Raw genomic sequence first — 115,343 nt, 5'->3', positions numbered from 1 at the left:
TTTTCCAGCACCGCCACCAGTTCCGGGGCTTCGTCGTGGAAGGTCTTGGACAGGCCGACCTTGATGCTTACGCTCTTATCCACGCCCGGTTTTTCTTCCAGTTTCACCAGGTCCACCTGGCCCATCAGCGGTGTTGGCGACCAGTAGTAGAACAGGATCGGTTCGCCACGCTTGTAGCTCGACAGCACCGCCGCATCCAAGGCCGGGCCGGTGCCTGGGCGGAAGTTGGTGTAGGTTTTTTCCAGGCCGTAGCTTTTCAGCATTTCGCTGTTGTCCAGCTCGCAGGTCCAGCCGGCCGGGCAGTTGTAGAAGCGGCCCTTAGACGGTTCTTCCGGGTCCTTGAACACGGCAGCGTATTGGCCCAGGTCGGCGATGTTCTTCAGGCCCGGGGCCTTGGCTTCGAGCTTGCGCTTGGCGTCGCCTTCAACCACGTAGCGTGGCACGTACCAGCCCTCGATGGCGCCCACGACCGGGGCACCGACGCCGACCACCTTGCCGGCTTTCTCGGCCTTGTTCCAGACTTCACTGCGGCCGACCCACTCTTCGGCGAACACCTGGATGTCGTTGCTGCTCAGGGCGTTTTCCATGGTGATGGAGTTGCCCGGCAGGCTGTCGGTCTTGCAGTCGTAGCCTTTTTCCAGCACCACTTGCAGGACGTCGGTCAGTAGCATGCCGCTTTCCCAGTTCAGGCCGGCGAACTTCACCGGTTTACCCGACTCGCACCAACCCGCCGCTTGCGTGGCGCCGGCGCTTGCCAGCAGGCCCATGGAAAGCAATGTGGTCAGCAGGGTCTTGTTCGACTTCATTATGTGACGCTCCTAATCAGTTGGATTGGCTTACGGCAGTCAAGAGGCATCCAGCCCTGTCAACGTCCCATCAGACCGCTTGGATGCGGCCCGCCCTGCTCGGTTGTGCGTCAACCGCGTCCTGCTCGAGCGGCAGGATCAATTGATCGGGTACTGCGCTGTGCCACTTCTTGGCGAGGACGAAATACAGCGCCGCCGGGACCACCAGGCCGATGATCCAGGAGATATCCACACCGCCCATGGCTCCCACCAGCGGACCGGTATAGAACTTGGTGGCGATGAACGGCAATTGCACCAGCACACCGAAGACATAAACGCTGATGCCGAGGGCATTCCAACGACCATAGCGACCGTTCGGGTCGGCCAGTGCCGGCACGTCATAGCGCTCGCGCGTGATGCAGTAGTAATCCACCAGGTTGATCGCGCTCCAAGGCGTAAAAAACGCCAGCAAGAACAAGATGAAGGACTTGAACGCCCCGAGGAACGAGTGCTGGCCGAGCAGCGCGATCAGGGTCGCAGCGCCGACGATGACCAGCACGAAGATCAGCCGCTGCAAACGCGTGACGTTCAGGTGCCCCCGGAAACCGCTGATGATGGTGGCAATGCACATGAAGCTGCCGTAGGAGTTCAGCGTGGAGATGGTGACCTTGCCAAACGCGATGCTGAAGTACAGCAGCGCAGCGGTGGCGCCGGTACCCCCCAGGCCCACGACGTAGGCCACTTCGTGACCGGCGAATTGCCCATTGGCCGAGGCGGCGGCAAACACGCCGAGGATCATCGCCACCTGTGCGCCGATGACTGAACCGGCGCCTGCGGCAAAAAAGGTTTTCACCGAGGACGTCTTGCTCGGCAGGTAACGCGAATAGTCAGCCACGTAGGGGCCGAAGGCGATCTGCCAGGAGGCCGCGAGCGACACCGCCAGCAGGAAACTGCTCCAGCTGAAATGGCGGATCTGCAGGAGTGCGCCAACGTCCGTCTGGCTGATCAGTCGAGCGAACAGGTAAACAAAGGCAATCACACCAATAACGCTGGCGACACGGCCAATGAAGTGAATCACCCGATAACCGAGCACCGTGACCAGCACGATGACACTGGCGAAAATGAGGATGCCGACACTGTCGCTGACGCCAAACAACTGGCCCAGCGCCTGGCCGGAAAGCACGGTTCCCGTCGCGGTGAAACCCAGGTACATCAGGCACACCAGCACGATCGGGATGGCCGCGCCATACACACCAAACTGCACCCGGCTGGAGATCATCTGCGGCAGGCCAAGCTTGGGCCCTTGGGCGGCATGCAACGCCATGACGCCACCGCCGAGCACTTGGCCGATCAGCAAACCGATCAACGACCAGAACACATCACCGCCCAGCACCACCGCCAATGCACCGGTGACAATGGCCGTGATTTGCAGATTGGCCCCCATCCAGAGAGTGAACTGGCTCAACAGCCGACCGTGTCGCTCCGCTTCCGGGATGTAGTCGATCGAACGTTTCTCGATCAACGGCTTGCTGCTTGCGCGTTCGCTGGTGACAGCCATGGTTCAACCTCTGGTGGATTGTTCTGGAATTCATTGGCTCTGCAATTTCCCTGTGGGAGCGAGCTTGCTCGCGATAGCGATGGGTCAGTACCCGCTCCATTGACTGACACACCCTCATCGCGAGCAAGCTCGCTCCCACATGGGCTTCAGGGGTTACTTGCCGGTGATCATCGGCAGGTTCAGCCCCTGCTCCTTGGCGCAATCAATGGCGATCTGGTAACCGGCATCGGCATGGCGCATCACCCCGGTGCCCGGGTCGTTGTGCAGTACGCGGGCAATCCGTTCAGCCGCTTCGTCGGTACCGTCGCAGACGATCACCATGCCCGAGTGCTGGGAGAAGCCCATGCCGACGCCGCCACCGTGGTGCAACGACACCCAGGTCGCGCCGCTGGCGGTGTTGAGCAAGGCGTTGAGCAGCGGCCAGTCGGAAACGGCGTCGGAGCCGTCCTGCATGGATTCGGTTTCACGGTTCGGGCTGGCGACGGAACCAGAGTCGAGGTGGTCGCGACCGATGACAATCGGCGCCGACAACTCGCCGCTGCGCACCATTTCGTTGAAGGCCAGACCCAACTTGGCGCGCTGGCCCAGGCCAACCCAGCAGATACGCGCCGGCAAGCCCTGGAAGCTGATGCGCTCGCGGGCCATGTCCAACCAGTTGTGCAGGTGGGCGTCGTCGGGGATCAGTTCCTTGACCTTGGCGTCGGTCTTGTAGATGTCCTGGGGGTCACCGGACAGCGCAGCCCAACGGAACGGGCCGATGCCACGGCAGAACAGCGGACGGATATAGGCCGGGACGAAACCGGGGAAGTCGAAGGCATTTTCGACGCCCTCTTCCTGGGCCATCTGGCGGATGTTGTTGCCGTAGTCGAAGGTCGGCACGCCCATTTTCTGGAAGGCCAGCATGGCTTTGACGTGGACGGCCATCGATTGCTTGGCGGCCTTCACCACGGCGGCGGGTTCGGTCTTGGCACGGGCACGGTATTCGTCCCAGGTCCAACCGGCCGGCAGGTAACCGTTGAGGGGATCGTGGGCGCTGGTCTGGTCGGTGACCATGTCCGGGCGCACACCACGACGGACCATTTCCGGCAGGATTTCGGCAGCATTCCCGCACAGCGCGATGGAAATGGCCTTGCCTTCGGCGGTGTATTTCTCGATACGCGCCAAGGCGTCGTCGAGGTCTTTGGCTTGCTCGTCGACGTAGCGGGTTTTCAGACGGAAATCGATGCTCACCTGCTGGCATTCGATGTTCAGCGAGCACGCACCCGCCAGTGTCGCGGCCAGGGGTTGTGCGCCGCCCATGCCACCCAAGCCGGCGGTCAGGACCCAACGGCCCTTGAGGTTGGAGTCGTAGTGCTGGCGACCGGCTTCGACGAAGGTTTCATAAGTGCCCTGCACGATGCCCTGGCTGCCGATGTAGATCCAGCTGCCAGCGGTCATCTGGCCGTACATGGCCAGGCCCTTGGCGTCGAGTTCGTTGAAGTGCTCCCAACTGGCCCAGTGCGGCACCAGGTTGGAGTTGGCGATCAGTACGCGAGGGGCATTGCTGTGGGTCTTGAATACGCCCACCGGCTTGCCGGATTGCACCAGCAGGGTTTCGTCGTCGTTCAGGTTGGTGAGGCTTTCGACGATCTTGTCGTAGCACTCCCAGTTACGCGCCGCGCGGCCGATGCCACCGTAGACCACCAGCTCCTTGGGGTTCTCGGCCACTTCCGGGTCGAGGTTGTTCATCAACATGCGCAGCGGCGCTTCAGTCAGCCAGCTTTTGGCGGTCAGCGTGTTACCGCGAGGGGCGCGAATTTCAACGTCACGGTATTTTTCGGGTTTACGGGTAGCGTCGGTCACAGCAAAAACTCCTCAGCGATCAATCCAGACCAGCCCGGGCAGTGGGCAGCGATTTTGCGAACGTTGCGTTGAATATCGGTGACTCATACGCATACGTCTTTACTTGTATGTACAAGCATATGCAATCAAGCGGCCAACTTGTTGGAGGTGATGCTTAGGAACGGCTGTGGAATTGGCTGAAAGCCCTGTAGTTGAAGGGTTAACGAGCCGTATGAAATTTTTTAAGAGGGCTTTTTAGGGGGAGATCAGAGGGACAAAAAAGCGTGGTATTGCGCCACGCTGGGGCATTCGGTAACAAGTTGGTGCGCAGAAGAAACAGTAGGCAGGCACCTTGTGGAGAGGGGATTTATCTGTGGGAGCAAAGCTTGCCCGCGACGCAGGCGACTCGATTTTCTGGCAGACCGCATCGCCTGCATCGCGGGCAAGCCTTGCTTCCACAGGGTACTCAAGAAGCTGAAATTAGTGGGCCGTCAGCTCGATCACGCAGCATTGACCGTGGGTGGAGACATCCACCAGCCCGGTGTTACCACTCAGTTGCAAGCAGTCGTAGAGTCCCAAATCCACGGCAGATTCAGCGATCTTGATGGCCAATCCCGGGGCGGCACTGAACACCAACACCGTCCCCGCCTCGCTGAAAAACCGCTGCTGGCCGCCCAACCACTGCAACCGCACGCGGTAACGTTGTGGCGTGTAGATCAGGTTGAAGTCGCGAATCGGCCCGCCCAGCAGCGTGCAATACACATGACTCTCGCCACTGAACGCAAAAGGGTCCAGCGGATGCAAAGCCCGCGTGGTCTGGCCATCAACGTTCAGCGTCATGCCGTCACCTTGCAGAACGCTGATAACCCGCTCGTAACCGGCGAATGTGGAAAAACCACCCGACTCACCGATATCGGCAATCGACAGGCGCCAACCGAAACCTTCCAGGCCGGCACCGGCATCGCGGGTGATTTCCTCGGTGCTGCCACCGCCGTTTTTCCACGGCATGCGGGGGTAATCTGCTGCGCGTAAAACCTTCAACTGGCTCATTTATGAAAGCGCCCTTCCAGGCTGTGGCGGGAGCCCGGATGGATCAGGCGTGCGGCGGTCACCGGTTGGCGTCCGGACCAGGTACGACGGCGGATCAACAGGCACGGCTCACCTCGCTCGATCTGCAGCAGCTTGCATTCGCTCGGCTCGGCCAGGATCGCTTCCACCACGTGCTCGCCTTCGGTCAGTGGCGCAACCTGGTTCAGGTAGGCGTAAGGGGTCTGCACGGTGAAATCCTGCTTGAGGTAGTCAGGCGCCACCAGTGCGTTGACAAAACGGTCCTCGATTTGCACGGGGATGTCATTCTCGAAATGCACGATCAGCGAATGGAACACCTTCTGGCCTTCACGCATGTCCAGGGCCAGGGCTCGCTCGGAACCGGCCGCCTCTTCTTCCAGGGTGATCACCTTGCAGGTGTGGCGATGACCACGGGAGGCGATTTCGTCGGCAATGTTGTGCACTTCGAACAACGCGGATTGGCTCTTGGGCTCGGCCACGAACGTGCCCACCCCCTGCATGCGCACCAACAGGCCGTCGGCGGTCATTTCCCGCAGGGCACGGTTGATGGTCATGCGACTGAAGCCCAACTGGCTGACCAGCTCGCTTTCCGACGGCACGCGGTAATGCGGCGGCCAGTTTCCACTGTCGATCTGCTGGGTGATCATCTGTTTGACGCGGGCGTACAAGGGCGCCGGACTGTCACCCATGTGTGCGGCCAGCGGCGGTTTGGCAGGCGGAGTCGGCACGGCGGTTCCCTGTTCTGCGGATAAGGTTGCTAGCTTGCCGGAGTTTACCGGCCAGGCAAACGTCTGTATATGTATATACAAATTACGCACGATGAGGTTGAACCATGTCCGCCTTCTTTGCCGAACGCGCGCTGCTGCCTAGTGGATGGGCCCACGATGTACGTCTTGAGGTCGATGCCGAGGGCGTCCTGACCCATATCCAGGCCGGTTCCCACGCAGACGGCGCCGAACGGCTGGACGGCCCGTTGTTGCCGGGCATGCCGAACCTGCACTCCCATGCTTTTCAACGGGCCATGGCCGGGCTGGCGGAAGTGGCGGGCAATCCCAACGACAGTTTCTGGACCTGGCGCGACTTGATGTATCGCCTCGTCGGAAAAATCAGCCCCGAGCAACTCGGCATCATCGCTCGCCAGCTGTACATCGAAATGCTCAAGACCGGCTACACCTCGGTCGCCGAATTCCATTACGTGCACCATGACACCGACGGCGCGCCCTACGCCGACCCGGCGGAGCTGGCCCTGCGCATCAGCCACGCCGCCAGCGCCGCCGGCATCGGCCTGACGCTGCTGCCGGTGCTCTACAGCCATTCCGGTTTTGGCGGCCAGGCGCCCAATGACGGGCAGCGTCGCTTCATCAACAGCACCGAAAACTACTTGAAGCTTCAATCACGCTTGCAGCCGATCCTGGCCGGGCAACCGTCCCAGGCCCTGGGCTTGTGTTTCCACTCGCTGCGCGCCGTGACGCCCGAACAGATCCAGGACGTGCTGGCCGCCAGCGACCGTGATTGCCCGGTGCACATTCACATCGCCGAGCAGCAAAAGGAAGTCGATGACTGCCTGAGCTGGAGCGGCGCCCGCCCGTTGCAATGGCTGTACGAAAACACCGAGGTCGACCAGCGCTGGTGCCTGGTCCATGCCACCCATGCCAACGCCCAGGAAGTCAGCCTCATTGCCAAGAGCCGGGCGATTGCCGGTCTGTGCCTGACCACCGAAGCCAACCTGGGGGACGGGATTTTCCCGGCCGTGGATTTCCTCGCCCAGGGCGGACGCCTGGGGATCGGCTCCGACAGTCATGTGTCGTTGAGCGTGGTCGAAGAATTGCGTTGGCTGGAATATGGCCAGCGCCTGCGTGATCAACGGCGCAACCGCTTATACCGGACGGATCAGCCGATGGTTGGCCGCACCTTGTTTGACGCGGCATTGGAAGGCGGCGCCCAGGCCCTGGGACAACCGGTCGGCGCCCTCGACATCGGCAAGCGCGCCGACTGGCTGGTGCTCGATGGCAACGACCCATACCTGGCCACCGCCCAGGGCGACGGGATCCTCAATCGCTGGTTGTTTGCCGGCGGCGATCGCCAGGTGCGCGATGTGATGGTCGGTGGACAGTGGGTTGTGCGCGATGGGCGTCATGCCGGCGAAGAGGAAAGCGCCCGGGCGTTTACCCAGGTATTGCGCGAACTCCTGGGCTGATCGCAAAAAATCAATGTGGGAATACCACTGTGGGAGCGAGCTTGCTCGCGATGAGGCCTTCACACTCAACGCAAATGTTGACTGGAAATCCGTCATCGCGAGCAAGCTCGCTCCCACACTGGTTTTCGGGTGACCGTCAGTCCGAGGTCTTGGCCATCTGCCGATCCGAGGCGCGCCAGATCAGTCGTGTCGTGTCATAACCCTGCTGGCGCGCCTTGCTCAGCAGTTCCTCGCGCACGACGCTATTGACGGTCGGTGTGCGGGACAGCAGCCACATGTAGCGGCGGCTCGGGTCGCCGACGATGGCGGTCTTGTAGTCATCGCTGACGTACAGCACCCAGTATTGCCCTTTCGCCACGCCCGGCACGATCCGTGAAAACCAGTTATCGAACTCGACCCAGAGCTTGTCGGTCTTGCCCGGCACCTGCGGCGTGGCGGTACCCTTGGCTTCTTCCCACTGCCAGTCCGAGGTCAGGCAGCGATTGAGCACACCCACATTGCCGTCTGGCTTGAGGGTGTAGTGAGCTTCCGATTGCGCGCAATTGCGCTGGAAATACATGGGCAGGCGGGCCAACTCATACCAGGTCCCTTGGTAACGCTTGAGGTTGACGCTGTTGACCGTCTTGGGTGCCAGCGGATCTTCGCCAGAAGTGGCACAGCCAGCCAAAACCAGGCCAGCCAAAAGCACAAAAACTAACCGCATCATTATTTTTCTCCCGCAGGCCTCTGGCCTCGGTTTACTTCAGGCCTTGGCCGGAAAACATCAACACTTTGTCACCGGCGTACTGCACGCTGATAAAGCTTTTCTGGTCGCCCCAGGTGCAGCTGGACATGCCGAGGGCGCCTGAGCAATCGGTCGGTTTCCCCAGCAACGTTTCGACTTCGGCCTTGGGCATACCCGCCGACAGTTTCGAATAGTTTTCCTGGTTGACCTTGCTGCATGCGGTCAACACGACGCACATAAACAGCAGAGCGATAGATCGCAGCGACATGGTGTAACTCCTGGAACGGAAGGGAGGTGGCAGGGTGCCAACCTGATCCTTAGAAGAGAAAACCCTTATCTGGTTCCCTGACGCCCCCAGTATTTATTGGCCGTGCAGAGGTGTTTCATCGGTGAATCAACCGGTTTGTGACGCCGTCGTACCTTTCGTCGGGATTGACGCCCTGACGCCTGATGGGCCGGGCTTCTGCGCCGATAAAAAGTAACAGCGCAAAACCCTGCGCTATGGCAAATTGACAGCCCTTCCTGACCCGTCCCTCCGCGGTAGTGTTATTAATGACCAGAAACATGAAATTCAGCCATAAAATCCTGCTGGCTGCCGCCCTCGTGGTGGCCGTTGCATTCGCCTGTTTCATCCTGTTCAACGACTATCGTCAACGCCAGAGCCTGCACGCCAGCACCGAGACCTCCATGCAGGAGCTCGGCAGCCTGACCAGCCGCAACATCCAGACGTGGGTCGACGGCCGTATCCAATTGCTGCAATCGCTGGCCCAGCAGATCGCCGTGGACGGCAGCAGTGCCGACAGCCTCAAGCGCGCCGTGGGCCTGCCGGCCTACACCGGCAACTTCCAGCTCAGCTATTTCGGCGGCACCGACGGCGTGATGTTCTCGGTACCGGCCGGCAATCGCGCCGCCGACTACGACCCGCGCGCCCGTGGCTGGTACAAGGCCGCCAACAGCGCACAGCAAACCATTGTCACCGAGCCCTACATCGCCGCCTCGTCGGGCAAGCTGGTGATCACCGTCGCCACACCGGTACAGCGCCAGAACCAGATGATCGGCGTGGCCGGTGCGGACATCGACCTGTCCAGCGTCAGCGCCATCATCAACTCGCTGAACTTCGGCGGCCACGGCCACGCGTTCATCGTCAGCGCCGACGGCAAGATCCTGATCCACCCCGACAGCAAGCGCGTGCTCAAGACCCTGGCCGAGGCCTACCCCAACGGCGCACCGCAAATCAGCCCGGGCGTGAAGGAAGTCGATCTCGACGGCAAGACCCAATTCATCTCCTTCACCCGCGTCAACGGCGTGCCGGGCGCCGATTGGTACGTGGCGCTGGTGCTCGACAAGGACACCGCGCTGGCGATGCTCAGTGAGTTCCGTACATCGGCACTGATCGCCATGGTCATCGCCGTGGTGTTCATCATCGCCCTGCTGGGCATGTTGATCCGCGTGCTGATGCAGCCGCTGCTGACCATGGGCCGTGCCATGCATGACATCGCCGAAGGCGAAGGCGACCTGACCCGCCGCCTGGTCATCCACGGCCAGGACGAATTCGGCGCACTGGGCACGTCGTTCAACCGTTTTGTCGAGCGCATTCACACCTCGATCCGCGAAGTGGCCTCAGCCACCGGACAGGTCAACGAAGTCGCCTTGCGCGTGGTCAGTGCGTCCAACTCGTCGATGTTCAACTCCGACCAGCAGGCATCGCGCACCAGCAGCGTGGCCGCGGCCATCAACCAGCTTGGCGCCGCCGCCCAGGAAATCGCCCAGAACGCCGCCCTCGCCTCGCAACATTCCAGCGATGCCCGCAGCCTGGCCGAAGACGGTCAGCAAGTGGTGGATAAAACCATCGCGGCCATGCAACAGTTGTCGGCCAAGATCAGCGATTCGTGTGGCAACATCGAAACCCTGAACAGCAACACGGTGAACATCGGCCAGATTCTTGAGGTGATCACCAGCATTTCCCAGCAGACCAACCTGCTCGCCCTCAACGCCGCCATCGAAGCAGCCCGGGCCGGTGAAGCCGGGCGCGGCTTCGCAGTGGTGGCCGATGAAGTGCGCAACCTGGCCCACCGCACCCAGGATTCGGCGCAGCAAGTGCAGAAGATGATTGAAGAACTGCAAGTCGGCGCACGGGAAGCGGTACTGACCATGACCGACAGCCAGCGCCAGAGCGAAAGCAGCGTCGGCATCGCCAACCAGGCCGGCGAACGACTGGGCAGCGTGACCCAGCGTATCGGTGAAATCGACGGCATGAACCAGTCCGTGGCGACCGCCACCGAAGAACAGACCGCCGTGGTGGAGTCGATCAACGTCGACATCACCGAGATCAATACCCTTAACCAGGAAGGCGTGGAAAACCTGCAAGCCACCTTGCGCGCCTGTGCCGACCTCGAGCAGCAGGCGGCGCGATTGAAGCAGTTGGTGGGCAGTTTCCGGATCTAGCGCCTGGAAGGGGCCCCATCGCGAGCAAGCTCGCTCCCACAGTTGATCAGATTTCCCTGACGGAACTCGGTCAACTGTGGGAGCGAGCTTGCTCGCGATAGCGGCATCAGACGCGCAGAAAACTCAGAACCTGGACCCAGGCCTGCTCAAAAACTCCAGCTCATCAGCCGTGGACTCGCGCCCCAACACCGCATTGCGATGGGGAAAGCGTCCAAACCGGGCAATGATCTTCTGATGCCGTTCGGCATAATCCAGGTTGTCTTCAAACACCGCCCGCTGCGCCTCAGGCTGCTCTCGGACCAGGTTGATAAACCGCGACACGGCTTCGTTCTGCACCGCGAGGTTTTCGCAGTGTTCGAGTACGAGGTAGATGAATACCCGCTGGATCGGTTTGAGTTGCCCGTCGAACCCCGCCGCCAGGCCCTGGGCTACCAGCGCTTGGGCACGCAGATCGCCGGAAAAGCTTTTAGGGGTGTTGCGAAAGATCATTCGCGGGAGTTGGTCGAGTAGCAGCACCAGGGCCAGCCAACCTTCCGGGCGTTGCGCCCACTCGGTCAATCCGCCGGCCAGTGCCTGCTCGACCTGATCGCCGAAGCGCTCTCGCGCCTGGCGATCATGGCCTTTGCCAAACCACAGCTTGCCCTTGTCAGCGGCTATTTCGTCCGGTGTTTCGGCTGAACCAAACCACCAATCGAGCAACGCCTGCCAGGGCTCGGCCATGATTACTCCTTGTGATAGGCCGTGGCGCGCGCCACTTCTTCTTTCGAACCGAGGAACACCGCCACGCGCTGGTGCAGGCCTTCAGGCTTGATATCGAGGATGCGCTGGTGACCGTCGGTGGAAGCGCCGCCTGCCTGCTCCACCAGGAACGACATCGGGTTGGCTTCGTACATCAGGCGCAGCTTGCCCGGCTTGGACGGCTCGCGGCTGTCGCGCGGGTACATGAACAGGCCGCCACGGGTCAGGATCCGGTGCACGTCGGCAACCATCGCAGCGACCCAGCGCATGTTGTAGTTCTTCTTCAGCGGGCCTTCTTCGCCCGCCAGCAATTCTTCGACGTAGCGTTTTACCGGGGCTTCCCAGTGACGCTGGTTGGACATGTTGATGGCGAATTCCTGGGTGGTTTCAGGAATGGTGATGTCTTCGTGGGTCAGGACGAAGCTGCCCATCTCGCGGTCCAGGGTGAAGCCTTTGACGCCGTCGCCCAGGGTCAGCACCAGCATGGTCTGAGGGCCGTAGATGGCATAACCGGCGGCGACCTGCTCGGTGCCTGGCTGCAAGAAGGCCTTTTCATTCAGGGCTTCGTTCTGGCTCAGGTACTCGTTCGGGCAGCGCAGTACCGAGAAGATGGTGCCGACCGGCGCGTTGATGTCGATGTTCGACGAACCGTCCAGTGGGTCGAACACCAGCAGGTAGGCACCCTTGGGGTATTTGCCCGGGATCTGGTAGGCATTGTCCATTTCCTCGGACGCCATGCCGGCCAAGTGACCGCCCCACTCGTTGGCTTCGAGCAGGATTTCGTTGGACAGCACGTCGAGCTTCTTCTGCACTTCGCCCTGCACGTTTTCGGTGCCCATGCTGCCCAGGACACCACCCAGCGCGCCTTTGGAGACGGCGTGGCTGATCTCCTTGCACGCACGCGCCACCACTTCGATCAAAAAGCGCAGATCGGCAGGGGTATTGTTGCTGCGGGTCTGCTCAATCAAATAGCGACTCAAGGTAACGCGGGACATGGACGGCTCCGAAGAATAGGGGGCGGAAAAACCAGCGCAGTTTAGCGCGAGTCGGGACTTAATTCCTCCTATGAGACGGGATATGGAGGATTGAGTTCACGGGGTGGGGGCTCGCTTGGGTATTTCTGTTGATTGGGAGGACGCCATCGCGAGCAAGCTCGCTCCCACAGTTGACCGAGTTGTTTCGACGAACGCGGTCTATTGTGGGAGCGAGCTTGCTCGCGATGAGCACACCTCAATTCTTGACCGGCGGCTTGCGCAACAGGCTGAACGCCATCGCCGCGAGGAACAGCACACTGAGCAACAACACCGCCCACAGGCCGATTTTCTTCCAGTTGGTATCGTCGGTCGCGGGGGTGGCGGCGCTAGCCGGTGTCGAGGTGGTTGCCAACCCGTTCACCGTCGCAGTGCCCAGCGTCGCCAGGCGTGACGGCTTGTAATCGGGCACCAGCGTGCTCAATGGCAAGTTCGCCGCTTTGACCGTCGCGCTGCCGAGCGCCAGACTGTAGGGCCCTTCGCCGCGCGCCAGGAACACCACCTGGGTCGGGCGCACGGCAAAGCGCAGGGCCGGGGCTTCGCTCCCCAGACCACCACCACGCTCATCCACCGTCAGTTTCAATTGCTGGACGGTCTGGCCGGACAGTTGCAATTGGTTTTGCAGCACATCCTGGCCGTTCTGGGTCAGGCGATAGAGCAAACCACTGCCCAACGGCTGCCACGGCTGGCTGCTTTCCCGGCGCCCGGCCAGCGTTACCGGTGCCAGGCTGTTGGCCTGGCTCAGTTCGACCTGCACTTGCTCGATGTTCAGCCCCATGGGCAACTGCCAGGTGTATTCACCGGCCTTCGTGGTGCTGCCAGCCAAAGGCTTGGACCAGGCCAGCGGCAACGGCAGGTTTTCGCGGCTGGCGCTTTGCAACTGGGCCGAGGTCAGCACCGGCGCGGAGGACGGCGAATCCCACAACAGCCGCAGGTAACGTGCCGGCTGCCCCGGCAGGCTCACTTCATGCTGCTCGACCCGCTCATCGGCAAAGGTCAGACGCGCCACCTGGCCTTCGCCCCATGACTGCCAGTGCTGCAAGTCGTCACTGGCCTCGATGGTGAACCGCTGGAAGCCATCGCGTTCGCCGGTCCAGTCGAGAATCAACTGCTGCAGCGGCGCCTTGATCGCGCTGGCATCCAGCAACCAGCCACGCAACTCCTCTTCCCCTGCTTCGAGCCGGCTGGAGGGTTGGACTTCCACCAGTGTGCCGTTGGCATTCGATTGCACTCGCACACTGGGCGCGCGCTCGTTGTCATCGGCGGCGTTGTACAGCGGGAACCACTTCACGTCGGTGAGGGTACGGTTTTCCCGGCTCTGGGCCGACTCGCGCACCAACGCATAAGCCTGGGCCTGCCCGGCCGCGTTGAAGACCCGCAGGTCGCTCAGGTCGGTCTGCCGCGCTTGCAGCTGAACGTCCAGTGGCAGCGCGAGGCGATACCACGGCCCTTCGCCGCTCAAAGCCAACGGCACCTGATGGGCGAAATCCGCCGGTTGTTCCTGGGCCGTAGCCGACAACGCCACCCACAATCCGACCACGCCCAGCCCGATCCGATTCAACTTGCGACTCAAGATGACACTCCCTCACTGACAGGCATAGGCGGCTCATCCTGGGCGACCGTCTCCGGGCGCTTGGGCGGCAGCGGCGCAAAATAGCCCACGACCAGCAGCAACACGCCTACGCCGATAAACGAAACAATCCGCGCCAGACCGCCACGGTTACTCAATTCGACAAAGAACAGCTTGGCCACGACCACGGCGATCAACGCCGCACCGATCAGCCACACTTCACGGCGATGGCGCAGATGCCCACCGATCATCAGGCCCAGGGCGATCAGGGTCCAGACAATGGACAAGCCGGCCTGCACGAACATGGATTCAAGCAGCGCATCCAGCTCGAACGGCACCCCCATCCACTGGTGGGCAGTGCGCATCACCAGCGCGGTGAAGAACGCGAACAGCGACACACCGGCGATCAATTGGGCGATGTGTCCAACGCGACTCCATCGGCTCGTCGATTGCGCCACGGCGTTGCGGGCCCACACATAGACACCGAACAAGGCGAACAGCAGGCCCAGCTCCAAGGGGTTGAGCAACGGCACGTAAGGCAGTGGCTCGGCGGTGCCATCGCTGAAGGTGTTGGTCAGCCAGAACCAACCGAGCATCAGCAGTGCCATGGGTGCCGCCGCATAGACACGGTATTCCCGGGGCTGTGCCGAAACCGGCCATGGCCAGGCACGCGGCGCTGCCATCAGCACCAGGTACAGGCTCGGCAGGATCGCCCAGGCCAACCAGCGCCAGGCGTTGTACTGCTCGGACAGCAACAGCAGGCCGTAACGCAATTCCAGCATCAACACCGCCATCAGCAACCAGCAACCGAGCACGTGGGCCGTACTGCGCGCCTGGGCCGGCAGCGTCGGCGCCAAGTGCTTGAGGGAGAGGAAATGCACGCCGAATACCGCCAGCCAGGCCAGCCAGCCGAAATTCGCGGCCGGGTGATAGTAGCTGTGCCCCGTTGCCACCAGCACAGAGCCCGCCGCCGGAATCAACAACGTGCACAGCAACCCCAGCGCCGGCCATTTCAACCGCAGCGCCAAGACCGTCCACACCGCCACACTGATCGCCGCGACCATCAGCAGCCAACTGCCTTGCAGGTTCGCCGGGGCAAAGCGCAGCACTTCGCTGACCCACGCCAACGCCCACCAACCCGCCCCCCAGACCAGCAACAGCTCGGACAGGCGCTGCAAGCTCAAGGCCTCCAGTTCCTGCGCCGCGTGCGCCCGTTGCAGGCGCCATGCGCCCACCAGCGCCGCCAACCCCAGCACCAGCGGCGTCCAGAAGCCGCTATGGGCCAGGGGCCGCAGATCTTCGGCATTGAGCGGCCCCAGCAGCGTCGGCCCCGCCGTCAGGAACGCCGCACCGCCCAGCAGTTGCAACAGCAGGCCGAAGACAAAGCTCACGCGTTGTTTCAGGTACAGGCTCAGCCAGATGATCAAGAGGCCGCTGGCCGCCCATACACCGCTCGCCGTTTGCCACGGCAGGACGAACAGCACCGCGAGGTTGATCAGCACCAGCCCCGCCAACAACACCACCGACAAGCCGCGCAGCAACCGGACATCGTTGCGCACCATGTCGTCGCGCGCCGCCAGCAACATGCCGCCGATCAACGCCAGGCCGATCAGCGAAGCACTGAGCAAACCGCTCCAGCCCGCGCTGAACACCGCCGCCGAATCGCCTTCGGCGCCTTGCAAGCGCAACAGGAATAGCGCACCGCCGAGCAATTGCACCGCGAACGCCGTGAACAGGAAGCTGCGCGATTGCAGGCGCAAGCCAACGAACAGCGTCGCCAAACCGGCCAGGGCCCAGGCGATGGCGGTGCCGTGGGTGAGGAAGAACAGCGGTGCCAGCAGATAGAGGAAACTCAACCCCAGCACAGCCAGCACCGGCTGGCCTTGGCGCTCCCAATGTGCGCAGTGCTCAGGCTCAGCCTTGTGCAGTTGGTAGAAGGTGAACAGCAAGGCGCCGCCGAGCATCAACGCTCCCAGCGGTGAACCATCGAGCAGGCTACCGTCGCCGCTGCGCAACTCGCTGATGAACGCCACCGCCGAGCCCAATTGCAGCAGCAAGGCAAAGGCCCGGGCGAATGGACGCTGCTGGCGCAGGCCCAGCCAGAAGATCCCCGCGCCCTCCACGGCCCAGGCCGCCGCGGTCCAACGGGCGTCGAGCCCCAAGGGGATCGCCAGGCTGGCAAAAATCACCCCCAGGGCCAGGCAGGTTTCCGCCAACAGCAGGGCGCGGCCGCCCATCAATAGCCGCGCCAGGCCCATGTAGATCATGCCCAGGGCCAGGGCTCTGAAGGCGGCGGCGAACTCCAGGTGCTGCACCAACGCGAACTGCAAGCCAAAGCCCACCAACGGCGGACCGAACAGCATGCTGCCGTCCACGTAATCGCCCTTGCGCGCCGACCAGCGCAGCAGCGCCTCGCGGCTGCCGTCCTCGGGAGCATCGCCCATTTCCAACAGCTTGCGGCGGGTGAACAGCAAGCCGATCGCCAGGTAAATGAGGAAGAACAGAATCAGGAACGGCTCGGTGCTCCAGAGCAGCTCCGGCGTATAGGAACGCAGGCCCCAGGCGAAACCGATGCCGAAGGTGCCGACAAAACCGATCAGGTTGAGCAGGCGCCAGGCCTTGAACCAGGCAATCGCGAGGATACCGGCATTGAGCAGGATGAAATAGCTGAACAGCGCGACGTGGTTGCCGCTGCCGGTGGAGGTCAGGATCGGTGCGGCGAACCCGCCCAGTGCCGCCGCAGCAGCCAGGCCGAGGGCATTCTGGGTCACCGCCAGGATCGCCGAGAACACCGTCACCGCTACCAGCAAGCCCAGGGCGGCCTTGGAATCGAGCAATGGATGCAGGCGCATGGCGGCGAACACGGTCAGGTACAACACGGCGATCCCGGTACCCTGGAGCATCAACGCATAATTACTGTTGCGGTTGCGCAGCCACCAACCCAGGCCCAGCAGGCCCAAGGCGCTGGCCGCGACGCCGGCGTAACGCAACTCGATCGGCACCCACCATGCCTTCGGTGGCATAGCGCAGCAGGAACGCCAGGCCGAGGAACAACAGCACCACGCCGACTCTCAGCACGGTGTTGCCGCCGAACAGCCAGTTGCGCGCACCGATAATGGCGCGGTCGAACAGATTCGGACCACGGGGGGCCGCCGGCTCCGCCACCATCGGCTCCAGGGGCAGAGGGGCAAAGTCGCGGTGGGCACGCTGACTGGACGTCTCTGGCGCGGGCTTCCAAATGTCATCGGGCAACGGCTGGCTGGCCTGGGGTGGCCATCGCGGGAGCGGGTTCGAGGTCTGGTGGCAATTCCCAGACGAGCTCCGGTTCGGTGCGCGTTGCGGGCTGCGCGGCCTGGGGCACGACAACCTCGGGCGCGGGTGCCGGATCACCTGGCTCGGCCACCTTGCCGCGTTCGAGCACCGCCAGACGGGCCTCCAACGTGAGCAAGCTCTGCTGGGCCTCTTGCAACAAGATCTGTTGCTTGGCCGCTTGGACACCCAGGCGCCCCAATCGAAACGCCTGGGCGATGCCAAGCCCCACCAGTGCGCCTATCAGCGCATCGGCGAACGACTCGTCCACCACCCAGCCGAGTGCCAGGCCCAACAACGTCAAGATCCATTGCATGGTCGATATCCCTAAGCGGCCCGTTGCGGGCGTAACCGGGGTGATGCGGTGCCTGGATCAGTCTAGTGGAACCCCCCAAACCCTGTGGGAGCGAGCTGTGTGGGAGCAAAGCTTGCTCGCGATCCAGGCGCTGCGGTCCTCAAGAGACCGCGGCGTTTTCATCGCGGGCAAGCCTTGCTCCCACACAGCTCGCTCCCACATTGGAATGTTGGCGCTGCCATTTACTGAGTCCGGCCACATAGCCCGGCGAAACTGGCGCCTAGTATATCGACGAAGCCCAACCGCCGTTGGGCTTCGCTCACATTTCTTACAGCAAATGCTACTCCAGGGCTTTCCAGATGTCGGTGGCGTATTCACGGATGGTCCGGTCCGAGGAGAACCAGCCCATGCGCGCGGTATTCAGTACCGCCGAACGCCACCACTGCTTGGAGTCGTGCCAACGCTCTTCGACCTTGGCCTGGGCGTTCCAGTACGAGTCGAAGTCGGCGCACACCAGGAAGCGGTCGTAGTCCACCAACGAATCCACAAGCCCGGCGTAGCGCATCGGATCATCCGGCGAGAACACCCCACCACGAATCGCCTGCAACACATCGTTGAGGCGATGGGACGCGGCGATGTCCGGCGCGGCGCTGAACTCTCCGTTTTGCTTGCGCGCCTCCACCTGCTCGGCGGTCAGGCCGAAGATGAACATGTGTTCGCCACCGATACGCTCATGCATCTCCACGTTGGCGCCGTCCATGGTGCCGATGGTCAGCGCGCCGTTGAGGCCGAACTTCATGTTGCTGGTGCCCGACGCTTCGAAACCGGCCGTGGAAATCTGCTCCGACAAGTCCGCCGCCGGGATGATGCTTTCGGCCAGGCTGACGTTGTAGTTGGGCAGGAACACCACTTTGAGCAAACCACGCACGGTCGGGTCGTTGTTCACCACCCGGGCGATGTCGTTGGTCAGCTTGATTATCAGCTTGGCCTGGTGATAACTGGCGGCGGCCTTGCCGGCGAAGATCTTCACCCGCGGCACCCAATCCACTTCCGGTTCGGCACGAATCGCCTGATACAGTGCCACGGTGTGCATCAGATTGAGCAACTGGCGCTTGTACTCGTGGATCCGCTTGACCTGCACGTCGAACATCGCCGCCGGATTGACGGCGATGCCCAGTCGCTCGTGGATCAGATAAGCCAGGGCTTTCTTGCTGTGCAGCCGCTGCTCGGCGAACGCCTTGCGAAACGCCGGTTTGTCGGCAAACGGTTCCAGTTCGATCAGGCGCTCCTCGGGGTTGTCGAGCACGCTCGGGCCGAGGGCGTCGACCATCATCGAGGTCAATTCGGCGTTGGCCTGGAACAACCAGCGGCGGAAGGTGATGCCATTGGTCTTGTTGTTGATCCGATCCGGATAGAGTTTGTGCAACTCGGAGAACACCGTGCTGCGCATCAGTTGGGTATGCAATCCGGACACACCGTTGACGCTGTGGGAACCGAGGAACGCCAGGTTACCCATGCGCACCCGGCGGCCGTTGTCCTCTTCGATCAGCGACACCGAGCGCAGCACGTCGAAATCGTGCACGCCCTTGGCCCGCAGCGAATCGATGTGCTGGGCGTTGATCAGGTAGATGATCTGCATGTGCCGGGGCAACATGCGCTCCATCAGCCCCACCGGCCAGGTTTCCAGGGCTTCGGGCAGCAGCGTGTGGTTGGTGTAGGACAGCGTGTCCTGGGTGATCTGCCAGGCCGCGTCCCAGGCCACGTCGTAGACGTCCACCAATTGGCGCATCAGCTCGGCCACGGCAATGGACGGGTGCGTGTCGTTGAGCTGGATCGCCGCGTGATCGCCCAGGGTCAGCACCGAGGTGTGCATGTTGCGATGGCGGCGCAGCAAGTCCTGCAACGAGGCGGCGACGAAGAAATATTCCTGGCGCAGGCGCAGTTCCTGGCCGGCCTCGGTGCTGTCGGCCGGGTACAGCACGCGGGAAATACTTTCAGCCCGGGCCACCTCCGCTACCGCGCCCAGGTGGTCGCCGGCATTGAAGCGCTCCAGGTGCAGGTCTTCCACGGCTCGGGCGCGCCATAGGCGCAGGGTATTGACGCTGGCACCGCGCCAGCCCACCACCGGGGTGTCATAGGCGATGGCTCGCACGGTTTCGCCCGGGGACCAGACTTGCCGGGTCTTGCCGGTGTCGTCGGTCACGGTTTCGACGCTGCCGCCAAAGCCGATCGGGTAGACCACTTCCGGGCGCTCGAACTCCCAAGGGTTGCCGAAGTCCAGCCAGTGCTCGGTCTGCTCCTGCTGCCAGCCATCGACAATCGCTTGGCGGAACAGGCCGTGCTCATAACGAATCCCGTAGCCATGACCGGCGATGCCCAGGGTCGACATGCTTTCCATGAAGCACGCCGCCAAGCGGCCAAGGCCACCGTTGCCCAACGCCGCATCCGGCTCGAGCAGGCGGATGCGCTCCAGGTCCACGCCCAGCTCGGTCAGGGCTTCACGGGCGGTGTCCAGCAGGCCGAGGTTGCTCAGGCTGTCGTAGAGCAAGCGACCGATGAGGAATTCCAGGGAGAGGTAATAGACGCGCTTCTGGCCCTTGCGGTAGATCTGCCGCGTGTGGTCCATCCAGTGTTCGACCATGTGGTCGCGGGCGGCCAGGGCAATAGCTTCGAACCAATCGTGATCAAACGCATGATCGGGGTCCTTGCCGACGGCATAAGTGAGTTTGGTCAACACAGCATCGCGAAAAGCAGCGACTTCGGCTTCGCGAACAAGTGGTTCTTGAGTCATTGATGAGACCTCGAACGAGCATGGAATTGTCTGAGCCTAGTCGGTCTGACAGGCGGTACAGGCGCAGGTTCGGTGGTTTTTCCACCGCGCCGGAGAATCGTCGCCAGGGAACTGCCATATGGACGAATGAATGCAGGGGGCGTGCCGGTCCTGGAGCGTTTTTGCAGGGATGAAAAAAAACCGGCAGATGGTCGTTCAAAATTTCACCAGTCCCGGTATGATCGCGCGCCCTGATGCATGCTGGTAAACCGTGATGATGAAGCCCAACCTGATCGCCGCCGCGGAGATCGACCGACTCGATACCTGGGCCAAGTACTCCGCCCCGATGTGCGGTTCCTGCGTGTCGAGCTGCTGCACGCTGCCGGTGGAGGTCAAGATCAAGGACCTGATCCGCATCGGTATCGTCGATGAGTTCGAACTGGGCGATCCGCCGAAGAACATCGCCAAGCGCCTGCAAAAGGAAGGGATCGTCGAGCGCTACAACCAGAAGTCGGAAATCTTCACGCTCCAGCGCATGAGCAACAACGATTGCCTTTATCTGGACCGCAAGAGCCGGTTGTGCACCATTTACGAGAAACGTCCGGACACCTGCCGCAACCATCCGCGGGTTGGACCGCGGCCGGGGTATTGCGCCTACAAGCCCAAGGAAGTGGAGCGCGAGCGCAATCCGCGGACGTTGGACAAATTCTGATCTACAGATGGTTCAGCGGTGCCTGAACCATCGCCATCGCGAGCAAGCTCGCTCCCACAGTAGATGTATGTCGGACACAAAATCTGTATCCGCTGAAAATCAACTGTGGGAGCGAGCTTGCTCGCGATAGGGCCCTGACAGACACCACATAACTTCCAAGCATAAAAAAACGCCCCTGATCTCACAATCAGGGGCGTTTTTTTCAGCCGCTAACTAAGTCGAAACTCAGTTGCCGCTTTTCTTGGCAGCGCGGGTACGCTCGCTTTCGCCAAGGATTTTCTTACGCAGGCGGATCGACTTAGGCGTCACTTCACACAGTTCGTCTTCCTGCACGAACTCCAGCGCTTGTTCCAGGGTGAACTTGACCGGCGGAACCAGGGCGATGGTTTCGTCCTTGCCCGAAGCACGCATGTTGTCGAGCTTCTTGCCTTTGGTCGGGTTCACGCCCAGGTCGTTGTCGCGGCTGTTCAGACCGACGATTTGACCTTCGTAGATATCCTGGCCGTGCTCGACGAACAGCTTGCCGCGCGCTTGCAGGGTTTCCAGCGAGTAGGTCAGGGCCTTGCCGGTGGCAACCGATACCAGGACGCCGTTCTGACGGCCAGACATGTCGCCGGACTTCATCACGTCGTAACGATCGAAGATCGAAGTCAGGATGCCGCCACCGGAGGTCAGGGTCAGGAACTCGTTACGGAAACCGATCAGGCCACGGGCCGGGATGTTGTACTCAAGGCGCACACGGCCCTTGCCATCCGGAACCATGTTGGTCAGGTCGCCTTTACGCAGGCCCATTTGCTCCATGATCGCGCCCTGGGATTCTTCCGGCAGGTCGATGGTCACGTTTTCGTACGGTTCGTGCTTGACGCCATCCACCATGCGGATGATCACTTCAGGACGACCTACGCCCATTTCGAAGCCTTCGCGACGCATGGTTTCGATCAGTACCGAGAGGTGCAGCTCACCACGGCCGGAAACCTTGAACTTGTCGGCCGAGTCGCCTTCTTCAACGCGCAGGGCAACGTTGTAGAGCAGCTCTTTGTCCAGGCGTTCCTTGATGTTACGGCTGGTCACGAACTTGCCTTCTTTACCGCAGAATGGCGAGTCGTTGACCTGGAAGGTCATGGAAACGGTTGGCTCGTCGACGGTCAACGGCTTCATCGCTTCGACGTTCAGTGGGTCGCACAGGGTGTCGGAGATGAACAGTTGCTCGAAGCCGCTGATGCAGACGATGTCGCCGGCCGCTGCTTCTTCAACGTCGATGCGGTGCAGGCCGTGGTGACCCATCAGCTTGAGGATACGACCGTTGCGCTTCTTGCCGTCGGCGTCGATGGCGACCACCGGGGTGTTCGGCTTGATGCGACCACGGGCGATACGACCAACGCCGATCACACCCAGGAAGCTGTTGTAGTCCAGTGCCGAGATCTGCATCTGGAACGGACCGTCACGGTCGACTTTCGGCGCCGGTACGTCGTCGACGATCGACTGGTACAGCGGGGTCATGTCTTCAGCCATGGCGGTGTGGTCCAGACCGGCAATACCGTTCAGGGCCGAGGCGTAGACGACTTTGAAGTCCAGCTGTTCTTCGGTGGCACCCAGGTTGTCGAACAGGTCGAAGATCTGGTCCAGAACCCAATCCGGACGCGCGCCTGGACGGTCAACCTTGTTGATGACCACGATCGGACGCAGGCCGGCTTCGAAAGCCTTCTTGGTCACGAAACGGGTTTGCGGCATAGGGCCGTCTTGAGCGTCAACCAGCAGCAGCACGGAGTCGACCATCGACATCACGCGCTCTACTTCACCACCGAAGTCGGCGTGGCCCGGGGTGTCCACGATGTTGATGTGGTAGCCGTTCCAGTTGATGGCGGTGTTTTTCGCCAGGATGGTAATACCGCGCTCTTTTTCCTGGTCGTTGGAGTCCATCACGCGCTCGTCGTTGAGCTCGTTGCGCTCCAGGGTGCCGGATTGACGCAAGAGTTTGTCTACCAGGGTGGTCTTACCATGGTCAACGTGAGCAATGATGGCGATGTTGCGTAGATTTTCGATCACTTGTGTATCTCGATCAGAGGATTCGGTGTGCTGACAGGTCGTGGCAGCGATTTACGTTGAGTCCGACAAAGCCGTTACAGCCTGTCGGCGGCGTCGGGGGGCCGGTGACGCAGGCCACAGGCAAACAGCCCCGGGCACTTAGCTCGGTCGATAAACGCGCACATTGGCATGCCCCTCACTGAGCAAATGGTGGGCATGCAGGCGACTCATCACGCCTTTGTCGCAATACAGCAGGTACTGGCGAGTAGGGTCCAGTTCCTTGAAACGCGCGTTCACTGCATAGAACGGCATCGTTTGTACCTCGATGCCGGCGATACTCAGCGGGTCGTCTTCAGCGTCGTCCGGGTGACGGATGTCGATGATGATCTGACCGGCCAGCGCTTCGCCGACTTCTTCAATTTGTATGTCCTGGCCCAATTCATCGATGACCCGATCGATTGGCACCAGCCTGGCGTTTTCGAGCGCTCGCTCGAGCACCGCCATGTCGAATTCTTTCTCTTCGTGCTCCACCCGCCCGCGCTTGGCCGCCGTCTTCGGATTGACCGAGATGACGCCGCAGTACTCCGGCATGTGCCGGGCAAACTCGGCGGTGCCGATTTCGTTGGCCTGGTCGATGATGTCCTGCTTGTGGCTGGCGATCAGTGGACGCAAGACCAGCTTCTCGGTCACGCAGTCGATCACCGACAGATTCGGCAACGTCTGGCTCGACACCTGGGAGATCGCCTCGCCGGTCACCAGCGCATCGATTTGCAGGCGGTCGGCAATTCGTGAAGCGGCGCGCAACATCATACGCTTCAAAATGACGCCCATATGACTGTTATCGACTTTGCCGAGAATCTCGCCCAGGACTTCCTCGAACGGCACACTCACAAATAACACGCGTTGGGAGCTGCCGTACTTCTTCCAGATGAAGTGCGCCACTTCCATCACGCCCAATTCATGGGCACGTCCGCCGAGGTTGAAGAAGCAGAAATGGCTCATCAACCCGCGACGCATGATCTGGTAGGCGGCCACCGTGGAGTCGAAGCCACCGGACATCAGCACCAGGGTCTGCTCCAGCGAACCCAGCGGATAACCGCCGATGCTGTTGTGCTGGCTGTGGATCACGAACAACCGCTGGTCGCGAATTTCGATGCGCACTTCGATTTCCGGGTCTTTCAACGAAATACCGGCCGCGCCGCATTGCCGACGCAACTGGCTGCCGACGTATTTCTCCACGTCCATCGAGCTGAACGGGTGTTTGCCGGCACGCTTGCAACGCACCGAAAAAATCTTGCCAGCCAGCGCGTCACCATAATGGAGCATGCACTTGGCCAGGATGTCGTCGAAATCCCCCAGCGGGTATTCATCGACTTGCAAAAAATGCGCGATGCCCGGCATGCAGCTCAGGCGCTCGGTCATTTCCTTGAGGAGCTTGGGTTCGCTGACACGGGTTTCCAGTTCGAGGTTGTCCCACACGCCATTCACCACCACGGCCGGGTCCAGGTCTCGGAGCACGGCACGGATGTTCTTGGCCAACTGGCGGATGAAACGCATCCGTACCGGGCGGCTCTTGATGGTGATCTCGGGGAAGACTTTTACGATTAGTTTCATGAAAACAGCGCGCGAACGGCCAGCCGAAAAAGGGGGGCGCGGATTATAGCGGAAATTGCTCAAGGTTTAACCAGTTTATGTGCAGATGGTTTTAGGTGCACCAAAACAGGTCATTATCGATTGGCGGCGCTACATTGCAGTGCGTTATTGTCTGACAATCTTTGATTTACGCCATTAAAAGCGTGGATTTGGTGCAAAAAACCCATGCTGGGGCACTGGCATGCAATTTGCTCCCTTGTGAGGCAGGTTGCCTTGGCAGAGTATTCGCGCCGGCATCACCCATATCTAAGGGCACTCCACTACCCGCCCGAAGCCACCCGGAGGACATATGTCGAAGTCGGTTCAACTCATCAAAGATCATGACGTCAAGTGGATTGATCTGCGCTTCACTGACACCAAAGGTACTCAACATCACGTGACCATGCCGGCCCGTGATGCGCTGGACGACGAATTCTTTGAAATCGGGAAAATGTTCGACGGCTCCTCCATCTCCGGCTGGAAAGGCATCGAAGCCTCCGACATGATCCTGATGCCGGACGACGAAACCGCCGTCCTGGACCCGTTCACCGAAGAGCCGACCCTGATCCTGGTCTGCGACATCATCGAACCTTCGACCATGCAAGGCTATGACCGCGACCCACGCGCCATCGCCCACCGCGCCGAGGAATACCTGAAGTCCACCGGCATCGGCGACACCGCTTTCTTCGGTCCTGAGCCTGAGTTCTTCATCTTCGACTCGGTCAAATTCAAGTCCGACATCTCCGGCTCCATGTTCAAGATCTTCTCCGAACAAGGTTCTTGGATGTCCGACCAGGACGTGGAAGGCGGCAACAAAGGCCACCGTCCAGGCATCAAAGGCGGTTACTTCCCGGTCCCACCGTTCGACTTCGACCACGAAATCCGTACCTCCATGTGCAACGCACTGGAAGAAATGGGCCAGACCGTCGAAGTTCACCACCACGAAGTGGCGACTGCCGGCCAGAACGAAATCGGCGTGAAATTCAACACGCTGGTCAAGAAGGCTGACGAAGTACAGACCCTCAAGTACTGCGTACACAACGTTGCCGACGCCTACGGCCGCACCGCGACCTTCATGCCGAAGCCTCTGTACGGCGACAACGGTTCGGGCATGCACGTTCACATGTCGATCTCCAAGGACGGCAAGAACACCTTCGCAGGCGAAGGCTATGCCGGTCTGTCGGACACCGCCCTGTACTTCATCGGCGGTATCATCAAGCACGGTAAGGCCCTGAACGGCTTCACCAACCCGTCGACCAACTCCTACAAGCGTCTGGTTCCAGGCTTCGAAGCTCCGGTCATGCTGGCCTACTCGGCTCGCAACCGTTCCGCCTCGATCCGTATTCCTTACGTGAACAGCCCTAAGGCTCGCCGTATCGAAGCACGCTTCCCGGATCCGGCTGCCAACCCGTACCTGGCCTTCGCTGCACTGATGATGGCCGGTCTGGACGGTATCCAGAACAAGATCCACCCTGGCGATGCCGCTGACAAAAACCTGTATGACCTGCCGCCTGAAGAGGCCAAGGAAATCCCACAGGTGTGTGGCAGCCTGAAAGAAGCCCTGGAAGAGCTGGACAAGGGCCGTGCGTTCCTGACCAAGGGCGGCGTATTCAGCGATGACTTCATCGACGCTTACATCGCACTGAAAAGCGAAGAAGAAATCAAGGTTCGCACCTTCGTACACCCACTGGAATACGAGCTGTACTACAGCTGCTAATCCAGTAAGCGCCGCCACGCACGGCGTGAAATAAAGAAAGGCCTCCTTCGGGAGGCCTTTTTCATGGGCGCCGGTTACGTGCATGATGCCCCGTCGCTCCCCCATAGAAGACGAGACTGCCCATGACTTTGCGCTTCAAGCTCTGCCTTGCCCTGTCTGCCGCACTGCTGGCTACCACCGCCGAAGCTGCCTCGACTCACGCTCCTGAGGCCCTGACCCCGCTGCTTAACGCCATTGGCGAACGCCTGGCCATCGCCGATCAAGTAGCGCTGAGCAAATGGGACAGTGGCAAACCCGTAGAGGACCGTCAGCGCGAGCGTGAAGTCATTGCCGCCGCCGTCGCCCAGGCACCGGTCTACAAGCTGAGTAGCGAAACCGTGGAAGCGTTTTTCGCCGCCCAGATAGAAGCCAACAAAATGGTGCAATACATCAACTTGTCCGACTGGGCCCTGGACGGCAAGGCCCCGGACCTTCCGCGCCCGGACCTGGTGGGGCAGATCCGCCCGCAGCTCGACCGCCTGCAAAAACGCCTGCTGCAACAACTGGCCGACTTCGCCCCCTACCGCACCGACCCGCAGTGCCCGCAATGGCTGGCCCGAGCCACCCACCACAACAAACAGCACCCGGTGCACCGGCTTGCCCTGATCCGGGCAACCGGAGAGCTGTGCATTTCAAAAAAAGCTTAAGACAGCCCCTTCCCCTGTGGGAGCGAGCTTGCTCGCGATGAGGCCAGCACATTCAGCACCTCAGTGACTGACACACTGCCATCGCGAGCAAGCTCGCTCCCACAGGGATCCAGCGTCGGCCATAAAGGCTATGAACACCACAGATCCAATGTGGGAGCGAGCTTGCTCGCGATGGGGCTAGCACATTCAGCACCTCAGTGACTGACACACCGCCATCGCGAGCAAGCTCGCTCCCACAGGGGATTGGGGGCGACAACTTGGGCCATCCGCGCCGCCTAGCCTATGCTGCACCCATCACTTTTCGCTTTCGGTCGATTTTCATGGATCGTGGTTTTTCAATCATCCTGTTGTTGCTACTGGCTCTGCCCGCCGCCGCGCAGATCTACAAGTACACCGACGCCGAGGGCAACACCGCCTACAGCAACCAACCGCCCCAAGGCGTCCCGGCCCAGACGGTAGAGTTGCCGCCGCTCAACAGCATCGAGCGCCAATCCCCGGCCAGCCCGAGCACACCTACGCCCTCCGCCAACAGCGAAGAACCGCGCGATGCCTACGAAATCCTGGAACTGACCGACATCCCCACCGACGAGGCCCTGCGCGCCAACAACGGCACCTTCACCGTTAGCGTGCACGCTCAACCGCGCCTGCGCAGTCCGCACCTGTTCCGGTTGCTGCTGGACGGGCAGCCCTACGGCCAGCCGAGCAACGTACCGCGCCTGCAATTGGTGAATATCGATCGGGGCGAGCACAGCCTGGCGGTTCAAGTTGTCGACGGCGACAAACTCGTGCAGCAAAGCGAAACCGTCACCTTCACCGTACAACGGGTGCACCAGCCATGATCCGTGGGTGGCTTGCGCTGGGCCTGGCGCTGACGGCGCTGCCTGGGGTGGCGCAGGTCTATACCTACATCGATGCCCAGGGCAATCGCGTGTTCACCGATCAGCCGCGCCCCGGCAACGCAAAGAAAGTCCAACTGCCACCCGGCAACCGGATGCCGGCGCCCACGGGTACAACCTCGGCACCCGCGGCCCAAGCCCAGCCCGAGCCGCTGTTTCATTACGAAATGCTCAGGCTGTTGATTCCCGAGCCGGACGCAACGATACGCAGCACCGCAGGCGAACTGATCGTCAGTGTCACCAGCGAACCCGGCCTGAAAAAAGGCCACCGCTACCGCCTGTTGCTCGACGGCAAGCCAACGGGCGCACCGGGGCCGAGCCCGGTGTTTGCCTTGAGCAACATTGATCGAGGCACCCATCATCTGGCGGTCGAAATCCTCGACGAGCAGGACCGTATCGTCGAACGCACCGCCAACCAGCCCTTCCACATGCAGCGCATGTCCCTGGCGCAGAAGCGCCGCGTCAAGCCCTGTGCCACGGCCGATTACGGTCAGCGCCCCGAGTGCCCCCTCGCCGAAAAGCCTGAAGAAGAAAAAAGCAGCATCTTGCCGTTCTTCTAACGCCGGCCAAGCTTGCGCACTATATTGGTGCAATAGCTTGCACGCTTCCCAGATCCAAAACCCATTTTGGTTCGAAAGTACCCGAAAAAGCTGGCAGAACGCCACGCAGCCGACCGAAAAACACCCTTTTGAGGCTCTAAACGCTTCTTTTCGGAGCCTTGGTTTGGTTTTTGCATTTTCCTGGCAACAGCGCATCAATCGCGCGCGCAATTTGGGACCGGTCCCGAATTGCTACGCTCCAAAAGAGGTCCTGATGACCATTAGCGACGCACTACACCGCTTGCTGCTCGACAACCTCACCACCGCGACCCTTCTGCTCGACGCCGAACTGCGCCTCGAATACATGAACCCAGCGGCGGAGATGCTCCTGGCTGTCAGCGGCCAACGCAGCCACGGGCAGTTCATCAGCGAGTTGTTCACCGAATCCGCCGAAGCGCTCAATTCCCTGCGCCAAGCGGTGGAGCAAGCCCACCCGTTCACCAAGCGCGAGGCGATGCTCACCGCCCTGACCGGCCAGACCCTGACCGTGGATTACGCGGTCACGCCGATCCTCAACAACGGCGCCACCTTGCTGCTGCTGGAAGTCCACCCGCGTGATCGCTTGCTGCGCATCACCAAGGAAGAGGCGCAATTGTCCAAACAGGAAACCAGCAAGATGCTGGTGCGCGGCCTCGCCCACGAGATCAAGAATCCCCTCGGCGGAATACGTGGCGCGGCGCAGTTGCTCGCCCGCGAACTGCCGGAAGAGAGCCTCAAGGACTACACCAACGTCATTATCGAGGAAGCCGATCGCCTGCGGAACCTGGTGGACCGCATGCTCGGCTCGAACAAGCTGCCGTCCCTGGCGATGTGCAACGTCCATGAAGTGCTGGAGCGCGTCAGCAGCCTGGTGGAAGCGGAAAGCCAGGGCTGCATCACCTTGGTGCGCGACTATGACCCGAGCATTCCCGATGTCTTGATCGACCGCGAGCAGATGATCCAGGCAGTCCTGAACATCGTGCGCAACGCGATGCAGGCCATCAGCAGCCAGAACGAACTGCGCCTGGGCCGCATCAGTTTGCGCACCCGCGCCATGCGCCAGTTCACCATTGGCCACGTGCGTCATCGCCTGGTGACCAAGATCGAAATCATCGACAACGGCCCGGGCATCCCTGCCGAGCTGCAGGAAACCATCTTTTTCCCCATGGTCAGCGGACGTCCGGACGGTACCGGGCTGGGCCTGGCCATTACCCAGAACATCATCAGTCAGCATCAGGGCTTGATCGAGTGTGAGAGCCACCCCGGCCACACCACCTTCTCGATCTTCCTGCCACTGGAACAAGGAGCCACATCGACATGAGCCGTAGTGAAACCGTGTGGATCGTCGATGACGACCGTTCTATCCGTTGGGTCCTGGAAAAAGCCTTGCAACAGGAAGGCATGACCACCCAGAGCTTCGACAGCGCGGATGGGGTGATGAGTCGCCTGGCGCGTCAGCAACCGGACGTCATCATCTCCGACATCCGCATGCCGGGCGCCAGCGGCCTGGACCTGTTGGCGCGGATTCGCGAACAGCATCCGCGGCTGCCGGTGATCATCATGACCGCCCATTCCGACCTGGACAGCGCCGTGGCGTCCTACCAGGGTGGGGCCTTTGAATACCTGCCCAAACCATTCGACGTCGACGAAGCCGTGTCGCTGGTCAAGCGCGCCAATCAACATGCCCAGGAACAACAGGGCATGGAAGAGGTGCCGGCCCTGGCCCGCACTCCGGAAATCATCGGCGAAGCGCCGGCGATGCAGGAAGTGTTTCGCGCCATCGGCCGCTTGAGCCACTCCAACATCACTGTGCTGATCAACGGCGAGTCGGGCACCGGTAAAGAACTGGTGGCCCATGCCCTGCACCGCCACAGTCCACGGGCGGCGTCGCCGTTCATCGCGCTGAACATGGCGGCGATTCCCAAGGACCTGATGGAGTCCGAACTGTTCGGCCACGAAAAAGGCGCGTTCACCGGCGCGGCCAACCTGCGGCGCGGGCGCTTCGAGCAAGCCGACGGCGGCACGTTGTTCCTCGATGAAATCGGCGACATGCCGGCCGACACCCAGACCCGCTTGCTGCGCGTGCTGGCCGATGGCGAGTTCTATCGGGTCGGCGGCCATACACCGGTCAAGGTGGACGTGCGCATCATTGCCGCGACCCACCAGAACCTGGAAACCCTGGTCCACGCCGGCAAATTCCGTGAAGACTTGTTCCACCGTCTGAACGTGATCCGCATTCATATCCCGCGCCTGGCGGATCGTCGCGAAGACATCCCGACCTTGGCCCGGCACTTCCTCAGCCGCGCGGCCCAGGAACTGGCGGTAGAGCCCAAGCTGCTCAAGAGCGAAACCGAGGAATACCTCAAGAACCTGCCGTGGCCGGGCAACGTGCGCCAGCTGGAGAACACCTGCCGCTGGATCACGGTGATGGCTTCGGGTCGCGAAGTGCACATCAGCGACCTGCCGCCGGAGTTGTTGAGCCTGCCGCAGGATTCGGCTCCCGTGACCAACTGGGAGCAAGCCCTGCGCCAGTGGGCTGACCAGGCCCTGGCCCGCGGTCAGTCGAGCCTGTTGGACAGCGCCGTGCCGGCGTTCGAGCGGATCATGATCGAAACCGCCCTCAAGCATACCGCCGGCCGCCGCCGCGACGCCGCCGTGCTGCTGGGCTGGGGCCGCAACACCTTGACCCGCAAGATCAAGGAGTTGGGGATGAAGGTCGATGGTGGGGACGATGATGACGGGGATGAGGGCTGATCAGCCTCTAGCCCTTCGCTGATCTTGAAGGCCAATCGCGAGCAAGCTCGCTCCCACAGGAGTTGCGTTTCCCTTGTGGGAGCGAGCTTGCTCGCGATGCTTTTGAAGGCTTCATGCACCGCATCAATGCACGGCGAACCGCAATTGCACATGCGCTACACGCCAAAACCCAATCGATCCAACCCGAAAAACCGCACAAACAAAGGCCAAAGCCCCGAAATACGGGGCTTTCAGCCTCACCAGCAGTTTTTTTGTGACAAGCCATTAAAAACTGGCACGTCCCCTGCAATAGCTAGATCACTACCCAGTTTCGGGGACCTTGGTACAGGCAGGCCGGGGATTCCCCATTTTATACGGGCTCAGCGAGCCCACTGTTTTGGGGGCCTTGATACAGGCAGGTCAAGGTTTCCCTTCTTTACACTCAGGGCCATGCGCTAAGCGCAGCCCTCCCGTTTTGGGGACCTTGGTACAGGCAGGCCGGGGATTCCCTCTTTTATTGCTCCTGGAGACGGACCTCCAGCCGCCAGCGATCATCCACTTCGCTGCCGGTCCACTCCCCTCGCAACGGACGCGCCGCTACCAGCGTCAGCAACAACCCCTTGTCACTCAAACGCACCCGCCAGTTCACATCCTTGCCGTTGAGCTTGAGTTGGCCCTTCTGCGGCCGGCCTTCTGCTTGAAACAGTAGCGCCACTGAGCCGTCGACAATTTCTCCATGGAGCTTGGGTTCATTGTTGAACCAGGCCACCAGCGTTCCGTCTGTCACCTCGACCTGTTGCAACGCGCTCGGGTCGGGCGTGGTCAGGCGCCCAATCATCAGCCCAACCATCATGCCGAAGATAGCCAAAGAGCCCATCACCCGAAGCATTAGCTTCGAACGTCGGTCGGTTTGCGGCGTAGAATGCCGCTCATCTTTATCTGCGGAGCCGTGCATGTTTCACGTCATCCTTTTTCAACCGGAAATTCCGCCAAATACCGGCAACGTCATCAGGCTGTGCGCCAACACCGGCTGCCACCTCCATTTGATCGAACCGCTGGGCTTTGACATGGACGACAAGCGCCTGCGCCGCGCCGGCCTCGACTACCACGAGTATGCCACCTTGCAGCGTCACGCCGACCTCGCCAATTGCCTGGAAAGCCTCGGGCATCCACGCCTGTTCGCGTTTACCACCAAGGGTTCGCGGCCGTTTCATGACGCCAGCTTCGTCGCCGGTGATGCGTTCCTGTTCGGCCCGGAAAGCCGTGGCCTGCCGGCCGACGTACTGGACGCCCTGCCCGCCGAGCAGCGCCTGCGCCTGCCGATGCGCGAAGGCTGCCGCAGCCTGAACCTGTCCAATACCGTGGCGGTGGCGGTTTATGAGGCGTGGCGGCAGAACGGTTTCGCCTGAGGCCGTCAGCCAGAAACACCTGTGGGAGCGAGCCTGTGGGAGCTGAGCTTGCTCGCGATGAGGTCGACACGGTTCAACTGCAAAACCGCGTCATCGTTCATCGCGAGCAAGCTCAGCTCCCACAGGGCTCGCTTCCACAGTTTTGTGCCGGGGCTGGCAGCGCCGCTTACTGAACGGTCGCGCCGCCTTCTTGTTGCATGCGCTGCAGTTCTTGCGCATACAGGGCATCGAAGTTCACCGGAGCCAGCATCAGGGCCGGGAATGAGCCGCGGGTCACCAGGCTGTCCAGGGTTTCACGGGCATAAGGGAACAGGATGTTCGGGCAGAAGGCACCCAGGGTGTGGCTCATCGAAGGAGCATCCAGGTTCTTGATCAGGAAGATCCCGGCCTGCTGCACTTCGGCGATGAACGCCACTTCATCACCGTTCTTCACGGTCACCGACAGGGTCAGCACCACTTCGTGGAAGTCATCTTCCAGGGCTTTCTGACGGGTGTTCAGGTCCAGGCCTACGCTCGGCTCCCACTGCTGGCGAAAGATCGCCGGGCTTTTCGGGGCTTCGAAGGACAGGTCGCGTACATAAATGCGCTGCAAGGAGAATTGCGGTGCGGTTTCTTCTTCGCTGGCAGCTGTGTTCTGTTGGTCAGTCATCGCAGATCCTTCTTACTTTCAGGTTCTTTAGTGGGAAATTCAGGCCTTGAGCAGCGCGTCGAGCTTGCCGGCGCGGTCCAGGGCGAACAGATCATCGCAACCGCCCACGTGGGTGCTGCCGATCCAGATCTGCGGCACGGACGTGCGTCCGGCCTTCTGGGTCATTTCGGCGCGCAGTTGCGGCTTGCCGTCGACCTTGATCTCTTCGAAGGCCACGCCTTTGTTCTGGAGCAGGAACTTCGCTCTGGAGCAATAGGGGCAGTAATCGCTGGAATAGACAACAACGTGGGGCATTTCACTTCACCAGGGGCAGATTGTCGGCTTTCCAGCTGGCAACGCCACCGGACAGCTTGGCAGCGGTGAAGCCGGATTTCATCAGCTCGCGGGCGTGGGTGCCGGCATGCTGGCCCTGGGCGTCCACCAGGATCAGCGTCTTGGCCTTGTGTTTTTCCAGTTCGCCGATGCGGGCGATCAATTTGTCCTGGGGAATGTTAACCGCCCCGACAATGTGACCAGCGGCGTAATCCTTGCTCGGGCGGATGTCCACCACCACGCCGGCGTCCTTGTTGACCAGCGCGGTCAGTTCGCCGGTGCTCAGGCTGCGGCCGCCGCCCTGCATCGTGTGGGCAACCAGCAACGCCAGCAGCACGACGAAGATACCGACGAGAATGTAGTGGTTAGTGGCAAATTGAATCAGGTGAGCAACCATCGAAGGAGGTTCCAGGGCGTTAAAATGTCGGCCAGTATACACAGCACGCAAGGCCGGCCAAACCCCGCCCGGCGGTGACGCCGCCGGAACTTACCTTTAAACTGCCCGTCCCTTTTCCATCGTCTTCTTTTAACCCGCCACGAGTGGATTCCATGACTACCACGCCTAAACCTTTGGTCCTGATGATTCTCGACGGCTTCGGTCACAGTGAAAGCCACGAATCCAACGCCGTGTATTCGGCCAACAAGCCTGTGCTGGACCGTTTGTGGGCCACCGTGCCCAACGGCCTGATCTCCGGCAGCGGCATGGACGTCGGCCTGCCGGACGGGCAGATGGGCAACTCCGAAGTCGGCCACATGAACCTCGGCGCAGGCCGCGTGGTGTACCAGGACTTCACCCGCGTGACCAAATCGATCCGCGATGGTGAGTTCTTCGAAAACCCCACTATCTGCGCCGCCGTGGATAAAGCCGTGGCCGCCGGCAAAGCCGTGCACTTCATGGGCCTGCTGTCCGACGGTGGCGTGCACAGCCACCAGGACCACCTGGTCGCCATGGCCGAACTGGCTGCCAAGCGCGGCGCCGAGAAGATCTACCTGCACGCGTTCCTCGATGGCCGCGACACCCCGCCGAAAAGCGCCACGTCGTCGATCGAGCTGTTGGACGCAACGTTCCAGGCCCTCGGCAAGGGGCACATCGCCAGCCTCATCGGCCGCTACTACGCCATGGACCGTGACAACCGTTGGGACCGCGTGTCCCAGGCCTATAACCTGATCGTCGACGGCAACGCCGAATTCAACGCCTCCACCGCCCAGGAAGGCCTGCAAGCCGCCTACGAGCGCGGCGAAAGCGACGAATTCGTCAAGGCCACCACCATCGGCGAGCCGGTGAAAGTCGAAGACGGCGACGCCGTGGTGTTCATGAACTTCCGCGCCGACCGCGCCCGCGAGCTGACCCGGGTGTTTGTCGAAGACGATTTCAAGGAATTCGAGCGCGCCCGACAGCCAAAACTGGCCGGCTTCGTGATGCTGACCCAATACGCCGCCAGCATTCCCGCGCCATCGGCCTTCGCCGCCGGCAGCCTGGAAAACGTGCTGGGCGACTACCTGGCGAAAAACGGCAAGACCCAACTGCGCATTGCCGAGACCGAAAAATACGCCCACGTGACGTTCTTTTTCTCCGGTGGCCGTGAAGAACCCTTCCCGGGCGAAGAACGCATCCTGATCCCTTCGCCGAAAGTCGCCACCTACGACCTGCAACCGGAGATGAGCGCGCCGGAAGTGACCGACCGCATCGTCGACGCCATCGAAAACCAGCGTTACGACGTGATCGTGGTCAACTACGCCAACGGCGACATGGTGGGCCACAGCGGTGTGTTCGACGCGGCGGTCAAGGCCGTGGAATGCCTGGATACCTGCGTTGGCCGCATCGTCGAGGCCCTGGAAAAGGTTGGCGGCGAAGCATTGATCACGGCTGACCACGGCAACGTCGAGCAGATGTCCGACGAATCCACCGGCCAGGCCCACACCGCCCACACCACCGAACCGGTGCCGTTCATCTATGTCGGCAAGCGCGGCTTCAAGGTTCGCGACGGTGGCGTGCTGGCCGATGTCGCACCGACGATGCTGATGTTGCTGGGCATGGAGAAGCCGGCAGAGATGACCGGGACTTCGATCCTGGTCTGATTGATCCATCAATCACCGCAAACCCTGTGGGAGCGAGCTTGCTCGCGATAGCGATCTTCCAATCAACATCTTTGTTGAATGTGCTGGCGCCATCGCGAGCAAGCTCGCTCCCACATTGGTTTCTGGTGTTTTTTGGGCCAGTTATCACACAGTCCCAAATGGGCGTTTTTTTTGCAGCCTGGGGCGGGCATACTAGGCCGTCCCTTTCCCTGGTGTCGCCCGCCTCTATGCTTCGCGTCCTGATAGCCCTCGCTCTGACCTGCCTGCTCCAACCGGCCTTTGCCGACGAGCGCGCGCAAACCCAACAGCAGTTGGAAGCCACGCGCCAGGACATTGCCGAGCTGAAAAAGCTGCTGGGCAAGTTGCAGGAAGAGAAATCCAGCGTGCAGAAAGACCTGCGCGGCACCGAAACCGAGATGGGCAAGCTGGAGAAGCAGGTCGACGCCCTGCAAAAAGAACTGAAGAAAAGCGAATCCGAGCTGCAGCGGCTCGATGGAGAGAAAAAAAAACTCCAGAGCGCGCGCACTGAACAGCAAAAGCTGATCGCCATCCAGGCCCGGGCCGCCTACCAGAACGGCCGCCAGGAATACCTCAAGCTGCTGCTCAACCAGCAGAACCCCGAGAAATTCGCCCGTACCCTCACCTATTACGACTACCTGAGCCAGGCCCGCCTGGAACAGCTCAAGAACTTCAACGAAACCTTGCGCCAGCTGGCCAATGTCGAAAAAGACATCGAGCTGCAGCAGGCCCAGTTGTTGGTGCAGAAAAGCAGCCTCGACACCCAGCGCGAAGAACTCGAGAAGGTTCGCAAGGAACGCCAAGTGGCCCTGGCCAAGCTCAACGACGACGTGAAGGCCCGCGACAGCAAGCTCAAGGCCCGCGAGCAGGACCAGGCCGAACTGGCCAATGTGTTGAAAACCATCGAAGAGACCCTGGCCCGCCAGGCCCGAGAGGCGGAAGAAGCGCGCCAGAAAGCGCTGATCGCCCAGCAGGAAGCCGAAAAAAAGCGTTTGCATGAAGCCCAGGCCGACGCGGACGCCGGCGACGCACCGCGCAAGCCGGCAAAGTCCAGCCCCGGCGCACTGGTTTCCAGTGACGGCGAAACCTTCGGCGGCGCTTTTGCTTCGGCACGAGGCAAACTTCCATGGCCGGTCAATGGTCGATTGCTTGCACGCTTCGGTGAAACCCGCGGCGACGACACCCGCACCAAGTGGGACGGGGTGATGATCAGCGCCTCCGCCGGCAGCCAGGTGCATGCCGTGCATGGCGGGCGCGTGGTATTCGCCGATTGGCTGCGCGGTGCCGGCCTGCTGGTGATTCTGGATCACGGCAACGGTTATTTGAGCCTGTACGGCCACAACCAGACGCTGCTCAAGGCCGCGGGCGATGTGGTCAAGGCCGGCGAGTCCATCTCCACGGTCGGTAACAGTGGCGGGCAGGATACGCCCGCACTGTATTTCGCTATTCGTCAGCAGGGTCGCCCCAGTGACCCGGCCCAATGGTGTCGTGCGCAAGGATAAGCGCGCCCATCCTATTAAGGAGTTCGTTCGACATGCTGCATTTGTCCCGCCTTACCTCGCTGGCCCTGACGATCGCCCTCGTGATCGGTGCGCCCCTGGCTTTCGCCGCCGAACCGGCCCCGTCGGCCCCCGCCGCCACGGCGGCGACCACCAAGGCCCCGCTACCGCTGGACGAACTGCGCACCTTTGCCGAGGTCATGGACCGGATCAAGGCCGCCTACGTGGAACCGGTGGATGACAAGGTGCTGCTGGAGAACGCCATCAAAGGCATGCTCAGCAACCTTGACCCGCACTCGGCCTACCTGGGGCCAGAAGACTTTGCCGAGCTGCAGGAAAGCACCAGCGGCGAGTTCGGTGGCCTGGGCATCGAGGTCGGCAGCGAAGACGGCTTCGTCAAGGTGGTCTCGCCAATCGACGACACCCCTGCATCCAAGGCCGGCATCCAGGCCGGTGACTTCATCGTCAAGATCAATGGCCAACCGACCCGCGGCCAGAGCATGACCGAAGCCGTGGACAAGATGCGCGGCAAGATCGGCCAGAAGATCACCCTGACCCTGGTCCGCGACGGCGGCACACCTTTCGACGTGACCCTCACGCGAGCGGTCATCCAGGTCAAGAGCGTGAAGAGCCAGTTGCTGGAGTCGGGCTACGGCTACATCCGCATCACCCAGTTCCAGGTCAAGACCGGCGAAGAAGTCGCCAAGGCCCTGGCCAAGATGCGCAAGGACAACGGCAAGAAACTCAACGGCCTGGTCCTGGACCTGCGTAACAACCCCGGCGGCGTGCTGCAGTCGGCGGTGGAAGTGGTGGATCACTTCATCACCAAGGGCCTGATCGTCTACACCAAGGGCCGCATCGCCAATTCCGAACTGCGCTTCTCGGCCACCGGCAACGATTTGAGCGAGGCTGTGCCATTGGTGGTGCTGATCAACGGCGGCAGCGCTTCGGCTTCGGAAATCGTTGCCGGTGCCCTGCAGGACCAGAAGCGTGGCGTGGTCATGGGCACCACCAGTTTCGGCAAGGGCTCGGTGCAGACCGTATTGCCACTGAACAACGACCGTGCCCTGAAGATCACCACCGCGCTGTACTTCACACCCAACGGCCGCTCCATCCAGGCCCAGGGCATTGTCCCGGACATCGAGGTGCGCAAGGCCAAGATCACCAACGAGCAGGACAGCGAATACTTCAAGGAAGCCGACCTGCAAGGTCACCTGGGCAATGGCAACGGCGGCGCCGACAAACCGACCGGTTCCGGCGCCAAGGCCAAGCCAATGCCGCAGGATGACGACTATCAGTTGGCCCAGGCCTTGAGCTTGCTCAAAGGGTTGAACATCACGTCCGGCCGCTGAGATGGGCCTGCGTTTCACCGTCGTCCTGCTGTGCCTGCTGGCAGGGGCCGTTAACGCGGCGCCCGCCACACCCTCTTCGCCACACAAGGCGTACCTGAGCCTGATCATCGACGACCTGGGGCAAAATCTGCCCCGGGATCGCCGGGTTCTAGCCCTCCCCGGTCCGGTCACCGCCGCGATCATGCCTGACACCCCTCACGCCGCCGAAGTCGCCCGCGAAGCCCATCGCGCCGGCAAGCTGGTCATGCTGCACATGCCCATGGACCCGGCCACCGGGCCATTCGCCTGGCATCCGGAACTGTCCATCGAAGAACTGGGCAAGCGCCTCGACGCCGCGTTCGCGGCCGTGCCCTACACCAGCGGGATCAACAACCACATGGGCAGCCGCATGACCGCCCAGCCCCAGGCCATGGCGTGGCTGATGGCGAACTTGCAGCAGCGCCATAAGTTTTTCGTCGACAGCCGCACCAGCGCCCAGACGGTCGCTGCCGCCGAGGCCCAGAAGATTGGCCTCGCCAGTGTGTCGCGGGATGTGTTCCTCGACGACGAGCGCACCGAAGCCGCCATCGCCCAGCAGCTGCAAACCGCCATCGACCTGGCCCACCGGCAAGGCTCGGCCGTGATGATCGGCCATCCCTACCCGCAGACCCTGGCGGTACTCGAACGCGAGCTGCCCAAGCTCAAGGCCCAGGGCATCGAATGGATCGACATCAAGTCGATGATCAGCCTGCGCAGCAATCGGGCGATGGTCGGGCATGGGAAGGATGGGGTTTATCGGTAGCGGCTGAGCGCTATCTCAAACCGCGCTGCCGCCATCGCGAGCAAGCTCGCTCCCACAGGGATACTGCACCGGGCACAAGAGTTGTGTTCACGGCAGATCCCCTGTGGGAGCGAGCTCGCTCGCGATGGCGGCGTTGCGATGGGTGAAATTCTTAGAGATACCGCGCCATGATCGCGTCCACCGCACCTTCCTTGCGCAATTCATCCAGGGCCTTTTGAAGCCGGGCGATCACCTCATCAGACACGTCTTTGTTCAACGCCAGGTACAACTCGGCACTGTTGAATCGCAACACGGTCTTGAGATCGTCCACCCCTTCCTGTCGCGCCAGGTAACGCCCGGCGGGATCCCCGGTGGCCCACAGGTCGATCTGGCCGTTGACCAGTTTCCGGGCGTTGTCCTGGTCGCGTAATACGACAATCGGCTTCAACCCCTGCTTGGCCAGCGTCTCGGCAATCGCGTCGCCCTTATACGCACCGATCTTGTATTGGCGCGCCTGCTCCAGCGAGTCGAGGGCGATCTTGCTGTCGGCCTTGGCGAGCATGATCCAGTCGTCCGGACCGATGGGGCCGACCCATTTGAACAGCTTCTCTCGCTCCGGCAACCGCGCCATGACAAACACACCGTAACCCGGATTTTCCAGGGCGAGTTTATAGATACGTTCCCAGGGGAAACGTAGCGTCAGGCTGTAGGAGATATCGGCGCGCTTGAATATTTCGCGGACGATGTCCACGGCAATGCCATGGATATTCTCGTCCTGGGCGAAGTTCTTGCCGTTCTTGGCCATGTTGTACGGCGGGAAGTTTTCCGTCAGCAACACCAGCGGAGCATCGGCGGCGCGGGTGGTGCCTGCGAGCAGCAACGTGGCGCCCGCAAAGGCAAGAACGAGACGTTTGAGCATGTCGGGCTACCGCAATCCATGGTGTGCCCAAGAGTGCCTTGGGCCCGCCATGGTGTCCAGCGATCAGCGAATGCAGATACCGCGATGCGCCATGTAGGCCTTGGCTTCCGGCACGGTGTATTCGCCGAAGTGGAAAATGCTCGCCGCCAGTACCGCGCTGGCGTGGCCTTCAAGAATGCCATCGGCCAGGTGCTGCAGGTTGCCGACGCCGCCAGAGGCGATGACCGGAATGCCCAGGGCATCGCTGATGGCGCGGGTGACGCCCAGGTCGAAACCGTTTTTCATGCCGTCCTGGTCCATGCTGGTCAGCAGGATTTCCCCGGCACCCAGGCCTTCCATCTTCTTCGCCCACTCGACGGCGTCCAGGCCCGTGGGTTTACGCCCACCGTGGGTGAAGATTTCCCAGCGCGGGGTCTCGCCCGGGCCAGAGACCTTCTTCGCATCGATGGCCACGACGATGCACTGCGAGCCGAAGTGCTGGGCCGCTTCACCGACGAATTCCGGGTTGAACACCGCCGCCGTGTTGATCGACACCTTGTCCGCCCCGGCATTGAGCAGGTTGCGGATGTCCTGCACGGTGCGCACGCCGCCGCCCACGGTCAGCGGGATGAACACCTGGCTGGCCATGCGCTCGACGGTATGCAGCGTGGTATCGCGGCCATCGACGCTGGCCGTGATATCGAGGAAGGTAATCTCGTCCGCACCCTGTTCGTCGTAGCGACGGGCGATTTCCACCGGGTCGCCGGCATCACGGATGTTCTCGAACTTGACGCCCTTGACCACCCGGCCGTTGTCCACGTCCAGGCAAGGGATGATGCGTTTGGCCAGCGCCATGGTCAGTCCTCAGCCTTTGTACGAATCGCAGAAAGCTTGCGCTTCAGCGACGTCGAGGGTGCCTTCGTAGATCGCGCGGCCGGTGATTGCACCGATGATGCCCGGCGCCTTGGCGTCGAGCAGCGACTTGATGTCACCCAGATTATGGATGCCACCGGAGGCGATCACCGGGATTTTGGTGGCAGCGGCCAGCGCAGCGGTGAACGGTACGTTGCAGCCCTGCATCATGCCGTCTTTGGCGATGTCGGTATAAACAATCGAGGATACGCCGTCGGCTTCGAACTGCTTGGCCAGATCAATGACCTGCACGGTGCTGATTTCAGCCCAGCCATCGGTGGCGACGAAACCGTCCTTGGCATCCAGACCGACGATGATCTTGCCCGGGAACGCGCGGCAGGCTTCGGCGACGAAAGCCGGGTCTTTCACGGCCTTGGTGCCGATGATCACGTAGCTCACGCCGGCCTTGACGTAGTGCTCGATGGTTTCCAGCGAGCGAATGCCACCGCCGATCTGAATCGGCAGGTTCGGGTAGCGCTTGGCAATGGCCGTGACCACTTCGCCATTGACCGGCTGCCCTTCGAAAGCGCCGTTCAGGTCGACCAGATGCAGGCGACGGCAGCCGCCCTCCACCCACTTGGCGGCCATGCTCACCGGGTCATCGGAAAACACCGTGGAGTCTTCCATGCGGCCCTGACGCAGACGTACGCAAGCGCCGTCCTTGAGATCGATAGCGGGGATAATCAGCATCTGGCAAACCTTCAAATACGAATATTCAGCTTGGCTCGAAAATCAGTTTTTCTCGAGCGCCCACAAGTCGCTTTCAATGCTTTCGAACCTTTCTTTAAGGTGCGTCTGCACATCGAAAATCGCCCTGTTGTAATAGTGCGGAGCAATTTCGCGGGTAAACAGGTCAAGAATTTCCGCCGCTTCGAACGAACCCAGCTCCAGTTCGAAACGCTCCTCCATGAACCGCTGGATCTTGCGGTTCGCTTCACTCTCCTGTTCGGGCGTGAGGGTGAGGATCGGCGGTTTCTTGCGGGCCATTACCAGCGCCCGTCCCACGCCGCGAAGTTCTGCAACAGTTGCAGGCCATGGGTATGGCTCTTCTCCGGGTGGAACTGCACGGCGAAGCGCGAACCATCGGCCAGGGCCGCGGCGAAATCGACGCCATAGTGACCGCTGCCCACCACCTGCCGCGCATTGCCGGCGGCGATGTAGTAGCTGTGCACGAAGTAGAAGCGCGCCAGGTCCGGAATGTTGTGCCACAGCGGGTGATCCACCGTCTGCTTCACTTCGTTCCAGCCCATGTGCGGGACCTTCAAGTGCTCGCCGTCTTCATGCAGGCCCTTGCCAAAGAACTTCACTTGGCCTGGGAACAGCGAAATGCAATCGACACCGTCGTTCTCTTCGCTGCGATCGAGCAAGGCCTGCATGCCCACGCAGATGCCAAGGAACGGACGGTCCTGGCTGACTTCGTGCACCAGCTTGTCGAAGCCCAGGCGACGAATCTCGGCCATGCAATCACGAATCGCACCAACGCCGGGGAACACCACCCGGTCGGCTTCGCGAATTACGTCGGCATCGCTGGTGATCAGCACTTTGCCGGCGCCCACGTGCTCGAGGGCCTTGGCCACCGAGTGCAGGTTGCCCATGCCGTAGTCGATAACCGCGACCGTCTGCATTACAGGACGCCCTTGGTGGAAGGCATCTGGCCGGCCATGCGGTCATCGAGCTCCACGGCCATGCGCAGCGCGCGGCCGAAAGCCTTGAACACGGTTTCGATCTGGTGGTGGGTGTTGTGCCCGCGCAGGTTGTCGATGTGCAGGGTCACGTTGGCGTGGTTGACGAAGCCCTGGAAGAATTCCTGGAACAGGTCAACGTCGAAGCCGCCGACAGTGGCACGGGTGTACGGCACATGCATCTGCAGGCCCGGGCGGCCAGAGAAGTCGATGACCACCCGCGACAGCGCTTCATCGAGCGGCACGTAGGCATGGCCGTAGCGACGGATGCCCTTCTTGTCGCCGATGGCTTTGGTAAAGGCTTGCCCCAAGGTGATACCGACGTCCTCCACCGTGTGGTGGTCGTCGATATGCAGGTCGCCCTTGCTGACGATGTCCAGGTCGATCAGCCCGTGGCGGGCGATCTGGTCCAGCATGTGCTCAAGAAAAGGTACACCGATATCAAACCGGGCCTTTCCGGTGCCATCCAGGTTGATCGAGGCTTTGATCTGGGTTTCCAGAGTATCGCGCTCGACAGACGCCTTACGTTCGGCCATCACCAGCTCCGCAAAATCATTGGGCGAAAAAGGCAGCCATTATAGGGGCGCGAGCGGCAAACAGAAACACAAGAGGTGACATCACTGACGGGCTGAACCCCGGGCTGTCGGTGATAGACATGTCCATACAAGTCTTTTTCATCACCTAAAACGACTGTGGGAGCGAGCTTGCTCGCGATGGCGGTGGGTCAGCAGACAATGATGTCGACTGACACGCCCCATCGCGAGCAAGCTCGCTCCCCACAAGGGTTGCCCTGACCTGATGGTCAGGGCAACAGTCTTAGCGGAACAACACCGCCGTTTTCTGCAGGGTCACCCACACACCCCACGCCAACGGAATGCCCACCACCAGCCAGGCGGCGATCGCCAGGGGCTTGGTGCCTGGTGCGGCTTTCCACTCCAGCGACGTGGTGCTGTCAGCACCCTTGTCATGACCCAGCGCCTGTTCGGCGGCCAGTTTCGGCGTCGGTCATGAAGTACTTGTCGGCGACCGGACGGACCATCAGGTTGCACAGGAAGCCCAGCACCAGCAGACCGGCGAGGATGTACAAGGTGATGTCATAGGCCGCGGCACGTTCAACGCCGATGCTCAATTGATATTCACGCAGGTAGTTCACCAGTACCGGACCCAGCACGCCTGCCGCAGCCCAGGCGGTCAACAAGCGACCGTGGATTGCGCCGACCATTTGCGTACCGAACAGGTCCGCCAGGTAGGCCGGCACGGTGGCGAAGCCGCCGCCGTACATCGACAGGATGATGCAGAACGCCGCCACGAACAGCGCGACGCTGCCCAGGTGACCCAGGTTCGGGATCAGCGCGTACAGGGCAAAGCCCAGGGCGAAGAACACGAAATAGGTGTTTTTACGACCCAGGTAATCCGAGAAGGAGGCCCAGAAGAACCGGCCGCCAATGTTGAACAGGCTCAACAGACCGGTGAAGCCGGCCGCGATGGCCGCGATCTGGCCCAGTTGCACGGCGTCCAGTTGACCGAACGGCAGGTCATTGCCCAGCAGCTTGCCACCAAACACTTCCTGCAACAGTGGCGAAGCCATGCCCAGGATGCCGATACCGGCGGAAACGTTCAGGCACAGCACCAGCCAGACCAGGCGGAACTGCGGGGTCTTCCAGGCTACGTTCACGTGAACGTGGCGATGGGTGATCATCGCGTTCGCGGCTTTCTTCGGTGCCGGGGTCCAGCCTTCAGGCTTCCAGCCGGTCGGCGGAACGCGATACGACAAGGCGCCACCGATCATGAACACGAAGTAGATCGCGGCCATGACCAGGAAGCTCTGCCAGACGCCCACGCCCGTCGGCGAAGCGAAATGGTTCATCAGCGCCGCGGCCAGTGGAGCACCGACCATCGCACCACCGCCGAAGCCCATGATCGCCATGCCAGTCGCCATGCCGCGCTTGTCCGGGAACCACTTGATCAGGGTCGACACCGGGGAGATGTAGCCCAGGCCCAGGCCAATACCACCGATCACCCCGGAACCGACCCACATCAGCCAGATCTGGTGGGTATAGATACCCAGCGCGGAAATCAGCAGGCCACCGCACCAGCACAAGGCCGATACAACGCCAGCCTTGCGTGGACCGGCGTGTTCCAGCCAGCCACCCCAGATGGCTGCCGAGCAACCCAGGAAGATGAAGAACAGGGTGTAGATCCAGCCGAGCATCGAGATCGGCCAGTCACATTGGGACGAAAAGACTTGCGAGATGAAGCTCATATCCGGTGCACAGGCCACAGGCTTGGTGACACCCAAGGCCTTGGACAGTGGCAACCAGAACACCGAGAAGCCATAGGCCATGCCGATGCACAGGTGAATGGCCAGTGCGGCCGGTGGAACCAACCACCGGTTGAAACCGGGCTTGGCGATGATGCGTTCCTTGGAGAGGAACGCTGGCTGGTCGGCGATGCCGCCCGCCGTGATGCTCGTGCTCATTGTGTATCCCCCAATTATTGGAATGGTCCGTCAGCCACGCGTCACCCTCAGCCTTCATTGCACGCAGGCATGGCTGTATTTTCTGGTGAAGCTCCATAGTGTGCGACATCAAGTCGCAGAAGGACGGACGAACGGGCAAAGGTTACCATTTGATCGTGGCAGAGAAACCAAAGTGATATCACCTTTTTCGTGCCATCTGTCTTATCGCACGCTTGCTGGCTTTCTGTAGGGGGCTAACGATTTATTTTTTCAGGAGCTTTCATGCCCATCGTTGTAGAACCACTGTGTGGGAGCGAGCTTGCTCGCGATGGCTGTCGCCCACTCAGCATTTTCATTGACGGTCACACCGCTATCGCGAGCAAGCTCGCTCCCACATTGATCTACGGACGGGACTTATAACGAGCACCCGACGCACCACCACCAATCCACAGCGTTATACTCCCGGCTAAATTTTGAACTCAACCTACAAGGATTCGCCCATGAAAGCGTTCGGCAAAATCCTGGGTCTGGTACTTCTCGGGCTGTTGCTGATCATTGTGGCCCTGGGCTTTGCCCTGACCCACCTGTTCGATCCCAACGACTACAAAGAAGAGATCCGCCAGATAGCCCGCGACAAGGCCCACATCGAGCTGACCCTCAATGGCGACATCGGCTGGAGCCTGTTCCCTTGGCTGGGCCTGGAGTTGCACGACGCCAGCGTCGCGACCCTGGCCAACCCGACCCAACCTTTCGCCGACCTGCAGATGCTTGGCCTCTCGGTCCGGGTGATACCGCTACTGCGCCGGGAAGTGCAGATGAGCGATGTGCGCGTCGAAGGCCTGAACCTGCGGCTCAACCGTGACAAGAACGGTCACGGCAACTGGGAGGACATCGGCAAGGCGCCAGCCTCCGCGACGACGGCGAACACCCCAGCGCCAACCGAACAACCGGCCCCGCCCGCCAGCACCCCGGCAGAAAAACCTGCCCAGCCGACCCGCCTGGACATCGACAGCCTGACCGTGAACAACGCCCGGGTCGAATACACCGACGAGCAGACCGGCAAGCTGTACACCGCCGAGAGCATCCAACTGAGCACCGGCCCGGTCCACGATTCCACCAACATTCCGGTGACCCTGACCGCCTTCCTGTCCAGCAACCAGCCGGCCGTGCGCGTACGCACCGAAGTGACCGGCGAACTGCGCTTCGAGCGGGCCCTGCAACGCTACAAGTTCGAAGACCTGAAACTGTCCGGCGAAGCCACTGGCGACCCCCTGCAGGGCAAGACCCTGAATTTCGCCGCCCAAGGCCAACTGTTCCTGGACAAGGCGGCCAACGTCGCCGAATGGACCGGCATCAAGCTGTCGCTCAACCAACTGCGCGCCCTGGGTGAACTGAAGGTCAACGACCTCGACAAGACCCCGCAATTGAATGGTGGAATATCGATCGCCCAGTTCGATCTGGCGAAGTTTGTCGACAGCGTCGGCCAGACACTCCCGGCCATGGCCGAAGGCAGCCTGAGCAAGGTCGAGCTGGCCAGCCGCATTGCCGGCACGCCGACCAGTGTCGAGTTCAACAACATCAACCTGAAGCTCGACGACAGCAACTTCAGCGGTCGTATCGCCGTGGAAGACTTTGCCAAACAGGCCCTGCGCGTGCAGCTCAAGGCCGACACGTTCAACGTCGACCGTTACCTGCCGCCAAAATCCGCCGAAGCCGACAGTTCCAAGGCGGCCCGTGAGGCCGAAGTCAGCAACACCGAAGCCAGCGCCCTGGCCGGCGCCGGCAGCACACCGTTGCCGAGCGCTCCAACCCAGGGTGCCTGGAGTAACGATCGGCTGTTTCCGGTGGAGCGCCTGAGCAAGCTGGACCTCGATGCCGACCTGACCTTCGGGCAACTGACCCTGGATAAACTGCCGATCCAGAACGCCGCGCTCAAGGCCACCGGCCTGGGTGGCCTGCTGACCCTGGAAAATCTGCGGGGCGATCTGTACAGCGGCAACTTCGAAACCAAGGGCACCCTGGATGTGCGCCAACCTACCCCACAGTTGAGCCTGCAAACCCGCATCAACCGGGTCCCTGCCGAGAAGATCATCGAAAGCCAGGGCAAGAATTCGCCGGTCAAAGGCCTGGTCACGCTCAACAGCGCGATCACCGCCACCGGCAATAGCCAGAAGGCTCTGATCGACAGCCTCAACGGCAACGCCGGGTTCGTCATCAACGATGGCGTGCTGCTCAATGCCAACCTCGAACAGCAACTGTGCAAAGGCATTGCCACCCTCAATCGCAAGTCCCTCAGCGGCGAACCCCGGGGCAAGGACACGCCGTTCCAGCAACTCAACGGCAATCTCACCTTCACCAATGGCGTCGCTCACAACCCCGACCTGAAAGTCCGCATCCCCGGCATGAGCGTCAACGGCAACGGCGATATCGATCTGCGGGTGCTGGGCATGGATTATCGCGTCGGCGTCATCGTCGAAGGTGACAAGAGCGACATGCCCGATCCGGCCTGCCAGGTCAACGAACGCTACGTCGACGTCGAATGGCCGTTGCGCTGCCGCGGCCCACTGGAGTTGGGGGCGAAGGCCTGCCGCCTGGACAACGACGGGCTGGGCAAGGTCGCGGCGAAACTGGCCGGCGACCGGCTCGGCGACAAGATCGATGAGAAACTCGGCGATAAGGTCAGCCCGGAGCTGAAAGACGCGCTCAAGGGGCTGTTCAAGCGATGAGAACCGAGCAATTTTCCACCGCCGTCCTGGACTGGTTCGATCGCCACGGGCGCCACGACTTGCCCTGGCAGCAGGACATCTCACCCTATCGGGTGTGGGTCTCGGAAATCATGTTGCAGCAGACCCAGGTCAGTACTGTGCTCAACTATTTCGACCGGTTCATGGCCTCACTGCCCACCGTCGAAGCGCTGGCCGCCGCGCCGGAGGACGAAGTGCTGCACCTGTGGACCGGGCTGGGCTATTACACCCGTGCGCGCAACTTGCAGAAAACCGCGAAAATCGTCGTCGAGCAGTACGATGGCGAATTTCCCCGGGACGTGGAAAAACTCACCGAGTTGCCGGGGATCGGCCTGTCCACCGCCGGTGCCATCGCCAGCATCAGCATGGGCCTGCGGGCGCCGATCCTCGATGGCAACGTCAAGCGGGTGCTAGCGCGCTTCACCGCCCAGGAAGGCTACCCGGGCGAACCCAAGGTGGCGAAACAGCTATGGGCCACCGCCGAGCGCTTCACGCCACAAGACCGGGTCAACGCCTATACCCAGGCGATGATGGACCTGGGCGCCACGCTCTGCACCCGCAGCAAGCCCAGTTGCCTGCTCTGCCCACTGAAGCAAGGCTGCGAGGCCCACATGCTGGGCCTGGAAACCCGCTACCCGATTCCCAAGCCTCGCAAGGAGGTGCCCAAAAAGCGCACCTTGATGCCGATGCTGGCCAACCACGAGGGCGCGATCCTGCTTTACCGACGCCCTTCCACCGGGCTATGGGGCGGGCTGTGGAGCCTGCCGGAACTCGACGACCTCGACGACCTGCAACACCTGGCCCTGCAGCACTCGCTGGAACTGGGCAGCCAACACGAAATGCCAGGCCTGGTGCACACCTTCAGCCACTTCCAGTTGGCGATCGAACCCTGGCTGGTCCGGGTCCGGGAAACCGGACATCACGTGGCCGAGGCCGACTGGCTCTGGTATAACCTCGCCACCCCGCCGCGCCTGGGCCTTGCCGCCCCGGTCAAAACCTTGCTCGAACGCGCGGCCGCCGTAATGAACGCAGGAGAGTTGCAATGACCCGCACCATCATGTGCCGCAAGTACAAAGAAGAACTCGAAGGTCTGGAACGTCCACCGTTCCCGGGCGCCAAGGGCGAAGATATCTTCGACCACGTCTCTGCCAAGGCCTGGGCCGACTGGCAGAAACACCAGACCCTGCTGATCAATGAAAAACGCCTGAACATGATGAACGCCGAAGATCGCAAATACCTTCAGGGCGAGATGGACAAGTACTTTTCCGGCGAAGATTACGCCAAGGCCGAAGGCTACGTACCGCCATCCGAATAAGCTGTTCAGTGCGGGGGCGAATCGTAAGCGACGGTAATAGTTAAATATTTTTTGAAAACTTGCTTGACGCCCCCCTGAAAAACCCGTTTAATGCGCCCCGTTGCCCAGATAGCTCAGTCGGTAGAGCAGGGGATTGAAAATCCCCGTGTCGGCGGTTCGATTCCGTCTCTGGGCACCAAATACCGAAAACCTCGATCAAGCAATTGATCGGGGTTTTTTATTGCCTGGGATTTTCTTCCTGTGCATTGTCGACTCAGCTACATTCGTCCGCTCCCCTCTGGCAAACGAGTCGACATGGACATCACCGGCATCCCCTTCGGCACTACCGATTGGTCAACCATCGAACCTACCGAGCACAAAGGCGTCACCGGAACCGCCTATTGGCGCACGCGGCAATTCGGGAACATTCGGGTACGGATGGTGGAATACACAGCCGGGTATCTGGCCGACCATTGGTGCACCAAGGGCCACATCCTGTTTTGCCTCAAGGGCGAGCTCAATACTGAACTCGAAGACGGTCGGCAATTTTTGCTCAAGCCCGGCATGAGCTATCAGGTCGCCGACCAGGCTGAGCCCCATCGATCCTCCACCTCATCGGGGGCTACGCTTTTCATAGTGGATTGAGATTCGAAGCGTGCGCGTTGAAGCTGTAGGATAGATGGCCTTATCCATCAGGAATCCGACCATGTCATCGGCGAACAAACAGCACAAGCGCAGCCAGCGCGCCAAGGCGAAAGCCAAGCAGAACCGTACTAAGCGTGCTGCTGCGCCGAACGATTTCCTGGACCCGAACGACGAGCGCATCGATCTGGAAACCGTGGACCTGACGGAGTTGTTCCAACTCATGAGTGCCGCTGAAAAGGTCAGCCAGAAGGCGATGTGCGAAGCGTTCCTGGCCCATCCCCTGCTGGCGCTGGTACTGGAGCAGGAAGGTGAGGAAGAAGCGACCGACTTCATCATTACCGCATTGATCGAATACCGCCGCCTCACCACCGGCGTGGATGAGCAGACCGCGCTGGATTGGGTGGAAAGCAAGCAGTTCCAGGCCGATTATGTGGCTGCATCCCAGGCACTGACACAAGGCCAGGACTGACTGTCTGGCCGGGACCGCGGTGGATGACGCCCTCCGGGGATAATTCCCACAATCCAAGGTTAACCAACATGGGGCGGCGTCATATCCGTCCTGCGTCAATCCGCTATTTTTCCTCCCAAGCAATCAGCCTCGTCCGGCATCATCGAAACGTCGCCCGGAGCATCCTTGCGGTCTGCCCCTCTCAATGGCTGGACACTGCGATGACGCCACTGCTGCCCCAAGATGACCCTCAGCTCGCCCCCTTGATCAACGAACTCGGCGAGCTGATTCGCCAGGCACGCCAGAAGGTTCTACGTGCCGTCGATACGCTCCAAGTGCAAATCTGCTGGCAGATCGGCCGGCATATCATCGAATTTGAACAAGGCGGCGCCGAACGGGCGGCCTATGGTGCAAGGTTGCTACCGTCGTTGGCGAAGGTGTTGACGGCGCGGTTTGGGAAAGGGTTTGATGCTTCAAATTTGCGCTACATGCGCCTCTTTTATCAGGCGTTTCCAATCTGTGACGCACTGCGTCACGAATTGAGCTGGACTCACTATCGAACGCTGCTACGCGTCGAAGTATCAGCTGGTGCTCCCCACCGAAGAAGAACTGCGCAACGAGCTGGACCGTGAACAGGCGCGCCTCGAGGAAGGGGCGATCGGGCGCAGCGACTTGAAGGAGTAAAAGCCAATGACCGCGCACTCAAAAAACCCATGTAATATTCATGCGCTTTTTTTCCAGCAATGCTTCAGTCAATGAGCTTCATCCTGCATGTCACCGGCCGCGCCTCACCCTTCCCTGATCCAGGCATTGCGGACCGAAACCGCTGAACTGCACGTAGCCCTGGAAAAACGCTTGCCGTTTTTCTCGCAACAGTTGGACCTGGATCTGTACCGGCGCCTGATGGCGGCCTACTACGGTTTTTATCAGCCGCTGGAGCAACGGCTTCATGTGCTGGCGTTGATTCCAACCGGGCTGGACCAATCCTTGCGCATCAAACTCCCGGTATTGCGGGCCGACCTCGCGGCACTGGGCCTGGATGAAGCGGCTATCGAGGCATTGCCCCTTTGCCAGGCACTGCCGCGAATCGACTCCCGAGCCGCCGCGCTCGGCGTTTCCTACGTACTGGAAGGCGCGACCCTCGGCGGGCAGATCCTGCGGCGCAGGGTGGCCGAGCAGCTCGGCCTTGATGCTTCCAGCGGCGCGGCCTTTCTCAATGTGTATGGCGAACTCACCGGCCGACGCTGGAGGGATTTCCTCCAATACCTGGACGACAGGAACCTTGGCGAGGCCCAGGTGTTCGAAGTCACACGCGCCGCCAAGGCGACGTTCTCTCATTTTGAACACTGGCTGGACAGCCAAAAGGTACTGTTATGACCCCGGAAAACCAGGAAGCCTTCGAAGAACTGCTGGCCAATTGTGCAGACGAACCGATTCGCTTTCCTGGGGCCATCCAACCTCACGGCGTGTTGTTGATGCTGTCCGAGCCCGATTTCGTGATCCGTCAGATCAGCGCCAACGTGCTGCAATTGATGGCGCAAGATCCCCACAGGTTGTTGGGCCAGACACTCGATGCACTGTTGGGGCTGGAACAGGCCGAGGCGATCCTCATCGCCTGCCGCGCCGCGCCGGAAAGCGACAACGCGCCCGTGGCCATTGTCGTGAATCAGCAGCGTTTTGATGCCCTGGTGCATCGCCACCAGGGCGCCCTGATCATCGAACTGGAACAGCATCTGAGCGACTATCGCCCCGAAGGCGTCAGCGGCGAGGCCAACATGGGCCGCATGCTGCAACGCCTGCAAAGTGCGAAAACCCTTCAGGCCCTGTACGAAATCAGCGTGCGGGAAATCCAGGCCATGACCGGTTACGACCGGGTGCTGATCTACCGCTTCGAGGAAGAAGGCCACGGCCAGGTGATTGCCGAGGCCAGCGCGCCGTCGATGGAGCTCTACAAAGGCCTGTTTTTCCCGGCATCGGATATTCCCGAACAGGCCCGCGAGCTGTATCGCACCAACTGGCTGCGGATCATCCCCAACGCCGACTACGCGCCGGTGCCGCTGGTCCCGGAACTGCGCCCCGACACCCAGGCACCCCTGGACCTGAGTTTTGCCACACTGCGCAGCGTCTCGCCGATCCACCGCCAGTACATGAAAAACATGGGCGTGCTGTCGTCCATGAGCATCTCGCTGATGGAAGGTGAACGCTTGTGGGGACTGATCAGTTGCGGCAATCGCCAGCCGCTGCTGGTTCCTCATGAAATGCGCATGGCCTGCCAGACCATCGGCCAGGTGCTGTCATTGCAGATCAGCGCTATGCAGGCCCTGGAACTGACCCGGCAACGGGACGCCAAGCTGGAAGACCTCAAGGTCCTCGCCGCGGTCATGGCCGAATCCAGCGATAACGTATTCGACGGCTTGTCCCACGAGCCGCAACGGCTCATGGACCTGACCGGCGCCAGCGGCGTGGCGATTTTCGAGAACAACAAACTGCATCGCCATGGCCAGTGCCCGGAACCGGAGCAGATCCGCGAGCTGCACAAATGGATCCTGGAAACCGGCAAGCCCGTGTTTTCCCACCACAACCTGAGCAGCGTCTTCGCACCTGCCCAGACTTATCAGGACGTGGCGAGCGGCGTGCTGGCGATCCACCTGCCCAAGCCTGTGGAAAACGGCGTGCTGTGGTTCCGCCCCGAGGTGAAGCAAACCCTCCAATGGAGCGGCGACCCGCAAAAACCCCTGGACCTGGAAAACAGCGAGACCGGCCTGCGCCTACGGCCCCGGACGTCTTTCGAGATCTGGAAAGTCGAAATGGCCGGCATCAGTGCCAAATGGACCCATGGCGATCTGTTTGCCGCCAACGACCTGCGCCGCTCGGCCTTGGAAAACGACCTGGCCCGCCAGGTGCACAAAGAGCGCCTGGCCGTACAAGCGCGCGATGAACTGGTGGCCGTGGTTTCCCATGACCTGCGCAGCCCGATGACGGTCATTTCCATGCTCTGCGGCATGATGCAGAAGGCCTTCAGTTCCGACGGATCCCACAGTTCCAAGCGAATTTCTTCCGCCATCGACACCATGCAACAGGCCACCAGCCGCATGAACACGCTGCTGGAAGACCTGCTAGACACTTCACGCATCGATGCCGGGCGCTACACCATCAATCCCCAGCCGATGGACGTCAGCCAGATCTTCGACGACGCCTGCTCGCTACTGACGCCGCTGGCCACTGCCAAGGCGATCGACATTTCCTTCCATACCGAACCCAACCTGAGGATCAACGCCGACCCCGAGCGGCTGTTCCAGGTGCTGTCCAACCTGATCGGCAATGCCATCAAGTTCACGCCGCAGCAGGGCTCGGTGGGCATCAGTGCGATGTCCGTCGGTAACGAGATCGTGTTCAGCGTCCGCGACACCGGTGAAGGGATTGCGCCAGAGCAATTGCCTCATGTTTTCGAGCGCTACTGGACGACCAAGGAAGGCAACCCGAACGGCACCGGGCTGGGGTTGTACATTTCCAAGGGGATTGTCCAGGCCCATGGCGGTAAACTGCACGCCGAAAGCCAGCCAGGCCAGGGCAGCGAATTCCGCTTTACCGTGCCGAAAATCGACTGAGCCGGGCACCGTCCCCTAACGAATTGGAAACCGAAGCCCAATGGCCTCACTGAACAAACAGCAAAAACGCGCCAAGCGCGCCAAAGACAAAGCCAAGCAGATCCGCATGACCGGGCGCAAATCCATCCCGATGTATGGTGACCCGGCCCACGCCACAGCTCAGCCACCGGTCTACGTGCTGGAACTGTTCGCCAAGCTGCGCGAAGCCGAGGCCGTCAGCCGCAGTGAAATGCTCGATACGCTGCTCACGTCCCTGAGCGTGATGATCATCGAACGCCCAGGCCTGCTCGACCTGAAAAACGCCGAAAACGAAAGCATGGCGGCGACCAACCTGGCCGCCGACATGCTGGTGGATTACCGCATGTGGGTCGATGACATGGACCGCGAGACCGCCCAACGCTGGCTCAGCACACCGGAGTTCATCAAGGACTTCAGCGAGGCGCTGGACCGCTATCGCCAGACCCTGGAAGAACCCGCCAGCGAATAAGCCGACCGGCTATTCGTCACTGTTCCAATGGAACACCAGGTTGCGTGCGGCCCCGCTGCCTACCTCAGCGGTGTCGCGCCGCGCCTCACCGTTGCGCGTCGCCACCACGTTGTACTTGCCCGGCGGCAGTTGCACATAAACCAGCGGCCCGGCATCGCTGAGGGTCAGCACTGTTTGTCCCGATGCGTTCTGCACGGTCACGTCCACATCCGGGACGTACTTATTTTCCGGGCCGATCGCAAAGGTCATGTGCACGTTGTAACCCTGGGCCTGCCCGATGGCCCGAGCTTCGTCCTCGCCGATACCGCCGGACAGATACGTGATGCCGTTCTGCTGCATGGGGTGGACCTGGACGCCTGTGTTGTCTACAGGGGCGAGGTTGGTGGCGTTGAGCATGACGGGAAAAAGCAGCGCGCCTAACACGATGAGGCAAAATAGCGACTTCATGACCACAACTCCTGATATTGGACGCCACCTCGTTTGATCGATTTATGAACATCGATGTTCAGACCGATTGGAAGTTGAGTCGAATGCCAATCGGAATAGTACGCTCATCCGGTTAACCCTTCCAACCCCCGCCCAAAGCTGGCACCATCGCGCCTTTTTTTACGCGACTCCCCGGGTTTTTCACCGGCAAACAGGGTTCAAACGGCCGTTCGGTTGTTGATGGCGCGACAGTCTGCTGTGCCGATGCGACAACCTGCCGCACATCACCGGTTTACCGCCCGTAGCGCTGTTGGCTGCCATTCGGACGCATGCTAGCTTGGCCGCCTCGCCAAGGAAGGCAGCCAACAGCAAGGGAGCACATACCATGAGGACCGCACATGGCCCAGGCCACGCCCGCGCTTGAAATCCGCAATTTGCACAAACGCTACGGACAGCTGGAGGTGCTCAAAGGCGTCTCGCTGACCGCCCGCGACGGCGATGTGATCTCGATCCTCGGATCCTCCGGGTCCGGCAAGTCCACGTTTCTGCGTTGCATCAACCTGCTGGAAAACCCCAACCAGGGCCAGATCCTGGTGGCCGGCGAAGAACTCAAGCTCAAGGCCGCCAAGAACGGTGAGCTGGTGGCCGCCGACGGCAAACAGATCAACCGCCTGCGCAGCGAGATCGGTTTTGTTTTCCAGAACTTCAACCTCTGGCCGCACATGAGCGTGCTCGATAACATCATCGAAGCCCCGCGCCGGGTGCTTGGCCAGAGCAAGGCTGAAGCCGTCGAAGTCGCCGAAGCACTGCTGGCCAAGGTCGGTATCGCCGACAAGCGCCACGCCTACCCGGCCGAACTGTCTGGCGGCCAGCAACAACGCGCGGCCATCGCCCGCACGCTGGCGATGCAGCCCAAGGTGATTCTGTTCGACGAACCCACCTCCGCCCTTGACCCGGAAATGGTCCAGGAAGTACTTAGTGTGATCCGCGCCCTGGCCGAAGAAGGACGCACCATGCTGCTGGTCACCCATGAAATGGGCTTCGCCCGTCAGGTTTCCAGCGAAGTCGTGTTCCTTCATCAAGGCCTGGTCGAGGAGCAAGGATCGCCACAGCAGGTCTTCGAGAACCCGCTTTCGGCGCGCTGCAAACAATTCATGTCCAGCAACCGCTAACGGAGCAGTACACATGCAGACCTACAAGAAATTCCTCGTGGCCGCAGCGGCCAGCCTGGTCTTCTCGGCCAGTGCCATGGCGGCCGAAAAGCTGAAGATGGGCATCGAAGCGGCCTATCCGCCGTTCAACAACAAGGACGCCAGCGGCCAGGTCGTGGGTTTCGATAAAGACATCGGCGACGCCCTGTGCGCCAAGATGGAAGTCGAGTGCGAAGTGGTCACCTCCGACTGGGACGGCATCATCCCGGCCCTGAACGCCAAGAAGTTCGACTTCCTGATTTCTTCGCTGTCGATCAACGAAGAACGCAAGCAGGCCGTGGACTTCACCGACCCGTACTACTCCAACAAACTGCAATTCATTGCACCGAAAGACGTCGATTTCAAAATCGATAAAGAATCTCTCCAGGGCAAAGTCATCGGGGCACAGCGCTCCACGCTCGCCGGCACCTGGATGGAAGACAACATGGAAGGCGTCGAACTGAAACTCTACGACACTCAGGAAAACGCCTACCTGGACCTGACCTCCGGCCGTCTCGACGGAATCCTGGCAGACAAATACGTGAACTACGACTGGCTGAAAACCGACGCTGGCCGTGCTTACGAATTCAAAGGTGACCCGGTGGTAGAGGGCGACAAGATCGGCATCGCCGTGCGCAAGGGTGACCCGCTGCGCGACAAGCTGAACGCTGCCTTGAAAGAAATTGTTGCCGACGGCACCTATAAAAAGATCAACGACAAGTACTTCCCGTTCAGCATCTATTGATGCTGGCGTGCCTGGCCGGCGCGGCTCCCAGCAGCGCCGGCCCTTAGCAAAGCCTGCCGCGATATGAACTCTTACCCATGATGATCGATCTCTACGGATTCGGCCCGGCGCTCGCCGCCGGCGCGCTGATGACCGTCAAGTTGGCGCTCACGGCCCTCTGCCTGGGGCTGGTGCTCGGCCTGCTCGGCGCCTTGGCCAAGACCTCGCCCTACAAGCCGCTGCAATGGCTGGGCGGCACCTATTCGACGCTGGTTCGCGGCATCCCGGAATTGCTCTGGGTGCTGCTGATCTATTTCGGCACCGTCAACCTGATGCGTGCCCTGGGTGAGTATTTCGGCAAACCCGACCTCGCCCTTGACGCCTTCGCCGCCGGGGTCATTGCCCTGGGCCTGTGCTTTGGCGCCTACGCCACCGAAGTGTTTCGCGGCGCGATCCTGGCGATCCCGAAGGGCCACCGTGAGGCCGGTGTTGCCCTGGGCCTGTCGAAGTGGCGGATCTTTACCCGGTTGATCATGCCGCAAATGTGGCGCATCGCCCTGCCTGGCTTGGGCAACCTGTTCATGATCCTGATGAAGGACACCGCGTTGGTCTCGGTGATCGGCCTGGAAGAAATCATGCGCCATGCGCAAATCGGCGTGACCGTGTCCAAACAACCGTTCACCTTCTATACGGTCGCAGCGTTCATGTACCTGGGCCTGACGGTGCTCGCCATGATCGGCATGCACCTGCTGGAACGACGCGCCGCCCGTGGATTTACCAGGAGCACCCAATGAACTGGGACGTCATCATCAAGTGGCTACCGAAGCTGGCCCAGGGCGCGACACTGACCCTGGAGCTGGTGGCCATCGCCGTGATCGCCGGGCTGCTGCTGGCGATCCCACTGGGCATCGCCCGCTCTTCGCGCCTGTGGCAGGTGCGGGCATTGCCCTACGCCTACATCTTCTTTTTCCGTGGCACGCCGCTGCTGGTCCAGCTGTTTTTGGTCTACTACGGCCTGGCGCAATTCGATGCCGTGCGCAGCAGCGCGCTGTGGCCGTACCTGCGAGACCCGTTCTGGTGCGCTACGGTCACCATGACCCTGCACACCGCTGCCTACATCGCCGAGATCCTGCGCGGCGCGATCCAGGCCATCCCAAAGGGCGAGATCGAAGCCGCACGGGCCCTGGGCATGTCGCGACCCAAGGCGCTTCTCTACATCATGCTGCCCCGCGCCGCGCGCATCGGCCTGCCGGCCTACAGTAACGAAGTGATCCTGATGCTCAAGGCCAGCGCCCTGGCGAGCACCGTGACCCTACTGGAACTCACCGGCATGGCCCGCACCATCATTGCCCGGACCTACCTGCCGGTGGAGATCTTCTTCGCGGCTGGCATGTTCTACCTGCTGATGTCCTTCGTGTTGGTGCAAGGCTTCAAGCAGCTGGAACGCTGGTTGCGCGTCGATGCCTGCCAAGGACGCTGACAGCGGCCTGCTGACGGGCGAGGCATTGCTCGCCCGCTTCACGGCACTGGACGTTTTTCTCACGGCGCACCAGGCACTGTGGAAACCGCGCCCGTTCACCCATCTGCAGTTGCCTTGGGAAACGTCTCACCCAGAATTGGCCCGATGGCTACGCCAGCGTTCGCTGGAAGCTGCGGAAAACGACCATCATCAGCCGTGGTTGATGGAAGACGCACCAGCGCCCTTCCCGGAATTGGCCACAATCTCCCGCGCATTGAGCGCTGTCGCAGAATTGCCTGCCAGTACGCTCGAAGCGCCAAGCCACCGCCTGAACGTCGACGTGCCCGGGCGCAAATGGCAGCAGATCGAAGCCTTCGCCAGTCGCCTGCGCTTCACCACCCGGCCAACCCACTGGCTGGATTGGTGCGCCGGCAAAGGCCATCTCGGTCGACGCCTGCTGCAGAACGAACAACAACTGACCTGCCTGGAGTACGACCCCGCACTGGTCGCCAGCGGCCAACAACTGAGCCTGCGCCATCGCCTGTCTGCCACGCACCTGCAACAAGACGTGCTAGCGGCAGACGCCACCCAGGCGCTCCACCCCGAACATACGCCCGTGGCTCTGCACGCCTGCGGTGACCTGCATGTGCGCTTGATACAGCTGGCCAGCGCCGCTGGTTGTGCACAACTGGCTATCGCGCCGTGCTGTTACAACCGCATCAACACCGAGCGCTATCAAGCGCTGTCCGACGCCGCCAAGGGCTCTACCCTACAGCTGTCGCTCGACGATCTCAGCCTGCCCCTGACCGAAACCGTCACCGCCGGCGCGCGCGTCAGAAGACAACGGGACCACTCCATGGCCTGGCGCCTGGGCTTCGATTTGCTGCAACGGCAAATCAGAGGGTGCGACGACTACCTGCCCACGCCGTCACTGCCCACCGTTTGGCTGGAAAAATCCTTCGCCCAGTACTGCACCGATCTGGCGGCCCTGAAAGACTTATCCACAGTCGGCACGCCTGATTGGCTCGCCTTGGAAGCAGCGGGCCACCAGCGCCTGGCCGAGGTGCGCAACCTGGAGTTGCTGCGAGGCCTTTTCCGACGGCCGTTGGAGCTTTGGCTGGTGCTGGACCGGGCGCTTTTCCTCACGCAAAAAGGCTACGACGTTCGCCTCGGCACCTTCTGCGAAACGCCGCTGACACCACGCAATCTGTTGTTGCTGGCAGAGCGTTACTGAGACGAAACAGCCTGTGGATAACTCTGTTGATGAAATAAACTCGGATCCCAGAAATCCGTGATTTCCTGACCGAATCAGCATTGGTCATTTTTTGTTCACATGGATAAAAAACCATGAAAACAGGCATTTGCGACTAAACGCGAAAGCGGTCACAAAATCGCAAGATGTACCGCGACTCATCCTGCCCGTTGTGCATAAGCGTCTAAGCAAAACGACATAACCGCCGAATTCAGTGCCCGCCCTTCGGTGGAAAACGGCTTTTACCTCGACGTCGGCGCCAACCATCCGACAGATGATTCGGGCACCCGAGCGTTTTAAGACCGCAGCTGGCGCGGCAAACATCGAGCCAGTGTCGGCCTACTACGACGCGCTCTGCCAACAACACCGCGACGCCGGCATGGACGTGCGCAACCAGACCGTCCAGTCCCGCACCCTGGCCGCCATCTGCGAGCAATACGCCCAGGACCGCCCTATCCACTTCCTGAAAATCGACGTCGAGAGCCACGAAGAAACCGTGCTGCGCGGCATGGACTTCAGCCGCTGGCGCCCCTGGATCATCCTCATCGAAACCCCATGGGCCCGCGACCAGGTCTGGGAAACCCTGGTGACCGACACCGGCTACCAGTCCATCCTGTTCGACGGCATCAACACCTACTACCTCGCCGAAGAACACCTGGCCCTCAAACCCGCCTTCGACATCCCCCCGTGCAACCTCGACGGCTTCCAACTCTGCAAAGGCCACAAATTCAGCCACCCCGTCGACGACACGAACCAACAACTCAGTGCCGCCCTGCAACGGGCTGAACAAGCCGAAGCCCAACTCCACGCCATGCAAAACAGCCGCACCTGGCGAGCCCTGAACAAACTGCGCAACCTGCTGCACCGCGCCTAAGCCGGACCTGCGCAAAAATAGTCAGAATTCAGGGGTTTACAGAACGCACCCAATCGCTATAATCGTCGCCCACACGCCGGTATAGCTCAGTTGGTAGAGCAACTGACTTGTAATCAGTAGGTCCCGGGTTCGACTCCTGGTGCCGGCACCATACAAGGTTCCATAGAAGGCTTTCAAAATCTCTGGAATCCCCGAAAAACCCGCCTTCTGGCGGGTTTTTTCGTTTTAGAGGCTCTTACGCCTCTCATATGGCGCTTGCGATTTCTTGAAACGATCCACGCTTCAGGCTGCCGCCCACCCCAATCCAGCTGCGGTATAGTCCGACCCCTCCTTGGCAACGATGCCAAAACCAGTTTTCGGGATTAAGGGAACGTTGGATGGGTGGCAAACCAAGACCTGATCCTTCTATTGTCAGCGGTTTCAGAGTCGCGTATGTAGAGGGTGGCCGTAAGTACTACTTTGATGCCGTAGAGCAACGATACTACTCATGGGATTCGCTTCATGGCGAGTTTGAAGTCTTCGACCGACGTGGCTTTCACCTGGGTTCGGTCTGCCCTGAAACCGGGCTTGCTTTGAAACCTGCCGTCCGTGGACGAAGGATCAAACCGAACTGAGAGGTTCATATGAATTTTGTAGAGCTTTGCCTTAAAGGCGATGTGTTGGAAGAAGAGATCGACCGATTCGTCGAGGACTGGCACGAAGGCCGTCAAGGTGCCGACATGCAGTTGCATGAGTACCTGGGCATGAAGTGGGAAGAGTACCAGCTGTGGTCAACAACCCCTTCTGTCTTACCTTTTGTATTGACTGCCCACAAATACGGCACCTCTCTTAAGGAGCAACTCGATCAAGATAAATTTGCGATTGCTGCGCGAGCACGATCGGTCGCTGAAGCGACCAAAGTCGAAGCGTGGCTACGCAGCGTGGGCAAGATCTAGTGACCCCAGAAGAAAAAATGGCCAGTCGCGTCCTGGCCATCCGCAAACTGACACCGCCTTACGATCTAGAACAGCTCGCCTCTGCCTATGGGGAGCTTGAATACCTTGAACTGCCGTTCGGCGTGGACGGAATCACAATTGGTATCGGCGCTACTACTAAGCCTCGTATCCTGATCAACTCAAGCGCTCCCGGTACCCGTCGAAAATTCACGTTAGCCCACGAGATTGGGCATGTTGTCATCCCATGGCATACCGGCACAATCGTATCCCACTTGGAAAACGGGGAAGTTGATGCCGCCTACAGCCAGATGGAAACCGAAGCCAATCGATTTGCCGCAGAGCTGTTGATGCCCTCCGATTGGTTGCGTGAAGCGTTCAAAGCCTCATCCTGTGTGGAGCAATATTTCCGCTCGGTCCTTACCTTGGCAGGGGCATCCAAAGAAGCAACATTCAATAAAATATTACGCCCGCTCCCTCAACCAGTGATTTGCGTACAGGTAGACGGCGCATCCAGAGTCCTTAGCAGACGAAAATCCCAAACCGCACCCTACCCACCAGAACGAAACACCTTAGTCAGCAGCGATACCTTCCAGACGGACAGTCGTTTTGAAAGCTTCGAAATAGACGGCCAGCTTTACATGAGCTGGACATTTGTCGGACGCGACATACAGGAAGTAGACAAAAGACCGTGGCGGGAAGTCTATGCCCAAATCCTGGGTGACACCGGCATGCAGGAATACTTGCAGAACATGAATGGCATCCTGGCTGCTGCTTACGGCAAAAATAAGGCGCTCGACGAAGCAGAAATATGCGGTGCCGTCATCCGTGCATTTACACGATATGAAATGTTCGATGTGGTGACCAAACATGAGCTATTTGAACAGTTTGTGATCAAGCGGGTGAGGGAATTGAAACGGCGGGGTTGAGTGATCAAACAAGCGTAGAGAAGATCGGGCAAAGCGCTGCCGCTGAAAGCAAACCCAGTAGCCAGATCCTTTGTGGTTCCGCCACACCGTGGTGGTTCACCCAAAGTGCGATTAGCGTCCGGCGGCTCGCACGGTCACAGCGATGTGATGGATGCCTACTTTTACCGGTGTGCCCATTGCGGCAACTCATCCCCTTTCATAGCTGCCCTGCAGCAACCTATCCGCTTGGCCATTTCCTTGCGCCAACCTGCGCCCGTCTCTTTCTTCCGGAAAGAGACGGGCGCTCCTACCCTTGCTGCAGCCCACCTCGTACAAGGCTTTGCGGCATTTCCCCTTGTGACAATCGGCGTGACAAACACCGAAGTCACCGGCAACAGCGATGTTGTTGCCGAAAATCATGGTCAGCTACTGATTAACTTGGAAGAAATAGATGTCAAGGAATTACTGGGGTTACCGCATCGACAAACGCAATATTGCGTTTTTCCGGCAAAAATTAGAAAAAGGACGGCTACACCAAGGCTGGGGGGAAACACCAGATCAGGAGCTGACTCACCCAGACCTCAGCGGTGGCGCTAAACGCAACCTGCCAATCTACAACAAGGTGAAAAAGGGCGACATCCTTCTGGTCCCAAGGCTGCCCAACCACCATGAGGTGGCCCTCGTGGAAGCAACGGAAGACTTCAACCTTGGCTATTCCTATGCGCCTGATCCGATGTTCAAGGACTATGGCCACAGCTTCCCGGTCAAACAACTCAAACAGTTCACCCGCAAGAATGCCAATGTGCCTGGCAAGATCCGTGCTGCACTGGGTTCTAGATCAAGGTTCTGGAGCCTAGACTCCTGCGCCAAAGAAATTGAAGTGCTAATTGCTTTAGATGACAACGCCATGCGCAGCAGCCAAAGCTTTACCGATCGCTTTGCCGATACGGTCCAAGATAGCTTTGCAGCCGCCTTTGATGAGCAAAAATTCACCACCTCGCTATACGAAAAGATAGCCAACGGCTTCTCCAACGCGGAATGGGAGTTTGCCTTGGTTGAAGGACTCAAGCGCCTGTACCCTACCCCTTGCAAAGTGACACGTCGCGGTGGCCCTGAAGAAGTGCATCACGGTACCGATATCTCCATCACGATCCCAGGACTGACCGATTACAGTTACCTCATCGCTATTCAAGTAAAGGACTACATCGGCAAAGTCTCAGAAGCACCGCTTAAACAACTAAACAAGCCCGATGCTTACTGGAGTGACGATCCGAAAGTTCGTTTAATCGACAAGATCCTGATCGTGACCAAAGCTCATGCGGAGCAGAACCGACACCTCGCCGAAAACCAAGACGGCATCACAGTTTTATTTGGTAACGATGTCCAAGCACTCCTGCTACGAATAGGAAAAGCTTATAAAGGTCTGCAACAATGAGATTGCTAATTTGCCGACCAAGAACGTGAAGCGAAACTGGATAGTTTGAGGGATCCCTTGGCTCTGCTTAACAAGCATGTGGACTTGCTGCCATCTCTGCCTGAATCGACCGCCGGGTTCCCTGACTCAGCCGGGGCAAAGTCGGTCGGTCACGTTACCCAACGGAACTGATGACACGGTTACCAGTTCTTTAGCTGCTGTTCAACTTGTACAATGAGACAGCCAAAGAAGAGTACCTAAACATCAGCTATTATCTGACACATCGGTACAACTGGATTCGACCCCATCAATTCAACGGTGTATTGGTGCCAGTTCAGGCCAGAAAAAACCTAACGTCGTGAACGGAATTAGTTGACCACTAACTGACCACTACATGGCCAGGCCTAATATCCTGGACATGGCATCAGGCTTTAGTCGGTTGTTCCACTGATGGGGTCTCAACAAAGGCATCGCTGTTATAAATGTATAGCTCCAGTACGGATAGGATGGCTTCAACTCTACGTTCTTTCGATTTAGGGAGGTAGTGCCGACCTTTGTCGACAAAGTCGTACCGTCCGTCGCGTTCGAAAAACTTAATGTCATAGCCTGCGAACTCACACAAAAGCCTCATGAATGACCGGCAATAGCGGTAAGCGCCTATCAACTCATCGCTATTATCACCCAACGGCGTAAATGCCCTACGTCCATCTTCGGATGTTTTTATACAGTCCGGATACTTTCGCTTTAAACTCTTCTCATATAGCTGCCCAAAAATAGGCTCAAGCACCAAAAGACTGCCTAATTGATAGACTTCATCGCAGGCAACTATGTAATTCTGAACGCGCTCGACATCATCCGCAGTGGTCAGCGTTACATATATGGCATGCCGAGCAGTCCTAAGAAAATTGATTGCCTCTTCAAAACACGCAGCATTGATATCCGGAATGCCTTCATTCGGAGGTGTATTTTTGAAGAACTTCAAATGTAGCCTAGGATGCAATGCAAACACCGCTTTAATGCCACCCTCATACGTACGCGCAGGAATCCCGCCGAAATGATCAATCAGCGCCTTCTTGTGCGCGTAGTAAGTATCAATATTGTTTTTATATGAGGCAAGCTCGATTTGTTCCGCCGTCTGTAAAGTTGCGTGGAACCGCCATATCAACAGGGAAAACGGTAGCGCCAGAGATAGTAGAAGCAATGGTAAGGTACTTATTCTTATAAAATTTTCAAAGCCCTTATCACTAAGATCCAAACTGGACTGCCCCCAAACGATAGCGCCAAAGGAAAAAAAATAGGTCAAGGGTAAGCAAAGACTAAACCAGAGCAGCGGCTGATGGGCAAGGCTCTTTTTCGAGTTCAATGTAACCATCGCTAGAAGCGATGGGGCTTTATCTGCCTTTATGACGATCGTCAGCATGATAATGGCGACAACAAATAGGGGCGGCACCAAAATAGCAGACCACAAAATTTCAGCTTGCATGTAGGAGGATTCCCTTCATCTTTTTAAAATCTGCCTGATCCAAATTAACGCTGAGCCCGACTGCTCAAGCGGGCGACCGCGAGTCTATGAGTCTTTGGTTTCCAATGCCAGTTTCACCACATATCCACTGCCTTCCATCGATGCATCATATCCCCGTCACACCACGCAATCTCCTCGGGCTGCGAGTTCAACCGCAGCCGAACCCTGCCAATTACCTAAGCCGGCACGTCGTCGGCAGCGTTCGAGCTCATGAGGTTTACCATGCGGAGCGCTGCTCTGGGGTGAACTACGTGCAGATCGACAACGCGCCGACACCTCGTAGATCCCGGATTCGACTCCACCGAACGCCATAAATAGCTGACTTATTTATAGTTACTAGTTGGGGTACGCCAAATTTTCCACCGAATTCCAGATCCGCAGAAAACCTAGCCTCGCTGCAATCTACCGTTCGTCTGGTGCCACCATACAAAACAAAGCCCTCGCAGAAATGCGGGGGCTTTGTTGTTTCTAGGGTGTTCAATTTTCGTCCGGAGAGAGTCCTTTCGTTATCAAAAAACGATCATGGTTTTCATGAGTTGAACTCCAGCCAGGAGGAATGGACCTCAGCCGAAAATGGCGAGGTTGTTCCTAACTAAGAGTATTTATAGGAGGGCGCAAAAAAATGGATTAATTTAGTCCCCTTTTTCGATGGTCGCACCGCCCGTCGAATTCAACCACCTAGTCGCTCAGCCGCTTTCCGATAAACCTGATCTCGTTCACGTTTGTCGACGGCCACGACAAACACCACGACCTCCTGATCAATCACCTGATAAACCAACCGATAACCGCTGCTGCGCAGCTTAATCTTGTAGCAATCAGGAAAGGCATGCAGTCGGTTTGCTTCGACGCGTGGATTGGCCAGGATCGTAGTGAGCTTCTTTTTGAGCTGCTCACGGACGGTATTCCCTAGCTTTTGCCATTCCTTTAGTGCCCGTGCATCGAATTCGAGGCTATAGGTCATCTAGCGAAACCTTAACCCGCTGCGGGGCTGCGAGTCGCTCGCGCACCGTTGCGATCAAGGCTTCATCGTCCTCGGTCATCAGGACGGGCTTGAACGGTAACTGGCCGCGCTCCGCTACGTACTGCAAGGCTTGGCGCATCAGCTCAGAAGGGGTAACGCCGAGCTTTTCCAGCTCGCGGTATGCACGCGCCTTGAGGTCGTCGTCGATACGGACGTTGATGGAAGCCATGAGATGGCCCTCACTGTAATGACATTAGTCTTTACATTGAAGGAAAAGCTTGAATCCGGCAAGCCCCAGACCTCCCCCACCTCCAATCCAGAGTTACAAATGCTTTCATCAGGACGTTGACGACCTTTTCCAGCAACCAAAAATGGCTGCCAAATACCCGCCAAGCCTAGGTTGACCCGGTCAGCATGCTCAAATCGTGCGGGTTTTTTATGCGCTAAAACTATGGGATGTTTTCGGCAGATCCACACATGCAAAACGAGGCCCTCCCCCGCCAGCATCGCGCCACGATTGCACCCTACCCAATCGCCCGCTACTCTCTGACCGTCGCTGCCAATTCAGCGACCGGGCGTAGGAAACCCGAAGTAAATCAAGGCGCATCTGCGCCTCGCTTACTATTGCAGGCGCTTTTTTTGTGTCTGCGATAGGCGTTATGGCGGCTGTGCGCGGGACACCTTCGGGTGTGCCGGGTGCCTTGATTCCCGGTTTTCCTACCCCGTGCATGGCCGCCACCCAATCCCGTAGGAAAGGACGGTTGCGGCTCTCACAGTCAAGGAGCCAGACAATGCCAAACCCGCAAGACCTCAAAACCCCAGGCCTAACCCCCTTCTGCTACCACTCCGACCGCCCGCTATTCCGTGTCAACAGCGGCATCCCCATCGGCGAAGCCCTGTCCCACGCCTCTGACCTGCTCCACGTTGCCAAGGTCCTGGCCGAGGACGCGGCGATGATCCGCAGTACGGACCGGTATGCCTGGGCGTCGTGTTATTTGCAGGATATGAGCAAGGCCGTCATCGATGACGTGGTGAAGGTGCTGGAGGCGCCAGGGAGCAATCCGGCTTAAGGGCCGCCGCTGCAATGCTGCTCCGAACGGGCAGCATTGAATTTTTTATTTACAGGAGCGGATTAAAGAAGGGCTGCTTCAGCCCAGCGGGAGCAAGTTCCCTCGCCACAGGAAGCAAATTCCTACGAGATTTTCAGAAGCAGAGTTTCAGGTAGTGTGATCAGTCCCTTTCCCACTCTGGGATGCCCGTAATAAGATGCTTGAAATGTCCGCCGTTAAGGACATACTTTGGGCTCACTCGAAAAAAGTCCGTTATGGTGGACATCGTGCTTATTCTCAATCCCTCAGCTCTCGGCGAAAGAATGCGTTCGCTACGCCGTGCAAAAGGCTACAGCCAACAGCGTCTCGCTGAAAAAGCCCACTGCAATCGCAAGACAATCATCGACCTTGAAGCCGGTGAAAACGTGGCCATATACACCCTGTTTCGGGTCGTGTCGGCATTGGGGATGGCACTGGAAGTCGTCGATAAACGCATCGATCTCAAATCCCTAGCGGATCTGGTGGAACATGATGAGTAGGGTCAAGCTGCTCAATGTCATGACACCACAAGGCTATAGCGGCGATTTGTCCAAAGGTTCGCAATTCTCGTTTGCTTACGCCAGTGCCGAGGCGCCTCGGGAGGTTTCGCTGGTCATGCCCTATGACCCTACGCCTTCAGTCAGCAATGTCCTTCATCCGATATTTGACATGAATGTGCCTGAGGGTTTTCTGGCGGACCAGATCAAGCGTCGGATGGCTAGGCATATGCAGGTCGACGATATGCGCCTGTTGTCGGTAATAGGCGGCAATCAAATCGGGCGACTCAGCTATATAAATCCTGTCGAGGCTTCGGTGCCTGTTCGTGCTCAGGTCGGACTGCAGGACATTCTGTCGGCGGACATTTCACAAAGCGTTTTTGATTTTCTGGTCGATACGTATTTCGAGTCAGGTATTTCGGGTGTGCAGCCCAAGGTACTCGTACCTGACTTGGACAAGCTGACGGGTGATCGAAAAACTATGCTCAGCTCCGATCTGATCGTTAAATCCGGTGCCGATGAGTATGCCCATTTGGCGCAAAACGAATTCCTTTGCCTGGAGGCGGCTCGCCTGGCAGGTCTTGAAACGCCGCCATTCTGGCTCTCGGAAAACGGCGAGTTGTTTGTTATGGAAAGGTTCGACCTGACCCCTTCCGGACGGCTGGGGTTCGAAGACATGGCGGCGTTGCTCGGCCTGCACAAAGACCCCCACGACAATTACAAATACTCCCAAAGCTACGAAATCCTTGCCGCAGTAGTGGAACAGGTATGCCGTCATGCTGAACCGGTTCGCGAGTTGGAGCGCTTTTTTTCCTCGGTGTGCCTCTCGGTCATGGTGCGCAACGGCGACGCCCATCTAAAAAACTTTGGTGTTATCTATACGCATCCGGACGCGCCGGAAAGCGTGCGGTTGGCGCCGGTTTTTGATGTCACCACCACCACGGTTTATGAACACTACAACCCCAAGTCTGGCCGCTCGCTGGTAGATCGCACATTGGCGATCAAGATGAACAAGGTAAAAAATTATCCTGATCGCAAGCAATTGATCGAGTTCGGTCGTAAGCATTGCAAAGTTGATAAACCCGCTTTGATCATCGAACGAATCGCCGATGCGATGAGCCAGGCGCTGGCGAGCAGCGGGTATCGAGTTGATGGAGGGTTGCTGGAGGGTATGCGAGGAGAGTGGGACGCGGGTCGGTTTGCCGCACTTTATGACTCGGCACCGTTGCGGTTCAGGGGGAATCCATTGGCGCAAAAATGAACTCGACTTATGTTCGCAAGGACCTTGAGCCTGCCGGCCCCCGTGGCGAGGGCGCCTGCTCCCGCTCGGAGGCGAAGCCGCCGTAAAACCGGTGCGTGCGGTAGAGCTGATAGAACGAACGAGCTACCTGTATCGCAGCCCAGCGGGAGCAAGCTCCCTCGCCACGGGTTTGCGGCGTATTCATCTAATCAATTCCCCCGCCGATAGCTTCGGATAAGAGCATCGCCTGCCCCAAGGCTCGGCCGGCACTCGACTACACTTTCCCAGAATTCCCCCGCTCCAGGAGCAGTAGGCAATGAAGATCCGCACCAAGGTCATAGGCTCGGGGTTGGTCAGTCTTTCTTTTGCGCTTTTGCTCGGCGGTATCGGGCTGTGGGGTTATCACTCCATGACCGAGGCCCTGGTGCAGAACGAGACCAGTATTTCGGCCATGCGCAAGCACATGGAGGCGGACATGATGCATGACGCCATTCGTGCCGATGTGCTGGCCGCGCTGCTGGTGAAGCCGGGGGATGCCCAGGGGCCCAAAGAGGTGCTGGAGGCGTTCGATGAGCATACGCAGCGGATGCGCAAGGTCATCGCCGAAAACGCCGAGGCGAAGTTGCCGGGGGATGTCGCCAAGGCGATTGGCGAGCTCAAGCCACAGGTCGAAACCTACATCGATAAAGCCAAGCAAGTGATCGGCAAGGCGCTGAATGGCGCCCAGGATGGCCAGGCGTTGCGGGCGGAGTTCGACGGGGCGTTTTCGGCGTTGGAGGAGCGCAACGAGGCGGTGAGCGAGCTGATCGAAAACCAGGCGCAGTCATCGCGCGAGCATCAGGACCACAGCATTCACACCTCGGAGCGCTGGCTGATCGCGACGTTGTTGGCCACCTGCGTGGCGCTGGCGCTGTTGTCGTGGAGCCTGCTCAAGGCGGTGCTGACGCCGCTGAACAAGATCATCCTCAATACCCAGGCGATTTCCCAAGGGGATTTGCAGCGCTCGATGGGGGCTCAGAGCAAGGATGAACTGGGTCAGTTGCAAGGCGTGATCGAGCAAATGCAGACCAATCTGCGGCAGATGATCGCCACCATCCGCAACCAGAGCGATGAATTACACGGCACGTCCCAGAATTTGGGCGATACGGCGCGGCAGATTGTGTCCAGCGCCGATCAGCAGGCCCAAAGCGCGACCAGCATGGCGGCGAGCATGGAGCAGATGATGGCGAACATCAGCCAGATCCATCAGCACGCCGACAGCGCCCGGACGATTTCGGCGCAGTCCGAACATTTGGCGAGCAGCGGCGGCCAAGTGATTCTCGGGGTGGTAGAAGGCATGAACCGGATCGCCGAGGTGGTCAACCAGTCGTCCAGCAAGATCACGGCGCTGGACGCCTCGTCTGAAGACATTCACTCCATCATCCAGGTGATCAAGAGCATCGCCGAACAGACCAACTTGCTGGCCCTCAACGCCGCCATCGAAGCGGCCCGCGCCGGTGAGGCGGGACGCGGTTTTGCGGTAGTGGCCGACGAAGTGCGCAACCTGGCGGCTCGCACGACGCAGTCCACCCAGGAAATCACCGCGATGATCGAGCGCATCCAGTCCAGCGCACGGGACGCGGTGGCGAACATGCAGGCGTGCGTCAGCCGCGTGGACGAAGGCGTCAACCTGGCCCAGCAGGCCGGGGTCTCCATCAGCGAAATCCGCACTGGTGCCCGGCATGCGGCCGAAGTGGTGGAGGAGATTTCCCAGACGATTGCCGAGCAATCCAAAGCCAGTGACGAGATGGCCCAGCGAGTGGAGTCGATTGCCGAGCAATCCCGTGAGAACACCCGCTCGATTCACAACCTGACGCAAACGGCGGATCAATTGAACGATGCGGCGGGATCGATGCAGGCTTCGGTGCAGCAGTTCAAGATTTGATCAGTCGACACTTTTGTGGCCAGGGAGCTGGCTCCCGCTGGGCTGCACAGCAGCCGCCAGTTTCAATAATCGTCAATTATTGAAAATTATGGCTGGGCAATAATTATTGCCCAGTCATAAAACGCGATAAAAAGCCCTGGCTCACACCTGACTCACCTCAAACACAAACGAAATCTCCCGCTTCTGGGCGCTCCAGACGTATCGAATATGCTTGCCCTGCACCGGAATCGACACCGCCGGGGGGCGAAACGCGGCCACGCATTCATGGCCGGGCAGGCGGACGCTGTTGTACAGCAGCCCCCAAGACAAGGTTTCCCGCAGCTGTCGGGCGAACACCTGGGATGGGCCGTAGGCCGTAGGGTCCGGATTGTGGAGGTGGGGGTAGTCGTGGCGGATGTCGTGCAGGGGTTTGACGACCTTGTTGACGTAGGTGCGCATGGTCAATTCCAGGTCTGGCTCGTTCGTCGCCCCGAGAAATCGTGCCTGGTGGTAGCAAGTTTCGGCAATGGCGGCTTCCTGGCTGCTGGCGGCGTAGTAGACGCCGAAGGTGCCGTCGCTGAAGCGGCTGCTTTTGCCGATGTGGGTAAACGCCGCCATCACCGGCGAGGAGCCGGGCCCGGAAACGCGGTCCTCGGGGCGGACCCGGGACAGCACGCCGGCTTGTTCCATCAGCCGGTCATTGGTCAGCGCCTCCAGGGCGTAAGCCGTGGGCAGGTCTTCAGGGTCGAGTACGTCTTCAAACAGCGAAATCGGGGGGAAGCTGCTGTTGACGATCCGATAGGCCCGTTTCCATTGCGGGTCCGTCAGTGGTGGCACCATCAGCCGCGCACTCCATCGAGGTATCGCCGCACATCGGCGATGTCCACTACCCGCCCGGTCAACATGTAGGACAGCGCCGACTGGCCGTTGAACGGTGCCGCAGTGTTCGGGCTGCTGACCCACTGATAGGCACGGTCACGGCTGTTGCTGAAGATGATGCTCAGGGCCTTGTGAATACCCATGAGGTATGAAATGCGCTCCAGCGTATCGCGAGGCAGCTTCACGTTTTCCGGCAATTGTTTGTATTTGTAGAAAGTCGTATTTCCCACCTTGCCCAGCAATGTGCGTTGCTGCTCGACGCTGCAGCCCCAGAGCGCCATGAGATTGAAGAAAAACTTCAACGCGACTCGACCCGCGTCCGGGGAGTCCAATTGTTGCTGTGCGTTGAGGGTGATGGAGGAAGTCGCCATGGGTTTGGGCTCCTTTTTAGCGGGGTGGTGCTTAGAGGATAGTACATATATGGATTATTTTTAATTTTTTATTCGTATACGAATAAAAAAGCCTGAGTAGATAATTTTCCACGCTTCCTCTTGTTACATTTCTGACTTGAAGAAGAACAGGGGGGCGGATTGACATAAACCTTAGCCATGTCAGAAAATCGGCCTCAAGAGCGCGAAACCGACTGCCTTCAGGTGGCGATAGTCGGCGTTAGGAACCCCGTTGATAACCTGAACATCAGCGCTCGGGTGAGACCTCTTCTCCCCTGCTTGAGGGAGCACAATATCAAGCGCCTCTTCAAAAAAAAGCAGCCCTTGGGCTGCTTTTTTCATTCTTGGGGGGCCAGGCATCGCTGATAAACCAAATGGCCATGTCTGTGCTTGTTGAGTGTTTTTTATCGCAATTCATGAAATTCCAGAGTACCTGTCCATGATCGACATTGATCACCACAAGCATCTGGTATTTCGCCGCGTAAGCGCCGATGAACGCGAGACGATACGACCCATCAGAATAAAGAACCCGCCAAATCTCCAAAGGGTTGCGCACCGTATCCACTGCAAATTCCGTGAAGCGCTCTCGAGCGTTGGGTCTTTTCTCAACGATATGTAAAAGGTAGCGCCGCCTGACAATCACCGGCACATACGGTGTGTCTACCCAGACGGTATCCATATCTTCCTGCAACCCAAAACCCAAGGCTACCTGTTTCAGGGCACTGTCGAAGTCAACTGCACCGGGTAACTCCCGCACTGGGGAGGCCGTTGGTGCGACCGAAATATCTCGAATATCGGGCAAGCCAAGATTTTTCCAGCTTGTTTGCCCAGACACCTCCTTCGTCCCAGGAAGATTCATGCATGTGACCTTCAGCAACCACTTGCATGTTTCGTAGACGCCGGTAATTACCTTTATCCAAACGATCCAGACGTGGCGATGCTTCTCTAATGTAAGCGCCACATTTCAACCGTTCGAACAACACGCGGGATATCAGCCAGAGCCTTTTCTTTCCTGGGAAGTTTCTGACAAGGTTGCAGGCAAAGCGTTAACCAGGCGAACGATACAAGCCAATTCACGCCAAACCGGCAAAATCCCCAAATCCCGCATAAGCTCCAACCATCGCCAGCCAGCGCTTTTCGGCACAAAATCGCGACAAGCGTGGCAAGGTGCATGATGATAGCCAGCATGACCACCTGGCCCGGCCCAGGTGCACAACAATAGCGAGCCCACTTAAGCAGAGGGCATTACCTCATGGATAGCAGAACCCTACGCAACCTTATGCGTATCGTGCAGACCGGCTCGTTGTCGGCAGCGGCCGAGCATTCGTGCCTCACGGTGCAGGCGTTGGCGGCGCAGTTGAACAAGGTCGAGGAGCAGTTCGGTTTCCGGTTGTTCCGGCGTTCGAACAAGGGCCTGACGTTGACGAGCCAGGGCACGGAACTGACCCCCTTCATGGATCAGGTGCTGGTTGCCACCCGGCAATTGGAAGAAAAAGTCGCGGCGCTCAAGACGCCGCGACAGCGCACGCTCAGAGTGGCGCTCAATACCACCCTGCCGGCGGAGTTCAACCGGCGGATGATTGATCGGTTGATCGCCGTGTTCCCCCAATATCAATTGGAATTCAGCTACGCCGAGTCGATGGAGAACCTGAGCAAGCTCAGGAACGAAGATTTTGACCTGGCGATCCTTATCGGGCAGCAACCGGGTGGCTTTACCAGCATCACTATGCCGGATGTGCAGGTGCAGGTGGTTGGCGCCCATTGTGGCGACGAAGACGATTCCCTTGGCCTGCTGGGTGGCAAGTTTCAGGTGCGTCCGGCAGAAGAATGTCCGTATTCCCACAGTTTCCTGCGCTTTCTCGACGCTGGCCTGGGCGAATACGGGTCGAGCCAGCGGATGGTGTATTCCTGCAGTGAAACGCTGACGTTGTCGCTGATCACCCAGCTCGATGGCTTGGGACTGGTGTCCCGGGAGGCAGCGTTGCGCAACGGCCTGGCGATTTTCCCGGACTTCGAGGATTTCCTTGAGGTCCGCCTGGCCGTGAATAATCCGGAGCTGTCTGGCCAGGCGCTGCATGATGTGGTGGACCTGACGCTACAGCAACGAACCGAGCGCGATGTACGCCGCCGTGCCCAGCGCCACACTGAGAAACAGGTTGCGGCTGAAATACGCACATAACAGCGTCGGAATCGCGGCATAAAACTCAGGGCGATCGAGCTGTATCTGCTGGTCCTTGATCAACAACGGGGTCAGGCTGATGGCAGCGACGATCGCCACTGGCAGGTATTCCAGGGCACGGGCGACGAAGGGCGGCCAGTGGTCGGTATTGATCTGCAGCGGCAGGGCCCGCGGCAGGAAGGTCACCGCCATCATCAGGACCACGACCAGAATCAGGAACGTTTGGTCAGGCATACGCCCACCCCGCAGCCAACGAACGTGGCAATGAAGACATTGAACGGCGAGCTGCCCAGCAGGCTCAGCCCGCCCATGCAGACGACAGCCGCCAGGGCTGCGATCAGTTTGTTACGGGTGTCGCACAACGAAACCAGCACATAGAGCATCATCGCCGTCAGCGCATAGTCGAGCTGGTATTTGATGAGGTGCGCCGCGTATTGCGCGCACACCGCGCCCAGCAAGCCACCAAGCACCCAGGACGTATGGCAGAACAGGTTGAAGCCGACCAGGTAGCGCACGCTCACCGGCGCCCCGCTGCCAAGCTTGACGCTGTGGAAAGCGAATGACTCGTCGGTCAGCCCTGCCGCGTAGCACCAGCGCTCGAAACGACTGAGCCCCAGCGCACGCAGGGCCTTGGCCATGTAGACCGACATCAGCATGTGCCGAGCATTGATCAGGAACGTAGTGAGTACGATGGTGGTCAGTGACGCACCGCTGGAAATCAACGCCAGCGCTGCGAATTGCGAAGCGCCCGCGTAGACGAACAGGCACATCGCCACTGGCAACCACAGGGGCAGCCCGGCGTTGACCGCCATCAGACCGAACACAAACGAAACCGTGAAATAACCCGCTACCACCGGACTGGCTTCAGCAAAGGTACGCGAGGCTTGTGGTTCGACCGCCAGCGGCTGGCTGGAAGTCTTGTTCATAAATCCCTCTCGAAGGTGATTTCACCCCGGGGCTCACAGAACCCCTGGGCGGCCCAGAAACGCTTGCCGGCCAGATTAGCATCGTCGACGAAAAGGAACATGCGCAGCACGCCGACCCGCTTCATGTCCGCCGATGCGGCCTCGACCAGGCGCTGGCCCAGGCCTCTGGTGCGATGCCGCGGGCTGACCGCCAAGTGATTGATCGTGCCACGGGTACCGAGCATGCCGCCGATCACCGCGCCCACTACTTCGCCGCTCGCATCGATGGCCAGGTAGGCGGTGGTGGTTTCCTGTAATAACACACCACGCAAGAATCGGGCGTCCTGCCACTCGCAGAAAGACACTTCGTCGAAACCGCGAAAGAACCGCTCCAGTCGCTCGGCGTCCCGGATCATCGCCCGGCGCAGCAGGACTTGCTGCGTCGGCTCGTCCATGGGTTCGAGCCGTTCAGCGAACAATGTCGAAAGCGGTCCCGGGCCGCGAGAAGGAAATGGCCAGGATCTGCCGGTACGCCATGTCATGGCTATGGGTGTTGCGTGCCGGGGTCACGTAATGACGCATGTCGCGATCCAGGAAAAACGTGGTGTCGAGGATGTCCTCGTAGGTCGTCGCCGCCAGCTGTTCTTCCTGGGCGGTGTACAAGCGGCTTTCCGCACCCGCCACATTCTGGCGGCCCCAGAAGTGCACGCCGCTGAACGGATAGCCGTCGCAGTGAATCCCTTCGGGGGTGATTTCCAGTTGTTTACCCGGCTTGATCTCGATGCGGATCTGATGGATCTGGCACTGCCAGATTTCATCGTGCAGCTCCTGCGGCAGAACGTTCTTGTACACCTCGAAGTCCGTGTCGATCAGGCTGCGCATCACCGGCGAATTGATCACTTCGTTGGAGAAATCCTGGAAGTGCCGCTCCAGTCCGCCGACATAGCTGTTGTTGGCCTTGGACTGAACGTAGGCCCGGTGTTCGAGCTGCTTGAGCTCACGGGTCGTAGGGTTGTATTCGAAGTCGCTGTAGCGGCGAAAACGCATGCCTGACTCGGCCTGGCCGTAGTAACTGTCGGGCTCCATGTTTTCCCAGCTTTTGGTCAGCCGGACAAAATCGCCGAAATGACCGTAGAGGTTGAAGTCCCCACCGCGAACGTTGACGAATTTGTCACGTCTCAGCGCTTCGCCCACTTCCCTGTTCAGAACGATCATTTTTCATAGGTCTCCACTGCATTGAGCGGCCTAATCTAGTAGGTGCAGGATTTACGTCCATGAGAAAGTATTTGAGGCATTTCAAGCGACGCTTGAAACGGTGGGCAGCGTTGCATTAGTACGACTTTTTCTCGGGAAAACAGGTGGTTTCAGTGGCTTTTCTGGCGCTAAAGGCCAAAAAAACCCGAGTTTGGCGACACAACCCTATTCACTTCAGGCAGGTATGAATCAATTGTGGCGAGGGAGCTTGCTCCCGCTTGAGTGCGCAGCGCTCACCCAAGAAGGGCTGCTGCGCAGCCCAGCGGGAGCAAGCTCCCTCGCCACGGTTTTATACGCTCGTAACCTGATCAGGCATCAGAAGACGCTGATCGGGTAATCCACGAACACCCGCAGCTCATTGCCGCTGACGTTGTACTCGCTGGACTTTTGCGACACCCGCAACACAGAGCTGCGCAACCTGACGCTCAAGTCCTTGGCCGGGCCGTTCTGGACCACGTACTTGAACTGGTTGAAGATCTCGCGCTCGGTACCGCCTTCGCTGGTGGAGGTGGTGATGTTATCGCCACGCACATAAGCGACGTTGTAGGTCAGGCCCGGTACGCCGAAGGTGGTGAAGTCCCAGACCGTAGCCCAACTGCCAGCTGCGCTCATCCTCAGCGTTGAAGTCGGACCAGTAGGAGTTGGCCAGGTAGATGGTGTTGCCGCCATCACCTACCCGATTCTGCCCGCGCTGATAGCCACCGTAGGCGTAGCCCAGGTTGCTGTCGCCGGTGCTGCGCTGGTGAGCAAGTGTGAAGCTGTGCGGGCCGGTGGCGAAGGTGGCGGCCAGGCTCCAGATCTTGTTGTCGTCGCCAGTGACGTTGTTTTCGCGAACGTAGCTGTTGTCCAGCTTGGTGCGATAACCGTTGAAGTCCAGGGTCAGGGATTGATCCTTGGCCAGCGGAAACACGTAGTTGGCGTTCACGTATTGCTTCTTCAGTACGTCCTCGACATCCGAGGCGTAGAGCGAAGCCTTGAACTGCTCGGTGAACTGATAGCTGCCGCCCAAGACGTTGATCGACTTCAGGCCACCGCTGTCACGGCCCTCGGCGCTCTTGCGCGATTCGGCGGTGAAACGGCCGGCATTCAGTTCCAGGCCCTTGATCTCCTTGGAGGTGATCAGCGTGCCGGTGTAGCTTTCCGGCAGCAAGCGCGAGTTGTCATAGCTCAGCACCGGCAGGGCCGGCATCTGGTCACCGTAGGCCAATACAGTATTGGAGACACGGAACTTGACCGCCGCACCGAACTTGGACAAGTCATCGGCCGCGTTGCCGCTGTCACCTTTCTTGAAGAAATCGATGCCTTGCGCACCGCTACGCCCCTTGCCGCCGTCCAGACGCAACGCGTACAGGCCGAAGGCATCGACACCCACGCCCACCGTGCCTTGGGTGAAACCGGACGAGAACGTACCGATGGCCGCCTGGCCCCATTCGGCCTTGTCCTTGTTGCCGTCTTTGTAGTCGCGGTTGATATAAGCGTTGCGCAGCAGCACTTTCAGGCTGCTGTCTTCAACGAACCCCTTTGATTCCGCCTGGTCGTTGGCCATGGCGTGTGTCGTGCTCAAGATCCCCCAGTGCGATCAAACTAATGCGCTTGTTCAACATGATTATTTTCCTTGTACGGGTTGATACGCACCGCGGCGAGCAGCCGAAATGGCGCTTTGCGCTCTTTTTCGGACTCTTGCTCCTGAAAATAATGAAAAGGCCCGCCCACGTCTGATCGTGTCGGGCCTTTTTATTATTTAAGAGTCATGGCTGTCAGCCACAGGCGTAGGGCGAATCCTAGTCGCGCCCTCAACGGTGTGTCAATTTCGTGAATTGTCTGTAATTAGGCGAAAAATGTCTAAGAACCGATCAAAACGAACAACCATCCAAACCGCAAGTCGCTGATGGCGCAGCGGCCTGCTCCGGCAGGGTTTGCTTCAGCCATTGGGCGACGGCCTCGGGCTTGCCCAGCCAGGGGCCGATGTCGATCAGCGTGAACCGGCCGTCCTGCTCCAGGGCCAGGGTTGGGAAGCCCTGGCCGCCGACCTGGGCCAGCAAGGTGCGGCTGGCCTTTGATGTGCCCTTGCACATCAGCCGCACGGAACGCCGCCAGGAATGCCTCGGCCGGCAGGCCGACGGAGTGAGCGAGTTCCAGCAGGACGGCGTCGTCCGAGATGCGCCGGCCTTCGACGTAGTGCGCGGTTTGCAAGCGCCCCAGCAGTTCCAGGCCGTGGCCGCCGAGCTGTTCGGCCGCCAGGACGGCGGCGGTCGGCGGCGTCGAATCGAACACCGCGCTGTGGTCTCGCAGCAAGCCTTCGAAATAGTCCTCGCCAAATGGCTGCCCGGAATATTCGGCGATGCGCCGGTCATGGGGCATCACATAATTGCGCAACTGCGGTGAGACCTGCTGGCGATTGGTGCCGGTCATCATGCCGCCGCCATGCAGGGTCACCGGCAATACGCTCCGGGCCGCCTGCACCAGCGGCTTGGCGCCATAGCACCAGCCGCACAGCGGGTCGTAGATGTAATGAAGAGTGGTCATGGAAACTCCGCTAGCCATGAGGGTTCGATGGCAGCAGGTTAGTCTCTGGAGTGCTTTGGAAAAACGCTGGAACGGTTTTCAGTGTGTTTCGTGGATCGGGCGAATGCCCACTTGAATTGAACACCCTCCCACAGGGATTTAAGTGAATTCGACATCCAGCGGGCACAAAAAAAGCGCTGCCATCCCGGCCAGCGCTTTTTATCAATCCGTCGAATTCTATCCTTGCATTACATCCCACAACGCTTCCAGCTCTGCCTCGCTAAACAGGCCAACGGGATAACGCTCAACGATCATCCGGCGCGGATCAGGTTCTCTGATCTGACGCGTTCCGTTGGACTTCAACCACTGCGCCAAGGCTTGAAGCGACTCACCATTAACGGCCAAGGGATGGCATGTGCGCTCGCTTGTCATATTCATTCCAGCGCCCTCTCCTGGTTGATGAGCGGCTAATTTATCCAAGGTTTATGACAAAACAACTCAGCTCCACTCCCCGGAACTGCCACTGATCCGATACAAGAGCTATGCCAATGTAACCGCGCCCCCCATTAACAGACACAAAAAAACCCACGGCCCAATCGGGCCGCGGGCTTGCCGGGATGGATCCAAAATCGCCGAGTTAGAGCCGGCGCAGGCGCTATCAGCAGGCTGTTACATCGCCACTCATTTTACGTATGGCGCGGGTTGCTGTTGGGTAAGGCAATGGATATTCCCGCCGCCCAGTAACAGTTCGCGCCCTGGCACCATGACCACTTCGTGCTCCGGGAACAGGCTCTGCAGAAGCGCCTGGGCCGGGCCGTCCAGCGGATCGTCAAAGCTGGGCGCAATGATGCCGCCGTTGACGATCAGGAAGTTCACATAGGAACCGGCCAGTCGCACGCTCGGGTTGCGTTCCTGGGATCCCTCCACCGCATCCACCCCCGCACATTCCTCTTCGGTGGCATACATCGGCCCCGGAATCGGCATTTTGTGCACTGTGAACGGGCGACCCTTGGCATCAGTGCTGTTTTCCAGCACGTCCATCGCCGCATGGCAGCGGGTGTAGTTCGGGTTTTGCGGGTCGTCGGTCCAGGCAAGCAGCACCTCGCCAGGACGCACGTAGCAGCAGAAGTTATCCACATGACCGTCGGTTTCGTCATTGAACAGACCGTCCGGCAGCCAGATGACCTTGTCCACGGCCAATTGTGCGCTGAGTACCGCCTCGATTTCTTCACGGCTCATGTGCGGGTTGCGATTGCGGTTGAGCAGGCATTCCTTGGTGGTGATCACGGTGCCTTCGCCGTCCACATGGATCGACCCGCCCTCGAGCACAAAACCTTCGGTGCGATAACGCGGGCTGCGCTCGATCTCGAGGATCTTGCTGGCCACTTGCGAATCGCGGTTCCACGGCGCATACAGGCCGCCGTCAAAACCGCCCCAGGCGTTGAAATCCCAGTCGACACCGCGCACTTCACCGCGGTCATTGATCACGAATGTAGGACCGGTATCGCGGACCCAGGCATCGTCGCTGGACATTTCCACCAGGCGGATATTAGGCACGTCGAGGCGCGCCCGGGCATTTTCGTATTGGGCCGCGGAGACCGCCACGGTCACCGGTTCAAAACGGGCGATGGCCTTGGCAACCGCGACATGGGCAGCCTGCGCGGGCTTGCCGCCCAGGCGCCAGTTATCCGGGCGCTCGGGCCAGATCATCCAGACCTGGGTCTGGGGCGCCCATTCGGCTGGCATGTGGAAACCATCCGCGCGCGGAGTGCTGTGCAATGTTGTCATGGGTCATCTCCTGGGGCGATGGGCAATGACACCTTTATAGACGATAAATATCGACTAATAAAGTCTAAAAACCTAACAACCACCAGAAGGAAGGTAAAAACATCGACAAAAATCGATTTAAACACGCTAAGCCCCTGTGGGAGCGAGCTTGCTCGCGATAGCGGTGGGTCAGCCATATTAATAGTGGCTTGGACACCGTCATCGCGAGCAAGCTCGCTCCCACAGGGGAAACAGCTTCACAGCTTGACGTTCCCGATCGGTTACAGCCCCTCGTCCAATACCTTCGCCAGCATATCGACAAAGAAATCCACACTCTGACGCGTGGTCACCATCGGTGGTTTGATCTTGAGGATGTTCAGATAATCGCCCGTCGGTTGCATGAAGATTCCCAATTCTCGCAGGCGATCGCACAGCGCCATGGTTTCTTCAGTGGCCGGCTCCAAGGTCTCGCGATCACGGATCAGCTCCACGCCCAGGTAGAACCCGGAGCCATGCACCGCACCGACCAATGGATACTGGTCGATCAAGGCCTCCAGTCGAGCCTTGAAATGCCCGCCAACCTCCCGGGCATTTTCCCAGAGGTTGTCTTCTTCCATGACATCCAGCACGGCCATGCCGATCTGGCAACTGACCGGGCTACCACCGGCCGACGAGAAGAAATACCCCTCGGCTTCCAGCGCTTCGGCGATTTCCCGGCGAGTGATGACGGCTCCCAGCGGCTGGCCGTTGCCCATGCCCTTGGCCATGGTGATGATGTCCGGCACCACGCCTTGCTCTTCGAAGCCCCAGAAAAACTCGCCCATGCGCCCGTAACCGACCTGCACCTCATCGGCGATGCAGACCCCACCGCGCTCGCGCACCATCGCGTAGACCTGCTTCAGGTAGCCAGGCGGCAGTGCGATCCCACCAGCATTGCCGTACACCGGTTCGCAGATGAAACCGGCGAGCTGGCGCTTGCTCTCGGCAATTTTCGCCAGATTGTGCTCGACGCTACGCACGTAGTCCGGCGCACTGTCGGGGCCACGGAACTCGCCGCGATAGGTGTTCGGGGCGGTCACAGGGTGCACCCACTCCGGGCGACTGCTCAGGGCCTGGGGGTTATCGGCAATGGACGTCGACACCGCATCGGCGGCCACCGACCAGCCGTGATATGCCTCCAGCACACTGAGCATGTCCCGTCCGCCGCTGTAGGCCCAGGCCAGGCGGATCGCCAAGTCGTTGGCCTCGGTGCCGCTGTTGACCAGGAATACCCGGTCCATGTTGGACGGCGACAGCGCCAGCAGGCGCTCGGAAAACTCGGCGATCGCCGCATAGTGGAAACGCGAGTTGGTATTGAGCAGCGACCATTGCCGGGCAGCCACCGCCGCCATGCGTGGATGGCCGTGGCCCAGCACGGCGACGTTGTTGAGCATGTCCAGGTACGAGCGGCCCTGCATGTCGATCAGGTGGTTGCGCCAGCCACGCTCGATGCGCGGCGGATCGACGTAGTAGTGTTTCTGCGAACGGGCGAAGCTCGCATCGCGGCGGGCCAGCAGTGCCTCGGGATCGACGTCTGGCTCGGCATCGCACGCCAGCCCCAGCAGCACCGCCGGCGAAGGGCAAAGCGCCTGCCAGGCCAGGGCCCTGGAGGGCGTGCAGAACAGCGGCGGATTCACCTGGGCGCCCCGGCACAACTGGACCTGCAACGGCCCCGTCACTTCACCCAGCACCTGCCCCTTGACCAGCGCCGCGCCGGAATGCAGCGGCGATGTCACGCCCCACAAGCGCACGCTCAGTTGCGCGCTGTCCAGTTGCAACATGCCGTCGGCGGTCTTGTGCACAACCCCGGCGAACGGTGATTCGAGCGGCGTGCCCTGGGGAACACTCAACGCCACGTGCAACGGATAAGTGTCGGGCTCGACGGCGCTGTCCGGACGGGTGCGAGACAAACGGTACTGCCCGTAGCGGCTGGCGGCCAGGCCGTGAAGCCCGGCGGCTTCATCCAGCAGGCGCTGGTCGATCCCCGGCTGCTCCCAATTGCCAGCCTCGAAATGCGGGCTCAGCACACCCAGGTCAATCAAGGCGAACTCACGCCCTACCAGGGTCGGCAAAAGCGGCGCAAAGCCCTCGCTGGCAATGGCCGGAAGGCTGTGGCCGACGGCGGTGAGAATCGCCGCTTCCATCAGTTCTAAGGGCACCGAGTGGGCGACGCGGAAAATTTCCCACTCATGGGCCAGGTTGTCGCGGCTGTATTGATTATCCGGGTCGATGGAAACCTGCTGTTCACCACTGAGCACCAGCACCGCGGCGCGCGCCACGATCAGCGGCCACAGGGCCAACAGCTCCTGGCGCTGCAAGGGGTTGACCGCGTGGTAGGCCTTGATCGCCGGCAAGATGAAGAACGGGTCGCCGTCGGCGTGATGCAGCAGGGCCGCGCACGTCACCGACAAGTCAGTGATGCGCCACGTACGGACCAGGTCGCCGAAATCGATGACGCCCTGCAAGTGCCACTGGCGCTGGGCATCGCGCTGCCAGACCACGTTGTCATCGGTGATGTCCATGTGGATCGCCTGCACCGGCAGGCTGGCCTTGAGCGGCTGCAAGCGCCGCTCGGCCTGTTGCGCGACCTCGGCAACCAGATGGCGCCGCTGTTCATCCTCGATGACAGGCAATAGGTACTCGACCAGGGCCGGGGCGTGGCGTGCGTCCCATTGCAAGGTGCGCTCCAGGCCCGGGTGATCGAATGTCGCCAGGGCCAGGTCCATTTCCGCGCACAGGCGGCCCAGGCCGGTCACCAGCTCGGGCGTCAGGTGCTTGAGCTGCGTGAGGGACTGGCCGTCGATGTACTCCAGCAGTCGCATGTGAACCGCTTGGCCGTCGACGTCCAATGTCAGCAGGTCCTGGCCGTTGGCGGCCGCAATGACCCGCGGCACTTTCACCGCGTCGTGTCCGGCCAACTGCTTGAGGGCGGCGTGTTGGGCCTCTATTTCCGGGACAGCGTAGTCACCGTGGCAAATTTTCAACACAAAGCGCCCGCGCTCGCTGTCGACGCGGTAGTTGAGGTCCTGGTTGCTGCCAAGGGGTCGCAGGTCACCGCTGAGTCCGTAATTCGAGCGCAGCAGCACCAGCGCTTGCTCGGCGCTGATCTGTGGGCTTGGCAAACTGGCACGGTGAACCAACGTAGCGAATGGCATACAAGGACCCCTGAGGTGGTTTTGTTCGGATGCCTATCTCGCCACTGAGTCGGAGGATAAGCAACCCCTCTGTTCAAAAATATGCACAGTCCCCTCGAGACGCTGTGTGGGGAGGGTGCATCCGTGGGATATTCGCTTGCACCGCTCCCGCCTTGCCGACAAGCTATGCGCCTATGCTTTGTGGTCCCACGGAAAAAGGCTTTAACCGGATGCGCATTCTCATCACTGGCGGTGCGGGCTTCATCGGCTCGGCGCTCATACGGCACTTGATTCTCGATACCGAGCACCAGGTCCTGAACCTCGACAAGTTGACCTACGCTGGCAATCTCGAATCGCTGAGCAGCATCGATCACGACAGCCGCTACGAATTCGTCCAGGCCGATATTGTCGATCAAGCGACCGTCAGTGCGGTGCTGGCGCGATTCCAGCCTGAGGCCATCATGCACCTGGCGGCCGAGTCCCATGTGGACCGCTCCATCGATGGCCCGGCGGACTTCATCCAGACCAACATTGTGGGCACCTACAGCCTCCTGGAAGCCACCCGCGCCTACTGGCAGGCCCTGGCCGAACCGCAGCAACGCGCGTTTCGCTTCCACCACATCTCCACCGACGAAGTGTATGGCGACTTGCACGGCGTGGATGATCTGTTCACCGAAACCACTGCCTATGCCCCAAGCTCACCGTATTCGGCGAGCAAGGCGGCGTCCGACCACTTGGTCCGCGCCTGGCAACGCACTTACGGCTTGCCCGTGCTGCTGACCAACTGCTCGAACAACTACGGGCCGTTTCATTTCCCCGAAAAATTGATTCCCCTGGTGATTCTCAACGCGCTGGCTGGTAAACCGCTGCCGGTCTACGGCAACGGCCAGCAAGTGCGCGACTGGCTGTTCGTCGAAGACCATGCCCGTGCGCTGCTCAAGGTCGTCACCCAGGGCGCGATCGGCGAGACGTACAACATTGGCGGGCACAACGAGCAGAAAAACATCGACGTGGTGCGCAGCATCTGCGCGCTGCTCGAAGAACTGGCGCCACGTAAACCCGAAGGGGTGGAGCACTATGCCGACCTGATCAGCTTCGTCCAGGATCGCCCCGGCCATGACCTGCGCTACGCCATCGACGCCAGCAAGATCGAACGGGAACTGGGCTGGACACCTCAGGAAACCTTCGAGACCGGGCTGCGCAAGACGGTGCAGTGGTACCTCGAAAACCTGCTGTGGTGCCAACGTGTCCAGGACGGCAGTTATCAGGGCGAGCGCCTGGGCTCGCTCGACAACAAGGATGCAATTGCATGATGAAGGGCATTGTCCTGGCCGGCGGTTCCGGCACCCGCCTGCACCCGATTACTCTCGGGGTTTCCAAGCAGCTACTGCCGATTTATGACAAGCCGATGATTTATTACCCGATCTCGGTGCTGATGCTCGCGGGCATCAAGGACATCCTGATCATTTCTACCCCTCAGGACCTGCCGCAATACCGCAACCTGTTGGGCGACGGCCAGCAGTTTGGCGTGCAGTTCAGCTACGCCGAGCAGCCATCACCCGATGGCTTGGCCCAGGCGTTCCTGATTGGCGAGCAGTTCATTGGCGGCGACTCGGTGTGCCTGATCCTGGGCGACAACATTTTCCACGGCCAGTATTTCGGCGAGCAACTGCAGACGGCCATCAACCGGACAAGTGGCGCGACAGTGTTCGGCTACTGGGTCAAGGACCCTGAGCGATTTGGCGTGATCGACTTCGACTCAGAAGGGCGGGCGATGTCAATCGAAGAAAAACCCACCGCGCCTAAATCCAGCTACGCGGTGACCGGCCTGTACTTCTACGACAACGACGTGATCGAGATCGCCAAGGCCATCAAGCCATCCAAACGTGGCGAACTGGAAATCACCGACGTCAACAATGTGTATCTGCAACGCGGCGACCTGCACGTCGAGCGCTTCGGCCGTGGGTTTGCCTGGCTGGACACCGGCACCCACGACAGCCTGCTGGAAGCCTCGCAGTACGTGCAGACCATCGAACATCGCCAAGGCCTGAAAGTGGCGTGCCTGGAAGAAATTGCCTACCAGCAAGGTTGGGTCAGCCGCGAACATATCCTTGAGCGCGCCCAGTATTTTGGCAAGACCGGCTACGGCCAGTACCTGTTCAAGATCGCCGGAGAAACACGTTGAACGTCATCGCCACCCGTTTGCCGGACGTCCTGATCATCGAACCGAAAGTCTTCGGTGACGATCGGGGGTTTTTCTACGAAAGCTTCAATGCCCGGGCGTTTGCCGAGGCAACCGGCTGCACCCTGCAGTTCGTCCAGGACAACCATTCACGCTCCACCCGGGGCGTGCTGCGGGGCCTGCACTACCAGATCGAACAGCCCCAGGGGAAACTCGTGCGCGTCACTGCCGGGGAGGTGCTCGATATCGCGGTGGACATTCGCCGCAGTTCGCCGACCTTTGGCCAATGGGCAGGCGTTCGCCTGTCGGCGCAGAACCATCGGCAGTTGTGGGTACCACCAGGATTTGCCCACGGCTTCGTCGTGCTGAGCGAATCGGCGGACTTCCTCTACAAGACCACCGATTACTACGCGCCCTCGGCCGAACGCTGCATTCGCTGGGACGACCCGCAACTGGCCATCGACTGGGAGCTGGAAGGCGCGCCGATCCTCTCGGCCAAGGACCAGAACGGCAAGGCCTTGCACGAGGCAGACCTGTTCCCATGAATACCCCCCTGCGCATCCTGATTATCGGCCAGAATGGCCAGGTTTCCCGGGCGCTTCAATCGCGCCTGAGCGGCATGGGCGAGTTGCTCGTACGCGGCAGCGACCAGCTCGACCTGGCGCAGGCGGATTCCCTGCGCGCGCCCATCGAGGCCCTGAGGCCCGGCCTGATCATCAATGCCGCCGCCCACACAGCCGTCGACCAGGCCGAGAGCGAGCCGGAACAAGCCTTTGCCATCAACGCCACGGCACCGGGCATCCTGGCCCAGGCCGCGGTCGAACTAGGCATACCGTTGATTCACTACTCCACCGACTACGTCTTCGATGGGCTCAAGCCCGCTCCCTACACCGAAGACGACACGCCCAACCCGCTGAGTGTCTACGGGCGCAGTAAACTGGCCGGCGAAAATGCCATCCGCCAGGCTGGCGGCCAGCACCTGATCCTGCGCACCAGTTGGGTCTACTCCACCGAGGGCCGCAACTTCCTGTTGACCATGCAGCGCCTGCTGCAGGAAAAACCGCAACTGCGGGTGGTGGCCGATCAGATTGGCGCACCAACCTGGGCCGGCACCATTGCCGACAGCACCGCCCAACTGATCGAGCGCTGGCAGGCCGGTCAACCCGGAGCCTGGGGCACCTATCACCTGACGGCCCGGGGCGAGACTTCCTGGTTCGGTTTCGCCCAGGCCATCGGCGAAAACCTGCTCGAACGACACAAGCCGTGTGCGCTGCTAGAGCCCATTGCATCCAGCGACTATCCGACGCCGGCCCCTCGGCCGTTGAACTCGCGCCTGGATTGCAGCCGCCTGCTCAAGGAATGGGCGGTGAGCCAACCCGACTGGCGAAACGCGCTGCAACAGTGCCTTGCCGGACAAGCCTGGTAAGGCCTTACAAATAGTATTTGCGAAGCAACTAGGCATAATACGCCTGTCACCACAGGCTCCCGATGCTCATGAATTCCACCCTTCCCCGCAGACCCCGTTGGCGCAGCCTGGCCTTGCTCGCGCTGTGCCTGGCGCCGTTGCTGTGGCCGTTGGAGCACCTGGCCGAGCGTTATTACCGCAGTGAACTGGCTGGGCAGAACCGCCAGACCCTGGACCTTTACGTCGCCAACCTGTTGGGCACGCTGCACCGCTATGAGGTGCTGCCACAGATTCTCGGCGAGCTGCCGGCCCTGCGCGCCGCCCTGTCGGCCCCGGACGACGGCGTGACCCAAGGCAACGCCAACCGGCTGCTGAAAAACATCAGCACCCAGACCGGCGCCGAAGTCATGTACCTGATGGACCCTTCCGGTAAGACCCTGGCCGCGTCGAACTGGGACAAACACGACAGTTTCGTCGGGCGTAATTTCGCCTTCCGACCGTACTTCATCGAAGCCATGGCCGGGCGCCTGGGTCGCTTCTTCGGCTTGGGCACCACGTCGGCCAAGCGCGGTTATTTCTTCGCCGCCGCCGTGCACGACCGCGAAAAAGTCATCGGCGTGCTGGTGGTCAAGGTCGACCTCGACCACACCGAAAGCCTGTGGGGCAAGACCCCGGAACAGTTGCTGGTGACTGACCATAATGGCGTGGTCATTCTCACATCACGCCAGGAATGGCGATTTCGTGCGACCCGGCCGTTGGGTGACGATGAGCGCAAGGCCATCAGCGCGGTACAACCTTATCCAACCCGCGATCCCAAGCCACTGAACCTGGATGCCAACGCCTGGCTGACCCAGACCCAATCCATCGAAGAAACCGGCTGGAGCGTGAGCATTCTCGCCCCGCGCACGCTGATCGACCGTCCGGTGCGCACCGTGGTCGCCATCGGTGGCGCGGCGTTGCTGGTCTTGATGCTGTTGCTCGGGTTGATGATGCAACGCAGGCGCCATTACCTGGACCGGATCGCCTTCGAAGCCAAGGCCCGTCAGGAACTGGAGGGCCGGGTGGCCGAACGGACCAGTGACCTGGAAGGATTGAACCGACGTTTGAAGCAGGAAGTGCTGGAGCGCGAGCAGGCCCAGCAGGAATTGGTCCGTGCCCAGGATGATCTGGTGCAGGCCGGCAAGCTGTCGGCTCTGGGCACCATGTCGGCGAGCATCAGCCACGAGCTCAACCAGCCGCTGGCGGCGATTCGCAGCTACGCGGAAAACGCCGAGATATTGCTCGATCACCAACGCACCGAGGATGCCCGCGGCAACCTCAAGCTGATCAGCGAACTGACCGGGCGCATGGCGTCGATCATCGCCCACCTGCGCGCCTTCGCCCGCCGCGACCGCCACGCCCCGGAAAGCGTCGCCCTGCAGCCGGCGCTGGACGATGCCCTGGCGCTGCTCGCCAAACGTCGGCGAAGCATGGAAGTGGAACTGATCCGCGACCTACCGGCCGCCACGCTGTGGGTCGAGGCCGGCGAAACCCGCCTGCGCCAAGTACTCGGCAACCTGCTGGCCAATGCTCTCGATGCGCTCACCGAAAAAGGCCCGCCGCGCAAGCTCTGGCTCAGTGCCCAGGCCACCGAAACCGGCGTCAACCTGTACATCCGCGATAACGGCCCAGGGTTTTGCATGGAAGCCCTGGGCCGCGCCGGCGAGCCCTTCTACACCACCAAGACGCGCACCCAGGGCCTTGGCCTGGGGCTGGCGATCTGCGACACCCTGATGCGCGCCTTCGGCGGCGAACTGTCGTTCGCCAACCACAAGGAAGGCGGCGCCCTGATCACCCTGAAGCTGCGCGCCGGCGCGCCCGGGGTGAGCCTGCAACCGTCCGAGGACCGAAGTGTATGACCATCGATAACCGGATTGAGGTGGTGCTGATCGATGACGATCCCCATCTACGTCAGGCCTTGAGCCAGACCCTCGACCTGGCCGGCCTGAAAATCCTGCCCCTGGCCGAAGCCAAGGGTGTGGCCGGGCAACTGCCCCGTGACTGGCCGGGTGTGGTGGTCAGTGATATTCGCATGCCGGGCATGGATGGCCTCGAACTGCTGGGCGAACTCCACGCCCAGGACCCGGAGCTACCGGTGCTGCTGATCACCGGCCACGGCGACGTGCCGCTGGCGGTACAGGCGATGCGCGCCGGGGCCTACGACTTCTTGGAAAAACCTTTCGCCAGCGACCATCTGCTCGACAGCGTACGCCGGGCCCTGGCCTTGCGCCGCCTGGTGCTGGACAACCGCAGCCTGCGCCTGGCCCTGAGCGATCGTCATGAACTCAGCGCCCGCCTGGTCGGCCAGTCGACCCCAATGCTGCGCTTGCGCGAGCAGATCGGCGCACTGGCCGCCACCCGCGCCGATGTGCTGATCCTCGGTGAAACCGGCGCCGGCAAGGAAGTGGTCGCCAGGGCCTTGCACGACCTCTCAAGCCGGCGCAACGGCCCCTTCGTGGCGATCAACGCCGGGGCCCTGGCCGAGTCGGTGGTGGAAAGCGAGCTGTTCGGCCACGAACCCGGTGCTTTTACCGGCGCGCAGAAACGCCGCATCGGCAAGTTCGAGTTCGCCAACGGCGGCACGCTGTTTCTGGATGAAATCGAAAGCATGAGCCTGGATGTCCAAGTCAAGCTGCTGCGTCTGCTGCAAGAACGCATGGTGGAACGGTTGGGGGGCAATCAACAGATCCCGCTGGATATCCGCGTCATCGCCGCGACCAAGGAAGACCTGCGCCAGGCCGCCGACCAGGGGCGTTTTCGCGCCGACCTCTATTACCGCCTGAACGTAGCGCCGCTGCGCATACCCCCGTTGCGCGAACGGGGCGAGGATGCGCTGATGCTGTTCCAGCACTTCGCCAACGAAGCCAGTGCTCGCCATGGCCTGCCGCCTCACGAATTGCAGCCGGCACAACGGGCGTTGCTGCTGCGTCACAGCTGGCCAGGCAACGTCCGGGAACTGCAGAACGCCGCCGAACGCTTTGCCCTGGGCCTGGAATTGGCCCTGGACAACAGCGCGACCGACGGCAGCCCGGGCGCGCCGGTGGAAGTGGTCAGCGGCGGCTTGAGCGAGCAGGTGGAAAACTTCGAGAAAACCCTCATCGCCGCCGAACTGGCCCGCCCCCACAGCTCGGTGCGCAGCCTGGCCGAAGCCCTGGGCATCCCCCGCAAGACCCTGCACGACAAGTTGCGCAAGCATGGCCTGACCTTCGGCGACAGCGGCCAGGGTTCGGCCGATGAGCCTGATTGAATTATCGTCATTTCCCGTCAAGCAAGAGGCCCCGCAATGAACCGCGACAGTCGTTACCTGGAATCGATCCTGCACCACGACATCCCCTTGACCCGGGACATGGGCCTCAAGGTGCTCGATTGGCAGGCCCGGCAACTGCGCCTGTCCTTGCCGCTGGCGGCTAACGTCAACCACAAGAGCACCATGTTCGGGGGCAGCCTGTACTGCGGCGCCGTACTCGGTGGCTGGGGCTGGCTGCACCTGGCCCTGCGCGAGGAAGGCATCGAAGACGGGCATATCGTGATTCAGGAAGGGCAGATCAGCTATCCGCTGCCAGTGACACGCGATGCGACTGTGGTTTGCCAAGCGCCCGAGGAAAAGCTCTGGAAGCGCTTCCTGGCCACCTACCGGCGTTATGGACGGGCGCGGCTGGCGTTGCAAACGCAGGTGTTGAATAGCGGGAGCGAGGACGTGGCGGTGCAGTTTGAGGGGCAGTACGTATTGCACCGCTGAAACAGCGCATGACCCCGTGGCGAAGTACTTCTGTGTGGGAGCAAGGCTTGCCCGCGATACAGGCGCCGCGGACTTTCAGGAACCGGGGCGCCTGTATCGCGAGCAAGCTTTACTCCCACAATCCTCTCTGCCACAAGGGATCGAGCCGGGCTCAGGAGCGAGCAAGCTCCAACAACTTCCCACGCCACGCCGCTTTCGCCGGCAACGCCAGGAACGACGCATTCAACAGCGACTCACGCGGTGGATAACAGAACGGCTCACCGCTCAAGTCCAACACCTCGCCACCCGCGCCTTCCAATACGCCCTGGGCAGCGGCCGTGTCCCACTGGGAGGTCGGCGCCAGCCGGGGATAACAATCCGCCGCGCCTTCGGCCAGCAGGCAAAACTTCAACGAACTGCCGATACTGGTCAGTTGCAGTTCGCCCAGACTCCCACTCAAGCCCTCCAGCAGGCGCTCCTGCTCAGGGCTGGTGTGCCGGCGACTGGCGACCACGGTGAACGCCTCGCCCGGCGCCAATACATCACGAACCGCGATCGGCAAAGGCACACCGCCCTTGTCACCACGCCAGGCACCCAGCCCTGCGCCGCCCACGTAAAAGCGACCATTGGTGGGCATCGACACCACGCCGAACACCACGCGCCCCTGTTCCACCAAGGCAATGTTGACAGTGAACTCTTCGCTGCCGGAAATGAATTCCTTGGTGCCATCCAATGGGTCCACCAACCACCAGCGTTGCCAGCCGGCGCGTACGCTTTGGGCAATATCGGCGTCTTCTTCGGAGAGGATGGGAATATCCGGGGCCAGCGCCGTCAGCCCGGCCACGATCACATCATGAGCCGCCATATCTGCGGCAGTCACCGGCGACTCGTCGGCCTTATGGTTGACCTGCACGTTGGCGCGCCAGAACGGCAGGATCGCCTCGCCGGCCTTGAGCGCCAGCTCGACCACCGGAGCCATCAGCGAATGAGGAAATGTCATGACAGGAACGCTCCACGCTGGATCAGCAGGTCACGGGCCAGGTACAGCGCCGCCAAGGCCCGGCCCTCGGTGAACTGCGGGTTCTGCGCCAAGGCCGAGAGCTCACGCAGGTTGACCTTGTCCACGCGCATCGGCTCGGGCTCGTCGCCCTCCAGCCGTTCTTCATACAGATCGGTGGCCAGCACCACCTGGATCTTCTGGCTCATGTAGCCAGGGGACAGCGACAACTCGGTCAGGTGTTCCAACTGTCGCGCACCGAAACCGGCCTCTTCCTTGAGCTCCCGCTCGGCCGCCGCCAGCACATCTTCCCCCGGCTCGATCAAGCCCTTGGGCAGGGACAATTCATAGGCATCGGTGCCGCCGCAATATTCTTCCACCAGCACTGCGTGATCGGCGTCGAGCATCGCCACGATCATCACCGCGCCGTAGCCTGCACCCTTGCTCGCCAGACGCTCATAAGTGCGCTCCACACCGTTGGAAAACCGCAATTTCAGTTCTTCCACGCAGAACAGGCGGCTGGTAGCGACGATCCGGCGATCGAGTATGGTGGGTTTCTGGCGCATAAACGGCTCCCTGGGCGATAGCGGGCTACTATACCCGGCCTATTCTGATTGTTTGTGTCGGATATCCGATTACCGCTGGAGAAGTTTTATGGCCTTGCTGCCCTGGCATGAGATCGATACGGTTCTGCTGGACATGGACGGCACCCTGCTGGACCTGCATTACGACAACCATTTCTGGCTCGAACACCTGCCCCAGCGCTACGCCGAACTGCATGGCGTGAGCCGGGCGATGGCCGAGATGGAGCTACAGCCGCTGTTCGAGCGCAACGCCGGCCAGTTGCAATGGTATTGCCTGGATTTCTGGAGCACTGAGCTGAAACTGCCGGTGCGCGAACTGAAGTTGGAAACCGCGCACCTGATCGCCTTGCGCCCGGACGCCGATACGTTCCTGGCGGCGATCAAACAGGCCGGCAAACGGGTGGTGATGATCACCAACGCCCACCGCGATTCGTTGTCCTTGAAGCTGGAACGCATCGAACTGGCCCCCTACTTCGAACGCTTGATCAGTTCCCACGACTACGGCTTCCCCAAGGAAAACCCGCAATTCTGGGACGCGCTGCAAGCCGACCTGAATTTCGACCCGGCCCGCAGCCTGTTCATCGACGATACGTTGCCGGTGTTGCGCAGCGCCAGGGACTTCGGCGTGGCGCACCTGCTGGCCGTGAGCGAGCCGGACAGTCGCAAGGGGCCGAAGGACACGGGGGAGTTCGAGGCGTTGGGGGATTATCGAGTCCTGATCGAAGGGCTTTGACAGGCTCTAATGTGGCGAGGGGATTTATCCCCGCTGGGCCGCGAAGCGGCCCCCAACCAGCCAACTCGGCATGCAAGGAAGATTGAGTTCACTGCTTTAGGGCTGCTGCGCAGCCCAGCGGGGATAAATCCCCTCGCCACAGGGGGCCGGTTACTCAGGGATACGCAACACCTGCCCCGGGTAGATCTTGTCCGGGTGCGACAGCATCGGTTTGTTGGCCTCGAAGATCTTGTTGTACTTGTTCGCGTCGCCGTACTCGGCCTTGGAGATGGCACTGAGTGTGTCGCCTTTCTTCACGGTCACGAAGCGCGCTGCTTTTGCTACTGGGCCGGTCACGGTGATCTGGTCGTCGACACTGCCGACACCGGCGACGTTGCCCACCGCCAACAGGATCTTTTCCTTCTCTTCCTGGCTCGCCACTTCACCCGTGACGATGACTTTGTCGCCTTCGACGGTCGCCTGGACATTCGGATTACCCAGGCCGACCTTTTCAATATGCTCTTTCAGTTGTTCGCTGGCATTGGCATTACCGGGGGTCAGCAGGTCGATCAGCTTTTCACCGGCTTCCTTCACAAAGCTAAAGATACTCATGGCACACGCTCCTTGATTAAGTGTCCAGACGCAAAGACTAGACCAGGCGAAACGAACCCGGTTCCCAGCCGACCAATGACCCCGCCACGCGCAAGCGCTAGAATCCGAACCTTCCCGCGCCCTGGAGCGAAGATGGACATCAAGCAGCTGAAATTTCTCATCGCGCTGGACGAAACCCGTCACTTCGGCCAGGCCGCCGCACGCTGCCATATCACCCAGCCGACCCTGTCGATGCGCCTGCGCAGTCTTGAAGAAGAACTCGACCTGCCGCTGGTCAACCGCGGCCAGCGCTTTGAAGGTTTCACCGCGCCGGGGGAACGGGTACTGGCCTGGGCGCGCACGGTGCTGGCGGCCTATGACGGGCTGCAGGCCGAAGCGGCAGCCTGTCGGGGCAACCTGGTGGGTACGCTGCGCCTGGGCGTGGTGCCGTTGTCGGACTTCGACCCGCTGGCGATGATGCAGCGCTTGCACGCCGAGCACCCCAGCCTGCGTTTCGAATTGTCGTCCCTGAGCTCCGAACGCATCCTCGAACAGTTGGCGAACAACCGCATCGACCTGGGGGTTTCCTACCTGGAACGCCTGGACAACGAACGCTTCGAGGCCCTGCCCTTCAGCCCCACCCGCATGGGCCTGCTTTACGACCAGCGGTTTTTCTTTTTCGGTGAACAACCGCTGAGCTGGGAAGCCCTGATCGAACTGCCTCTGGGCATGCTCACCAGCGGCATGCATTTTCGCCAATCCATCGACCACAACTTCCACAGCCGGGGTCTGACGCCCCAACCGCTGTTGCAAACCGACGCGGTGCATCAATTGTTACAAGCTGTGCACGGCGGGCTGTGTTGCGCGGTGATGCCCCTGGACAGCGGCCTGGACGTCTTGACCGAAGACTTGCGCATCCAGCCTATTGAAAGCGCCCAGACGCTTGTCCCGCTGGGCCTGATCATGCGCCGCGGCGCCCCCCGCTCGGCGTTGGCGGAGGCCTGTTTCGCCCTCTATCAGAAATCACCGACAGCTTCTTGATCGACGTCATCTATTGGAAGATCAGTAATAGCGATTAGACGTGGCAGATTGCCGCATTTAGTCTTAACACTATTCCTACTTTCAGTGATGCCTATGAACGACAAGCCTCCGGTCAGTCCAGCGCCCGCGATGGAAACATCCACGCCGGTCGCCAGCCAGAGCTATCGCTACTGCAATCTGGACCACTCTCAATCGGACAGCACCGCGCTGGCCGAGGAAGTGGCGCTGGCGATTGCCTATAACGGCATCAGCCAGGCGGTCATGCTGGTCACCCCCACCGACCTTGAAGACTTCATCGTCGGCTTCAGTCTTGGCAGTGGCATCATCGAAGATTCAGCGGATATCTATGACCTGCAACTGAGCGGCACGGGTGCCGCGCACTATGCCCAGGTGACCATCGCCAACCGCGCCTTCTGGAACCTCAAGCAGCAACGCCGACAGTTGGCGGGCACCAGTGGCTGCGGATTGTGCGGCGTGGAAGCGGTGGAACAGGCCTTGCCAAACCTCAAGGTGCTACCCGGCGCACCACTGCCTGCGGCGCAATGGCTCGATGGCCTGCGTGACCGTATCAGCCAGTTCCAGCCCCTGGGCCAACATTGCGGCGCAGTGCATGCGGCGCTGTTCATGAACGCCCAGGGTGAATTACTGCTGGGCCGCGAAGACATCGGCCGGCACAACGCTCTCGACAAGCTGATCGGCGCGTTGATCCGGCAACAGGTCCCGGTAGCCGGTGGCGTGGCGATCGTCACCAGCCGCTGCAGCCTCGAACTGATCCAGAAAGTACTGCGCGCCGGCATCCAGACCCTGGTCAGCCTGTCGTCGCCCACGGGCCTCGCCGTGCAGTGGGCCCGCCAACACAACCTCAACCTCATCCACCTGCCGCAAAAAAGTGCGCCGCGGGTCTACAGCCCTGCGATGGAGAAACAAGCGTGAGCAATCATCAACAAGCCGACCAGAAACCCGTACCACGCTACAAGCCCTACAAGGGCCCCGCTGGTGGTTGGGGTGCGCTGATCAGTGTCGCTCAGGCCTGGTTGACCAGTGACAATGCGCTGAAAAATATCCGCATGATGCTCAAGACCAACCAGAATGGCGGTTTTGACTGCCCCGGCTGCGCTTGGGGTGACTCTCCGGAAAGCGGCATGGTCAAGTTCTGCGAGAACGGCGCCAAGGCCGTGAACTGGGAAGCCACCAAACGCCGCGTCGATGGTGCATTTTTCGCCAAGCACAGCGTGACCTCGCTGCTGGAGCAGAGCGACTACTGGCTCGAGTACCAGGGTCGTCTCACCGAGCCAATGCGCTACGACGCCGAAACCGACCGCTACAAGCCCATCAGTTGGGAAGCGGCGTTCGCCCTGATCGGCAAGCACCTGCAAGGGCTGTCCAGCCCCAACCAGGCCGAGTTCTACACCTCGGGCCGGGCCAGCAACGAAGCGGCCTACCTGTATCAACTGTTCGTGCGCGCCTATGGCACCAACAACTTCCCCGACTGCTCGAACATGTGCCACGAAGCCAGCGGCGTAGCACTGGCCCAGAGCGTGGGCGTGGGCAAGGGCACGGTGACGTTCGACGACTTCGAACACGCCGACGCGATTTTCGTCTGGGGCCAGAACCCTGGCACCAACCATCCGCGGATGCTCGAACCACTGCGCGAGGCCGTGAAACGCGGCGCCCAGGTGGTGTGCATCAACCCGCTCAAGGAGCGTGGCCTGGAGCGTTTCCAGCATCCACAGCATCCGCTTGAAATGCTTACCAACGGTGATAAGCCGACCAACACCGCGTATTTCCGCCCCGCCCTGGGCGGTGACATGGCGATCTTGCGCGGCATGGCGAAGTTCCTGCTGCAATGGGAACGTGAGGCGCAGAACACTGGCGCTGCGGCGGTGTTCGACCACGCGTTCCTCAATGAGCACAGCACCAACGTGCTGGATTACCTGGCGGCGGTCGACGATACGCCGTGGGAACAGATCGTCGAGCAATCGGGCTTGACCCTGGTCGAAATCGAGCAGGCGGCGCGCATGTACGCCAAAAGCGAGAACGTGATCATGTGCTGGGCGATGGGCATCACCCAGCACCGTCATTCGGTGGCGACCATCCAGGAAATCGCCAACGTGATGATGCTGCGCGGCAACATTGGCCGGCCAGGCGCAGGCCTGTGCCCGGTTCGCGGCCACAGCAACGTGCAGGGCGACCGGACCATGGGCATCAACGAACGTCCACCAGCGGCATTCCTCGACGCGCTGGAGCGGCGCTTCCATTTCAAGGTACCGCGGGAAAACGGCCACAACGTGGTCGAGGCGATCCACGCCATGGCCGACGGCCAGGCGAAGGTGTTCATTGCCCTGGGCGGCAACTTCGCCCAAGCCACGCCGGACAGCCATCGGACGTTCCAGGCCTTGGCCAATTGCGACCTGACGGTGCAGATCAGCACCAAGCTCAATCGCAGCCACCTGGCTCACGGCAAGGACGCGCTGATCCTGCCGTGCCTGGGCCGCACCGACATCGACCTGCAAACCGAAGGTGCGCAAGCAGTGACCGTGGAGGACTCCTTCAGCATGGTGCATGCTTCCAACGGCCAGTTGCAGCCGCTGTCGAACCAGATGCGCTCCGAACCGTGGATCATCGCCGGCATCGCCGCCGCCACGCTGGGTAGCCGCCCGGTGGACTGGAACTGGCTGGTGGCCGACTACAGTCGCATCCGCGACCTGATCGCCGATACCATACCCGGCTTCAAGGACTTCAACGAAAAGCTGAAGAACCCCGGTGGATTCTATCTGGGCAACAGCGCCGGTTCGCGACGCTGGAACACCCCGTCAGGCCGCGCCAACTTCAAGCCCAACCTGCTGCCGACCGACCTCGTGCATGAACGCACCCGTGCCACCGGCCAGTTGCCCGATCTGATCATGCAATCCATGCGGTCCCACGATCAATACAACACCACCATCTATGGCCTTGATGACCGCTATCGCGGCGTCAAGGGCCAGCGTGACGTGTTGTTCGCCAACGAAGCGGACATCATTCGCCTGGGCTTCAAGCCGGGGCAGAAAGCCGACATCGTCTCGCTCTGGGATGACGGTCGCGAACGTCGGGTCAAGGGCTTTACCCTGCTGGCGTTTGACATTCCGGCCGGGCAGGCTGCGGCCTACTACCCTGAAGTGAACCCGTTGGTGCCACTGGAAAGCACGGGCGACGGCAGCCACACCCCGACCTCGAAATTCGTTGCGATCCGCCTGGAAGCGGCAAGCGAGAATGGACTGATCCTGGCCAAGTCGGCCTGACACACAGTTCCATGGCGAGGAGATTGGGTTGTGTGGGAGCAAGGCTTGCCCGCGATGAAAGCGATGCGGTCTTGCAGAAATAGAGTCGCCTGTGTCGCGAGCAAGCTTTGCTCCCACACAGTGTTGCTCCCATCATCGTACTTTTCGAACGCCCACAAAAAAGGCCGTTTTCCATAGAAAACGGCCCATCTGAAGTAACTAAAGACCGGCCGATTTGCCTTAAGTTCCCGCCGAAAAACAATAACTTAGAGAATTGTGCACAAGTCGTGTTACTCGTCGGATTTCGATTGTAACCAAGCGAAGCCAGCCTCAGGATCGCGCCGTCATCCCTTTGAGGCTCCTCTATGAAGTTCTCCTCCATTCTCTTGTTGTCCCTTAGCCTGGCCAGTGGCATCGCTTCTGCCGGTGGTACTGCCGAAGCAGGTGTAGGCGGCGCATTGGGCGGGGTTTTGGGTTCGGTCGTCGGCCAGTCCCTGGGCGGCAACACCGGGTCCACTATCGGCGCGGCGCTGGGCGGTGCGGGCGGTAGTGCAGTCGGTGCAGACAAACACAGCCGCGGCGAAGCGGCGATCGGCGGCGCACTGGGCGCAGCCGGCGGTAACGTGGTCGGCCGTAGCGTCGGCGGCAGCACCGGCAGCCTGATCGGTGCGGCAGCGGGCGGTGGTGCCGGTGGTGCCCTGGGTAACTACATGGGCAAGGACGATGACGACGATCGTTATGAAGGTCGTCGTGGCGATCGTCGCTACTATCGCGACGGCCATCCGGGTCGCGGCCATGCCTATGGGCATCGCAAGCACAAGCATAAGCATCGCTATCACGATGACTGACCGCTGGCTTTAACTACCCGCCGGTAAAAGATCGCAGCCTACGGCAGCTCTTCCCAGAGTCTGACCGAAGGCTGCGATTTTTCGTTTCAGACCACCAACTGCTCCAATGCCCCGCGCAGCCGATCCGGAATCGCCACCGGCCGATTCGTTGCCCGATCCACGAATACGTGAACAAAACGCCCCGCCGCGCAAGCCTCCTCCTCGCCCGCCTTGAACACCGCCAGCTCATACTGCACCGAACTGCTGCCCAGCTTGCCGACCCGCAGGCCGATTTCAATCCGGTCCGGAAAGGCGATCGAGGCGAAGTAGTCGCAGGCCGAACTCACCACGAACCCCACCACGTCTCCATCATGGATATCCAGGCCGCCGACTTCGATCAGGTAGGTATTCACAGCGGTATCGAAAAAGCTGTAGTAGGTGACGTTGTTGACGTGACCGTACACATCGTTGTCGTGCCAGCGCGTGGTGATGGGCTGCAGGTGTGGGTATTCGTTGCGTTGGGGCATCAGGTGTCCTTTACGGTTGTTCAATGATCTTAGCGTGGCCAGGCCTTAGGCCTGCGCGAATCCCTTGCCCCGCGCCGCCAGCTCGCCGATCAGCCGCGCGGGCTTCCACTGGTCGCCCTGCTTCGTTTCGAGCGCCAGCAGTCGTGCGTGGATGGCTTCCAACCCCTGCCCGTCAGCCCAGGCCATCGGCCCGCCCTTGTCCGCAGGGAAGCCGTAGCCGTTGAGGTAGACCAGGTCGATATCGTGGGCCGACTCGGCAATGCCTTCCTGCAGGATCTTCGCCCCCTCGTTGACCAACGCCAGCAAGCAGCGCTCAAGGATTTCCTCCGGGCCGATCTCGCGCCGCTGGAAACCCAGCGTTTCACTGACCCGCAGCACCAGCGCATCGACCTCGACATCATGCTCGGCCTGTCGACTACCCGGCTCGTAGTGATAATACCCATTGCCGCTTTTCTGGCCGAACCGTCCCAGCTCGCACAAACGATTGTCCACCTGCACCTCGGGCGCATCCTGGCCCTGGCCCGCCAACTCACGGGCGCGCCACTCCAGGTCGATGCCCACGACGTCGTACATGCGAAACGGCCCCATGGCGAAGCCGAAACCTTGCAACGCCGCATCCACCTGATGGGGGAACGCCCCCTCCAGCAGCATCTTGCGCGCTTCCAACACATAAGGATGAAGCATCCGGTTGCCGATGAAGCCATGGCAGTTGCCCGATATCACGCTGACCTTACCCATGCGCTTGCCCAGCACCAGGGCCGCATCCAGCACCGCTTTGGAGGTGTGTGCGCCGCGAACGATCTCCAGCAGCTTCATGATGTGCGCCGGGCTGAAGAAATGCAGGCCCAGAACCTGAGCTGGCCTGCGCGTGACGGCGGCGATGGCATCGATGTCCAGCGCCGACGTGTTGCTCGCCAGGATGGCCTCGGGCTTGAGCAGGCCGTCCAGCTCGCGAAAGATTTTCTGTTTGAGTTCCAGGTTTTCGTAGACCGCTTCGATCACCAGATCCACGTCACGGATCGCCGCATAATCATCCGCCCGTGTCACCCGGGCGATCCGCGCATCGGCCTCACCCTGGTCGATACGGCCCTGGCGTACGCCATGGGCATAGGTCTCGGCCACGGCGACCAGTGCCTGCTCGAGCATCTGCGGATTGTTGTCGACCCACTGCACCGCCACGCCGGCGTTGGCCAGGCACATCACGATGCCCCGCCCCATGGTGCCTGCACCGACCACCGCGGCGCGCTGAATATCGAAAGGTGTCTGGCTCATGTTGGCTCTCTTATTGGCGATCCGAAGACAGCCTTCACCTTAGTCAGCCGCCGAATGTTTTTGAAATTTATTCGTGTGATGAGGGGCATTCAGCGGATGGATGCAGCTCACAGGTGCGCTTGGGCCCATTGGCGAACCTCAGCGTATGGATACGCTTCCAGTGCGGCATACCCAGGGATCTTCCGCGCCTTCAATCGGGTAAACAGCGGCACGCTGATCCCGCACAGGAAGCGAGTCAGGCGCTCGGCAGACGGCACGTTGCCGCTGTGCTGCTCATGCTTGTGGATAAAGTCGCCACACAGCGCCTCGAAATTTTTATCCACAAGCGCCGGCAACGCAGGCGGCTCCGGCAGGCGAGCGACATGCCCATGGCACACCGAACAATGGCCACACGGGCGTGGCGCATTGTCGTCACCGAAATACTGCGCCAAGCGATGACCCAGGCAACGGTCGGTGGCGAACAATTCGAGCATGGCGTGGATCCGCGCGATTTCACCCTGTTCATGCCGAGAGAAATAAGCATGTAGCTCGGCGCTCAAGACCGGCACATCCAGGTCCGCTTCCAGCACGCTGTACACCTCGGTCATCTGCTTGCTTTCCAGCTCGATCCAGCCTTTTTCCTGGAAATAATCCAGCGCCTTGACCACGCGATTACGCTCAGCGTGATACTGCTGGTACATCCCATCGAAATCCACCGTGGCCCAGGCCCGGGCGCGACTGGAGGTCTGGATGATGGCCGCGACAAAGTCCCTTCGCTCACCTTCGAAGCGCTCCAGCAGCTCGTGCGGCTCGGTCAGGTACTTGAAGCGATACTCCGCGAAATAGGCATAGCGCGGCGCGATCAACCGGCGCAACTCCAACTGGACCAACAACGTCTTGAGCGGCAATTGCCGGACGTTGCTCTGATCCGCCAGCGGGCCCAGCAAGAACTCCCATTGCCCATCGGCGGCGGCAGCCTTCAGTTCATCGAGCACGCAACGAATACCTGCAAGCTCCGGCGTATCGCCATACACAAAATTTTCCAGCACATTGAGGCTGTCGCGGTTGGCCAGCACCAGGCAATCGGACGGCTGCCCATCCCGTCCGGCACGGCCGATCTCCTGGCTGTAGTTTTCGATGGACTTGGGCAGGTCGAAGTGCACGACGTTGCGAATGTCGCTCTTGTCGATGCCCATGCCGAAAGCGATGGTCGCGACGATGCAATTGGATTGCCCACCCATGAATCGCCGCTGGATGGCTTCACGTTGGTCATGGGGCAAACCGGCGTGATAGGCCTCGGCCTCGATACCGTGCCGGCCCAGGTGTTCGGCGATCTGCTCGGCGGTTCGCTGCAAGGTGACGTAGACGATGCTCGGCTGCCCGGTACGCTCGCCCAACCACTGCACCAGCCGTTCGCGCTTATCGGCACCCCGCACGGGCTCGACCAGCAGATTGAGGTTCGGTCGGTAGAAGCCGGTCGTCACCACATCGGCGGCGGCAATGGCGAATTTCGCCTGCATGTCAGCGATGACCTTGGGTGTCGCGGTAGCCGTCAGCAGCAATACCTGGGGAATGTTGAACTGGTGCTGGTAATCGGGGAGCTTGAGGTAGTCAGGTCGGAAGTTATGCCCCCATTCCGAAATACAGTGGGCCTCGTCCACCACCAACAACGAGATCGGCACCTGCTGCAGGAAATTGCGAAAACGCTCGTTCTTCAGGCGCTCCACGGAAATCATCAGGATTTTCAGCTCACCCGAACGGGCCCGCGCCATGGCGTCGTTGGTTTCGTCACGGCTCTGGGCCGAATCGATACTGGCCGCCGCGATGCCGTGGCGCTTGAGGAACGCCAACTGGTCCTGCATCAACGCCAGCAGTGGCGAAACCACCAGGGTCAGGTGCGGCAGGAGTAAGGCTGGCAATTGATAACACAGGGACTTGCCCGAGCCGGTGGGGAAGATGGCCGCCGCCGACCGACCGGCCAGTACAGCGCCAATGGCTGCCTCCTGACCGGGACGAAACTGTGGATAACCGAAAACCTGTTCCAGGGTGCTGTGCATGCGCGGTCGCTCCTTTGACTGCTGCGATGCCCAAAGCCTAGCGGGACAACGCAGCGAGTCGAGAAAAGGTCGGGGTCAAAAACGATACCGGATGATACAGCCTCGGCGTCCTTGCGCCCTGCCACGAAGTGATACAAACCCGGGCACTTTGATGCCTCGTTCCCCTTCCGTTTGCAGTTTAAGGTTCGCGTCCAACTCATGCGTTACATCGAGGCCAGGAGGCCTGGTGCTCAAGACGATGTTCAAGGAACGAACGATGCCATACCCAATTTCCGCGCTGCGCGCCCTGGCGATAACCTCGGTCTCACTACTGGTCGGTTGCTGTCCATTCCCGAACGACCCGGCGTAGAACCGGCGGTGTTCGAAACCCCGGAATATCACGCGCAGCGAGGCTTGGCCGTGGTCAAGGCTTCGGCGTTGTATGCACGCGGCGGCACGGGCCAGGACGTGACCGTGGCGCTGATCGACTCAGGGCTCAGCACCGGCCTGAAGGAGTTCGAAGGCCGGCTGAGTGATCCGGGATTCGATTACGTCGAGAACCGTCCCGGCACGGTTGACCGCGTTGGTCATGGCACGCAAATGGCCGGCATGGCCGAGGGTTGATGGACCTTGAGGCGGCTTCGCGGCATGCTCCTGGGCCCATGGTTGACTGAGTCGTTGCATGGGGTCGGAGCAGGGGAAAAATATTCATCGTTGCGTTGAGGATTGGGTGCAAGTTTGGTGGTTACCAAACATCCCGATAATCAAAAGACACTTGATAGTCATACATTGATAAATCCAACGAACCTCTCCCAACAATTTTCACTGCGTGTAATCATTGCAACTAATTTGAAAAATGTAGTCAGGATCGTAAATACGCTTTCCTAAAATTCCTTCCAATTCATTAAGCTGTGAGTTTGTGAGGTCATAGCCCTCCCAGCCCTGCTGTTCGTTAGTCCACCCCATAATCTTCTTTAGATGTTCGTCATGCCCCTCCGGTAACCGTTCCTCAAAAGCGAGGAATCCGGTTTTTTTCTCAAAGGCTTCAATTATATAAATCATGGCTCAACGCTCCTGGTTTTATCTGCGGGCTTGGTTTGTTCTCCTGTAGTCGGATCATACTCACCGAGATGTAATCCACGCTTGTTATACATCTCGACTGTTCCGTGCTGTGAATCCCATTCAAGAATAGTTCCCTTAAGTGTTTTCCAGCGTTTTCTGAGGGCGCCACCACCTTTAACCCGAGTTTTACGGTCGGTGCGCACAGCATCAGGAAAGGCAATCAATTTTTCTGGAGCTTTATAATATTTATGATCCCCCGGAAGATTTAAAACAATATAAAGCGGCGAAACCCCAGAATCCGCCGGAAACACAAGAATGAAATCCTTGTACTCAGGTGGATAAATCGGGTTTACGATGATGCTGTCCGCCGCAAGCGTTGGCGGAAAAATCCAGATATGGGGAGCCTGTGGCGCGGCCTCCAGCGCTGGGATGCCCAACGTCGCGGAAGGGTCGATCGCCGGCGTCCAGATCAACTCCACCCCATCGCCAAAGTCCGCCACTTGCTGATCGCCGCGAGCCTGGAACGTCACGACGGGAATCATTTCCCACTCACGTCGCGTCTGGGTGTTGTAGCCGTATCCCTTGAGCGTGCCATCAGCCTGGGTTTCGACATGCAACCGAACCCGCGTACGAGCCTGCTCCAAGGAGCGCAGTTGCTCTTCGGTGTACAACGAACCGTCACCTAGGTTGGTGGGCATCAGCAATCCCACCAGGCCGATCAGTACACCCGCCGCCACCGGCGCCGTGACCGCGCCAGCAGCCCCGGCCGCCGCACTATAGCCGGCCGGCATCGTCCTACCCAAGACAAACGTGCCGAAACTTGCCGGCAACGACCCGCTGATGCGCTTAAGTTGAATGAGCTCTGAGTCGTCGGTCTGACGCCCACCCAACAAGGTAAATTGGCCGTACTCCCTCAGGGCTTCAGTCGGGATGTAACCGGTCGGGTTGTGGTAGTCGATCACCGAATCAGGCAGCTTGCAGGACTTGGCAAATACGCAGCCCTTCAAGTCTGAAGGTGGCGCTTCGCGAACCTGGACCAGACGCTTGCGCATGTACGCCGCTTGCCTGGCGAGCATGTCCTCATAGGCCTGTTGATCGGCGTCTCTTTTCTCCAGTTCACTCGGGGTCATGTCCCGCAGGATCCTGTAGCCCCGATCACCACCGTAATGCTCCCAGACCTGCGGAACACCAGTCTTTCCTTTTGTCATGCTTCGCCCTTGCTCGGTCGTCTTTAACCCATTGAAAGGGCGTGGCAAACCTTACCGGGCGACTAAAGGTTTACTCAGCAGACGGTTCCTAGACGGCTGTGAGATCTTTCTTCTTTTCCAATGAGCAACGATTTCCCCCTAAACTTTCCCTCCAGACGGACGCGCACCAATACCCCGGAACCCTCGCCATGCACCTCGCCCCAGACTTCCCCGACAATCACACCATGCGCCAGCTCATGGAACTGCTGCACGAAGAGATCGGCCTACCGGAGCGCAAGACGATCCGCCTGGGCACCGCGATCAATCTCGACTTGGGTTGCGATGGCGCGGATGCCCGCCACTTGATGGAGGCATTGGAGGAACGGTTCGCCATCGAGCTCATCGACTACGACGCCTACCGCTATTTTCAACCTGAAGGGTTCGATGTGTTTCAAAAACGCAGGGCCAAGGGCCGGGGGAACAAGATGCCACTGACCATCGGCATGCTTTACAAGGCAATCAAGGCGCAGAGATGGGACACGCGGGAAGTGGAGGAGAATGAGGTGACTTGAGCACCTTAAGTGGCATTATTCTGGCTGTCTGGCTCGATTTTCAGCTGGAATAATGGCAGTTTCCAGCCCTGCACACATAACTAACCGCCCATAAAAAACCGCCCATAAAGGGCGGTTTTTCATTCAACAACCAAGCCTTACAGCTGCGGACCCGCAGCCTTGATCGCGTCGCTCACGTCGAACTTCTTGAAGTTCTCGGTGAACAGACCGGCCAGTGCCTTGGCCGCTTCGTCGTAGGCGGCTTTGTCGGCCCAGGTGTTGCGTGGGTTCAACAGGCCAGTCTCGACGCCCGGAACAGCCAGCGGCACGTCCAGATTGATGATGTCCAGGTGTTCGGTTTCAGCACCGATCAGCGCGCCGCTCTGGATGGCTGCGATCACCGCACGGGTGGTCGGGATGTTGAAGCGCTTGCCAACGCCGTAGCCACCGCCGGTCCAACCGGTGTTGACCAGGTAGACCTTGGAGCCGAAACCGCGGATGCGCTTGATCAGCAGCTCAGCGTACTCACCGGCTGGACGCGGGAAGAACGGGGCGCCAAAGCAGGTGGAGAAGGTCGACTTGATGCCGCTGCCCGAACCCATTTCGGTCGAGCCCACCAGTGCGGTGTAGCCGGACAGGAAGTGGTAGGCGGCTTGTTCTTCGCTGAGGATCGACACCGGCGGCAGTACGCCGGTCAGGTCGCAGGTCAGGAAGATCACGGCGTTTGGCTCGCCACCGAGGTTCTTCGGTGCGCGTTTTTCGATCAGCTCACGCGGGTAGGCGGCGCGGCTGTTCTGGGTCAGGCTATCGTCGGCGTAGTCGGCTTTCTTGGTGACCGGGTCCAGGACAACGTTTTCCAGTACGGCGCCATGCTGGATGGCCTTCCAGATGACCGGCTCGTTCTTCTCGGACAGGTCGATGCACTTGGCGTAGCAGCCACCTTCGATGTTGAAGACTACGCCCACGCCCCAGCCGTGTTCGTCGTCACCGATCAGGTAACGGCTTTCGTCGGCGGACAGGGTGGTCTTGCCGGTGCCCGACAGGCCGAAGAACAGGGTCACGTCGCCCTCTTCGCCCATGTTGGCAGCGCAGTGCATCGGCAGCACGTCAACCGCTGGCAGCAGGAAGTTCTGCACGGAGAACAGGGCTTTTTTCATTTCACCGGCGTAGCGCATGCCGGCGATCAGCACTTTCTTGGCCGCGAAATTGATGATCACGGTGCCGTCGGAGTTGGTGCCGTCGCGCTCAGGCTCGCAAACGAAATTCGGCGCGTTGAGGATCTGCCACTCGTCCTTGCCGCCGGCGTTGTATTGCTCGGGGTTGATGAACAGGCAGCGGCCAAACAGGTTGTGCCACGCCGTCTCGGTGGTCATCTTGACCGGCAGGTAGTGCGCAGGATCGGAACCTACATGCACGTGGGAGACAAAACGCTCGCGCTCGCCCAGATAGGCTTCGACGCGGTTCCACAGGGCATCGAATTTGTCGGCCGGGAACTTGCGGTTGATCGGGCCCCAGGCGATGGCGTCCTGGGTGGTTGGCTCTTCCACAATGAAACGGTCGACTGGCGAGCGACCGGTACGATGACCGGTACGAACAACCAGCGCGCCAGTATCGGCAAGCTCGCCTTCACCGCGATTCAGGGCTTCTTTGACCAGTTCATCGACACTCAGATCGGTGTACACGGCGTTATTGGCTTGCGTCATGAGATTCCCCGTCGGCCCGTGGCCGAGTGCTCCAAACGTTTTGTAGTAGGAAGTCGCGCACTACTACCCGAAAAAAGTGGGCCGGATTATGCCAGAAAAGCCCAAAAAAAGTAGGGCCCTCCCGTCAGTACGGCGTAAATCCGGCGTTTGCCAGGAGATTTACCTGCGCTGAACCGTTTTAGTGTCGAGTATCTGACGGTGTGTCGACACCCGCACCGGCGAACAATTGAGCGATGTCGGCCGCGTCGAACAGGTAGCGCTCGTTGCAAAACTGGCAGTCGACCTCGATGGCGCCACCATGCTCGATCACCAGTTGCTGCGCATCTTCCAGACCCAGACTGACCAGCGCATTGCCGGAACGTTCACGAGAGCAGCTGCAGTGGAAGCGCAACGGCTGGCCGTCGAACAAGCGTACCTGCTCCTCGTGATAGAGGCGATGCAACACGGTTTCGTTGTCCAGGCTCAGCAGCTCATCGGCGCTCAAGGTACTGGCCAGAGCGGTGATGTGCTGCCAGCTGGCGTCACGTTCTTCCGGGTCGCGCAGGCGATCGGCGGGCAGTTGTTGCAACAGTAAACCCCGCGCGCGCCGCCCGTCGGCGTAGAGCCAGAACCGGGTATTGGTCTGCTGGGACATGACGAAGTAGTTGGTGAAGCAATCGGCCAGGGTTGCGCCGTCCAGATCGACGATGCCCTGGTAACGCTGGCCTTGGGTCGGATCGACCGTCAGGGCCAACACGCCATTGGGCATCATGTCGGCCAGGGTCGCGTCGGGCGCGATCTGTTCGGCGTCATAACGGGCCAGGCCGCGGATTTCGCGCTCGCTGGAGCACTCGATCATCAGCAACGGCACCGGGCCATCGGAGCGGGCCTGAAGAATCAACAAGCCATCGAACTTCAAGGTGCCCACCAGCAACGCCGCAGCCGCCATCAGCTCGCCGAGCAGCTGTGCGACCGGCTCCGGATAGGGGTGCTTGGCAAGGACTTCGGCGTAGCTACGCTCCAACGCCACTAGCTCGCCACGGGCGTCGCTGTCATCGAAGATGAAACGTTGGGTGAAGTCGGTATCCGGTAAATCAGTCATAAGGTCTGGTATCTGAGGTGATGACAAATGATGGCGGGCATTTTATGGCCATTCCGGGTGGGTTCCAAGCAAGGCGGGGTTTTCTGACGGGAAGGCGCTGCCAACTCATCTGAATGTGTGGCCTGACACATTGTGGCGAGGGAGCTTGCTCCCGCTGGGCTGCGCAGCAGCCCCAAAATCTTACGGTCGCTACGCAACCGAGTGGGAGCAAGCTCCCTCGCCACGGATGATCTCCAATGGCCGGTGCCTTATTCGCTGTTGCTGCCATGAAACTTGAACAGGTCCCGGCGCTGCTTCTTGCTCGGCTTGCCGTCAGTGCTGACACCCAGGGCGCCGGCCTTGCGTTGCGCGGCGGCGGTTTCGCGCTTGGCGATGCTGGCCTCGGTTTCGCGATACAGCGCCTGCGCTTCAGGTGCACCGCGACGCACGATCGACAGGGCCTCGACCACCACGGTCTTTTCATCGAACCCGGTGCGGATGACGAACTCATCGCCGATGCGAGGCTCCTTGCCCGGCTTGCAACGCTCTCCCCGGTGATGGACCTTGCCGCTTTCGATGGCGGTCTTGGCCAGGGCCCGCGTCTTGTAGAAGCGCGCCGCCCACAACCATTTATCGAGACGAACCTTGTCGTCCTCTTCCTTTTTTTGTGCCACTGCCATTCCTCTTTCTGCCGATAGCCGGAACTGTACTACCGTTTTTGTCGGGCGCACGAATCCGGCCCGACGGATAGAATGCCCGCCAAACCGACGCCGCACCTATCGCCTGGGTCGGAATCGGTTACAAGCACACACAAGTGCGTAGATAACTGTCGCCATTTTGTGATTATTCTGCGTGAATACCGCGATTCGCGGAGTCCACGATCCGATGCACTGATCGCAGGTTTTTTTATTGAAGACTTTTGACCATTTGACCGTTGTCGGTCTGCGCGAGTGGGTGGCGCTCCCGGACCTGGGAGTCGCGGGCCTGCGGGCAAAAATCGACACCGGGGCCAGCACCTCCAGCCTGCATGCCACTGACATCGAGCCGTTCGAGCGCGATGGCGAAAAGTGGGTGCGCTTCACGGCGCACCTCGGCACGGTGGTGCAGTTGCGCCATCGTCGCTGCGAAGCCCCGCTGGTGGCGCGCAAGACCATAAAGAGTTCCAACGGCCACGCTCAGGTCCGCTACGTGATCAGCACCACGTTGGCGCTGGGTGACAGGGTCTGGCGGGTCGAGTTCACCCTCGCCTGCCGCAAATCCATGCGATATCGCCTGTTACTGGGTTCCAAAGCCTTGATCGACGGCCAACTGGTGGTCAATCCGGGTACCAAATACGTTCAAGAAAAGCCGGTATTCCCGGTGTCCACTACCTCTGCCACAGGTGTTGCATGAAGATCGCTGTGCTGTCGCGTAATCCGCGTCTGTATTCCACTCGTCGCCTGGTTGAAGCCGGGACCGAACGAGGCCACGAAATGGTGGTGATCGATACCCTGCGCGCCTACATGAACATCGCCAGCCACAAGCCGCAGATCCATTATCGTGGCAAGCCGCTGGAAGGGTTCGACGCGGTGATCCCCCGCATCGGCGCATCGGTGACGTTCTATGGTTGCGCGGTGTTGCGCCAGTTCGAAATGATGGGGGTGTTTCCCCTCAACGAGTCGGTGGCCATCGCCCGCTCCCGGGACAAACTACGCTCGCTGCAACTGCTGTCGCGGCGCGGGATCGGCCTGCCAGTCACCGGTTTCGCCCACTCCCCCGACGACATTCCCGACCTGATCGCGATGGTCAACGGCGCACCGCTGGTGATCAAGGTGCTGGAAGGCACCCAGGGCATTGGCGTGGTCCTGTGTGAAACCGCGACGGCGGCGGAGTCGGTGATCGAAGCGTTCATGGGTCTGAAGCAGAACATCATGGTCCAGGAATACATCAAGGAAGCCGGTGGCGCGGATATTCGCTGCTTCGTGGTCGGCGACAAAGTGATTGCCTCGATGAAGCGCCAGGCCAAGCCCGGTGAGTTCCGCTCCAACCTGCATCGCGGTGGTAGCGCCAGCCTGATCAAGATCACCCCGGAAGAACGCATGACCGCCCTGCGGGCCGCAAAAGTCATGGGCCTTGCCGTGGCCGGCGTGGATATCCTGCGCTCCAATCACGGGCCGCTGGTGATGGAGGTCAACTCCTCGCCGGGCCTGGAAGGCATCGAGACCACCACGAGCAAGAACGTGGCCGGGATCATCATCGAGCACCTGGAAAAGAATGGCGGGCCGAACATGACCCGGACCAAGGGCAAGGGCTGACTCAATACAAGACCCTGTGGGAGCGAGCTTTTGTGGGAGCCGAGCTTGCTCGCGATGGCGGTGAATCAGTAAAGTTGATCTTGACTGACACACCGCCATCGCGAGCAAGCTCGGCTCCCACAGGGCCCGCTCCCACAAAGTTCTCTGTCTTACTTGAGAGAGATCGCTACACCGCATCCCGAGGCAGCATCAAGCCCAACGGCAACCGTACCCGAGCCTCCAGCCCGCCACCGGCGCGGTTGCGCAGCTCGACGTTGCCGCCGTGCATCGAGGCGATGCGCTTGACGATGGCCAGGCCCAGCCCCGTGCCTTTCCCTCCCCGGGCGCGATCGCCCCGGGTGAAGGGGTTGAAAATGGCTTCCAGCTCCGAGGGATCGATGCCGGCGCCACGGTCCATGACGCTTAGCACCACGTAAGGCGCGCTGGTGTCGCCGGAGACATAGGCCGCGACTTCGACGCCAGCACCGGCATGGTTCAGGGCATTGCCGATCAAGTTGTTCAGCAAACGTTTCATCGACACCCGGCGCAACGGGAACGGTTGGATCGGCTCCAGGCGCAGGTGCACTTTCTCGTCGTTCTGGTTATAGGGCGCAACCACTTCCCGCACCAGCTCGCTGAGGTCCACCTCCTCCACGGATTCATCACGACCGTCGCGAATGAACGCCAGGAACTGGTCGAGAATCGCGTCCATGTCCTCGATGTCGCGGACCATCTCGTCGGTCAGGTCGGTATGTTCGCCCATCAACTCCAGCGACAACCGCAGCCGGGTCAGCGGCGTGCGCAGGTCATGGGAGACGCCCGCGAGCATCAGTTCGCGCTCCCGCCCGGCCTGTTCCACATCCTCGGCCATCTGGTTGAAGGCGCGGTAGACCTCGGTCATCTCGCTGGGCGTATCGCTGATGGGCAGTCGCACGCTGCGTCCCTGACCCAGCTGGCGGGCAGCGTAGACCAGGCGTTTCAACGGTTGGTTGAGCTGGCTGACGAAGATCCACGCCGACGCCGTCGACAGCAGGCCGATGGCCAGGAACCAGCCAAGCACGTTCCAGATTTTCTGACCGCGCAGCGGATGCGGGTACAACGGCACTTTCAGCCAGCCGTCCCCCAGGCTCGGGGCCCGCACCCAAAGCGCCGGCGGCGAGTGCATGCGCAATCGCACCTCGGTATCGGCGCCCAGTTCGGCCTGCATCTGGCGTTGATAGATCTCGCTGTAGGGCCAGTGCTGCTCACCCTCCGGCACGCCGGCGCCAACGACACGGATCAGGGTCGCCGCCTCGGCAATTTTCGCCCGGTTGGTTTCGTCCGCCGCCCAATACGCCCGCAGGGTCAAGGCAACGCCGTGGCTGTACTGCCGGTCCACGAGCACGTCCTCGTTCATCAGCAGGTACACCAACGTCAGTGCCTTGGAGAAGAGCACGACGATCAGCACCAGCCAGAGGGTGCGGGAGAAGAAACTCTGGGGGAACCAAACGGGGGTTTTCATGAATAACCGCTACACACTTGCAGGAGCGAGCGATGCTCGCACAATGACAGACCGCGAGTCGCCTGGAAGAAGACATTTCAACCGGCCAGACCACCCGCTCCTACAAATCGCCGATCACTTGCTGGCGGCGCCATCCGGCACGAACACGTAACCCACGCCCCACACGGTCTGGATATACCGCGGCTTGGAAGGATCAGGCTCGATCATCCGGCGCAGGCGGGAAATCTGCACGTCGATGGAACGCTCCAGCGCATCCCATTCACGACCACGGGCCAGGTTCATCAGCTTGTCGCGGGTCAGCGGCTGACGGGCGTTCATCACCAGGGCCTTGAGCACGGCGAACTCACCGGTGGTGAGCATGTGGACCTCATCGCCGCGCTTGAGCTCGCGGGTGGCCAGGGACAGTTCATAGTCGCCGAAGGTCACGCTTTCGTCTTCGCTGCCCGGCGCGCCAGGCACCGGCGCCGACTGACGACGCAGCACCGCCTTGACGCGGGCCATCAGCTCGTCGGGGTTGAACGGCTTGGCCAGGTAATCGTCGGCGCCCAGTTCAAGGCCCTTGATACGGCTCAACTCGTCGCCCTTGGCGGTGAGCATGATGATCGGGATCTGGTTGTTGGCACCGCGCAGGCGGCGGCAGGCGGTCAGGCCGTCTTCACCGGGCAGCATCAGGTCGAGTACCACCAGGTTGAACACTTCACGGGCCAGCAACCGATCCATTTGCTCGGTGTTCGGTACGGTGCGGGCGCGGTAGCCCTTGCTGACGAAAAAGCGTTCCAGCAGGCTGCTCAGCCCCGGATCGTCGTCAACAATAAGAATTTTTTCGCCTTCAGCAGTTTGTGCTGTGCTGCTCATAGGAAGCTCCTTTGATCTCGGCGCGCATTATGGCCTAGCTGCCGTTATACGCACCGTGTGCATTGTTAGCAGATTTTTCCTCTATCTCCACAAATCCGGGTATCAAGCCTACAGACCCTGTCACCCCCTCAGGACGGAACGCTGGTTATAATGCCCGGCCTTTTGTGCCAGGGAATGCCGGATCGTGATCCCGGCGTGCCATTTTTTAGCCTTGGCCAGGCAGTACTTTTTGAATTTCGCGGGTCAACAGGCAGCCTTTTGACCCAGGCAGCGGCGCACGCCAGGCCGCTCAACCAGTCTCGCCGAGCCCGGTTTCTGTGGTGGCGAGCCTGATTTCACAATTTTTCAGGTGGTTTTATGGACAGCATCAACAGCCGCATCGCCGAGGAACTCGGTGTACGCCCACAACAGGTCGAAGCGGCCGTCGCGCTACTCGATGAAGGTTCCACGGTGCCTTTCATCGCCCGTTACCGGAAAGAAGTGACCGGCAGCCTCGATGACACCCAATTGCGGCATCTGGAAGAGCGCCTGCGCTACCTGCGAGAACTCGACGAGCGGCGCATCAGCATCCTGGCCAGCATCCAGGAGCAGGGCAAGCTGACCCCGCAACTCGAGCGCGACATCAAGCTGGCCGACACCAAGACCCGCCTCGAAGACTTGTACCTGCCCTACAAGCAAAAGCGCCGCACCAAGGGCCAGATCGCCCTGGAAGCCGGCCTCGGCGAGCTGGCCGACGGCCTGTTCAACGACCCGACCCTGGCCCCGGAAACCGAAGCCGCGCGCTTCGTCGATGCCGAAAAAGGTGTGGCGGACGTGAAGGCAGCGCTGGAAGGCGCCAAGTACATCCTCATGGAGCGTTTCGCCGAAGACGCCAACCTGTTGGAAAAACTGCGCAACTTCCTCAAACAGGAAGCCATCCTCAGCGCCCGGGTGATCGCTGGCAAGGAAGAGGAAGGCGCGAAGTTCCGCGACTACTTCGAACACGACGAACCGCTCAAGAGCATGCCGTCCCACCGCGCACTGGCGATTTTCCGCGGACGCAACGAAGGCATCCTCAGCTCCGCGCTGAAGGTCGGTGAAGAATTGCCCGGCACCATGCACCCGTGCGAAGGCATGATCGGCCAGCAGTTCGGCATCCAGAACCAGAACCGCGCCGCCGACAAATGGCTGGCTGAAGTGGTGCGCTGGACTTGGAAGGTCAAGCTCTACACCCACCTGGAAACCGACCTGCTGGGCGAGTTGCGCGACAACGCCGAGACCGAGGCGATCAACGTATTCGCCCACAACCTGCACGACCTGCTGCTGGCCGCACCGGCCGGCCCGCGCGCCACCCTGGGCCTGGACCCGGGCCTGCGCACCGGTTGCAAGGTGGCGGTGGTGGATTCCACCGGCAAACTGCTGGACCACGCCACGGTCTACCCGCACGTGCCACACAACAAGTGGGACCAGACCCTCGCCGTGCTCGCCGCCCTGTGCGCCAAGCATTCGGTGGATCTGATTGCCATCGGCAACGGCACCGCCAGCCGCGAGACCGACAAACTGGCCGCCGAGCTGATCAAGAAATACCCGGCCATGAAAATGACCAAGGTCATGGTCTCCGAGGCCGGCGCTTCGGTTTACTCGGCCTCGGAGCTGGCCTCCAAGGAATTCCCCGACCTCGACGTGTCGATCCGTGGCGCGGTGTCCATCGCCCGTCGCCTGCAGGATCCACTGGCGGAGCTGGTGAAGATCGACCCCAAATCCATCGGTGTCGGCCAGTACCAGCACGACGTTTCCCAACTGAAACTGGCGCGCGGCCTGGACGCGGTGGTGGAGGACTGCGTGAACGCCGTGGGCGTGGACGTGAACACCGCTTCGGTGGCGTTGCTGGCGCGGATCTCCGGCCTGAACGCCACGCTGGCGCAGAACATCGTCACCCACCGTGACGAACATGGCGCGTTCAAGACCCGCGCCGCGTTGAAGAAAGTCCCGCGCCTGGGTGAAAAAACCTTCGAACAGG

Annotated in this window: 102 protein-coding genes, 2 tRNA genes and 8 pseudogenes (2 of these 112 cut by a window edge); 58 read left to right on the top strand and 54 right to left on the bottom strand. The window is 60.4% G+C overall.

The window, feature by feature from the left end:
• The 5 genes from PSH84_RS06555 to hutC form a co-directional block, all read right to left on the bottom strand.
• Positions 1–806: the 5' portion of an ABC transporter substrate-binding protein gene (locus tag PSH84_RS06555; protein ID WP_014336129.1), read on the bottom strand. It extends 163 nt beyond the left edge of the window; only the first 806 of its 969 coding nucleotides appear in the window; the start codon lies at positions 804–806; its stop codon lies off the left edge, out of view.
• Positions 807–876: 70 nt separating this feature from the next.
• Positions 877–2,343, bottom strand: coding sequence for a purine-cytosine permease family protein (locus PSH84_RS06550; protein WP_305469320.1), 1,467 nt, complete (start codon positions 2,341–2,343; stop codon positions 877–879).
• A 153-nt stretch (positions 2,344–2,496) separates the two neighbouring features.
• Positions 2,497–4,185, bottom strand: coding sequence for a urocanate hydratase (hutU, locus tag PSH84_RS06545; protein ID WP_039592729.1), 1,689 nt, complete (start codon positions 4,183–4,185; stop codon positions 2,497–2,499).
• 459 nt (positions 4,186–4,644) lie between these two features.
• Entirely contained in the window at positions 4,645–5,214 is a 570-nt protein-coding gene (locus tag PSH84_RS06540; RefSeq protein WP_305469316.1) for a HutD/Ves family protein, read from the bottom strand.
• Complete coding sequence (gene hutC / locus PSH84_RS06535; protein ID WP_170845945.1) at positions 5,211–5,921, bottom strand: histidine utilization transcriptional repressor HutC; 711 nt, start codon at positions 5,919–5,921, stop codon at positions 5,211–5,213. The genes PSH84_RS06540 and hutC overlap by 4 nt, the downstream gene beginning before the upstream one ends.
• 143 nt (positions 5,922–6,064) lie before the next feature.
• Between hutC and PSH84_RS06530 the strand changes: the two genes are divergently transcribed.
• A complete protein-coding gene (locus tag PSH84_RS06530) occupies positions 6,065–7,429 on the top strand; it encodes a formimidoylglutamate deiminase (RefSeq protein WP_305482422.1) in 1,365 nt (454 codons plus the stop codon).
• Positions 7,430–7,565: 136 nt separating this feature from the next.
• On the opposite strand, the gene PSH84_RS06525 is transcribed toward PSH84_RS06530, so the two are convergent.
• Together PSH84_RS06525 and PSH84_RS06520 are read right to left on the bottom strand one after the other, a co-directional pair.
• On the bottom strand, positions 7,566–8,135 hold the full coding sequence (locus tag PSH84_RS06525) for a lipocalin family protein (protein ID WP_122565265.1): 570 nt from the start codon (positions 8,133–8,135) through the stop codon (positions 7,566–7,568).
• Positions 8,136–8,166: 31 nt separating this feature from the next.
• Positions 8,167–8,421 (bottom strand): hypothetical protein, encoded by a 255-nt coding sequence (locus tag PSH84_RS06520; protein ID WP_003186715.1) that lies wholly within the window; start codon positions 8,419–8,421, stop codon positions 8,167–8,169.
• A gap of 284 nt (positions 8,422–8,705) precedes the next feature.
• Here PSH84_RS06520 and PSH84_RS06515 point away from each other — a divergent pair, with 284 nt between their 5' ends.
• Positions 8,706–10,598 (top strand): methyl-accepting chemotaxis protein, encoded by a 1,893-nt coding sequence (locus PSH84_RS06515; RefSeq protein WP_305469312.1) that lies wholly within the window; start codon positions 8,706–8,708, stop codon positions 10,596–10,598.
• A gap of 123 nt (positions 10,599–10,721) precedes the next feature.
• On the opposite strand, the gene PSH84_RS06510 is transcribed toward PSH84_RS06515, so the two are convergent.
• The 5 genes and pseudogenes from PSH84_RS06510 to PSH84_RS06490 all read right to left on the bottom strand — a co-directional run bounded on the left by PSH84_RS06510 (position 10,722) and on the right by PSH84_RS06490 (position 20,332).
• Positions 10,722–11,318 carry a DUF924 family protein gene (locus tag PSH84_RS06510; protein ID WP_305469311.1) on the bottom strand — a complete coding sequence of 199 codons (597 nt, stop codon included), beginning with the start codon at positions 11,316–11,318 and terminating at the stop codon, positions 10,722–10,724.
• A gap of 2 nt (positions 11,319–11,320) precedes the next feature.
• The gene (locus PSH84_RS06505; RefSeq protein ID WP_018607993.1) at positions 11,321–12,331 is read right to left on the bottom strand and encodes a class 1 fructose-bisphosphatase; all 1,011 of its coding nucleotides are present in this window, start codon (positions 12,329–12,331) and stop codon (positions 11,321–11,323) included.
• A gap of 235 nt (positions 12,332–12,566) precedes the next feature.
• On the bottom strand, positions 12,567–13,940 hold the full coding sequence (locus PSH84_RS06500; protein WP_305482421.1) for a DUF3999 domain-containing protein: 1,374 nt from the start codon (positions 13,938–13,940) through the stop codon (positions 12,567–12,569).
• Positions 13,937–17,562 (bottom strand): annotated as a pseudogene (locus PSH84_RS06495) (DUF2339 domain-containing protein). The gene PSH84_RS06500 and the pseudogene PSH84_RS06495 overlap by 4 nt, the downstream one beginning before the upstream one ends.
• 319 nt (positions 17,563–17,881) lie before the next feature.
• Positions 17,882–20,332 (bottom strand): glycogen/starch/alpha-glucan phosphorylase, encoded by a 2,451-nt coding sequence (locus PSH84_RS06490; protein ID WP_122565259.1) that lies wholly within the window; start codon positions 20,330–20,332, stop codon positions 17,882–17,884.
• A gap of 253 nt (positions 20,333–20,585) precedes the next feature.
• Here PSH84_RS06490 and PSH84_RS06485 point away from each other — a divergent pair, with 253 nt between their 5' ends.
• A complete protein-coding gene (locus PSH84_RS06485) occupies positions 20,586–21,023 on the top strand; it encodes a YkgJ family cysteine cluster protein (protein ID WP_003196865.1) in 438 nt (145 codons plus the stop codon).
• Positions 21,024–21,248: 225 nt separating this feature from the next.
• On the opposite strand, the gene typA is transcribed toward PSH84_RS06485, so the two are convergent.
• Positions 21,249–23,069 carry a translational GTPase TypA gene (typA, locus tag PSH84_RS06480; protein ID WP_003186725.1) on the bottom strand — a complete coding sequence of 607 codons (1,821 nt, stop codon included), beginning with the start codon at positions 23,067–23,069 and terminating at the stop codon, positions 21,249–21,251.
• A 138-nt stretch (positions 23,070–23,207) separates the two neighbouring features.
• Positions 23,208–24,662: a tRNA uracil 4-sulfurtransferase ThiI gene (gene thiI / locus PSH84_RS06475; protein WP_122565257.1), complete on the bottom strand. Its 1,455-nt coding sequence runs from the start codon at positions 24,660–24,662 to the stop codon at positions 23,208–23,210.
• A gap of 328 nt (positions 24,663–24,990) precedes the next feature.
• Between thiI and glnA the strand changes: the two genes are divergently transcribed.
• The 6 genes from glnA to ntrC all read left to right on the top strand — a co-directional run bounded on the left by glnA (position 24,991) and on the right by ntrC (position 31,311).
• Positions 24,991–26,397, top strand: coding sequence for a type I glutamate--ammonia ligase (glnA, locus tag PSH84_RS06470; protein WP_014336114.1), 1,407 nt, complete (start codon positions 24,991–24,993; stop codon positions 26,395–26,397).
• Positions 26,398–26,519: 122 nt separating this feature from the next.
• Positions 26,520–27,083 (top strand): chorismate mutase, encoded by a 564-nt coding sequence (locus PSH84_RS06465; RefSeq protein ID WP_305482420.1) that lies wholly within the window; start codon positions 26,520–26,522, stop codon positions 27,081–27,083.
• 320 nt (positions 27,084–27,403) lie between these two features.
• On the top strand, positions 27,404–27,922 hold the full coding sequence (locus tag PSH84_RS06460; protein WP_305482419.1) for a DUF4124 domain-containing protein: 519 nt from the start codon (positions 27,404–27,406) through the stop codon (positions 27,920–27,922).
• Positions 27,919–28,539 carry a DUF4124 domain-containing protein gene (locus PSH84_RS06455; RefSeq protein ID WP_122565254.1) on the top strand — a complete coding sequence of 207 codons (621 nt, stop codon included), beginning with the start codon at positions 27,919–27,921 and terminating at the stop codon, positions 28,537–28,539. Before PSH84_RS06460 ends, PSH84_RS06455 begins: the two co-directional genes overlap by 4 nt.
• Positions 28,540–28,792: 253 nt before the next feature.
• Positions 28,793–29,878, top strand: coding sequence for a nitrogen regulation protein NR(II) (gene glnL, locus PSH84_RS06450; protein WP_122565253.1), 1,086 nt, complete (start codon positions 28,793–28,795; stop codon positions 29,876–29,878).
• Positions 29,875–31,311: a nitrogen regulation protein NR(I) gene (ntrC, locus tag PSH84_RS06445; RefSeq protein WP_060739603.1), complete on the top strand. Its 1,437-nt coding sequence runs from the start codon at positions 29,875–29,877 to the stop codon at positions 31,309–31,311. Before glnL ends, ntrC begins: the two co-directional genes overlap by 4 nt.
• 493 nt (positions 31,312–31,804) lie before the next feature.
• Here ntrC and PSH84_RS06440 read toward each other — a convergent pair whose 3' ends face one another.
• Positions 31,805–32,245 (bottom strand): hypothetical protein, encoded by a 441-nt coding sequence (locus tag PSH84_RS06440; protein WP_122565252.1) that lies wholly within the window; start codon positions 32,243–32,245, stop codon positions 31,805–31,807.
• On the opposite strand from PSH84_RS06440, the gene trmL reads away from it, so the two are divergent.
• Positions 32,244–32,699, top strand: coding sequence for a tRNA (uridine(34)/cytosine(34)/5-carboxymethylaminomethyluridine(34)-2'-O)-methyltransferase TrmL (gene trmL / locus PSH84_RS06435; RefSeq protein ID WP_305482418.1), 456 nt, complete (start codon positions 32,244–32,246; stop codon positions 32,697–32,699). The two genes, PSH84_RS06440 and trmL, sit on opposite strands and share 2 nt — an antisense overlap.
• Positions 32,700–32,865: 166 nt before the next feature.
• Here the strand turns inward: trmL and secB are convergent, their stop codons facing one another.
• The 3 genes from secB to PSH84_RS06420 are packed head-to-tail and all read right to left on the bottom strand — an operon-like array spanning position 32,866 to position 34,057.
• Positions 32,866–33,348 carry a protein-export chaperone SecB gene (secB, locus tag PSH84_RS06430; protein WP_122565250.1) on the bottom strand — a complete coding sequence of 161 codons (483 nt, stop codon included), beginning with the start codon at positions 33,346–33,348 and terminating at the stop codon, positions 32,866–32,868.
• Between the two features lie 39 nt (positions 33,349–33,387).
• Entirely contained in the window at positions 33,388–33,642 is a 255-nt protein-coding gene (grxC, locus tag PSH84_RS06425) for a glutaredoxin 3 (protein ID WP_305469301.1), read from the bottom strand.
• 1 nt (position 33,643) lies between these two features.
• A complete protein-coding gene (locus PSH84_RS06420; protein WP_109751986.1) occupies positions 33,644–34,057 on the bottom strand; it encodes a rhodanese-like domain-containing protein in 414 nt (137 codons plus the stop codon).
• A gap of 152 nt (positions 34,058–34,209) precedes the next feature.
• On the opposite strand from PSH84_RS06420, the gene gpmI reads away from it, so the two are divergent.
• The 4 genes from gpmI to PSH84_RS06400 all read left to right on the top strand — a co-directional run bounded on the left by gpmI (position 34,210) and on the right by PSH84_RS06400 (position 39,389).
• The gene (gpmI, locus tag PSH84_RS06415) at positions 34,210–35,739 is read left to right on the top strand and encodes a 2,3-bisphosphoglycerate-independent phosphoglycerate mutase (protein ID WP_305482417.1); all 1,530 of its coding nucleotides are present in this window, start codon (positions 34,210–34,212) and stop codon (positions 35,737–35,739) included.
• Between the two features lie 227 nt (positions 35,740–35,966).
• Positions 35,967–37,259: a murein hydrolase activator EnvC family protein gene (locus PSH84_RS06410; protein ID WP_305482416.1), complete on the top strand. Its 1,293-nt coding sequence runs from the start codon at positions 35,967–35,969 to the stop codon at positions 37,257–37,259.
• Between the two features lie 32 nt (positions 37,260–37,291).
• Positions 37,292–38,608, top strand: a complete 1,317-nt coding sequence (locus tag PSH84_RS06405) for a S41 family peptidase (protein ID WP_122565246.1) — start codon at positions 37,292–37,294, stop codon at positions 38,606–38,608.
• A gap of 1 nt (position 38,609) precedes the next feature.
• Positions 38,610–39,389: a divergent polysaccharide deacetylase family protein gene (locus PSH84_RS06400; RefSeq protein WP_305482415.1), complete on the top strand. Its 780-nt coding sequence runs from the start codon at positions 38,610–38,612 to the stop codon at positions 39,387–39,389.
• Between the two features lie 151 nt (positions 39,390–39,540).
• Here PSH84_RS06400 and PSH84_RS06395 read toward each other — a convergent pair whose 3' ends face one another.
• The 7 genes and pseudogenes from PSH84_RS06395 to PSH84_RS06365 all read right to left on the bottom strand — a co-directional run bounded on the left by PSH84_RS06395 (position 39,541) and on the right by PSH84_RS06365 (position 45,339).
• Complete coding sequence (locus tag PSH84_RS06395; protein WP_305482414.1) at positions 39,541–40,287, bottom strand: substrate-binding periplasmic protein; 747 nt, start codon at positions 40,285–40,287, stop codon at positions 39,541–39,543.
• Between the two features lie 63 nt (positions 40,288–40,350).
• A complete protein-coding gene (gene hisF / locus PSH84_RS06390; protein ID WP_003196830.1) occupies positions 40,351–41,121 on the bottom strand; it encodes an imidazole glycerol phosphate synthase subunit HisF in 771 nt (256 codons plus the stop codon).
• Positions 41,122–41,130: 9 nt separating this feature from the next.
• Positions 41,131–41,868 (bottom strand): 1-(5-phosphoribosyl)-5-[(5-phosphoribosylamino)methylideneamino]imidazole-4-carboxamide isomerase, encoded by a 738-nt coding sequence (hisA, locus tag PSH84_RS06385; protein WP_014336098.1) that lies wholly within the window; start codon positions 41,866–41,868, stop codon positions 41,131–41,133.
• 42 nt (positions 41,869–41,910) lie between these two features.
• On the bottom strand, positions 41,911–42,165 hold the full coding sequence (locus PSH84_RS06380; RefSeq protein ID WP_122565242.1) for a DUF2164 domain-containing protein: 255 nt from the start codon (positions 42,163–42,165) through the stop codon (positions 41,911–41,913).
• Positions 42,165–42,803 (bottom strand): imidazole glycerol phosphate synthase subunit HisH, encoded by a 639-nt coding sequence (gene hisH / locus PSH84_RS06375; protein WP_024619262.1) that lies wholly within the window; start codon positions 42,801–42,803, stop codon positions 42,165–42,167. The genes PSH84_RS06380 and hisH overlap by 1 nt, the downstream gene beginning before the upstream one ends.
• Complete coding sequence (gene hisB, locus PSH84_RS06370) at positions 42,803–43,396, bottom strand: imidazoleglycerol-phosphate dehydratase HisB (RefSeq protein WP_003186751.1); 594 nt, start codon at positions 43,394–43,396, stop codon at positions 42,803–42,805. Before hisB ends, hisH begins: the two co-directional genes overlap by 1 nt.
• Positions 43,397–43,676: 280 nt before the next feature.
• A pseudogene (locus tag PSH84_RS06365) lies at positions 43,677–45,339 on the bottom strand (OFA family MFS transporter).
• A 479-nt stretch (positions 45,340–45,818) separates the two neighbouring features.
• Between PSH84_RS06365 and PSH84_RS06360 the strand changes: the two are divergent.
• From PSH84_RS06360 to PSH84_RS06315, 10 genes and pseudogenes are all read left to right on the top strand, one after another.
• Complete coding sequence (locus PSH84_RS06360; protein WP_305482413.1) at positions 45,819–48,044, top strand: AsmA family protein; 2,226 nt, start codon at positions 45,819–45,821, stop codon at positions 48,042–48,044.
• Positions 48,041–49,108 (top strand): A/G-specific adenine glycosylase, encoded by a 1,068-nt coding sequence (gene mutY / locus PSH84_RS06355; RefSeq protein WP_305469290.1) that lies wholly within the window; start codon positions 48,041–48,043, stop codon positions 49,106–49,108. Before PSH84_RS06360 ends, mutY begins: the two co-directional genes overlap by 4 nt.
• Positions 49,105–49,377, top strand: coding sequence for an oxidative damage protection protein (locus PSH84_RS06350; RefSeq protein ID WP_122565238.1), 273 nt, complete (start codon positions 49,105–49,107; stop codon positions 49,375–49,377). The genes mutY and PSH84_RS06350 overlap by 4 nt, the downstream gene beginning before the upstream one ends.
• Positions 49,378–49,479: 102 nt before the next feature.
• A tRNA-Phe gene (locus tag PSH84_RS06345) sits at positions 49,480–49,555 on the top strand.
• A gap of 116 nt (positions 49,556–49,671) precedes the next feature.
• Positions 49,672–50,001, top strand: a complete 330-nt coding sequence (locus PSH84_RS06340) for a DHCW motif cupin fold protein (RefSeq protein ID WP_305482412.1) — start codon at positions 49,672–49,674, stop codon at positions 49,999–50,001.
• A gap of 61 nt (positions 50,002–50,062) precedes the next feature.
• The gene (locus PSH84_RS06335; protein ID WP_122565236.1) at positions 50,063–50,470 is read left to right on the top strand and encodes a hypothetical protein; all 408 of its coding nucleotides are present in this window, start codon (positions 50,063–50,065) and stop codon (positions 50,468–50,470) included.
• A 200-nt stretch (positions 50,471–50,670) separates the two neighbouring features.
• Positions 50,671–51,027, top strand: a pseudogene (locus PSH84_RS06330) (DUF1016 N-terminal domain-containing protein); the annotation flags it as partial.
• 193 nt (positions 51,028–51,220) lie between these two features.
• Entirely contained in the window at positions 51,221–51,826 is a 606-nt protein-coding gene (locus PSH84_RS06325; protein WP_122565235.1) for a biliverdin-producing heme oxygenase, read from the top strand.
• Entirely contained in the window at positions 51,823–54,057 is a 2,235-nt protein-coding gene (locus PSH84_RS06320) for an ATP-binding protein (protein WP_305469286.1), read from the top strand. The genes PSH84_RS06325 and PSH84_RS06320 overlap by 4 nt, the downstream gene beginning before the upstream one ends.
• 40 nt (positions 54,058–54,097) lie before the next feature.
• Positions 54,098–54,544, top strand: coding sequence for a hypothetical protein (locus PSH84_RS06315; RefSeq protein ID WP_122565233.1), 447 nt, complete (start codon positions 54,098–54,100; stop codon positions 54,542–54,544).
• A gap of 9 nt (positions 54,545–54,553) precedes the next feature.
• Here the strand turns inward: PSH84_RS06315 and PSH84_RS06310 are convergent, their stop codons facing one another.
• Positions 54,554–54,991 carry a flagellar hook assembly protein FlgD gene (locus tag PSH84_RS06310; RefSeq protein WP_305469283.1) on the bottom strand — a complete coding sequence of 146 codons (438 nt, stop codon included), beginning with the start codon at positions 54,989–54,991 and terminating at the stop codon, positions 54,554–54,556.
• A 377-nt stretch (positions 54,992–55,368) separates the two neighbouring features.
• Between PSH84_RS06310 and PSH84_RS06305 the strand changes: the two genes are divergently transcribed.
• From PSH84_RS06305 to PSH84_RS06250, 12 genes and pseudogenes are all read left to right on the top strand, one after another.
• On the top strand, positions 55,369–56,142 hold the full coding sequence (locus PSH84_RS06305; protein ID WP_014336086.1) for an ABC transporter ATP-binding protein: 774 nt from the start codon (positions 55,369–55,371) through the stop codon (positions 56,140–56,142).
• Between the two features lie 13 nt (positions 56,143–56,155).
• Positions 56,156–56,905: an ABC transporter substrate-binding protein gene (locus PSH84_RS06300; protein WP_122565231.1), complete on the top strand. Its 750-nt coding sequence runs from the start codon at positions 56,156–56,158 to the stop codon at positions 56,903–56,905.
• Positions 56,906–56,982: 77 nt separating this feature from the next.
• The gene (locus tag PSH84_RS06295) at positions 56,983–57,678 is read left to right on the top strand and encodes an ABC transporter permease (RefSeq protein WP_122565230.1); all 696 of its coding nucleotides are present in this window, start codon (positions 56,983–56,985) and stop codon (positions 57,676–57,678) included.
• Positions 57,675–58,364 (top strand): ABC transporter permease, encoded by a 690-nt coding sequence (locus PSH84_RS06290; protein ID WP_305482411.1) that lies wholly within the window; start codon positions 57,675–57,677, stop codon positions 58,362–58,364. The genes PSH84_RS06295 and PSH84_RS06290 overlap by 4 nt, the downstream gene beginning before the upstream one ends.
• Positions 58,345–59,577, top strand: coding sequence for a methyltransferase (locus PSH84_RS06285; protein WP_305482410.1), 1,233 nt, complete (start codon positions 58,345–58,347; stop codon positions 59,575–59,577). Before PSH84_RS06290 ends, PSH84_RS06285 begins: the two co-directional genes overlap by 20 nt.
• A gap of 216 nt (positions 59,578–59,793) precedes the next feature.
• Positions 59,794–60,469 (top strand): annotated as a pseudogene (locus tag PSH84_RS06280) (FkbM family methyltransferase).
• A 75-nt stretch (positions 60,470–60,544) separates the two neighbouring features.
• Positions 60,545–60,620, top strand: a tRNA-Thr gene (locus PSH84_RS06275).
• Positions 60,621–60,846: 226 nt separating this feature from the next.
• Positions 60,847–61,083: a colicin E3/pyocin S6 family cytotoxin gene (locus PSH84_RS28925; protein ID WP_018606357.1), complete on the top strand. Its 237-nt coding sequence runs from the start codon at positions 60,847–60,849 to the stop codon at positions 61,081–61,083.
• Between the two features lie 9 nt (positions 61,084–61,092).
• Entirely contained in the window at positions 61,093–61,404 is a 312-nt protein-coding gene (locus tag PSH84_RS06265; protein WP_305469275.1) for a hypothetical protein, read from the top strand.
• 17 nt (positions 61,405–61,421) lie between these two features.
• On the top strand, positions 61,422–62,330 hold the full coding sequence (locus tag PSH84_RS06260) for an ImmA/IrrE family metallo-endopeptidase (RefSeq protein ID WP_305469273.1): 909 nt from the start codon (positions 61,422–61,424) through the stop codon (positions 62,328–62,330).
• A 430-nt stretch (positions 62,331–62,760) separates the two neighbouring features.
• Positions 62,761–63,744, top strand: a complete 984-nt coding sequence (locus PSH84_RS06255) for a hypothetical protein (protein WP_305469271.1) — start codon at positions 62,761–62,763, stop codon at positions 63,742–63,744.
• 218 nt (positions 63,745–63,962) lie between these two features.
• Positions 63,963–64,099: pseudogene (locus PSH84_RS06250) on the top strand (IS3 family transposase); the annotation flags it as partial.
• Positions 64,100–64,147: 48 nt separating this feature from the next.
• Here the strand turns inward: PSH84_RS06250 and PSH84_RS06245 are convergent.
• From PSH84_RS06245 to PSH84_RS06235, 3 genes are all read right to left on the bottom strand, one after another.
• Positions 64,148–65,206 (bottom strand): hypothetical protein, encoded by a 1,059-nt coding sequence (locus PSH84_RS06245; protein ID WP_305469269.1) that lies wholly within the window; start codon positions 65,204–65,206, stop codon positions 64,148–64,150.
• Between the two features lie 709 nt (positions 65,207–65,915).
• Entirely contained in the window at positions 65,916–66,206 is a 291-nt protein-coding gene (locus tag PSH84_RS06240; protein WP_305469267.1) for a type II toxin-antitoxin system RelE family toxin, read from the bottom strand.
• Positions 66,196–66,435 (bottom strand): type II toxin-antitoxin system RelB/DinJ family antitoxin, encoded by a 240-nt coding sequence (locus PSH84_RS06235; RefSeq protein ID WP_027911784.1) that lies wholly within the window; start codon positions 66,433–66,435, stop codon positions 66,196–66,198. The genes PSH84_RS06240 and PSH84_RS06235 overlap by 11 nt, the downstream gene beginning before the upstream one ends.
• Positions 66,436–66,997: 562 nt before the next feature.
• Between PSH84_RS06235 and PSH84_RS06230 the strand changes: the two genes are divergently transcribed.
• The 4 genes from PSH84_RS06230 (at position 66,998) to PSH84_RS06215 (ending at position 70,955) form a co-directional block, all read left to right on the top strand.
• Positions 66,998–67,276: a DUF3077 domain-containing protein gene (locus PSH84_RS06230; RefSeq protein WP_024619250.1), complete on the top strand. Its 279-nt coding sequence runs from the start codon at positions 66,998–67,000 to the stop codon at positions 67,274–67,276.
• Positions 67,277–67,542: 266 nt separating this feature from the next.
• The gene (locus PSH84_RS06225) at positions 67,543–67,794 is read left to right on the top strand and encodes a helix-turn-helix transcriptional regulator (RefSeq protein ID WP_305469265.1); all 252 of its coding nucleotides are present in this window, start codon (positions 67,543–67,545) and stop codon (positions 67,792–67,794) included.
• The gene (locus PSH84_RS06220) at positions 67,787–69,052 is read left to right on the top strand and encodes a type II toxin-antitoxin system HipA family toxin (protein ID WP_305469263.1); all 1,266 of its coding nucleotides are present in this window, start codon (positions 67,787–67,789) and stop codon (positions 69,050–69,052) included. Before PSH84_RS06225 ends, PSH84_RS06220 begins: the two co-directional genes overlap by 8 nt.
• Before the next feature lie 295 nt (positions 69,053–69,347).
• Positions 69,348–70,955: a methyl-accepting chemotaxis protein gene (locus PSH84_RS06215; RefSeq protein WP_305469261.1), complete on the top strand. Its 1,608-nt coding sequence runs from the start codon at positions 69,348–69,350 to the stop codon at positions 70,953–70,955.
• Positions 70,956–71,096: 141 nt separating this feature from the next.
• On the opposite strand, the gene PSH84_RS06210 is transcribed toward PSH84_RS06215, so the two are convergent.
• From PSH84_RS06210 to PSH84_RS06200, 3 genes are all read right to left on the bottom strand, one after another.
• Entirely contained in the window at positions 71,097–71,774 is a 678-nt protein-coding gene (locus tag PSH84_RS06210; protein ID WP_305469260.1) for an RES family NAD+ phosphorylase, read from the bottom strand.
• Positions 71,774–72,184 (bottom strand): MbcA/ParS/Xre antitoxin family protein, encoded by a 411-nt coding sequence (locus PSH84_RS06205; protein ID WP_003196771.1) that lies wholly within the window; start codon positions 72,182–72,184, stop codon positions 71,774–71,776. Before PSH84_RS06205 ends, PSH84_RS06210 begins: the two co-directional genes overlap by 1 nt.
• A gap of 325 nt (positions 72,185–72,509) precedes the next feature.
• Positions 72,510–73,061 (bottom strand): PBECR2 nuclease fold domain-containing protein, encoded by a 552-nt coding sequence (locus tag PSH84_RS06200; RefSeq protein WP_305469259.1) that lies wholly within the window; start codon positions 73,059–73,061, stop codon positions 72,510–72,512.
• Between the two features lie 393 nt (positions 73,062–73,454).
• Between PSH84_RS06200 and PSH84_RS06195 the strand changes: the two genes are divergently transcribed.
• A complete protein-coding gene (locus PSH84_RS06195; protein ID WP_305469257.1) occupies positions 73,455–74,381 on the top strand; it encodes a LysR family transcriptional regulator in 927 nt (308 codons plus the stop codon).
• Here the strand turns inward: PSH84_RS06195 and PSH84_RS06190 are convergent.
• The 9 genes and pseudogenes from PSH84_RS06190 to PSH84_RS06150 form a co-directional block, all read right to left on the bottom strand.
• Positions 74,298–74,615, bottom strand: coding sequence for an AzlD domain-containing protein (locus PSH84_RS06190; RefSeq protein WP_122565219.1), 318 nt, complete (start codon positions 74,613–74,615; stop codon positions 74,298–74,300). The two genes, PSH84_RS06195 and PSH84_RS06190, sit on opposite strands and share 84 nt — an antisense overlap.
• On the bottom strand, positions 74,594–75,307 hold the full coding sequence (locus PSH84_RS06185; protein WP_053117411.1) for an AzlC family ABC transporter permease: 714 nt from the start codon (positions 75,305–75,307) through the stop codon (positions 74,594–74,596). The genes PSH84_RS06190 and PSH84_RS06185 overlap by 22 nt, the downstream gene beginning before the upstream one ends.
• Positions 75,304–75,741, bottom strand: a complete 438-nt coding sequence (locus PSH84_RS06180; protein ID WP_205929580.1) for a GNAT family N-acetyltransferase — start codon at positions 75,739–75,741, stop codon at positions 75,304–75,306. Before PSH84_RS06180 ends, PSH84_RS06185 begins: the two co-directional genes overlap by 4 nt.
• A gap of 13 nt (positions 75,742–75,754) precedes the next feature.
• The gene (locus tag PSH84_RS06175) at positions 75,755–76,501 is read right to left on the bottom strand and encodes a 2OG-Fe dioxygenase family protein (protein ID WP_122565217.1); all 747 of its coding nucleotides are present in this window, start codon (positions 76,499–76,501) and stop codon (positions 75,755–75,757) included.
• 354 nt (positions 76,502–76,855) lie between these two features.
• Positions 76,856–78,144, bottom strand: a pseudogene (locus PSH84_RS06170) (OprD family porin).
• Between the two features lie 249 nt (positions 78,145–78,393).
• A pseudogene (locus tag PSH84_RS06165) lies at positions 78,394–79,066 on the bottom strand (DsbA family protein).
• Between the two features lie 216 nt (positions 79,067–79,282).
• Positions 79,283–79,483 carry a hypothetical protein gene (locus PSH84_RS06160; RefSeq protein WP_003196752.1) on the bottom strand — a complete coding sequence of 67 codons (201 nt, stop codon included), beginning with the start codon at positions 79,481–79,483 and terminating at the stop codon, positions 79,283–79,285.
• A 243-nt stretch (positions 79,484–79,726) separates the two neighbouring features.
• A complete protein-coding gene (gene aguA, locus PSH84_RS06155; protein ID WP_305469251.1) occupies positions 79,727–80,833 on the bottom strand; it encodes an agmatine deiminase in 1,107 nt (368 codons plus the stop codon).
• 260 nt (positions 80,834–81,093) lie between these two features.
• Positions 81,094–84,006 carry an aminotransferase gene (locus PSH84_RS06150; RefSeq protein ID WP_305469249.1) on the bottom strand — a complete coding sequence of 971 codons (2,913 nt, stop codon included), beginning with the start codon at positions 84,004–84,006 and terminating at the stop codon, positions 81,094–81,096.
• A gap of 209 nt (positions 84,007–84,215) precedes the next feature.
• Between PSH84_RS06150 and rfbB the strand changes: the two genes are divergently transcribed.
• The 7 genes from rfbB to PSH84_RS06115 all read left to right on the top strand — a co-directional run bounded on the left by rfbB (position 84,216) and on the right by PSH84_RS06115 (position 91,350).
• On the top strand, positions 84,216–85,298 hold the full coding sequence (gene rfbB, locus PSH84_RS06145; RefSeq protein WP_305469247.1) for a dTDP-glucose 4,6-dehydratase: 1,083 nt from the start codon (positions 84,216–84,218) through the stop codon (positions 85,296–85,298).
• Positions 85,295–86,170 (top strand): glucose-1-phosphate thymidylyltransferase RfbA, encoded by an 876-nt coding sequence (gene rfbA / locus PSH84_RS06140; RefSeq protein WP_305469245.1) that lies wholly within the window; start codon positions 85,295–85,297, stop codon positions 86,168–86,170. The genes rfbB and rfbA overlap by 4 nt, the downstream gene beginning before the upstream one ends.
• The gene (gene rfbC / locus PSH84_RS06135) at positions 86,167–86,712 is read left to right on the top strand and encodes a dTDP-4-dehydrorhamnose 3,5-epimerase (RefSeq protein WP_305469243.1); all 546 of its coding nucleotides are present in this window, start codon (positions 86,167–86,169) and stop codon (positions 86,710–86,712) included. Before rfbA ends, rfbC begins: the two co-directional genes overlap by 4 nt.
• The gene (gene rfbD, locus PSH84_RS06130; protein ID WP_305469241.1) at positions 86,709–87,593 is read left to right on the top strand and encodes a dTDP-4-dehydrorhamnose reductase; all 885 of its coding nucleotides are present in this window, start codon (positions 86,709–86,711) and stop codon (positions 87,591–87,593) included. The genes rfbC and rfbD overlap by 4 nt, the downstream gene beginning before the upstream one ends.
• 68 nt (positions 87,594–87,661) lie before the next feature.
• Positions 87,662–89,470 carry a sensor histidine kinase gene (locus tag PSH84_RS06125; protein ID WP_122565207.1) on the top strand — a complete coding sequence of 603 codons (1,809 nt, stop codon included), beginning with the start codon at positions 87,662–87,664 and terminating at the stop codon, positions 89,468–89,470.
• Positions 89,467–90,858 (top strand): sigma-54-dependent transcriptional regulator, encoded by a 1,392-nt coding sequence (locus PSH84_RS06120; RefSeq protein ID WP_305469239.1) that lies wholly within the window; start codon positions 89,467–89,469, stop codon positions 90,856–90,858. Before PSH84_RS06125 ends, PSH84_RS06120 begins: the two co-directional genes overlap by 4 nt.
• A 36-nt stretch (positions 90,859–90,894) precedes the next feature.
• On the top strand, positions 90,895–91,350 hold the full coding sequence (locus PSH84_RS06115) for a YiiD C-terminal domain-containing protein (RefSeq protein WP_122565205.1): 456 nt from the start codon (positions 90,895–90,897) through the stop codon (positions 91,348–91,350).
• A gap of 151 nt (positions 91,351–91,501) precedes the next feature.
• Here PSH84_RS06115 and cysQ read toward each other — a convergent pair whose 3' ends face one another.
• Together cysQ and nudE are read right to left on the bottom strand one after the other, a co-directional pair.
• Positions 91,502–92,329 carry a 3'(2'),5'-bisphosphate nucleotidase CysQ gene (gene cysQ, locus PSH84_RS06110; protein ID WP_122565204.1) on the bottom strand — a complete coding sequence of 276 codons (828 nt, stop codon included), beginning with the start codon at positions 92,327–92,329 and terminating at the stop codon, positions 91,502–91,504.
• Complete coding sequence (nudE, locus tag PSH84_RS06105; protein WP_122565203.1) at positions 92,326–92,892, bottom strand: ADP compounds hydrolase NudE; 567 nt, start codon at positions 92,890–92,892, stop codon at positions 92,326–92,328. Before nudE ends, cysQ begins: the two co-directional genes overlap by 4 nt.
• An 88-nt stretch (positions 92,893–92,980) precedes the next feature.
• Here nudE and yrfG point away from each other — a divergent pair, with 88 nt between their 5' ends.
• Positions 92,981–93,643, top strand: coding sequence for a GMP/IMP nucleotidase (yrfG, locus tag PSH84_RS06100; RefSeq protein ID WP_122565202.1), 663 nt, complete (start codon positions 92,981–92,983; stop codon positions 93,641–93,643).
• Between the two features lie 150 nt (positions 93,644–93,793).
• On the opposite strand, the gene lysM is transcribed toward yrfG, so the two are convergent.
• Positions 93,794–94,234, bottom strand: a complete 441-nt coding sequence (lysM, locus tag PSH84_RS06095) for a peptidoglycan-binding protein LysM (protein WP_305469237.1) — start codon at positions 94,232–94,234, stop codon at positions 93,794–93,796.
• Between the two features lie 132 nt (positions 94,235–94,366).
• On the opposite strand from lysM, the gene PSH84_RS06090 reads away from it, so the two are divergent.
• From PSH84_RS06090 to PSH84_RS06075, 4 genes are all read left to right on the top strand, one after another.
• Positions 94,367–95,254, top strand: coding sequence for a LysR family transcriptional regulator (locus PSH84_RS06090; protein WP_305469235.1), 888 nt, complete (start codon positions 94,367–94,369; stop codon positions 95,252–95,254).
• A gap of 93 nt (positions 95,255–95,347) precedes the next feature.
• Positions 95,348–96,187 (top strand): formate dehydrogenase accessory sulfurtransferase FdhD, encoded by an 840-nt coding sequence (gene fdhD / locus PSH84_RS06085; protein WP_305469234.1) that lies wholly within the window; start codon positions 95,348–95,350, stop codon positions 96,185–96,187.
• Positions 96,184–98,532 carry an FdhF/YdeP family oxidoreductase gene (locus tag PSH84_RS06080; protein WP_122565199.1) on the top strand — a complete coding sequence of 783 codons (2,349 nt, stop codon included), beginning with the start codon at positions 96,184–96,186 and terminating at the stop codon, positions 98,530–98,532. The genes fdhD and PSH84_RS06080 overlap by 4 nt, the downstream gene beginning before the upstream one ends.
• Positions 98,533–98,876: 344 nt before the next feature.
• On the top strand, positions 98,877–99,359 hold the full coding sequence (locus PSH84_RS06075; protein WP_122565198.1) for a glycine zipper domain-containing protein: 483 nt from the start codon (positions 98,877–98,879) through the stop codon (positions 99,357–99,359).
• A gap of 86 nt (positions 99,360–99,445) precedes the next feature.
• Here PSH84_RS06075 and PSH84_RS06070 read toward each other — a convergent pair whose 3' ends face one another.
• The 3 genes from PSH84_RS06070 to PSH84_RS06060 all read right to left on the bottom strand — a co-directional run bounded on the left by PSH84_RS06070 (position 99,446) and on the right by PSH84_RS06060 (position 103,173).
• Positions 99,446–99,865: an acyl-CoA thioesterase gene (locus PSH84_RS06070; protein WP_122565197.1), complete on the bottom strand. Its 420-nt coding sequence runs from the start codon at positions 99,863–99,865 to the stop codon at positions 99,446–99,448.
• A gap of 45 nt (positions 99,866–99,910) precedes the next feature.
• Complete coding sequence (locus PSH84_RS06065; protein WP_305469230.1) at positions 99,911–101,137, bottom strand: 3-hydroxyacyl-CoA dehydrogenase; 1,227 nt, start codon at positions 101,135–101,137, stop codon at positions 99,911–99,913.
• Positions 101,138–101,244: 107 nt separating this feature from the next.
• Positions 101,245–103,173 (bottom strand): RecQ family ATP-dependent DNA helicase, encoded by a 1,929-nt coding sequence (locus PSH84_RS06060; protein ID WP_305469229.1) that lies wholly within the window; start codon positions 103,171–103,173, stop codon positions 101,245–101,247.
• Between the two features lie 318 nt (positions 103,174–103,491).
• Here PSH84_RS06060 and PSH84_RS06055 point away from each other — a divergent pair.
• Positions 103,492–103,764, top strand: a pseudogene (locus PSH84_RS06055) (serine protease); the annotation flags it as partial.
• Between the two features lie 210 nt (positions 103,765–103,974).
• Here the strand turns inward: PSH84_RS06055 and PSH84_RS06050 are convergent.
• Positions 103,975–104,214: a DUF7683 domain-containing protein gene (locus PSH84_RS06050; protein WP_305469227.1), complete on the bottom strand. Its 240-nt coding sequence runs from the start codon at positions 104,212–104,214 to the stop codon at positions 103,975–103,977.
• Positions 104,211–105,422, bottom strand: a complete 1,212-nt coding sequence (locus PSH84_RS06045) for a colicin E3/pyocin S6 family cytotoxin (RefSeq protein ID WP_305469225.1) — start codon at positions 105,420–105,422, stop codon at positions 104,211–104,213. The genes PSH84_RS06050 and PSH84_RS06045 overlap by 4 nt, the downstream gene beginning before the upstream one ends.
• A 188-nt stretch (positions 105,423–105,610) precedes the next feature.
• On the opposite strand from PSH84_RS06045, the gene PSH84_RS06040 reads away from it, so the two are divergent.
• Positions 105,611–105,973 (top strand): DUF1493 family protein, encoded by a 363-nt coding sequence (locus tag PSH84_RS06040; RefSeq protein WP_305482409.1) that lies wholly within the window; start codon positions 105,611–105,613, stop codon positions 105,971–105,973.
• Between the two features lie 137 nt (positions 105,974–106,110).
• Here PSH84_RS06040 and PSH84_RS06035 read toward each other — a convergent pair whose 3' ends face one another.
• The 3 genes from PSH84_RS06035 to PSH84_RS06025 form a co-directional block, all read right to left on the bottom strand.
• Positions 106,111–107,655, bottom strand: a complete 1,545-nt coding sequence (locus PSH84_RS06035; RefSeq protein WP_122565193.1) for a phosphoenolpyruvate carboxykinase — start codon at positions 107,653–107,655, stop codon at positions 106,111–106,113.
• Between the two features lie 178 nt (positions 107,656–107,833).
• Positions 107,834–108,736, bottom strand: a complete 903-nt coding sequence (hslO, locus tag PSH84_RS06030) for an Hsp33 family molecular chaperone HslO (RefSeq protein ID WP_305482408.1) — start codon at positions 108,734–108,736, stop codon at positions 107,834–107,836.
• Positions 108,737–108,984: 248 nt separating this feature from the next.
• Entirely contained in the window at positions 108,985–109,389 is a 405-nt protein-coding gene (locus PSH84_RS06025) for an RNA-binding S4 domain-containing protein (protein ID WP_122565368.1), read from the bottom strand.
• Positions 109,390–109,624: 235 nt separating this feature from the next.
• Here PSH84_RS06025 and rimB point away from each other — a divergent pair, with 235 nt between their 5' ends.
• Positions 109,625–110,107, top strand: a complete 483-nt coding sequence (rimB, locus tag PSH84_RS06020) for a retropepsin-like aspartic endopeptidase RimB (protein WP_122565191.1) — start codon at positions 109,625–109,627, stop codon at positions 110,105–110,107.
• The gene (gene rimK / locus PSH84_RS06015; RefSeq protein WP_003196697.1) at positions 110,104–111,009 is read left to right on the top strand and encodes a 30S ribosomal protein S6--L-glutamate ligase; all 906 of its coding nucleotides are present in this window, start codon (positions 110,104–110,106) and stop codon (positions 111,007–111,009) included. Before rimB ends, rimK begins: the two co-directional genes overlap by 4 nt.
• 166 nt (positions 111,010–111,175) lie before the next feature.
• Here the strand turns inward: rimK and PSH84_RS06010 are convergent, their stop codons facing one another.
• A complete protein-coding gene (locus PSH84_RS06010; RefSeq protein WP_060739672.1) occupies positions 111,176–112,489 on the bottom strand; it encodes an ATP-binding protein in 1,314 nt (437 codons plus the stop codon).
• A gap of 114 nt (positions 112,490–112,603) precedes the next feature.
• Complete coding sequence (gene ompR / locus PSH84_RS06005; RefSeq protein WP_003196691.1) at positions 112,604–113,344, bottom strand: osmolarity response regulator transcription factor OmpR; 741 nt, start codon at positions 113,342–113,344, stop codon at positions 112,604–112,606.
• A 357-nt stretch (positions 113,345–113,701) separates the two neighbouring features.
• Here ompR and PSH84_RS06000 point away from each other — a divergent pair, with 357 nt between their 5' ends.
• Positions 113,702–115,343, top strand: partial view of a Tex family protein gene (locus PSH84_RS06000; RefSeq protein ID WP_122565190.1) — the 5' portion only. It continues 683 nt past the right edge of the window; the window shows 1,642 of its 2,325 coding nt (coding positions 1–1,642); the start codon lies at positions 113,702–113,704; the stop codon falls past the right edge of the window.

The sequence above is a fragment of the Pseudomonas beijingensis genome (assembly GCF_030687295.1).
Taxonomy (GTDB): domain Bacteria; phylum Pseudomonadota; class Gammaproteobacteria; order Pseudomonadales; family Pseudomonadaceae; genus Aquipseudomonas; species Aquipseudomonas beijingensis.
Note: the sequence above shows the minus strand (reverse complement) of the source record. Positions and strands in the feature narration are given on the sequence as shown.

Coding starts and splice junctions, on each gene's coding strand:
- PSH84_RS06550 (WP_305469320.1), bottom strand. CDS start 2,343: ATGGCTGTCACCAGCGAACGCGCAAGCAGCAAGCCGTTGATCGAGAAA.
- PSH84_RS06540 (WP_305469316.1), bottom strand. CDS start 5,214: ATGAGCCAGTTGAAGGTTTTACGCGCAGCAGATTACCCCCGCATGCCG.
- hutC (WP_170845945.1), bottom strand. CDS start 5,921: ATGGGTGACAGTCCGGCGCCCTTGTACGCCCGCGTCAAACAGATGATC.
- PSH84_RS06530 (WP_305482422.1), top strand. CDS start 6,065: ATGTCCGCCTTCTTTGCCGAACGCGCGCTGCTGCCTAGTGGATGGGCC.
- PSH84_RS06525 (WP_122565265.1), bottom strand. CDS start 8,135: ATGATGCGGTTAGTTTTTGTGCTTTTGGCTGGCCTGGTTTTGGCTGGC.
- PSH84_RS06520 (WP_003186715.1), bottom strand. CDS start 8,421: ATGTCGCTGCGATCTATCGCTCTGCTGTTTATGTGCGTCGTGTTGACC.
- PSH84_RS06515 (WP_305469312.1), top strand. CDS start 8,706: ATGACCAGAAACATGAAATTCAGCCATAAAATCCTGCTGGCTGCCGCC.
- PSH84_RS06510 (WP_305469311.1), bottom strand. CDS start 11,318: ATGGCCGAGCCCTGGCAGGCGTTGCTCGATTGGTGGTTTGGTTCAGCC.
- PSH84_RS06505 (WP_018607993.1), bottom strand. CDS start 12,331: ATGTCCCGCGTTACCTTGAGTCGCTATTTGATTGAGCAGACCCGCAGC.
- PSH84_RS06490 (WP_122565259.1), bottom strand. CDS start 20,332: ATGACTCAAGAACCACTTGTTCGCGAAGCCGAAGTCGCTGCTTTTCGC.
- PSH84_RS06485 (WP_003196865.1), top strand. CDS start 20,586: ATGATGAAGCCCAACCTGATCGCCGCCGCGGAGATCGACCGACTCGAT.
- thiI (WP_122565257.1), bottom strand. CDS start 24,662: ATGAAACTAATCGTAAAAGTCTTCCCCGAGATCACCATCAAGAGCCGC.
- glnA (WP_014336114.1), top strand. CDS start 24,991: ATGTCGAAGTCGGTTCAACTCATCAAAGATCATGACGTCAAGTGGATT.
- PSH84_RS06465 (WP_305482420.1), top strand. CDS start 26,520: ATGACTTTGCGCTTCAAGCTCTGCCTTGCCCTGTCTGCCGCACTGCTG.
- PSH84_RS06460 (WP_305482419.1), top strand. CDS start 27,404: ATGGATCGTGGTTTTTCAATCATCCTGTTGTTGCTACTGGCTCTGCCC.
- PSH84_RS06455 (WP_122565254.1), top strand. CDS start 27,919: ATGATCCGTGGGTGGCTTGCGCTGGGCCTGGCGCTGACGGCGCTGCCT.
- glnL (WP_122565253.1), top strand. CDS start 28,793: ATGACCATTAGCGACGCACTACACCGCTTGCTGCTCGACAACCTCACC.
- ntrC (WP_060739603.1), top strand. CDS start 29,875: ATGAGCCGTAGTGAAACCGTGTGGATCGTCGATGACGACCGTTCTATC.
- trmL (WP_305482418.1), top strand. CDS start 32,244: ATGTTTCACGTCATCCTTTTTCAACCGGAAATTCCGCCAAATACCGGC.
- PSH84_RS06440 (WP_122565252.1), bottom strand. CDS start 32,245: ATGCACGGCTCCGCAGATAAAGATGAGCGGCATTCTACGCCGCAAACC.
- secB (WP_122565250.1), bottom strand. CDS start 33,348: ATGACTGACCAACAGAACACAGCTGCCAGCGAAGAAGAAACCGCACCG.
- grxC (WP_305469301.1), bottom strand. CDS start 33,642: ATGCCCCACGTTGTTGTCTATTCCAGCGATTACTGCCCCTATTGCTCC.
- PSH84_RS06420 (WP_109751986.1), bottom strand. CDS start 34,057: ATGGTTGCTCACCTGATTCAATTTGCCACTAACCACTACATTCTCGTC.
- gpmI (WP_305482417.1), top strand. CDS start 34,210: ATGACTACCACGCCTAAACCTTTGGTCCTGATGATTCTCGACGGCTTC.
- PSH84_RS06410 (WP_305482416.1), top strand. CDS start 35,967: ATGCTTCGCGTCCTGATAGCCCTCGCTCTGACCTGCCTGCTCCAACCG.
- PSH84_RS06405 (WP_122565246.1), top strand. CDS start 37,292: ATGCTGCATTTGTCCCGCCTTACCTCGCTGGCCCTGACGATCGCCCTC.
- PSH84_RS06400 (WP_305482415.1), top strand. CDS start 38,610: ATGGGCCTGCGTTTCACCGTCGTCCTGCTGTGCCTGCTGGCAGGGGCC.
- PSH84_RS06395 (WP_305482414.1), bottom strand. CDS start 40,287: ATGCTCAAACGTCTCGTTCTTGCCTTTGCGGGCGCCACGTTGCTGCTC.
- hisF (WP_003196830.1), bottom strand. CDS start 41,121: ATGGCGCTGGCCAAACGCATCATCCCTTGCCTGGACGTGGACAACGGC.
- hisA (WP_014336098.1), bottom strand. CDS start 41,868: ATGCTGATTATCCCCGCTATCGATCTCAAGGACGGCGCTTGCGTACGT.
- PSH84_RS06380 (WP_122565242.1), bottom strand. CDS start 42,165: ATGGCCCGCAAGAAACCGCCGATCCTCACCCTCACGCCCGAACAGGAG.
- hisH (WP_024619262.1), bottom strand. CDS start 42,803: ATGCAGACGGTCGCGGTTATCGACTACGGCATGGGCAACCTGCACTCG.
- hisB (WP_003186751.1), bottom strand. CDS start 43,396: ATGGCCGAACGTAAGGCGTCTGTCGAGCGCGATACTCTGGAAACCCAG.
- PSH84_RS06360 (WP_305482413.1), top strand. CDS start 45,819: ATGAAAGCGTTCGGCAAAATCCTGGGTCTGGTACTTCTCGGGCTGTTG.
- mutY (WP_305469290.1), top strand. CDS start 48,041: ATGAGAACCGAGCAATTTTCCACCGCCGTCCTGGACTGGTTCGATCGC.
- PSH84_RS06350 (WP_122565238.1), top strand. CDS start 49,105: ATGACCCGCACCATCATGTGCCGCAAGTACAAAGAAGAACTCGAAGGT.
- PSH84_RS06340 (WP_305482412.1), top strand. CDS start 49,672: ATGGACATCACCGGCATCCCCTTCGGCACTACCGATTGGTCAACCATC.
- PSH84_RS06335 (WP_122565236.1), top strand. CDS start 50,063: ATGTCATCGGCGAACAAACAGCACAAGCGCAGCCAGCGCGCCAAGGCG.
- PSH84_RS06325 (WP_122565235.1), top strand. CDS start 51,221: ATGTCACCGGCCGCGCCTCACCCTTCCCTGATCCAGGCATTGCGGACC.
- PSH84_RS06320 (WP_305469286.1), top strand. CDS start 51,823: ATGACCCCGGAAAACCAGGAAGCCTTCGAAGAACTGCTGGCCAATTGT.
- PSH84_RS06315 (WP_122565233.1), top strand. CDS start 54,098: ATGGCCTCACTGAACAAACAGCAAAAACGCGCCAAGCGCGCCAAAGAC.
- PSH84_RS06310 (WP_305469283.1), bottom strand. CDS start 54,991: ATGAAGTCGCTATTTTGCCTCATCGTGTTAGGCGCGCTGCTTTTTCCC.
- PSH84_RS06305 (WP_014336086.1), top strand. CDS start 55,369: ATGGCCCAGGCCACGCCCGCGCTTGAAATCCGCAATTTGCACAAACGC.
- PSH84_RS06300 (WP_122565231.1), top strand. CDS start 56,156: ATGCAGACCTACAAGAAATTCCTCGTGGCCGCAGCGGCCAGCCTGGTC.
- PSH84_RS06295 (WP_122565230.1), top strand. CDS start 56,983: ATGATGATCGATCTCTACGGATTCGGCCCGGCGCTCGCCGCCGGCGCG.
- PSH84_RS06290 (WP_305482411.1), top strand. CDS start 57,675: ATGAACTGGGACGTCATCATCAAGTGGCTACCGAAGCTGGCCCAGGGC.
- PSH84_RS06285 (WP_305482410.1), top strand. CDS start 58,345: ATGCCTGCCAAGGACGCTGACAGCGGCCTGCTGACGGGCGAGGCATTG.
- PSH84_RS28925 (WP_018606357.1), top strand. CDS start 60,847: ATGGGTGGCAAACCAAGACCTGATCCTTCTATTGTCAGCGGTTTCAGA.
- PSH84_RS06265 (WP_305469275.1), top strand. CDS start 61,093: ATGAATTTTGTAGAGCTTTGCCTTAAAGGCGATGTGTTGGAAGAAGAG.
- PSH84_RS06260 (WP_305469273.1), top strand. CDS start 61,422: ATGGCCAGTCGCGTCCTGGCCATCCGCAAACTGACACCGCCTTACGAT.
- PSH84_RS06255 (WP_305469271.1), top strand. CDS start 62,761: ATGTCAAGGAATTACTGGGGTTACCGCATCGACAAACGCAATATTGCG.
- PSH84_RS06245 (WP_305469269.1), bottom strand. CDS start 65,206: ATGCAAGCTGAAATTTTGTGGTCTGCTATTTTGGTGCCGCCCCTATTT.
- PSH84_RS06240 (WP_305469267.1), bottom strand. CDS start 66,206: ATGACCTATAGCCTCGAATTCGATGCACGGGCACTAAAGGAATGGCAA.
- PSH84_RS06235 (WP_027911784.1), bottom strand. CDS start 66,435: ATGGCTTCCATCAACGTCCGTATCGACGACGACCTCAAGGCGCGTGCA.
- PSH84_RS06230 (WP_024619250.1), top strand. CDS start 66,998: ATGCCAAACCCGCAAGACCTCAAAACCCCAGGCCTAACCCCCTTCTGC.
- PSH84_RS06220 (WP_305469263.1), top strand. CDS start 67,787: ATGAGTAGGGTCAAGCTGCTCAATGTCATGACACCACAAGGCTATAGC.
- PSH84_RS06215 (WP_305469261.1), top strand. CDS start 69,348: ATGAAGATCCGCACCAAGGTCATAGGCTCGGGGTTGGTCAGTCTTTCT.
- PSH84_RS06210 (WP_305469260.1), bottom strand. CDS start 71,774: ATGGTGCCACCACTGACGGACCCGCAATGGAAACGGGCCTATCGGATC.
- PSH84_RS06205 (WP_003196771.1), bottom strand. CDS start 72,184: ATGGCGACTTCCTCCATCACCCTCAACGCACAGCAACAATTGGACTCC.
- PSH84_RS06200 (WP_305469259.1), bottom strand. CDS start 73,061: ATGAATCTTCCTGGGACGAAGGAGGTGTCTGGGCAAACAAGCTGGAAA.
- PSH84_RS06195 (WP_305469257.1), top strand. CDS start 73,455: ATGGATAGCAGAACCCTACGCAACCTTATGCGTATCGTGCAGACCGGC.
- PSH84_RS06190 (WP_122565219.1), bottom strand. CDS start 74,615: ATGCCTGACCAAACGTTCCTGATTCTGGTCGTGGTCCTGATGATGGCG.
- PSH84_RS06185 (WP_053117411.1), bottom strand. CDS start 75,307: ATGAACAAGACTTCCAGCCAGCCGCTGGCGGTCGAACCACAAGCCTCG.
- PSH84_RS06180 (WP_205929580.1), bottom strand. CDS start 75,741: ATGGACGAGCCGACGCAGCAAGTCCTGCTGCGCCGGGCGATGATCCGG.
- PSH84_RS06175 (WP_122565217.1), bottom strand. CDS start 76,501: ATGATCGTTCTGAACAGGGAAGTGGGCGAAGCGCTGAGACGTGACAAA.
- PSH84_RS06160 (WP_003196752.1), bottom strand. CDS start 79,483: ATGAATATGACAAGCGAGCGCACATGCCATCCCTTGGCCGTTAATGGT.
- aguA (WP_305469251.1), bottom strand. CDS start 80,833: ATGACAACATTGCACAGCACTCCGCGCGCGGATGGTTTCCACATGCCA.
- PSH84_RS06150 (WP_305469249.1), bottom strand. CDS start 84,006: ATGCCATTCGCTACGTTGGTTCACCGTGCCAGTTTGCCAAGCCCACAG.
- rfbB (WP_305469247.1), top strand. CDS start 84,216: ATGCGCATTCTCATCACTGGCGGTGCGGGCTTCATCGGCTCGGCGCTC.
- rfbA (WP_305469245.1), top strand. CDS start 85,295: ATGATGAAGGGCATTGTCCTGGCCGGCGGTTCCGGCACCCGCCTGCAC.
- rfbD (WP_305469241.1), top strand. CDS start 86,709: ATGAATACCCCCCTGCGCATCCTGATTATCGGCCAGAATGGCCAGGTT.
- PSH84_RS06125 (WP_122565207.1), top strand. CDS start 87,662: ATGAATTCCACCCTTCCCCGCAGACCCCGTTGGCGCAGCCTGGCCTTG.
- PSH84_RS06120 (WP_305469239.1), top strand. CDS start 89,467: ATGACCATCGATAACCGGATTGAGGTGGTGCTGATCGATGACGATCCC.
- PSH84_RS06115 (WP_122565205.1), top strand. CDS start 90,895: ATGAACCGCGACAGTCGTTACCTGGAATCGATCCTGCACCACGACATC.
- cysQ (WP_122565204.1), bottom strand. CDS start 92,329: ATGACATTTCCTCATTCGCTGATGGCTCCGGTGGTCGAGCTGGCGCTC.
- nudE (WP_122565203.1), bottom strand. CDS start 92,892: ATGCGCCAGAAACCCACCATACTCGATCGCCGGATCGTCGCTACCAGC.
- yrfG (WP_122565202.1), top strand. CDS start 92,981: ATGGCCTTGCTGCCCTGGCATGAGATCGATACGGTTCTGCTGGACATG.
- lysM (WP_305469237.1), bottom strand. CDS start 94,234: ATGAGTATCTTTAGCTTTGTGAAGGAAGCCGGTGAAAAGCTGATCGAC.
- PSH84_RS06090 (WP_305469235.1), top strand. CDS start 94,367: ATGGACATCAAGCAGCTGAAATTTCTCATCGCGCTGGACGAAACCCGT.
- fdhD (WP_305469234.1), top strand. CDS start 95,348: ATGAACGACAAGCCTCCGGTCAGTCCAGCGCCCGCGATGGAAACATCC.
- PSH84_RS06075 (WP_122565198.1), top strand. CDS start 98,877: ATGAAGTTCTCCTCCATTCTCTTGTTGTCCCTTAGCCTGGCCAGTGGC.
- PSH84_RS06070 (WP_122565197.1), bottom strand. CDS start 99,865: ATGCCCCAACGCAACGAATACCCACACCTGCAGCCCATCACCACGCGC.
- PSH84_RS06065 (WP_305469230.1), bottom strand. CDS start 101,137: ATGAGCCAGACACCTTTCGATATTCAGCGCGCCGCGGTGGTCGGTGCA.
- PSH84_RS06060 (WP_305469229.1), bottom strand. CDS start 103,173: ATGCACAGCACCCTGGAACAGGTTTTCGGTTATCCACAGTTTCGTCCC.
- PSH84_RS06050 (WP_305469227.1), bottom strand. CDS start 104,214: ATGATTTATATAATTGAAGCCTTTGAGAAAAAAACCGGATTCCTCGCT.
- PSH84_RS06045 (WP_305469225.1), bottom strand. CDS start 105,422: ATGACAAAAGGAAAGACTGGTGTTCCGCAGGTCTGGGAGCATTACGGT.
- PSH84_RS06040 (WP_305482409.1), top strand. CDS start 105,611: ATGCACCTCGCCCCAGACTTCCCCGACAATCACACCATGCGCCAGCTC.
- PSH84_RS06035 (WP_122565193.1), bottom strand. CDS start 107,655: ATGACGCAAGCCAATAACGCCGTGTACACCGATCTGAGTGTCGATGAA.
- hslO (WP_305482408.1), bottom strand. CDS start 108,736: ATGACTGATTTACCGGATACCGACTTCACCCAACGTTTCATCTTCGAT.
- rimK (WP_003196697.1), top strand. CDS start 110,104: ATGAAGATCGCTGTGCTGTCGCGTAATCCGCGTCTGTATTCCACTCGT.
- PSH84_RS06010 (WP_060739672.1), bottom strand. CDS start 112,489: ATGAAAACCCCCGTTTGGTTCCCCCAGAGTTTCTTCTCCCGCACCCTC.
- ompR (WP_003196691.1), bottom strand. CDS start 113,344: ATGAGCAGCACAGCACAAACTGCTGAAGGCGAAAAAATTCTTATTGTT.